The following is a 109,783-nucleotide window of genomic DNA, read 5'->3' on the forward strand; positions in this document are numbered from 1 at the left end:
AAGGGCGGTGCGATCCTTTCGGTGCTCGGTGCAGGTTTCCAGGTGGCGGACACTTACCTGAATGCCCAGACCCAGGATGAAAAAGCCGAAGGCTACGGCGAGGCGGCGGGCAATCTTGCTGGCGCCGCCGCGGGTGCAGCAGCAGGGGCGGCCATTGGCTCCGTGGTGCCGGTGATCGGCACGGTGATTGGCGGGCTGGTGGGTGGCGCCCTGGGTGCCTGGGGCGGTTCGGCCGCCGGTGGCGCCTTGGGTAAAAAGCTGTTCGGCTCCAACGAGTCGCTCAAGCACTTGCCCGCAGCCGGTCCGCTGATGATGCGCAACGCCGGGCAGAACATCCCGCCGGTCATGGGCGATATCGCCAAATCCTTCCAGAAAGGCCAGACGCCCCCGCTGATGGGGCAGGCGGCGCGCTCGATGCTCAGCCCATCGTCGTCTGCTGCGGCGCCGGCCACGATCACCGCGCCGGAGTCGCTCAAACCCCAGGTACCTCCAGTCATCGAGCAGCAGTTCAGCTTCGCGCCCTACTTGTCGATCTCGGTCCACGGTGATGTGCGCGACCCCGCGCAACTGGCCCGGGAACTGGAACCCCACCTGCGCTGGCAGTTCGACGAGTTCAGCCGCCAGGCTGCCGCTCGCCAGCTGTTCGACGCCGCACACGTTTAAGGAGATCGCATGGCTTACATGGAGCAGCTGCAATCGGGGCTGGGTTCCCTGGTGGCGGCAGCGGAAGCGGGGCGGCGCAGTGCTGATGAAATGCTCGGGCCCATGAACGGCGCCATCAGCGACATCAGCGGCGCCGCCCTGGAGCTTGAAAGCCTGCCCGTTGTCGGGCCGGCGCTGGGCGCCAAACTGCAACGCACGATGCGCAGTATCGGTGCGGCGCAGTCGGTGGTGGGGGAAGTCGCGGCCAAGTACAGCCAGGCAGTGACCGTCGCCGGGCAGATGCAGCAGCGTCTTGGCGCCCTGCAGGAACAGGTGGCCAAGGCCGGCGCGGCAATCAATCGGATCGGCGGGCAGATCAGTCCTTCCCTGGGCAACATCTTCCCGACCGCCGCATTTGCCGAACAGACCACTCCGGCGGCCGAGGCGGTGAAGCCCTTCGCGCACCTGTTGATCCTGCAACCGCTCGGGGCGGGCGCCCAGCCTTACTACTTCAACGTCGATACCGCAGCCTTCGAGGCGCTGCGCCGGCAGAGCGGATTCCGCTGGGCCGGTCAGGAGCGCTTGAGCCGTAGTGTCGCCCAGCAGGCGGTGGGCCAGGGTGAAGAGCGGATCTCTCTCAAAGGCACGGTGTTTCCCGGGTTCAAGGGCGGACTGGGGCAGTTGCAGACCTTGCGCAGCATCGGGCGGCGCTTGCAGCCGCTGAGCCTGACCACCGGCTACGGCGAAGTGCTGGGCACCTGGTGCCTGACCAGCATCGAGGAAGATCAGAGCCACCTGCTGGCCGGCGGTATCCCGCGCAAACAAGGTTTTTCATTGGAGTTCGTAAGCTATGGCGACGACTTGCAGAACGTCTGACGGGGATCTGCTCGATACCTTGTGTTACCAGTATTACGGCCACCTCAACGGCTGTGTCGAAGCGGTGCTGGACGCCAACCAGGGGTTGGCCGACGAGGTACAGCCGTTTCGCGCCGGGCTGCTGATCCGGCTGCCGGAGCTGCCGGCCCGGGCCGAGGCCAGGGTCCAGCTATGGGATTGAGCCCCAACCCCTTTACCCAACCCCGTCGAGCACGGGGTTGGCTTTTTCTGGAGTACGGCACATGACCCCAGCGTTTCGCATCGTCGCCGATGGCCGGGACATCACCGCGCAGATCAACGACCGCTTGCTGAGCCTGCGCACCACGGACAAGCCCGGCCTGGAGTCGGATGAATTCGAGCTGCGCATCGATGACCGCGACGGCGCCGTGGCGCTGCCCCGGCGCGGCGCGAGCATTGAAGTGTTCCTCGGTTACGCCGGCCAGGAGCTGACTCGCCTGGGGCGCTACACCGTGGACGAAGTGGTGGTGAACGGGCCGCCCGATACGCTCGAGATCCGTGGCAAGGCCAGCGACATGCGCGGCAGTGGCAAGACCACCCGCAGCGGTAGTTGGGAGAACGTTGCGCTGCAGCTCATCGTCCGTGACCTGGCGGCGCGCAATGGATGGCAGCCGGTCTGCCCGCTCGCCATCAAGGTGCCGCGCATCGATCAGCTCAACGAGTCGGATTTCAACTTCATCACCCGCCTGGCCCGGCAATACGACTGCACCGCCAAGATGGCCGAAGGCAAGCTGCTGGTGTTGCCCCGCCAGGCCGGGCAGAGCGCGAGCGGCAAGGCCCTGGGGGTTGTCACCCTCGGGCGTGGCGATGTCAGCCGCTACCAGTTCCGCCTGAGTGACGGCAGCACCCACAAGGCAGTGCAGACCCGGCACCAGGACCCCAGGAGCGGAAAGCTGCGGGTCATCGACCTGGGGAACGATGGCTCGCCGGATGATTCGCCCGCCGTGCACACCGACCGCCACCTCTACCCGAACCAGTCTGCCGCCGAGCAGGTCGCCAAGGCGCGCCTGGCGGCCTTCAACCGCAGTACCGCCAGCCTGCGCCTGGACCTTGCGGGGCGCACCGATCTGTTCGCCGAGCGAATGATCAATGCCCAGGGCTTCAAGGCCGGGCTCGACGGTGACTATCTGGTGGACTCGGTCGAACAGTTGTTCACCCAAGCCGGATGGACGACCACGGTCCAGTGCAACGGCGGCAAGCAAGGCAAGGCCAAGGCCAAGGGCAAGCCGCCCCAGGCCCGCAACCCCCTCAGGGTCGAGCAGCTTTAAGCCTTGATCCCATTCCCACTGACGGGGCAACCCGCCCACAGGAGTATTCATGAAACCAGGCATCACCCTGGCGATCCGGCATTTTCTCCGGACCTTGATCGCCGGTTGCAGCTTGCTGCTGGCCGCTGCCGCCCATGCGGCACCCTTTGTCCTGGCCTATACCGACGGCCAGGTCGAAGCGTCCTACAGCAATCTGCAGGCGTTCCACCGCAACCTGTCCGCCGTCGGCCTGGGCAGCACCTACGGCCTGACCGTCACCGGCAAGCTGCATCAGGACGGCATGAACGAAACCACGCAGAACATCATCCGCTTTGCCAAGAGCCAATCCCTGCCGCTGTACCCGACTGTTTCCGACTACAACGAAGACATCGGCGCCTTCGACCCGGCTATTTCCCACTCCATCCTCAACGACCGGGCCTTGAGCGCCGGCACCGTCAAGCAGTTGGTCAAGCTGGCCAAAGAGGGCGGATTTGCTGGCATCAACCTGGACTTCGAGAAGGTCGAACCCAGGAATCGCGCCGCGTTTTGCGCCTTCGTCAAAACCCTGGGCAACGCCCTGCATGCCGGCAACAAGAAGCTGATCATCAGCATCCCGCCCAAGCTCAGCGACACCGAGCCTGAGTACCTGCAAGGCTACGACTACAAGGCCCTGGGCGCGGCGGTGGACTACTTCCAGGTGATGACCTACGACCAGGTCGGGCCGGGCTGGAGCAGCGGCGGCTTTCACAATGAAGCCTGGCCCGGCCCCGAATCGGGCTTCGACTGGCAGCAGGCGCTGCTCAGTTACGCCGTTTCCCGAGTCCCGGCGAGCAAGGTCCTGGCAGGGCTGCCCGCATACGGCCAGGACTACAGCATCGGCAACCGGGTGCACTGGTCGGCCTATCAGGAAATCATTGCCGAGCACCGGGCAGCCACTCACCGGGATGCCGCTTCTGCGACGCCTTATGCCACCTGGGGCCCGGTCAAGAGCTTCGCCGATGGCGTGGAATGGACCCCGGAACGAGCGCAACCCGTGCTCTGGTACGACGATGCCGCCAGCATCAAGACCAAGACCGCCCTGGTGACCAGGTTGGGCCTGGGCGGCACCAGCGTCTGGGCCATGGGCTATGAAAATGCCGAGTTCTGGGCTGCGCTGCAGTCAGGGCTCAAGGCCAGCAATGAGCTCTTGCCGACCGGGCGGGAGTGATCCTGGCTACGCCAGAATTCCGGGGGCTGCCCCGGGTAACGTTCGACGGATGGAAGAGTACTGCCCCATGAATGACGAAGACCTTGCGGCGATCAATCGACTGATCGCTGCGCTCCAGGCCCAGACCGATGGACAGGCCGCCCTGAACAGCGCGATCCGCCTGCTGGCGCAGAGCAATCAGGCACTGGTGGACTTGATCAAGAGTCGCGAGCCAGACCCCAACGCTCCCCCTTATCTGGATGGCTCGCCGGCCCCCTGAACTGAGGGTTCCAGCGTCTTGAGCTTCCTCCCCGAGTAACACTCACAGCCCGCCGTCGCGGGTTTTTTATTGTTTGATGGAGAACACCTGATGTCGATTCTTACCCAAGGTACGCAAATCTTTGCCCTGGTTCCGCCTGTCTCCGGCAGCGGCCCCTACACCGTGCTGGAAATCGAGCACGCCACGTCCTTCGACCCGGGCGGTGCACCCGCCGAGCAGATCGAAGACACCAGCCTCAACGCCGAAGAACGCAGCTACAAGAAGGGCCTGCGCACTCCAGGAACCGCCAGTCTGGGGCTGAACGCCGACCCGGCCAACGCCAGCCATATCCGCTTGCACCAACTGTCCGAAGCCAATGGCGATACCAGCGTCAAATGGGTCGTGGGTTGGTCCGATGGCAAGGGTGTAGTCCCTACCCTCAATACCAAGGGTGACAACTTCGAACTGCCCACCACCCGTACCTGGTTCGCCTTTGACGGCTACGTCTCGGACTTCCCGTTCAACTTCGCCCTGAACGCCGTGGTGACCACCACCGTCACCATTCAGCGCACCGGCGGTTCCACCTGGATCAAGAAGGCCTGAGCCACGCCATGAACCTCAAGCAGCTGAAAGCCAAGGGCGGCATCGTCGATGCCCTGCCCGTGAAGAAACAGGTGAGCTGGACTCACCATGACAGCAAGACTGGCAAGGAAGTGACCGACACCTTGACCCTGCATGTTCGCCGGCAGTCTTTCGGGGTTATCGAGCGCCTGTTTGCCGAGAGTGACAGCGAGCTGAGCCGTAATGCCCGCTACATCGCCGCGTCGGTGGCCTTGGGCGCTGACGGCTCGGAAGCCCTCAGCTACGACGATGCCTACGGGCTGGAGCCGTCCCTGGGGTTCCTGATTCTCAATGCGGTGAATGAGGTCAATGGCACCGGTGGCGCCGCGGCAAAAAACTGACCGCCGCCGATGAGTTCTGGCACGAGTTGGTGCTGAACGGAGTCGGCGGCCGGACCATTGTCGAAGCCAAGGAACGCATGACCTACCAGGAAGCCCTGGCATGGGGGCGCTATATCGACCGATATGGTTCCTTGCATACCGGTAGGCGGCTGGAGGCGGGCAGCGCCCTGGTGGCGCTGCAGACCCACCGGCTGGGCGGAGGCATGGCGGAGTTGCTGGACTTCATGCCTCACGAACAACGTTTGGGGTTGTCACTCGAACGTGCAATGAACGAGTGGCGCTGACATCAGGCCACTTTCCCCAAACCCGTTTCGACGGGTTTTTTCATGACCCGGAGAAACCTATGGCAACTGCTTCCCAAGGGAACATGCAACTGGACCTTGGCAGCCTGGAGCGGGCCCTGGACAAGGCCCAGCGTATTACCGACCAAGGCATGCGCAGCATGCAGAGGCGTGTCGAGGATGCGAGCAAGAAAATTGCCGAGGCGCTGGCGACTTCGTCTGCTTCCGCGTTGGGCACGACCTCCAATGCCTTTGATGGCCTGCGCAAGGCCTATGACCCGGCTGCCAGAGCGGCCGATGATTTTGTAAAGAGTCAAAGCTCCTTGAGCGCACTGCTCCAGCAGAACAAAAGTGCTGGAACCGAGTATGCGCAATCCCTGGAAGTATCTGGGAAAAAACTGGGGGCGTACTCCGACGAGATGGAGAAACTGCGTAATTCAGGTGCTCTAGCTGTCTCTCAGTTAGGCAGGGGGAGTCGTCAACAGGCACTGGCCGCCCAACTTAGCGCGAACGATAAAGAATATGCGTTGGCGCGCAAGGCTCTGGATAAGCAATTTCCTCAAGGCGCGGTTCAGTCGCCAGCGACCTATGCCGACAAGTCGGGGATCAAGTTTCCGGCAGGAGATTCCTATGGCCGTGGGGCGTCACAGGGTGACGACTATGCCATCAAGCTTGATGAGCTGAAGACCAAGCACAGTGACATGGCCCTGCAGATTCAAAGCAACTATGTACAGATGAGCGAAGCACTCGGCGACTGGAAAAATGGTGCCTCGTCGGCTTTGGATGACTACATGAATAACGCCGGTAACGTCGCCGCTCAGTCGAAGGCGGTGTTCACCAGTGCGTTTGAGCAGATGGATGCCGCGATCCTCCAGTTCGCTACCACGGGCAAGTTCTCCTTTTCCGATTTCGCCAAGTCGGTGCTCAAGGACATGGCGATGTTGGCGGCGAAGACAGCGGCGTCCAAAGCGTTGAGTTCGTTGTTTGGAATGGTCGGCTCGGCCGTGATGAGCCTTTGGCCCAGCGCTGCTCCGGCTTCAAGCACGTTCACGGTTGATGGCGCCACGACTGTATTCAAGCCGCAGATCGATGCGTCCAGCATGTCTCCTCCTGTATTCCCTCATGCCAAGGGCGGTACCTTCACCAACACGGTGGCCACCGCTCCAACGTTGGCTCCAATGGCCCTGTTCGGTGAAGCCGGCCCAGAGGCAATCATGCCTTTAAGTCGCGGTGCCGACGGTTCGCTGGGTGTCGTTGCGCTGGGCGGTGGACAATCCGGCACCACCAGCAACCAGCAGGTGGTCATCCAGCAGACCATCAACGTACCCGACGGACAGGCCGGTGCCTCGGGTGCAGGCACGAACTCCCAGAGCCTGGCCAATGCCTACGCCAGCGCGGCGAAGCAGGGCGCGGCCGAACAGATCGCCCGAGACTTGAAACCGGGCGGCCAAATCTGGTCCGTCATCAACGGCCGCTGAATTCCAGTGGCCGCAACGGCTCACGCCCGGAGAAAAACATGACTATCGAAACATTCACTTGGGTACCCAAGATCGAGCCCGTGGGCAGTGTCGAATTTCGCCTCAAGTCGGCGCGCTTTGGTGATGGCTACCAGCAGGTTGCCCAGGATGGGATCAACAACAAGACCCAGTCCTGGCCGCTGACTTTTGTCGGCGACGACAAGACGATCAAACCCATCGTCGCCTTTATCGACGCCCATGCCGGAGCGATGCCGTTTTACTGGACGCCGCCCTTGGGCGAGCAGGGTTTGTATCGCTGCAAGACTTATCAACCCTCGCCGTTGGGGGCAGGAATTTACTCGCTCAGTGCGACTTTTGAACAGGCATTTCATCCATGAGTATTGATCCAGTCAACATCGGCAGTACGCCGAATGATGGTAGTGGCCATGACCTGCGTTCTGGCGGTGCAATCATCAATGCAAACTTTGCCCAACTCGATGCCCGTACCGCGGCCGCACAGGCGAAAGCTGATGCAGCAGTGCCTGGTTCTGAGCTTGGCGCCCGTGTGCGCTCGACGACGCTGGCTGGCCTGGGGTCGCTGGTTAATGCTGCCATCGTGGCCACGGACACAGTCCTGCAGGCCTTTGCGAAGTTGCAGGCCCAGGTAAATCAGAGCATCAAGAAGGGCGAGTTCGGCCTGGGCAGTGACACGGGCGCCGATGCCGCCGATTGCAACCTGATCACCGAGGGCGGCTACCACAAGGTCACGCCTGCCACCCTGAACCAGCCAGGGCAGGGCGGGTGCTCGCTTGCGCACGTCTCCCACTCCCCTGGCTTCTGGACTCAGCTAGCCTTTGGTCAAGGACCGGGCGCTGCAATGTGGCTTCGCAGCAAGTCCGGTGGAGATCCCGGCTCGTGGGGCCGAGTACTCAAGACTGGCGACTATGGGATTGGCGCAGCAGTCTCGACATACGCTCCTGGCAACGACATAACAAAGAACCCGGTTGGCGGCCTGTACCTATGGGACCCGCAAACAACTGGCCGACCAAATAACAGTGATCATGGCGTAGCCCTGTCGGCTGTCGGCTGGTCGGATAAGTGGGGCTGCAAGCTGATCATGTCTGCCAGCAGCAACTCACTCTGGTACAAACGCCATAGCGATGGGGTTGATCAGCCTGCGGTCAAGGTGCTTCTGCAGGGCGACTACGGCGTAGGTGCTGTGAGGCTTGATTCCTGCGAAAACGCAAACGAAGTGGCGGCCTCTGGCAAGCTGCTTTCGCATCCAGGGACAGCAAACTCCCCAGGGGTGTACGGGGTAATAGATACTGCATTTTATGAGAAGTCATCTGTGAACTTTACGCAGATGATTCACTCAATCACCGGGCAGGGTATTTTTTACCGAAACTCTGTGAACGGGGCTATCTCGCCGTGGGGGACTATCGCAACCTCAAGGGAGGGCTACTCAGGGACCATGGCAAGGTCGCCAGCTGGCACTAATGCCAATGCACTGCCACCGTATAGCCACCGGCTCTGGATTGATAGCAATAGCTCTGGCGGCCCCAGCATTGCTGACTGGCTTATTGACCACACCTTTATCCAGACTGGCTACGCGTGGCAAACAGCGCGTGCGCTCAACCCTAATGTGCCGGGTGTTTACACCAGAGTGCAAAATGCGGGCAATTGGTCCAACTGGGCTCCTCCAACTGAGGCTACAGAGCGCATCGCCAATTCGAACGGGCAGGCATTAAAATTCCCTGACGGGACCATGATTTGCTGGACGGCCAGGAAAAGGACCGTAGTAACCACGATACCTGTGGGTTCGCTTTTCCTTAACGAGCCCGGCAACTCATTTTCCTGGCCTGTGCCATTCGCTGGGGATAGGCCTTCGATAACGATATCTGTAGACAACCCAGCTGTAAGCCTGGGATGGGGGGCGGCGAACACTCCAGCGACATTGAGCGGTATAGCCGATGTTAGATTTCTATCAACTGTCACAGGCGCAAGCGCCGACATTGCCTGTGTTGCTATTGGAAGGTGGAAATAATGAACTTCTATATCACTCTGAGCCCGCAGGCCCAGGTAAGCAATTACACACCTACAACGATATCTGTAAAAGGGGCCGTGATCACGATTGACGGCCAGGACTTCGACCTGTCGCCGATTCCGGTCGGCAGCATGATTGATGGGGCCGACGTTCACGAGGTTATTTTCCGAGGGGGCATCGAGCACCACGAGGACGGGTATCACCTGACCATTCTATTCAGGACGCCACTACAGGCGCCGCGCCGTATGGCGTACCCCGAGACGGTCGTAACAACCGGCGACGGTCCCGTCGACCTTCCACAGCCTGACCAGGAACAAGAACACCCCCCAGTAATCGAGGAGCCGAAAGATGGACCTGTCCAAGATCAAATCGATACCCACCCAGGAGAGCATCAAGAAGGAGCAGAAGACTCGCGAGGCCCTGAAGTGCCTGTCTGATACCGATTGGTATGTGATGCGCCTTGTCGAGATTGGAAAGGCAATACCCGAAGACATCGCTGCCAAGCGCGCTGAAGCCCGCACAACGATCAGCGGAGAAACCGAAGCCCCATAGGCTCCGAAGCAATACCCCACAGGCCCGCCATCAAGCGGGATTTTTTTGCCCGAGGAATCACCATGCCGATCACGGCCGATATCCAGACCCTGGAGCCAGGCGCGTGGGTGGAGCTTTTTGAGCTCGACGCCACCAGCCTTGGCGCCGAGCTTTATCGCTTTCACGGTTACCCCCAGCAGTCGTCGATCTTCTGGCAGGGGCTCGAGTACTCCCCCTGGCCGATTCAGGCCGAGGGTTTTGAAATGACCGGCAAGGGCGCGCAGCCGACTCCGACGCTGTCGGTCGGTAACGTCGGCGGTTTCATCACCGCCCTGGTGCTGTATTTCGAGGACCTAGTCGGGGCACGGCTGATTCGTCACCGGACCCTGGGCAAGTACCTGGATGGCCAGCCTGAAGCCGACCCTGAAGAGGAGTTGCCACCGGACATCTGGTATGTCGAGCGCAAGTCTTCAGAGGACAACGAAGTGGTGAAGTTCGAACTGGCCAGCGCCCTGGACTTCAACGGTGTGCAACTGCCACGTCGGCAGATCGTTGCCAACGTCTGCTGGTGGCTCAGTTGTGGAGGCTATCGGGGGCCTTATTGCGGCTACAACGGTGGCCCGATAGCGGATCTCAACGATGTGATCGTCACCGATGCGGCCAAGGATAAATGCGGTGGTCGGTTGAGCAGCTGCAAGCTGCGTTTCGGTGAAAACAACCCGCTGCCCTTCGGTTCATTCCCAGCGGCCGGGCTGCTACGGAGCTGAGCATGAACAAGGCAAATCGGGCCGCCATCGAGCGCCATGCCCTGGCCGAGTACCCCAAGGAGTGTTGCGGGCTTTTGATTCGCGAGGGGCGTAAGCGGGTCTATGTGCCCTGTCGCAACACCGCTATCACGCCCAGCGAACATTTTCGCCTGGCCCCCGAGGATTACGCGGCGGCGGAAGAGCGCGGCGAGGTACTGGCGGTGATCCACAGCCACCCGGATTATCCGCCGGCTCCCAGCGAGGCGGATCGGGTGGCCTGCGAGGCATCGGGCTTGCCCTGGCACATCCTGGAAGTGCGCAAGGATGATGACGGCACCTTGCGCAAGGGCGACTGGGCGAGTCTGCTGCCCACGGGGTATCAAGCGCCTTTGATTGGCCGAGCTTTTGCCCACGGCATTCACGATTGCCTGAGCATCATCCTCGACTACTACCGTCGTGAACTGGGTATCGAATTGGGTAGCTACCAGCGTGAAGACGGTTGGTGGGACAAGGGCGGCAACCTTTATCTTGAGCATTTGCCTGAGGCCGGGTTCGAGCGAGTCGATGACCTGCGCCAAGGCGACGTGGTGCTGATGCAGATCCGCTCGCCGGTGCCCAATCATGCGGCGGTATACCTTGCCGACGGGGTGCTCAAGAGCGAACCGGAGCACTTCCCCGTGCCAGGCTCGATCCTGCATCACCTTTATGGACGCGATAGCAAACGGGATACCTATGGCGGTTACTGGGATGAGGTAACGGTCAGCATCTGGCGACATCGCCAGCTCATGGCGATGGATTGAAGTGCATCGTCTTTCCTTGAATTCAACCGAGGATCTTGTTCCTGGGAGTGATGTGATGAATCAGCAAAAAATCCGGGTCATCCGTCTCTACGGCACCCTGGGCGCACGTTTTGGTCGAGTGCACAGGCTGGCGGTCAGCAATGCCTCGGAAGCGGTAAGAGCCTTGTGCATCCTGATTCCGGGGTTCGAGGCTTTCCTGATGGAGTCCAAGGACCGCGGACTGACCTACTCGCTGTTTCTTGGGCGCGACAACATCGGTCACGACCGGTTGAAAGCGCCCAGTGGCAACAGCGATATCCGTATTGCGCCGGTAGTGATCGGCAGCAAGCGTTCAGGTGGGCTGCAAACCATTATCGGAGTGGCCTTGGTGGTGGCTGCGTCGTACTTCTCCGGGGGCACGTTTGCCGCTGGTGGCACAACACTGATAGGCGGCACTGGCACCACGGGCTGGACCATGGCCGCGCAGATGGGGATTTCTCTCGCCATGGGCGGGGTGATGCAGATGATGTCGCCGCAACTCAAGGGGCTGGGGGCGATGGACCGTCCCGACAACCGCGCGAGCTATAGCTTTAATGGCGCGGTCAATACCAGCGCCCAGGGCAATCCGGTGGGGCTGCTGTATGGCCAGTTGACCGTTGGCAGCTCGGTGATCAGTGCCGGGATCTATGCCCAGGACCAGCTTTGAACCAGGCTGGGTCTGTCCTTCACCTGAATCCCGCCTCGGCGGGTTTTTTATTGCCAGGAGAACCCCATGGGCTTGGCCGTAGAACGACAAAAGATGCAAACCGTGCTGCTGTCCGGCTCCCTGGCAAGGATGTTTGGACGGGAGCATCGGGTGGCCATTGCTGGTGGCTTCAAGGAGGTGATGGGGTACTTCCGTCAGTTCCCCGGTTTCGAGCGCTATATGGTGCAGAGCGCTGACAATGGGCTGCGATTCGCCGTGTTCAATGGGCGGCGCAACCTGTCTGAAACCGATATTCACCAGCCTCTGGGCAAGGAGGTGATCCGTATTGCCCCGGTGCTCAGTGGCTCGAAACGTGCCGGTGGGTTGCAGACCATCCTGGGTGCAGTGCTGATGGCCGTGGCTTATTTCAACCCCTTTGGATACCTGACCGGCCCTGCTGCCTCGTTTCTGTTTATGACGGGGGCGAGCATGGCGATGGGGGGCGTCATGCAAATGCTGGCGCCTCTACCAAAGGGGCTCGCTGCTCAGGATCGGCCGGAATATCGCCCCAGCTACAGCTTCAACGGCCCAGTCAACACCAGCGCCCAGGGTCATCCAGTGGGCCTGTTGTACGGTCAGTTGACCATCGGCAGCGCCGTGATCAGTTCCGGCATCTACGCCGAAGATCAACTTTAACTCCTCCTGTCTTCAACCTGCCTGCCGTTGCGCGGGCCTTATTTCGCCTGAAGGAAAGCCATGACTGACCTTACTCTCGCTGGCAGCAAAGGCGGTGGCTCCAAGCCCCGTCCCTCCGTGGAGGCGCCAGACAGCCTGCAAAGCACGGCTTATGCTCGGATCCTCGATCTCGTCAGCGAGGGCGAGATCTTGGGATTGAAGAATGGCAAGCGCTCGGTGTTTCTCAACGAGACGCCCCTGGCCAACGCCGATGGCAGCCTGAACTTCTCCGGGGTCACCCTCGAGACCCGCAATGGCAGCCAGGACCAGACCTACATCCCGGGATTCCCGGCGGTGGAAAACGAATCTTCGGTGGCGGTGGAGTTGCGCAGTGACCAGCCCTGGAGCAAGGCCATCACCAACCTGCAACTGTCGGCCGTGCGCATTCGCCTGGCGGTCTCGCGGCTGGCGCAGACCAACACCAGCAATGGCGACACCAACGGTTATACGGTGCGCTATGCCATCGACCTTTCCACCGATGGCGGTGCTTTCGTGGAAGTGTTGCAAGCGGCTTTCAGCGGCAAGACCTCGAGCAAGTACGAGCGCTCCCATCGCGTCGATCTGCCTGCCGCTACTGCTGGCTGGACGGTTCGTGTACGACGCCTGACACCGAACTCCACCAGCGGAGCGATCGCCGACACCACCAGTGTCGAGTCCATCACCGATGTGATCGACGCCAAGTTGCGCTACCCCGGGTCGGCGATCATCGGCCTGCAATTCGATGCCTCGCAGTTCCAGTCGATCCCCACCCGTTCCTTCGAACTGCAGGGGCGGATCATCCGCGTACCCAGTAACTACGACCCGCTGACTCGGATATATAGCGGCGTCTGGGATGGCACCTTCAAGTCGGCCTGGACCGACAACCCAGCCTGGATCTACTACGACCTGCTGCTGCACCAGCGCTATGGCCTGGGGCATCTGCTCAACGCCGCCCAAGTGGACAAGTGGGAGCTGTACCGCATCGGCCAGTACTGCGACCAGCCGGTCTCCGACGGCAAGGGCGGCACCGAACCACGCTTCACTTGCAATCTCTACCTGTCCGTTCGTGCCGACGCCTTGAAAGTGCTGCAGGACCTGGCGACCACCTTCCGCGGCATGGCCTATTGGGGCGCCGGTTCGGTGATGGCCGTGGCCGATATGCCGGAAGACCCGGTGTATACCTACAGCAATGCCAACGTGGTCGACGGCAAGTTCGTCTACGGCGGCTCGGCGAAAAAGACCCGCTACAGCGTAGCGTTGGTCAGTTGGAACGACCCGGCCGACTTCTACCGGCAGAAGGTCCAGTATGTCGATGACCCGGAAGGCATTGCCCGCTACGGCGTGCAGCAGACCGAAATCACCGCTACCGGCTGCACCTCCCAGGCCCAGGCCCAGCGCATCGGTAAATGGGCGCTGCTGACCAACCGCCTGGAAACCGAAAGCGTGAGTTTCGCCGTGGGCCTGGATGGCACCCTCGCACGCCCTGGGCAGATCATCCGGGTGGCGGACAACGACAGGGCAGGGCGCCGGATTGGCGGCCGACTGCGTTCCGCGACCCTGGATACCCTGGTGCTCGACGCCGATGTGAAGGCCTATCCGGGGGACACCGTCACCCTGATCATGCCCACCGGCAAGGCCATCTCGCGGGTGATCAAGTCGGTGGGTTATCCACTGACCTGGGACAGCACGGGAATTACCTGGGACAACGGTGACATCACCCTTGATACCACCGGCTTTCCTGCCGAAGTCCAGCGAGTGGTGCTGGAGAAGAAGCTGGAGGAACTGCCGCCAGAGCAATCAATGTGGGCGATCGACTCGCCTACTTTGGCCGCGCAGCAGTTTCGAGTGCTGTCGGTGGCTGAAGACTTCAGCGATGACTCCATCAAATACAGCATCAGCGCGGTCAAGCATGTACCCAGCAAGTTTGACGCGATTGATAACGGCGCGCGGATTGAACGGTCGCCGGTGACAGTGATACCGCCGAGTGTGCAACCACCACCAACTGACGTTCGAGTGAGTAATGATCACTTTGTTGATCAAGGCAGCACAATCAATGTAATGACCATTGAGTGGGCCCGGCCAGCCAATGCTATTGCGTTTGAAGTCTACTGGCGCAAGAACGATGGCGAGTGGTTGTTCGCAGGGCGAACGGGTGGTAATTCCATCGAGGTGTCAGGCATCTATTCGGGCCGCTATGTTGCGAAGGTCAGAGCCATCAGTGCACTGGATATCGGCTCCGTATATGCCGTTTCAGCGGAGACAGTTTTAACTGGAAAGATCACTCCACCTCCGGCTGTTTCATCGTTGACTGCGCAATCTCTAGTCTTCGCCATCAAAGTAAAATGGACTATTCCCGATGATATCAGCGTTGCTGACTTACAGCGAACAGAGATCTGGTATGGCAAGACTAACGATTTGTCCAGTGCGACAAAGTTTGGTGATTACGCGTACCCACAAACTGATTTGACCATTATGGGGCTGGCAGCGGGAACTACTTTCTTCTTTTGGGCTAGGTTGGTAGACCGTATAGGTAATATTGGTGCTTATTCAAAGGCGGTAATGGGGCAGTCTAGTAGTGATGCTGGACCGATTCTTGAATATTTGAATGATCAGATCAGTGAAACTCAACTAAGTAAAGATCTGCTTGAAAAAGTTGAGACGGGTGGCGGCTCCGCGATTCAAATAAAGGCTGTAAAAGACGAATTGGCGGCCATGTATAGTATCAAGACTCAAATGACTGTAGATGGACGGCCTTATTTGGCTGGGATCGGTTTGGGTGTGGAGAATGACAAGGGTATCGTTACCAGTCAGGTGCTGATTGCCGCTAGTCGGTTTGCAGTGGTTGATCCAAATGCGGATAAGGTTTTTTACCCATTTGTTGTTCAGGGTAATAAAGTATTTATTGATAGTGCTTTTATAAGTAATGGGTCAATCACAAGTGCTCAAATAGGTGATTATATTCAATCGACTGACTACGTTCCAGGCGAAGTGGGGTGGCGCTTGAATAAAAGCGGGTCTATTGAGTTTAATGGGCCTGTTGCCGGTGGTGGTCGTCTCAGTATTAATAATCAGTTGATGCAGATTTTTTATGGCGATGGCAGTCTTTGCTTGCGCGCTGGTATTTGGTCATGAAGTTTAGTTGTGCTGCTGGATATTTTTTATGCAACATAGCTAATGTCTGTGGAGGTAGTTATGCCAAGTGGAATCGAGTTCTTCGACCGTAACGGACGCCTCATGATGGACGGTTCTGGACGTTACCCTCGTATAGTCGAGATTATTGACCTATCCGTTGTTGGTACTCCAGGAAGTCGGAGCTATCCGGCCGTTGATCCCGAAACGCTCAACTACGTCCTTTACCAGGGGGGGAACAGAGCGCGAGTTGTAACTGTCGCAAGTTCAACCTTGTATTGGGGGTTTGCCAATAATCTTGGTTATGGTGTTTTTGCTGGTAAGCCTCTACTCGTAGTGGTGTCTGGATGAACGTAGGATTTGAAAGCTTCAATCAGAAAGGGTTCAAAATAATCGGTACTGATTATGCAAACCTTGTCCATTATGGAACCAAGACTCTGACAGTTTTCGGGGGGCAGTACTTAGTGACTGCCGCAGGGCAACGGATCTACTGGGATGCATATGCCGCTATTCCTGATGATGGTTCGGTAATTCGATTTTATCGTGCGGACTTTCCAGTTGTGGAGCAGGGCGGTGTTGTGCGTGCACCTACCGGTAATATCGGAGGTTCGATTATTTGCTATAGCTTTGGCCCAGTTGTAAAGTCAAATGCTGGAGAGGGGGTTGAAGTTTATGGACCAACTGGTGATTTAACATTTAATACTGCAAAGCCTTTCTTGAAGTTAGTTGGAGTTTATGCGGATGGAAGGGCTTCCCTGCTAGGATTTAAATATGGGTTTAGTTATCCGGTCCAAGCTACTGGTTTAAAGGCGCCAAAAGTCGCATGGTCCGTTGGTAATGCTCGTTATATTTATCTGCAACAGCAGTTTTCAAACGGCTCCACCGACTCGTTTGAATATATTTTAGGCTGTAGAGTGGATGATGCTGGGGTCTATAGTAATTATGCCATGCAATACGGTGCGACCATTCGTCGTTCGGGTTGGAATGGTACTTATGATCATGTTCCACCAACAGGTGCAATTCGTATTTTAGTAGCAGATGTTTCTGGGTTGTAAGTGAGATCGCTGCTAATGATGTTGTATCAGGAGGTGGAATTTTGAATGTTAAAAGTTTGATTGATCAAATTGACGAATTTTGTCTCGGTCTGAAAGGTTTGGTTAGTGTCGCAATTGGCTTGAAGGGGGTTGAAAAGTCGCCTCTGGGTGATAAGCCGGTTGCTTATGTAAACCTTGTGGGGGATTTGGTTCGTCAAACTACCCAGCACCCCATCGTTCGAGAGCAGTTTGAAGTGTTAGTTGTTCTGGATGCATCACAGGAACCACTAGTAGCGGCAACCACTCAGCTATATCAATTACGCGCCGAACTCTGGCGTGCCCTGGTCGGTTTCAAACCCGGCGCCGAGTACAACCCGATCCAGTACGACGGCGGCGAGCTGGTGTCGCTCGACGCCACCCGCCTGCTCTACCGCCTGCGCTTTTTCGCCGAGTTCCAGCTGGGGCGCAACCTGTCCGGCCAGCCGGCGGAAACCTGGCATGAGCGTGAACTCGACGGCTTGCCGTCCTTGACCGGGGTCACGGTGCGGGTCGATGCCATCGATCCGGTGGACCCCAATCTGCAACGCCCAGGGCCCGATGGGCGCCTGGAGCTGACTTTTTCAGGAGAGCTGAAGCAATGAGCAAACGCATCACCGTGCTGCCGGTCGCCGGCCGCGCCGTACCGGACCCGGAAGCGGGCGATCTGCTGCCCGCTTCCGGCCGTGAAGTGTCGGACAGCGCCTGGTGGCGCCGGCGTCTGGCCGATGGCGATATCACTAGCAAAGCCGTGAAAGCGGCGAAATCTCAAGGAGCCAAATAATGGCGATCGGTTTCAGCAATATCCCGGCGGACATCCGTGTGCCGCTGTTCTACGCCGAGATGGACAATTCGGCGGCCAATAGCGCGTCCTCGGCCATGCGCCGTCTGATCGTCGCCCAGGTCAACGACAACCAGGCCGGCGACGATCTCGGCAAACTGGTGCTGGTGTCCAGCGTGGCCCTGGCCAGGAGCATCGGCGGCCAGGGCTCGATGCTCGCTTCGATGTACGAAACCTGGCGCAAGACCGACCCGGTGGGCGAGATCTGGTGCCTGCCGCTGCACAGCACCGAGGGCAGCGTGGCCAAGGCCGAGCTGAAGATCAGCGGTAGCGCCGGCGCCGCCGGCCTGCTCAATCTGTACGTCGGTGGGGTGCGGGTGCAAGCCTCCATCGTCAGCGGCGCCAGTGCCGCACAAGCGGCCAGCGCCCTGGCCTTGAAGGTCAACGCTGCAGTAGATCTGCCGGTGACCGCCACCGCGGCCGAGGGCACTGTGACCCTGAACGCCAAGTGGACCGGCGACAGCGGCAACGACATCAGCCTGCAACTCAATCGCCTGGGCAAGAGCAATGGCGAAGAAACCCCGGCGGGCCTGACCCTGGTGCTGGGCAAGATGGCCGGCGGCACCGGTGTGCCGGATCAGGTCGCGGCGCTGGCCGCCCTGGGCGACGAGCCGTTCGAGTTCATCTGCATGCCCTGGACCGACACCGCCAGCCTCAATGCCTGGCAAGCGGTGATGGACGACAACACCGGCCGCTGGTCCTGGGCCAAGCAGCTGTTCGGCCATGTCTACAGCGCCAAGCGCGGCACCGTCGGCACCCTGGTGGCGGCCGGCCAGGCACGCAACGACCAGCACATCACCATCCAGGCCCTGGAAGGCGGCGTGCCGCAACCGGTGTGGGTCCAGGCTGCGGCCCTGGCGGCGCGGACTTCGGTGTTCATCTCCGCCGATGCCAGCCGCCCGACCCAGAGCGGCAGCCTGCCGGGCGTCGACCCGGCGCCGGCCAGCGAGCGCTTCACCCTCACCGAGCGCCAGTCGCTGCTGAGCTACGGCATCGCCACCGCCTACTACGAAGGCGGCTACATGCGCATTCAGCGGGCGATCACCACCTACCAGAAGAACGCCTACGGCCAGGCCGACAACTCCTACCTGGACAGCGAAACCATGCACCAGTCGGCGTTCATCGTGCGCCGCCTGCAAAGCGTGATCACCAGCAAATACGGGCGCCACAAGCTGGCTGCCGACGGCACTCGTTTCGGCGCCGGCCAGCCGATCGTCACCCCGAGCACCATTCGCGGTGAGCTGATTGCCCAGTACGCCAAGCTGGAGCTGGAGGGCCATGTGGAGAACGCCGAACTGTTCGCCGAGCACCTGATCGTCGAGCGCGATGTGCAGGACCCGAGCCGGGTCAACGTGCTGTTCCCGCCGGACTACATCAACGGCCTGCGAGTGTTCGCGCTGCTCAACCAATTTCGCCTGCAGTACGACGCGGCGGCCTGAGCCGGACCTGCATCGCTGCGCTTTTTCAGCCCGCCTTGAGCGGGCTTATTTTTTGGGAGAAACAACATGGGTCAACTGATAGCGGGCACCTGCTACGTCAAAGTGGACGGCGCTCAACTGACCATCAGCGGCGGCTGCGAAGCACCACTGATGGCCGTCAAGCGGGAAACCGTGGTTCCGGGCTTCTACAAGGAAACCGACCTCACGCCGTCGTTCAAAGTCACCGCGCTGCACACCCCGGACTTTCCGCTCAAGCAACTGATCGAAGGCGTCGACATGACCGTCACCTGCGAGTTCGCCAACGGCAAGGTCTACGTACTGGCCGGTGCCTACCTGGTGGACGAGCCTATTGCCAAGGGCGACGACGCCAGCATCGAGCTGAACTTCGAAGGGCAGAAGGGGACCTGGCAATGAGCAACACGGTGAAGCTGCAGGTGCCCATCGAGGCCCACGGCGAGCCCCTGGCCGAACTCAGCCTGCGCCGCCCGACGGTGCAGGAAGTACGGGCGATCAAGGCGCTGCCGTACAAGATCGACAAGAGCGAAGAGGTCAGCCTCGACATGGACGTCGCGGCCAAATACATCGCGGTCTGCGCCGGCATTCCACCGTCCTCGGTGAACCAGCTCGACCTGGTGGACCTCAACGCCCTGAGCTGGGCGGTGGCGAGTTTTTTCATGAGTGCGGCATCGCAGCCATCGCCGACCTGATCGCTGTCGCCTATGACCTGGCCTGGTTCTGGAAGGTCGACCCCGAACAGATGATGGCCAGGCCACTGGATGTGCTCCGCGAATCCCTGGAGCACGCGCAACGGATCAATGCGATGCAGCAGGTGCAGTGATGGCAGACACACAAACCGTAGAGAAGAAGTCGGTGCTGTTGACCGGCATAGACCAACTGTCACCCAAACTCGTCGCCCTTCAAGGCAAGGTCGACTCGTTCAAGAAAAACCTTGAGCAGACCGGGCTGGGCAAGCTGGATATCAGCGGGCTGTTCAAGGGCGGCAGCCTGATCACCCCGTTTCTGGACGGGATCAAGGCCTGCGATGCGTTCAAGGGCAAGCTGGCCGAAGTCGGCGACTCCAGCGCGCCGGCTGATGCGGCCAAAGACATGAATGTATTCAGTCAGTCGATGGTCAAGGTGTCCTCGGCCATTGATGCCGCCCTGGCGCCGGCGGTGGGGGCGCTGGTGGTCGGTCTGGAGCCCATGCTCAACAGTGTGGGGACGCTGCTCGACGACAACCCCAAGCTGGTTGAGGGGCTGGCGATGGGCGCCATTGCCTTCTCGGCGATGCAAACCGCCGTGACCGGGGCGACCCAGGTGCTCGATCTGATGGGCACGGTGGCCAAGGCCAACCCGGTGATGTTGATTGCCATGGGCATTGCTCTGGCAGCCGGGGTGGTCATTGCCAACTGGACGCCGATCTCGGCCTTTTTCGTCAGCCTCTGGCAAGGTGTGAAGAGCTTTGCGGCGCAGGCGATGGAGGTGCTCAGTACTCTGTTCGGCTGGACGCCCCTGGGCATGCTGATTGGCAACTGGGGGGCGATCACGGCGTTCTTTGCCGGGCTCTGGGACAGTATCCAGGCGATGACGGCTTCGATCGTCGGCTTCCTCAAGGAGGTGTTCTCCTGGTCGCCTCTGGGACTGATCATCAATAACTGGGCAGGGCTGACGGGGCTATTCGCCTCTATCTGGGAATCCCTCAAGGCCTTGACAGTGCCGGCGATGGCCTTTCTAAAAGGCCTGTTCGACTGGGGGCCGATGGACATGATCACCAGGAGCTGGGGCGCGGTCACCGGCTTCTTCGCGTCGATCTGGGCGGAGCTGCAACCGGGTATCGACGGGGTCAAGAAAGTCCTGCACACCCTGTTCGACTTTTCCCCGCTGGTGATCCTCTACAACAACTGGGGTGCGGTCACGGGCTTCTTCGGTTCGATCTGGGCCGAGCTGCAACCGGGTATCGACTCGATCAGGAAGGCCATTGAAGCCCTGTTCGACTGGTCGCCGATGGAACTGATCATGACCAACTGGGCCCCCATCGCCGATTGGTTTTCCGGGCTGTGGAGCCAGCTTCAAGCGCTGATGGCGCCGATCAAGGAGCTGTTCGAGGGCGGCTTCGGCGGGCTGATTGCCACGGTCACCGCCAAGGTCGAAGGCTTTACCGAAGCGCAAAAGCAGATCAACGCCGAGGGTAAAGGCGGGCTGGCATCACCCTTTGCCGCAACCCAGGGCAGCTCGCTGACCCAGAATTCCAGTGCGCTGATCCAGCAGAACGCCGCGAACAACCGCACCCAACTCGAAGGCGGTTTGACCCTGCGCTTCGAAAACGCCCCGGCTGGCCTGCGCGCCGAACAGGCCACGACCAATCAACCGGGTTTGAACATCGCTTCGACCCTGGGCTATCGCTCACTTTCCCTAGGAGGTTCCCATGGCGGATAACTGGCGTGATCGTTTGTTGCCCGCATCCTTTCGCGGCGTGCCCTTCTGGGTCGACCAGGCGAAAACCCCGGTGGGGCAAAAAGGCCAGTTGCATGAGTACCCGCAGCGCGACCAGCCGTTTTTCGAGGGCCTTGGCCAGCAGGCGAAAGTCCATGACCTGACGGCCTTCATCGTCGGCGCCGATTGCCTGGAGCAGCGCGACAGGCTGCTCAAGGCCCTGGAGGAGGGCAGCGGCGAGCTGGTGCATCCGTGGCTTGGACGGATGCAGGTCAAGGTCGGCGAGTGCGAGATGACCCAGAGCCGCCAGGATGGTGGCCTGGTGACCTTCAGCCTGAAGTTCTACCCGGACCAGCCGCTGCGCTTTCCTTCGGCGGTGGTCAACACCCAGCAGCAGGTGCTGGTGGCCAGTGACACCTTGCTGGGCTCGGCGGTGCTGCGGTTCGAGTTCGCCACCAACCTGATCAAGCAGGCGCGGATCGGCGTGGATTCGCTGCGCAAGGGATTGACCGAGGTGTACGCGGTCATCGAACACGAGTTCAAGCCGCTGATCGAGTTCTATAGCGACCTCAACACCCTGGTCAAGGCGGTCAAGGAAATACCCAAGGAGCTGAGCACGGAGTTCAAGGGGTTGCTGGAGGATGTACGCGGGCTCAAGGATTTTGCCCGCACCGGCTATCGGCAGATGCTCGCCGATATTTCCCAGCAGGTGGAGGCGGCCAGGCGCATCGATCCGCCCAAGCTGACCACCGGCAAGGACACCACCGCGGCGGCCGAGGCGGTAGCGAACCTGGTCCAGGATGCGTTGCTGGTGCAGATCGCCCGGTTGGTGTCGGCCTTGCCGGTGGCCACCCCGGTGGTCAAGCTCAAGAGCACGCCGCCCCTGGCGCAGCAGGCCAGCCAGCCGGTGCAGCGCCTGGAGGTGCCGGTGGCCGACGATGTACTGGCCCTGCGTGACCAGCTCAACGAAGTGATCTGGCAAGCCGCGCTCAAGGCCGACCCGATGCATTACCAGGCGCTCAACACCCTGCGCCAGCAATTGCAGGGCCACCTCAATGCAGTGGCTTCGTCCGGGGTACGGCTGGTCAGCCTCAGCCCCAAAAGCAGCATGCCGGCGCTGGTCCTGGCTTATGAGCGGTTTGCCGATGCGACGCGGGTCGGTGAAGTGGTACAGCGCAACCGGGTGGCCCATCCGGGCTTCCTGCCGCCGGCCGATCTGCAGATTGCGCGGGAGTGACCCATGGACGAACTGGCAAATATCGTCACCCTGACGGTGGACGGGCTGGACTACAGCGGCTGGAAAAGCGTGGAGATCACGGCAGACCTGGAGCGCCAGTTCCGCACCTTCAGCCTCAACATCACCTGGCAATGGCCGGGGCAGGATGGGCAGGTGCGGATCCGCCCGGGCGCTCGCTGCCAGGTGCGCATCGGCTGCGACCTGGTGCTCACCGGGCATGTCTACAAGGCGCCGGTCAGTTATGACGGCAGGCAGATCAGCCTGAGCATCCAGGGCAGCTCCCTGACCCAGGATCTGGTGGATTGCGCGGCCATCAACCGGCCGAGCCAGTGGCGCCAGCAGGATGTGCTGAGCATCGTCCGCGCCCTGGCCGGCTCTTACGGGGTGGGAGTGCGCAGCGAGATTGCACCCACCAGCAAGTTGCACACCCACAGCATCGTGCCGGGGGAGACGGTGTTTGCCTCCATCGACCGCTTGTTGACCTTGTACCGGGTGTTCTCCACCGATGACGCCGACGGCTACCTGCTGCTGGCGGCACCGGGCAGCGGCGGGCGCGCCAGCGATGCCCTGGAGCTGGGCAAGAACATTCTTTCGGCCAATGCAGCGATGGATTTTTCCGCGGTGTTTTCCGAGTACCGGGTGATCGGCCAGCACAAGGGCAGCGACCAGAGCAGCGGTGTCGCGGTCTGCGAGGTGTCCGGCCAGGCCAGCGATGCCCGGGCTTCGCGCAAACGGGTGACGGTGATCAACGAGGCGGCGCAACTGAGTGCGGAACTGGCTCAGCAGCGGGCTGACTGGGAGTGCGGCACCCGCACCGGCAAGGCGCTGACCACCACCTATCAGGTGCAGGGCTGGCGCCAGAGCAATGGTGATTTGTGGCGACACAACACGTTGGTGAGGGTCATCGACCCGGTGCTGGGTTTCGACCAGGACATGCTGATCTCCAAGGTCACCTGGTCGCTGTCCGACCAGGGCTCCATCACCACCTTGCAGGTGGCGCCGCCGCAGACCTTCGATGCCAACCCGACACCCGCAAAAAACTGAAACCTGCGCCCAACCGCAGGAGCCGGCTGGCCGGCTAAGGCACCCGGCACGAAACCGCGCAATCCCTGTTCGCCGGCAAGCCGGCTCTTCTCCCCCCCAAGGAACCCAGCATGAGCCTACTGACACGCCTGTTGGCGCGGGGCACCGTGGTGCTCGCCCATTCGGCCAACAAATTGCAATCGCTGCAAATGCGCCTCACCGCCGGCGAGGTCAACGACGACATGGAGCATTTCGAGCCTTACGGTTTTACCAGCAACCCCCTGGCCGGCGCCGAGGGCATCGCCACCTTCCTCGGCGGCGATCGCTCCCATGGAGTGGTGCTGGTGGTGGCCGACCGGCGCTATCGCCTCAAGGCCTTGGCCGCCGGTGAAGTGGCGATCTACACCGACGAGGGCGACAAGATTCACTTCAAGCGCGGGCGGGTCATCGACATCGACACCGCCACCTTGAATATCCGCGCCAGCAGCGGCGTCATCATCGACAGCCCGACCCTGAGCATGAGCGGCAAGATCGTCTCCCAGGGCGATCAGGTCGCCGCCGGCATCAGCCAGATCAACCACGTCCACAGCGGCGTGCAACCCGGCCCGGGGCAGACCGGCGCGCCGGTGGGAGGTTAAGCATGTTCGCCACTTATGACCTGAAGAACGCCTTGACCCGGGCCGTGGAAATCAGCCTGTTCACCTGGCGCCGCGCCGCCGATGACGACGCCTTGGATGACGACCAGCGCTACGGCTGGTGGGGCGACAGTTTTCCCAGCGTGGCCGACGACCGTATCGGCTCGCGGCTGTGGCTGTTGCGCCGGGTCAAGCTGAGCCGGCAGACCCAGCTCGATGCCGAGTTCTATGCCCGCGAGGCCCTGCAGTGGCTGATCGACGATGGCCACTGCAACGCCGTGGAGATCATGACCGAGCGCCTCGATGCCCAGCGCCTGAACCTGCGCACGGTACTGATCCTGGCCGACGGTGAGCGCCTGGACATCAACCCCATTCACAGTTGGCAGGTGACCTATGCCGTTTGAAACCCCTTCGCTGCCGGTGCTGATTCAGCGCACCCAAAGCGACCTGGCCAGCGATTCGCTGCGCCAGTCCGATGCCCAAGTGCTAGCCCGCACCCTGAGCGGTGCCGCCTTTGGCCTGTATGGCTACCTGGATTGGATCGCCGAGCAGATCCTTCCGGACAAGGCCGATGAGTCGACCCTGGAGCGCATCGCCGCGCTGCGCCTGAACCAGCCGCGCAAGGCTGCCCAGGCGGCCAGTGGCAGCGTCAGTTTCAACGCGGCAGCCGGTGCTGTGCTGGATCTCGGCACCCTGTTGCAAAGCAGCGACGGTCGCAGCTACACAGTGACCGCCGCGCGAACCACCAGCGCAGGCCTCAACAGCACCACGATCCAGGCCGTCGACGGCGGTACCCTGGGCAATGCCGATGCCGGCCTGGAGCTGACCGCGGTGCAGCCGGTGCAGGGCATCAGCAACTCGTTCACCGTCCTGGCCCCGGGCCTGAGCGGTGGTGTGGCCCGGGAAAGCCTCGAATCCCTGCGCTCGCGGGTGATCCGTTCCTATCGGATCATTCCCCATGGCGGCTCGGCGGACGACTACGAAACCTGGGCCATGGAGTGCCCGGGCATCACCCGTGCATGGTGCCGGCGCAATTACCTGGGGCCGGGCACCGTGGGCTTGTTCGTCATGCGTGACGACGACCTGCAGCCGATTCCCAATGCCGAGCAGCTGGCGCGGGTTCTGGCCTATATCGAGCCCTTGCGCCCGGTAACCGCCGAGGTGCATGTGCTGGCGCCAGTGATACAGCCGGTGATCTACCAGGTGCGCCTGACCCCCGACACCAGTGCGGTGCGGGCCGCGGTCGAGGACCAACTGCGCGACCTGCACAGCCGCGAGGCCGGCCTGGGAGAAACCCTGCTCTTGAGTCACATCCGCGAGGCCATCAGCAGCGCCACCGGTGAACAGGATCACCGCCTGCTGGCGCCGCTGGCTGATGTGCCGGCAAGCAGCAACCAACTGCTGGTATTTGGAGGTTGCCAATGGCTGCAATAAGAAGCGCCGCCCAGTACCAGGGCCAGCTGCGCAGCCTGCTGCCCAGCGGCCCGGCCTGGGACCCGGAACGGGTGCCGGAGCTTGAACGGGTGTTGCAGGGCATCTCCCAGGAGCTGGCGCGCATCGACGCCCGGGCCGTGGACCTGCAAAACGAAATGGACCCGGCCAGCGTCAGCGAACTGGTGACGGATTGGGAAAAGGTCATGGACCTGCCCGCCCCCTGCCTGGGGCTGACCCCGCTGTTCGAAGACCGGCGCCTGGCCGTGCGCCGTCGTCTGTTGGCGGTGGGCAACCAGCGCGCCGCCTACTTCGTCGAAATCGCCCGCAGCCAGGGCTATCCCAATGCCAGCGTCACTGAGCTGAGTACCCCGCGCATGGGCCGCTCACGCTTTGGTCACGCGCATTTCGGCACCTGGCGGGCGAACTTCATGTGGACCCTCAATACCGGCGGCCGCCTGCAACTGGGCCGGCGCTTCGGCGCCAGCTATTGGGGCGAACGTTTTGGCATGAACCCGGGCAGCGCCCTGGAGTGCCTTATCCATCGCAGTACACCGGCGCATACACAGGTGTACATCAACTATGACTAGAGAGGACAGGAATACGTGGACTATCCGAAAAGTGTTCCCAGCGTAGGGCTGTTGAACGGGAAGTTTGTTGACGAGAACCCGGTGACCGGGCAAGTCGGCTCACTGATTTCCTCTGAGTGGGGAAACGCGGTTACCGACGAATTGCTCAACGTGATTCGTGCGGGAGGGGAAGAGCCGGCCGAGGCCGAGCATGACCAGTTGCTGGCGGCGATCAAGGCGATCGTGCGTGATTCGATACCGCCGGAGAAGATTCGTACTACCCTGGCCGAGTACGGGATCACCGATGCCTATACCAAGTCGGTGACCTATACCAAGGCGGAGATCGAGGCGCTGTTGAAGAACATGTCAGCCTTGCCGGTGGGGGCGATGGTGCCGTTTCCCAAGGGTACGGTGCCGGCCGGATTCCTGGAGGTGGATGGCAGTGTGCAGAGTGCTGCGACCTATCCGGACCTGGCGGCTTACCTGGGGACTGCGTTCAATACCGGAGGCGAGGGTGCGGGGAATTTCCGGTTGCCTGAGTCGCGGGGGGAGTTTCTGCGGGGTTGGGATCATGGGCGTGGGGTTGATGCTGGTCGGGTAATTGGTAGCGAACAGCAGGATGCGTTGCAGAACATCACAGGTGAATCATCAACGTTTCCCACAGGAAGCACCGCGCCGCTAAACAGTACTGGGGCGTTCAAAACGAATGCTCGATCCGGTGTACCTACTGGTATTGCTGGAGGCGGGGCATGGAGTTCCGCATCCTTTGACTTTGATGCAAGCCGAGTGGCTAGAACTTCCACAGAAACTCGACCTCGCAACCTGGCTGTCATGTGGTGCATCAAAGCCTGGAGTGCACCAGTCAATCAGGGAAGCATTGATGTGGCTGAACTGGCCTTGGAGGTCCAGAAGCAAAAGCCGATAGCGATTATCGGCGGGCATAGGAACTTGAAGGTTTCGGCTTCGGGCCTGAGTGCGCAAGTGAATGTATCGGCCGATCAGTTGATTGTCGGCACCGGTCAACTGGTGCATTCGCTGAGCGGGATTAACTTTAGCTTTAGTGGCCAGGCAGTGGGGGAAAACGGGATAGACGTGGGCGAAATGGCTCCGTCGACCTGGTACAGCGTTTGGGTGATTTGGGGCGGGAGCGCGCCAGCTGGCTTGTTATCGCTGAATGCAACATCTCCCAAGTTGCCGCCCGGCTATACACATAAAGCACGAGTCAGCTGGATTAAAACAGATGCGACGGCCAACAAATATCCGCTGAACTTTATACAAAGTGGTAAGCGTTGCAGTTACAGAGTAACTCCCGGCAGCAATGTACCAGGCAATATTGTTATATCGGCGGGTGTGCAGGGGCACATCAGCACTCCGATCTATGTCCCGATTCCTGTCGCGCCATTTGTGCCCCCTACAGCCGTCACGATACATATGGCGATGACAGGCACCAACAGCACGCAAATGGTTGCTCCCAATGATAGTTATGGCGGCTACACGAACCTTGCTAATCAACCATTGGTGTTTTATGCATCATCCCAACACCTTGCGCAGTACCAGTTACAGCTGGAAGGTCCGAACATCTATCGTGCCGCCCAGTACGCTGGAGATCGTTTGACGTGTTTGGGATGGGAGGACAGTTTATGAGTTTTGCAGTTCGTAATGATGGACAGGGCTGGCGACCAGTTTCGGGTCCTGAGAATGTAGGTGCTGATGAATGGTATTGCGTCGGTATTCCCCCTGATCCGGTTCCGCTACCTCTCACTGAAGAAGAGCTGGCGGCCAGTGAGCGTTCCTATCGGGACAAAGAACTGGCGAGGGGGGTGTGGCTGCGCGATCGTCACCGTGATCAACTGGAAATCGTAATGGTCACAACGCTTTCTGCCGAACAATTCACACAGTTACTGGTGTACATGCAGGCTCTACGCGAGTGGCCGCAATCGCCGCACTTCCCCGACTCTCAGTACCGCCCTGTCGCGCCATCCTGGGTTACTGAACAAACTGAATAAACGCCCCGTACCGCCGGGGCGTTTTCTTATCCGACCTTCAAACACTGACCATGCCAATAACCGAAGAACAACTGCTGCAAATCATGCCTAACGCCCGCCGCCAAGCGGGCGTTTTTGTTTCTCCACTCAACACCGCCATGGCCAAGCGGCAGATCGATACGCCGAAGCGCCAGGCGGCCTTTCTGGCTCAGATCGGACACGAATCCGGGCAGCTGCAATACGTACGCGAACTGGGCAGTGATCAATACCTGAGCAAGTACGACACGGGCCCTCTCGCCGCGCGCCTGGGCAATACCCCCGAGGCGGATGGCGACGGCCAGCGGTATCGCGGGCGCGGGCTGATCCAGATCACCGGGCGCAGCAACTATCACCAGTGCAGCCTCGGGCTGTTTGGCGATGAGCGCCTGCTGGAGTTGCCGGAGCTGCTGGAGCAAGCGCAATGGGCCGCCGAGTCGGCGGCCTGGTTCTGGGAGCGCGGTGGGCTCAATGCCCTGGCTGATCGCGATGAGTTCAACAGCATTACCCGGCGGATCAATGGGGGCCTGAATGGCTTGCAGGACCGCCTGCAACTCTGGGCCAGGGCGCGGGCGGTGCTGTGTTTGCCGGTGGTTTGAGGGCTGCCGTCTGAAGGTCCTGCGGACCTTTTCGCAGCCTGCGGCAGCGGCTACAGGTTTTTTGGCAGGCTGGGTGATTCATTTCCTGCCCGCCTCAGGAGGGCTTGATGAATATCCGTAGCTGGCTGGCCATCGCTGTGGCGGCCGGGTTGCTTTATGCACTCGGCTACGTCAGCGGTGCCGGCAGTGAGCGCAGTAACAACCAACGCCTCGATGAGGCTCGTCTCAAACAATCCTTTGAACAAGGCCGGGCCCTGGGCGCGGTCAGGGAAAAGGTGGTGGTCGAGTACGTCGACCGTATCGTCAAGGTCTATCAGGCGGGCGCCACCATCACCAAGGAGGTTCCTGTCTATGTCTCGAAAGCGGCTGATAGAGCCTGTGTTGTGCCTGCTGGTTTTGTCCGGGTGCACGACGCCGGCGCCGCCAACCTGCCCGTGGCCGGAGGCCCCAGCGTCACTGATGGCGCCGCCTCGGGCCTTGCACTCTCTACCGTCGCCGCCAGCGTCGTCGACAACTACAGCGAATGCCACGCCAATGCCGAGCAATTGAAGGCGTTGCAGCGGTGGGTACGCGAATCCCAGGCTGTGCTGGGGGGCGCTTCGGCAGCCGAGCAACGGCACTGAGAGTAAAGGGACACAACGTTGCCATAAGTACGGGGTAACAGTCAGGACACCATCAAACGGATGTGCCGATGCTAAAAGAGTGCAGATGCTGTCATTGCAAAAGACTTCTCGCCCGAGTGGGTGAGTTTACCGAGCTCCAGATCAAATGCTCCCGATGCGGGACCTTGAATCATGTGAAGGCTACGAGCCTCGAGCAAACGCCTTTGAGCGATATGAATGCGGATTCTCCGCGCACAATCACTTGACCTAATAAGGTGTAAAAAATGGACGCAGTACCAGTTGGTAACCACTTCGTATCGATTTACCCAATTCCCAGCGGTGTAACTACCATCGTTGACCCAGCCTCTAACACTAACGGAGTTATCATTCGCACGGGTTATATCGCCCCTTCGAATGGAGCTGTTGACGTTTATTGTGGCGTCACCGCACCGAAAATTGTTGGTGATAGAACTGTGCCGATTATCTTCTCTGGTAACGGGAACAGCGCCGCTGGATCGCATTCTGAGGTGGTGTTGCCCTATCCGCTCTTTGTTCCAGCAGGCAAGGGCCTGTGGCTCGGTACTTCAGTGCCTGCAACTACTCCGCGTCCGGCAGGTATTGCCCTGACCTGGGACTTGCTGGCTTGAATCAGGCGTAGCGCTTTGAGCCCTGCCTTTGCCTTCGTGGCAGAGGCTTGGGTTGTAAATTTACTGAGAATTTTGGCAAGAGTTCAGGTTTTGGAGGGTTGTTTAGTCGCCCTACGGCTTGTCACTTGCAAGCCACCTCGCCTGGTGTACGGTAAGCACACGCCAGCCCCATCAGGAGAGGATTGTGAAAGAAATCACCCAGCTTGCCGCTGAACTCGGCAGGCGTTTGCAGGTTCTGAATGCCCACGTCACCACCGCGGAGTCCTGCACCGGGGGAGGCATCGCCGAGGCGATCACGCGGATCCCTGGCAGTTCGGCCTGGTTCGAGGCCGGTTATGTCACCTATTCCAATCGCCAGAAGACCCTGCAATTGAATGTGCCGGCCGATTTGTTCAATTCGGTCGGCGCTGTCAGTCGTGAAGTGGTCGAGGCCATGGTCCGGGGGGCACAGGCCAGGAGTCATGCGCATTTTGCCGTGGCGGTCAGCGGTATCGCCGGGCCGGATGGCGGTTCTGCGCAGAAGCCTGTGGGCACTGTGTGGCTGGCCTGGGGGGCGGGAGAGACGCTGACCACCGAGTGCCGGCACTTTCCGGGAAATCGCGATGAGGTCCGCCGACAAACGGTGAAGGCCGCGCTAGAGGGGTTGCTGCAACATGCTGCGGCAGAAATCGCAAATCAGGGGTAGGCGATCCTCGAGCGCTGTGGAATAATACTGGCTACTTATACAGGTGTTGGCCGTCAGGCCTTATTGATTACGTGAGGACTTTAATGGACGACAACAAGAAGAAAGCCTTGGCTGCGGCCCTGGGTCAGATCGAACGTCAATTCGGCAAGGGTGCCGTAATGCGTATGGGCGATCACGACCGTCAGGCGATCCCGGCCATTTCCACCGGCTCTCTGGGTCTGGACATTGCTCTGGGCATTGGCGGTCTGCCAAAAGGCCGTATCGTTGAAATCTACGGCCCTGAGTCGTCCGGTAAAACTACCCTGACTCTGTCGGTTATTGCCCAGGCGCAGAAAGCCGGTGCCACTTGTGCGTTCGTCGATGCCGAGCACGCACTGGATCCGGAGTACGCCGGCAAGCTGGGTGTGAATGTTGACGACCTGCTGGTTTCCCAGCCGGACACCGGCGAACAGGCCCTGGAAATCACCGACATGCTGGTGCGTTCCAACGCGGTTGACGTGATCATCGTCGACTCCGTGGCGGCCCTGGTGCCCAAGGCTGAAATCGAAGGTGAAATGGGCGACATGCACGTGGGCCTGCAAGCCCGCCTGATGTCCCAGGCGCTGCGTAAAATCACCGGTAACATCAAGAACGCCAACTGCCTGGTGATCTTCATCAACCAGATCCGCATGAAGATCGGTGTGATGTTCGGTAGCCCGGAAACCACCACCGGTGGTAACGCGCTGAAGTTCTACGCTTCGGTCCGTCTGGACATCCGCCGTACCGGCGCGGTGAAGGAAGGCGACGAAGTGGTGGGCAGCGAAACCCGGGTCAAGATCGTCAAGAACAAGGTGGCTCCGCCATTCCGTCAGGCCGAGTTCCAGATTCTTTACGGCAAGGGCATCTACCTCAACGGCGAGATCATCGATCTGGGCGTGCTGCATGGCTTCCTGGAGAAATCCGGTGCCTGGTACAGCTACCAGGGCAACAAGATCGGTCAGGGCAAGGCCAACTCGGCCAAGTTCCTGCAGGACAACCCGGAAATCGGCAACGCGCTGGAGAAGCAGATCCGTGAAAAATTGCTGACTGCATCGCCAGACGTCAAAGCCAACCCGGTCAAAGAGACCGAAGACGATATGGCCGACGCTGATATCTGATTGATCCAATGACCGCCGTACTCGATACCCTCGTCGCGGTGCGGCGAACCGCAATGGACCTGCTCGCAAGACGCGAGCACGGTCGTGTCGAGCTGACGCGTAAACTGCGTCAGCGCGGCGCCCCTCCTGAAATGATCGAAGCAGCCCTTGACCGTTTGACGGAAGAGGGCCTGCTGTCCGAATCCCGTTATCTCGAAAGCTTTGTTTCCTATCGTGCACGGTCCGGTTACGGGCCCATGCGTATTCGCGAAGAACTGGGCCAGCGCGGCTTGCAGCGCAGCGATATTGATCTTGCGCTGCGCGAGTGCGGTATCGATTGGCAGGAACAATTGCGTGACGTCTGGCAGCGCAAGTTTGCCGGGCGGTTTCCTGCAGATGCTCGAGAGCGTGCCAAGCAAGGGCGTTTCCTGAGTTATCGCGGGTATTCCATGGACATGATCAGCCGCTTGTTGAGTGGCCGAGGCATGGACGACTGAAGCCGTACCCGCTGCATAACGCAGCGGGCTATGGCTGGGATCAGTTGGCTTTGCTGGTTTCTCGTGCCCGTTGCGTTGTTTGGGGCTGAGGCCTGGCCCAGTTTTCCGGCAGGTTGATGAAGTCGATCAGCTCGCGCAGGCGACCGTTGTCGCGAGCATTGAAGGCGAATGACAGCCGCGCCAGATGGCTGAACTGCACTTCGTCGTGTTCCTCCCCGCTGTAGGCATGCTGTTGAAACTGGCCACTCAGGCACAGGTCGGCGAATGCTGTCTGCATCTGCTCCAGCGCCTGCTCATTGAGGTTGTAGTTCATGCGGATGACGAACTGCTGCTTGAGCCAGCGGCTGGAGTGGAAGTTGGCATAGAACTGCTGGATTTCCTGCACCGCTTCTTCAGTGCTGTGCACCAGGCGCACCAGCTTCATGTCACTGGGCAGAATGTAGCGATTGGCTTCCAGTTGGTTGTGGATGAAGTCCAGGGCGCCTTGCCAGAACTGTCCACCCGGCATGTCCAGCAGTACCACGGGTACCAGCGGGCTTTTGCCGGTCTGAATCAGGGTCAGTACTTCCAGGGCTTCATCAAGGGTGCCAAAGCCGCCTGGGCAAAGCACCAGTGCGTCGGCCTCCTTGACGAAGAACAGCTTGCGGGTGAAGAAAAAGTGGAACGACAGCAGGTTCTCCGTACCGCCAACGGTGGGGTTGGCATGCTGCTCGAAAGGCAGGGTGATGTTGAACCCCAAGCTGTGCTCCAGGCCTGCACCATCGTGGGCGGCGGCCATGATGCCCCCGCCGGCCCCGGTAATGACCATCAGATCCGAGCGGGCCAGGGCCGCGCCCAGCTCTCGGGCCATGGCGTATAGCGGGTGTTCACTGGGGGTGCGTGCCGAGCCGAAGACCGTCACTTTGCGTCGGCCCTTGAACTGTTCCAGGACGCGGAAGGCGTGCTCCAGTTCGCGCAGGGCCTGCAGGGTTATCTTGGCATTCCAGCGATTGAGGTCATCCTCGGCCATGCGCAGGACGGTGAGCACCATGTCGCGGTAAAGAGGAAGATTCGGGCTGTTGGGGGCTATCTGGTTGAGTTGCGCTTCGACCTGGTTCGTCAGGTCGACACCGTTGCTCTGAAAATGACGACTTAACAGGTCATTCGATTGGTAAGGCATTCAGCTTCTCCTTCTGCACAGAACCTTGCGCACGATCGAGATATTCGAATGTGCCACGACACTGCCTGTGTCGCTGCCTGCTCAGCCCAGCGAATGAGCGAATTTCCGGACCCGATCACAGCTGACAATCGCTGGGCAGTGTTGGGGTCATCCACAGAGGTCCTGCTTTCCTTTATTTGAGAACATTTGCACAGCAAGACGCACAAGGACGGCCTCCTCAACCGTCCGCAAGCCGTTTCGGACATGGCTTGATCATGTGCTCATAAAGTCTTGGCTGGCAACCGCTTGTTCGCGGTTTTCCCCAGGCTGGCACCGCTGGTCAGGAGGGGCGGCAAGGGATGACGGCTCTGATTTACTAAGGTGCAGCGTCTGGCGCAGGAGCAGGGGCCGGAGAGAGGCAAGCGGGTTCTGGGCCATGCAGGCCCAGAGCAGGGAGGCAGAGGATGACCATTGTCACGCTGGAGATTGATCCGCAGTTGTATCAGCTGCTGCAAGCCGCCGCCGCTGACCATCAAATAAGCCTGGAGGATGAGTGCCGGCGCCGATTGGCAGCACAGGAGCGGCCATCGCGATACCTACAGGCCCTGGTCGCCGAACTGCGCGCCGATGATCAGCAGCGGCGCGCCGCTCGTTCGTGATTACTTTTTCTTGGGCGTGCTTTGCGCCGGGCAATCCGACTCCTGAAAGCGCGCCGACGCCACCGGGCGATTGGTGCGGTTTTCAGTGAACTCGTAACGCATGATGGCGCCTTTGGCCATCAGCTTGCGGTAGTTGGGGTTGCGGCAGACGCTTGCCCCAAGTTGCAGGTAAACCGCCTTGGGATTGGCGCGCATCTGCTCGGCATGGCCAGACTGCACGCTGAGGTGGTTGATCAGTTCCTTGCCTTCAACGGTATAGCCCTGGTCGAGAATGTTCTCGTTGATTTCCCGAGGAGTGCCGACGTTGCTTTCCGCAGCGACCTTCTCCAGCATTTTGCCCAGTTCGAATTCTTGCAGGGACGCAGCTTGGGCACCCAGGGGCAGGGCCAGCAGAAGGGCGACGGTAGGAATGGTAAAGCGCAACATGAAACTCTCCTGGTGCAGTGACTGATGCTTCGACCAGCCACTCGACTGTGCGTTCAGTGGCGACGAATTATAGGGGGAGAGGCCGCAGGGCGGTACAGGTTTGAACAGATAGCTCTGATAAACTTGTCCGACTTTTTACCCTCTTGAGTGTTTGTCGTGTTGATTTCTGTTTCTTGCTGGCATGTCCTGCGATGAGTCATGCGGTTTCCCGTCTACGTGATCTGCGGATGGCGCGCGTGGCCAAGCCCTTTTTCGCACGCGGCTCACGGGCTGAACGCTGCCCCCGCTGCCGAGTGATTCCCAGCCATTGCCTGTGTGCCTGGCGACCGAAAGTCGTTGCCCGGTCAGCCATGTGCCTTGTGATGCACGACGTCGAACCGCTCAAGCCGAGCAATACCGGTTGGCTGATTGCCGATGTAATCGGCGACACAACGGCGTTCAGCTGGTCGCGTACTGAGGTCGACCCGCAACTGCTGGCGTTGCTGGCCGACCCGCAGTGGCAGCCCTATATCGTATTTCCGGGCGAGTTCGTCGCGCCCGAACGAGTGGTCAGCGAAGTCAGGCAGGAGGAGGGCAAGCGGCCGCTGTTCATTCTGCTGGACGCTACCTGGAGCGAGGCGCGCAAGATGTTCCGCAAGAGCCCTTACCTGGAGCACTTGCCGGTTCTCAGCCTGTCCCCGGAGAAGCTCTCGCGCTACAAGCTGCGTCGCTCCAAGCGTGATGATCACTTCTGTACCGCTGAAGTGGCGGCGTTATGCCTGGAGCTGGCCGGCGATGAGCAGGTCAGCCAGGTACTGGATGCCTACCTCGATGTGTTCAGCACCCATTACCTGTCAGCGAAGTTCCAGAAGGCCATCGATCCGGATGACGATGTGCATGCCCGGCTCAAGCCCTTTGTGTAGTCGTGCTGGAATGAGGCTTTTGTGGCCATAGCTGGGCTACCAGCATGCCGCTGAGCATCAGCGCGCAGCCGAAGTAGCCGCGGGCCTGCAGCGACTCATCCAGCAACCAGGCCCCGGCAATGGCGGCAAATACCGCTTCCAGGGACAGAATGATTGCCGCGTGAGAGGCGATTGCGTCCTTTTGGGCAATCACCTGCAAGGTGTAGCCGATACCGACGGCCACCACCCCGCCATAGAGAATGGCCGGCCCGGCGCCGACAATCGCTTCCCAGCGAAGCGGTTCCAGGCACAACGCCAGGATCAGGCTGACCACCGCGCAGGTCGCAAATTGCAGGAACGCCAGGCGAATCGGGTCATGACGGCCGGCGAAAACTCCCACCAGAATCACGTGCCCACCCCAGACGAAGGCGCCAATCAACTGCAGCCAGTCTCCCGAGGCAACGTGGAAGCTGTCGCTGACGCTCAGCAGGAACATGCCCACCACCGCCAGCACGGCGCCGAGCCAGGTACCCAGGCCAGTCTTGTGGCCAATCAGCAGCCCCAGAAGCGGCACTACAATGACATAGAGCCCGGTGATGAAACCTGCATTGGTGACGGTGGTGAACATCAGCCCCACCTGTTGCAGATTGATGCCCAGGGCCAGGGCCAGCCCCATGAGTACGCCGCCCAGTAGCAGCCCACGATTGAGCAAGGGTTCGGGCTGACGATCCGTGGGTGTTTTACGCAGCGCCAGCGGCAAGAGACAGAGTGAGCCCAGGGCGAAGCGCAGGCCGGAATAAAGGAAGGGGCCGATATGATCCATACCGGAAGTTTGTGCGACAAACGCCGAGCCCCAGATCACCGCGGTAATCAGCATCAGGACATCGGCACGCAAGGCTTGGCTGCGCATGATGGCTCTCTTATTAGTTAGCCAGCTAAGATGCCGCAAAGCTTCACGCTTGACCACCCTGGCTTGGCTGGGCATGCTTGGCGCCGATTAGGGCGCCGGCGCTGTTTGAACCACTGTTTTGCTCAGGCTTTTCGCGGCGTTCGTGCTCTTTGGGTGCGGTATTCTGGCGTGCCTCCGTGTTGCTTTGGTGAGGGCTGAATGCATCAGTCCTGCCATGAAAAACAGGATCATTTGAAAAATGGCCACATACGAAATCCTGATTGCCGATGATCACCCGCTTTTTCGCAGTGCACTGCATCAAGCTGTCACCTTGGGCCTGGGCCCCGATGTGCGTCTGGTGGAAGTGGCAAGCATTGCCGAACTGGAAGTGCGACTCACCGAAAAATCCGACTGGGATCTGGTCCTGCTGGACCTGAACATGCCCGGTGCCTACGGTTTTTCCGGTCTGGTGCTGTTGCGCGGGCAGTACCCGCAAATTCCGGTGGTGATGGTTTCGGCGCAGGAAGAAGCCTCCGTCATGGTGCGCTCCCGAGAGTTCGGCGCCAGCGGTTTCATTCCCAAGTCCAGTTCCCTGGAAGTCATCCAGCAGGCCGTGCGCAGTGTGCTCGACGGTGATGTCTGGTGGCCGCCCCAGGCGTTTGAAGAGGTCAGTGTCTCAGCCGAAGCCAAGGCCGCCAGCGAAGGCCTGGCTAGCCTGACGCCCCAGCAGTTCCGGGTTCTGACCATGGTCTGCGAAGGGTTGCTGAACAAGCAGATTGCCTACGAACTGAGCGTGTCGGAAGCCACGATCAAGGCCCACGTGACGGCGATCTTCCGCAAGCTCGGGGTGCGTACCCGGACCCAGGCAGCGCTGCTCTTGCAACAACTTGAGTCAATTTCCAGCCATTAACCGGCTGTTTGTTCACGCTTTTTTGACTTTGGTTGAACTAGCTTCCCCACTTCTTTTTCTTCAGTTGCCCAGCTTATGTCGCCTTTCAAAGGTCAAACCGGTCTTAAACGTATCCTTAACGCCGCCGGCTATTCGTTCGATGGCTTGCGCGCGGCGTTCACTGGCGAGGCGGCATTCCGTCAGTTGGTGCTGCTCAATGTGATCCTGATTCCCCTGAGCTTCCTGCTCAATGTCAGCCGGGTCGAGCGTGCGCTGTTGATCGCCGTGTGCCTGCTGGCGCTGATCGTCGAGCTGCTCAATTCGGCGGTGGAGGCGGCCATCGACCGCATCTCCCTGGATCGTCATCCCTTGTCGAAAAACGCCAAGGACATGGGCAGCGCGGCGCAGTTTGTCGCTCTGAGCATGATCACCATCGTCTGGGCAGTGATCCTGATCTGAATCAGGGAATGCTTGGCAGGACGATTTCGTCGCTGCGTTGCACCCCGGCGGTAAAGGCGCGACACAGTTCCAGGAATTCGCGCATGGCCGAGGTCTGGTACTTCTGCTTGTGCCAGATGAAGTAGAACTGCCGGGCCAGGTCCAGGCCCGGGGTTTCCACCGGCACCAGGCTGCCGCGGCGAAACGCATCGCGCAGGGCCAGCCGGGAAATGCAGCCAATCCCCAAACCCGACTCCACCGCACGCTTAATGGCTTCGGTGTGCTCCAACTCCAGGCGGATGTTCAGTGCACTGCGGTGGTGACGCATGGCCTGGTCAAAGGTCAGGCGCGTCCCGGAACCCTGTTCGCGAAGGATCCAGGCTTCATGGGTCAGTTCTTCCATGGTGGCGTGGCCGCGCTTGGCCAGTGGATGCTGGGGCGCGCAGAACACCACCAGTTCATCTTCGACCCAGGTCTGGACTTCGATATCCGGATGGCTGCAGTCGCCCTCGATTAGACCCAGATCAATTTCGTAGTGGGCCACCTGTTGCACGATATGCGCAGTGTTCTGCACATGGAGCTTCACCTGGCTCTCCGGGTGCACCTGCATGAAACTGCCGATCAGCAGGGTGGCCAGGTAGTTGCCGATGGTCAGGGTCGCACCCACCGAAAGCGAGCCGAACCCGGACTTGCCGTTGAGCAGGTCTTCGATCTCCTTGGCCTGGTCCAGCAGGGCCACTGCCTGTGGCAGCAGCTGTTTGCCCAGGGCATTGAGGCTCAGGCGCTTGCCCGCGCGATCGAACAGCTGGCAACTGGATTGGCGCTCGAGTTCGGTGATCGAGGTACTGGCGGCCGATTGCGACAGGGACAGCAGCCCCGCAGCACGAGAAACGCTCTCTTGCTGGGCGACGGCGACGAAGACTTGCAGTTGACGGAGAGTAAATCGCATATCGATATAACCGATAACCCTTATCTTAATAATCCAGTTAACAGATATTGTCGCCGCCATTAGAATGCTGTGCAATTGCGCTCATGGTCAGCGCAGGCAATTTCTAGGAGCCCCCGTACATGAGCAACATGAACCACGAGCGTGTCCTCAGTGTTCATCACTGGAATGACACTCTGTTCAGCTTCAAGTGCACCCGCGATCCGGGTCTGCGCTTCGAGAACGGTCAGTTCGTGATGATCGGCCTGCAACAGCCTAATGGCCGTCCGCTTATGCGTGCCTACTCCATTGCCAGCCCGAACTGGGAAGAGCATCTCGAATTCTTCAGCATCAAGGTTCCAGACGGTCCGTTGACTTCCCAACTGCAGCATCTGAAGGAAGGCGACGAGATCATCATCAGCAAGAAGCCAACCGGTACCCTGGTACTGGATGACTTGAAGCCCGGCAAACACCTGTACCTGCTCAGCACCGGCACCGGCCTGGCGCCGTTCATGAGCGTGATCCAGGATCCGGAAACCTACGAGCGTTTCGAAAAAGTGATCCTGTGCCACGGCGTACGCTACGTCAACGAAGTCGCCTACCGCGAGTTCATCACCGAGCACCTGCCGCAGAACGAGTTCTTCGGCGAAGCCTTGCGTGAAAAGCTGATCTACTACCCCACCGTGACCCGCGAGCCGTTCGAGAACGAAGGCCGCCTGACCGACCTGATGCGCAGCGGCAAGCTGTTCCGCGACATCGGCCTGCCGCCGATCAACCCGCAGGACGATCGCGCCATGCTGTGCGGCAGCCCGAGCATGCTGGATGAAACCAGCGAAGTGCTCAACAGTTTCGGCCTGACCGTTTCGCCGCGCATGCGCGAGCCGGGTGACTACCTGATCGAGCGTGCATTCGTCGAAAAGTAGGAGCGAGCGTGCTCGCGAAGACCGTCCAGGCAGCGCATTGGTGCTGACTGGGCGGATTCTCCCGGACACAGAAAAGCCCGCGTTGCCTGGAAAGGCAGCGCGGGCTTTTTCGTTTCCGGGGTTCAGCCCGCCGGGACCACTTCCAACACTCGGATCAGCCCTGGCTCGGGGTAATGCCAGCGCACATCCAGATCCCAGAACTGGGCGCCGTACTCACGCTCGGCCGTGGGCACCTGGTAGGCCGGACGCGGATCCTGAGCCAGGCACTGCTCGATCAGCTCCACCAGGGGCTCCTGCAGACGCTGAGCGTGGATCTGAGCCTGTTGTAGGGCATTGTCCTGCCACTGCACCGGAATAATCTGCGGCGCGGCGCTAGCGATCTCATTGCTCGCCGTGGCAATGATGTCGGCGTAGGGCACGTAGGGCTTGATATCGAGGATCGGCGTACCGTCCAGCAGGTCGATGCCGGAGATCCACAGGCGGTTGGCCTCGACCTTGTCCAGCTTGACCACCGACTGGCCGATGCCATTGGGGCGATGGGTGGCGCGGGTGGCGAAGACCCCCATGGACTTGTTGCCCCCCAGGCGCGGCGGGCGCACCTTGAGTCGCGGCTTGTCCTCCAGGGCCTGGTGAAACAGGAACAGCAGCCAGACGTGGCTGACCTGCTCCAGCCCTTGCACCGCGTCGCCCTGGTCGAAAGGCGTCACCAGTTCCAGCACCCCGCGCGCGGCCGGAGCCAGTTGCGGTTGGCGCGGGATGGCGAACTTCTCCTTGAAGCAGGAGCGCACGAAGCCGATGGGGGAAACGCTGTAGGTCATGTTCTGGGGTCGAGGCTGTAAGGGGAGGGCATGATAACCCGTTCGCTGGCAAGCCAGCTCCTACAACACCCGCGCCACCTGTAGGAGCCGGCTTGCCGGCGAATTGCACAACATAGATCAGAGACTGAAACCGCCATCCAGAGGAATGATGTTGCCGGTCATGTAGGCCCCCGCAGTGCTTGCCAGGCTGATGGCCAGGGCGGCCATTTCCTCTTCCCGGCCCCAGCGTTTCATCGGGATCAGCGCCACGTCTTCGGCCAGGGCCTGTTCATCGTTACCGATGTGCTGGGTCATCTTGCTGGGAAAACGTCCCGGCGCGATGACATTGACGTTGATGTGCTGGCTCACCAGCTCCCGGGCGAGGATCCGCGACATCTGGTGCAGCGCCGCCTTGCTCGGGCCATAGGCGTAGGCCTGTTCGCCGAATGAGCTGATTCCGGCCACCGAGCCGATATTGATGATGCGCGCCGGATGGGCCGCCGAGCCGGCACGGCGCAGCAGCGGCAGCAACTGCTGGATACAGCTGAACACCGAAGTCACGTTCAATTGCATGACCTTTTCCCAACCCTTGGCCGGGTAGCTTTCCAGTGGCGCGCCCCAGGTCGTGCCGGCGTTGTTCACCAGGATGTCCAGGGAGTCGAGTTGCTGGCCCAAAGTGGCGGCAAGCTGCTGCACGCCTTCCTCACTGGCCAGGTTGGCGGCCAGCCCCCGGCACTCTCCGAATGCGGCCAGTTCCTCGGCGACCTGCTGGCAGGCGTCGGGATCACGGGCGCAGATATACACCCGGGCGCCGGCTTCGACAAAGGCCTTGGCAATCATCTTGCCGAGACCACGGGTGCCGCCGGTCACCAGGGCGGTGCGGCCTTGCAGGGAGAAATAGGGATGCATGGGAAGTCCTGAGCAGATAGGTGTGTGCCTACCCTAGTCTTCAGGCGCTTGCCGGGGAGCCACTATTGCCTGGGGCAATAGCGGCTCATCAGGGCCGCTGAGAATGTACAGCGGCCGCGCAAGGGGTTCAGCCGCGTACGCGCAGGGTCAGGCCCTTGAGAAAGTTGCGCAGCAGCTGATCGCCGCACGGGCGGTAGTTAGTGTGGCCGAACTTGCGGAACAGCGCGCTCAGTTCCGGCTTGGACACCGGGAAGTCGGCCGCCTTGAGCACGGCGTGCATGTCGTCTTCCTTGAGTTCGAAGGCCACTCGCAGCTTCTTCAGAATGATGTTGTTGGTGACCGGCAGTTCGATCGGCAGCGGGGGACGGCTTTCGTCCTTGCCGCGCTTGAAGATCACCAGGCCATCGAGGAAGTGCGCCATGACTTCGTCCGGGCAATGCACAAAACCTTCTTCCTCATCCTTCTTCAGGTAGCTGACGACATCGTCCAGGCTGACCTTGAAGCCGGTGAGCTTGATGATCTCGACGACCTTCTTGTCGCTGATGTCGAGCATGTAGCGCACGCTGCGCAGTACATCGTTATGAATCATGGTTACAGTCCTGATCAATGCGCGTGGAGCGCCGCGCAAGGGCACGGCGTCTGAATGGGGGCGGCTTTAGAACTTCTCTTTGGCCGACAGGTAGCGCCACTGGCCCAGCGGCACCTTGCCGATGGACACGCCGCCGACTCGTATGCGGCGGATGGCGACGACCTTGAGGCCGACGGCCTGGCAAAACAGCGCAATCACGCCCGGCTGCGGGTTCTTCATGGCGAAGCGCAGGCGGTTCTCGTTCTGCCAGCTGGCTTTTACCGGTGGCAGCTCGCGGCCTTTGTAGGTCAGGCCGTGGTTCAGGCGGTTGAGCCCGTGATCGATCATCTCGCCTTCGACCTCGACCACGTATTCCTGCTCGATCTTGGCCGCGTCGGCAGTCAGCTTGCGCAGCACTTTCCAGTCCTGGGTGAACACCAGCAAGCCGCTGGCGTTGGGCTGCAGGTCATCGCTGGCGGTCAGGCGCAGGAAATGCCCGCGCAATGGACGTTTGCCGTAGCGGTGTTCTTCGGACAGGCTGTCGGCGCCAATGGACTGCATGGCGCTGTCCAGGTCCTGGCCGGCAGGCACGTTGAGCAGGATGGTCACAGGCTCCGGCGCGGTGGCCTTGGCCTCGGGGTCCAGAGCGACGGTTTGCGCGCCGACCTTGAACTGCGGTTCGTCGATGACTTCGCCGTCTACGGTGACCCAGCCGCCCTCGATGAACAGCTCAGCCTCCCGGCGGGAGCAGCCGACCAGTTCGATGAGGCGTTTGGAGAGACGAATCGGGTCAGTCATGACAGGGGCCGTAACAAAAGAGGGCAGCTATTGTACCTGCCTGGCGCCGGTTAATCGCGGGTCCATTTGCCGGCTGTGGCTTTTAGCCGCGCCGGGCCTGCAGTTGTGCCTGTTTCAGGCGCATGTGCAGCAGCGGGTAGGGCTGGCCCATGCCGTCCTGCTCCGAGCGCCCGACCACTTCGAAGCCTTGCCTGAAGTAGAAGCCCAGGGCTTGGGGGTTCTGCTCGTTGACGTCCAACTGCTGGGCATTGAGGTGTTCCACCGCGTACTGCAGCAGCTGGCGGCCCAGGCCTCGACCCCGATGGGCCGGGTCGATGAAGAGCATTTCCACCTTGCCCGCCGCGACCCCGGCAAACCCGGTGATGCGTTGGCGTGCATCGCGGGTGCAGATCAGCATCACCGCGTCCAGGTAGCGGGTCAGCACCAGTTTGCGCAGCAACTCTATATAGCTGTCCGGGAGAAAGTCGTGGGTGGCACGTACCGAGGCTTCCCAGACCTGGGTCAGTTCCGGGTAATCGCTGAGTTTGGGTGTATGCACGACCGAGTGTTGGCGCATGCCGCCTGCCCCTGAAGTGATAGGCCGCAGTGATTGCAGGCCTGGCAGAGCAAACGATAGACCGAAAAAAGCCCCGCATCTCGTGGCGAGAGCGGGGCTTGGCAGTTTTTTTACGCCTTACAGGGTTTCGGCCCAGAGGTCGTATTCGTCGGCGTCGGTCACCCGGCACCAGACCTTGTCGCCCGGCTTCAGGTCGCCCGCGCCGTCGATGAACACATTGCCGTCGATTTCCGGGGCATCGAAGAAGCAGCGGCCCACGGCGCCATTCTCGTCGACTTCATCGATCAGCACTTCGATTTCCTTGCCGATGCGCTGTTGCAGGCGTGCCGAGCTGATTTCCTGCTGGTGCGCCATGAAGCGCTCCCAACGGTCCTGCTTGACCTCGTCCGGGACCACTTCCAGGTCCAGGTCGTTGGCCGGAGCGCCTTCCACCGGCGAGTACTGGAAGCAGCCGACGCGGTCCAGTTGGGCTTCGGTCAGCCAGTTCAGCAGGTACTGGAAGTCTTCTTCGGTTTCGCCCGGGAAGCCGACGATAAAGGTCGAACGGATGATCAGTTCAGGGCAGATCTCGCGCCAGTTCTTGATTCGCGCCAGGGTCTTGTCTTCGAAGGCCGGGCGCTTCATGGCCTTGAGCACTTTCGGGCTGGCGTGCTGGAACGGGATGTCCAGGTACGGCAGGATCTTGCCGGCGGCCATCAGCGGAATCAGCTCGTCCACGTGCGGGTAGGGGTACACGTAGTGCAGGCGAACCCATACGCCCAGGGTGCTCAGGGCTTCGCAGAGCTCGGTCATGCGGGTCTTCACCGGCGCGCCGTTCCAGAAGCCGGTGCGGTACTTGACGTCGACGCCATAGGCGCTGGTGTCCTGGGAGATCACCAGCAGTTCCTTGACCCCGGACTTGACCAGGCGCTGCGCCTCGTCGAGCACATCGCCCACCGGGCGGCTGACCAGCTTGCCGCGCATCGACGGGATGATGCAGAAGCTGCAGCTGTGGTTGCAGCCTTCGGAAATCTTCAGGTAGGCGTAGTGTCGCGGGGTCAGCTTGATGCCTTGCGGCGGCACCAGGTCGATCAGCGGGTTGTGGTCCTGTTTCGGTGGCACCACTTCGTGCACGGCGTTGACCACCTGCTCGTATTGTTGCGGGCCGGTGACCGCCAGCACGCTAGGGTGCACGTCACGGATATTGCCTTCTTCCACGCCCATGCAGCCGGTGACGATGACCTTGCCGTTTTCCTTGATGGCTTCGCCGATCACTTCCAGGGATTCGGCCTTGGCCGAGTCGATGAAACCGCAGGTGTTGACCACCACGACGTCGGCGTCCTGGTAGGTGGAGACCACGTCATAGCCTTCCATGCGCAGTTGAGTGAGGATGCGCTCGGAGTCGACCAGAGCTTTTGGGCAACCCAGGGATACGAAGCCGACTTTCGGGTTGGCCGGCGCGGAGGGGGTGGACATGTCTAACCTCGGTATTGGGTGTCGAGCCACTTGGGGGGCAAGTGCGACGGTTGGGCGCTGGCTGCGCCTCTGATCAAAAAGTGCGCAATTCTAGCGATGGTCGAAGCGCTTGACCAGCTTTATGCGGGGGAAATACGACGAGCGCTGGACTATGCTTCGTCCCGTTATACCCGGTTGCTTTCATACGGTGTTAGTTGGTGCCTTAGTGGTAATAAGAATCTGCAAATTACATGGCAAACTGCGCAACTTAAGAGAATAGCGCTTGTATAACCTTGCGCTTTCTATATAAGAAGCCCCGGTCTTGAGTAGTAGGAGTCATTGATGGGTCAGGCAAGTAGTCAGGCGGCGAGTGGCGAGCACTCCGGGGGCAAGCCTCTGGGGATGCTGGTGGCGGCGGTCGGGGTGGTGTATGGCGATATCGGCACCAGTCCGCTCTACACCCTCAAGGAGGTGTTTGCCGGCCATTATGGGGTTCAGGTCAATCACGACGGGGTGTTTGGCATCCTGGCCCTGATTTTCTGGTCGTTGGTCTGGGTCGTCTCGATCAAGTACGTGCTGTTCGTCCTGCGGGCCGACAACCAGGGCGAGGGCGGCATCATGGCCCTGACCGCGCTGGCCAGGCGGGCTTCCGGCTCCTATCCGCGCTTGCGTTCGATGCTGGTGATTCTGGGCCTGATCGGTGCAGCCCTGTTCTATGGCGACAGCATGATCACCCCGGCGATTTCCGTGCTGTCGGCGGTAGAGGGCCTGGAGCTGGCATTCAGCGGCCTGGAGCATTGGGTAGTACCGATGGCGCTGGTGGTACTGGTGGCCTTGTTCCTGATCCAGAAACACGGCACTGATCGCATCGGCAAGCTGTTTGGTCCGGTGATGGTGGCCTGGTTCGTGGTTCTGGGCGGGTTGGGGGTCAACGGCATTCTCCAGCACCCGGAAGTGCTGCAGGCGTTGAACCCGATGTGGGGCGTGCGCTTCTTCATTGTCCATCCGGGCATGGGGGTCGCCATCCTCGGTGCGGTGGTTCTGGCATTGACCGGTGCCGAAGCCTTGTATGCCGACATGGGGCACTTCGGGCGCAAGCCCATTGCCCGGGCCTGGTTTGCCTTGGTGTTGCCGGCGCTGGTGCTGAACTACTTCGGCCAGGGCGCGCTGCTGCTGGAAAACCCTGAAGCCGCCCGCAACCCCTTCTACCTGCTGGCGCCGAGCTGGGCCCTGATTCCGCTGGTGGTGCTGGCCACCCTGGCCACAGTGATCGCGTCCCAGGCGGTGATTTCCGGGGCTTTCTCCCTGACTCGCCAAGCAATCCAGCTGGGTTACATCCCGCGGATGCACATTCAGCACACCTCCAGCGCCGAGCAGGGGCAGATCTACATCGGCGCGGTGAACTGGGCGCTGATGGTGGGTGTGATCCTGCTGGTGCTCGGTTTCGAGTCCTCCGGTGCCCTGGCTTCGGCTTACGGCGTGGCAGTGACCGGGACCATGCTGATCACCAGCATCCTGGTGTCGGCGGTGATCCTGCTGCTGTGGAAGTGGCCGCCGATGCTGGTGGTGCCGCTCCTGGTGGGTTTCCTGCTGGTGGACGGGCTGTTCTTCGCCGCCAACGTGCCGAAGATCTTCCAGGGCGGCGCCTTCCCGGTACTGGCGGGGATCGTGCTGTTCATCCTCATGACCACCTGGAAGCGCGGCAAGGAGCTGCTGGTGGATCGCCTGGACGAAGGTGGGCTGCCGCTGCCAATCTTTATCGGCAGCATCCGCGTACAGCCGCCGCATCGGGTGCAGGGCACTGCCGTGTTCCTCACCGCCCGTCCAGACGCCGTGCCCCACGCCTTGCTGCACAACCTGTTGCATAACCAGGTGCTGCACGAACAAGTGGTGCTGTTGACGGTGGTCTACGAGGACATTCCGCGAGTGCCTGCAAATCGGCGCTTCGAGGTGGATTCCTACGGCGAAGGTTTCTTCCGGGTGATCCTGCACTTTGGTTTCACCGACGAGCCAGACGTCCCTGAAGCCCTGAAACTGTGCCACCTGGATGAGCTGGACTTCAGCCCCATGCGCACCACCTACTTCCTCAGCCGCGAGACGGTGATCGCCTCCAAGCTGGTGGGCATGGCCCGCTGGCGCGAAGCGCTGTTCGCCTTCATGTTGAAGAACGCCAACGGCAACCTGCGCTTCTTCAAGCTGCCGGTGAACCGGGTGATCGAGCTGGGCACCCAGGTCGAGATGTAACCCCGAGCCAACAAAAGCCCCCGCTGCCGAAAGGCAACGGGGGCTTTTTCGTTTCACGGCCCTGTAGGAGCGAGCTTGCTCGCGATAACGGACCGGCCATCGATATCGATGCTAATGACGGGACGGTTTCTCCCGAAGCTCACCGGCCCCGAGATCGCCCTTGGTCGTTACGCGGCTAACGCCTGCACCACATCGTCCACCACCGCCTTGCCCATGGCGCTCAGGTAGTACGCTGCCCAGGCGTGACGATCGCTGTCCTTGCTGTAGGCGGCGTCCTTGGCAAAGGCCTTGGCCAGGGGCGGCAGGTCGGAGGCTTCCCACCAACCTAATCCGTCCCCACTCAGTGAGGGCATTTGTACCGTCGATGTAAAAAAGCCCCCGCAACCTGAGGCTGCGGGGGCTTTGTCGGGCGAGGCTCGGCTCACTCTTGAGCGGTGGCCTGATCCTTGGCCTGACGCTTCTCGATGGCATCCACCAGGCGCTTGGCCAGTGCCGGGTAGTTCTCATCGAAGTGATGGCCCCCTGGCAGCTTCATGGCTTCACCAACGGCGGTCTTGTCGGTGCAACCGCTTTCATCGACCTCTTCCACGCCGTAGATGCACACCACCTTGGCGGCCGGCAGCTTGGCCATTTCCGGGCCGGTGGCGGCTTCCTTGCCGGCGTTGCCCAGCCAGCCTTCGACTTCAATCTCGAAGCTGCCGGTGCGGGCGAAGGCCAGCAGGATAATGGCGTCGACACGCTGCTGCTCGGCTTCCGGCAGGCGGTTGTAGATGGCAGGCAGCACGTCGGCGCCGAAGGAGTAGCCGGTCAGCACGAAGCGCTTGGTGCCCCATTTCTGCCGGTAGTGCTGCATCAGCTCGGTGAGGTCGATGGCGCTCTGTTCCGGGGTCTTGTGCTGCCAGTAGTAGCGCAGGGTGTCGATGCCCACCACCGGGTAGCCGATCTTGGCCATCTCGCCGGCCACGTCGCGGTCCAGGTCGCGCCAGCCGCCGTCGCCGGAGAGGAACAGGGTCACGGTGTCCTTGGCCTGGCCGGCCGGCACTTCCACCACGGGGATGCTCAGGCCGCCGTTTTCCGAACCCACCAGCAGCTTGCGCAACTCGTTGTTCAGCACCTGGGGCAGGTGGATGTCGTAGTCGCTGATGCTGGTGGTGGCGTTGGGGGTATCACGCACGAAGCCGGCGCTTTCGTCATCCGGGTTGTCGTTCCAGGCCACCAGCCAATGGCCGTGGGCCAGGGTCTTGGGCAAGGGATCGGTGCAGCCGGGCGCCGGGTTGATGGTGAAGCCTACCGACACGGCCTGGGCCTTGTCGTCGTTCTGGCTGGCGATCCAGCGCCAGGCCAGGGCTGCGCCCGGGCCGATGCCGCTGACCAGGGTGGCCGGGCCGGCGAGTTGCGGCAGGGCGCTTTGCAGGGCTTGTTCCTGCAGCTTGCAGTCGTCCTTGGGCAGGACCACCTGGACGATCTGCGCCGCGCCGCTGCGGCTCAGGGCCAGCAGTTGCTTGTCGGTCAGGGTCGCGTCAGGCAGCACTGCCACCACTACCCGGGCCTTGGCCTGGGTACCTGGGGTCACGCGGGTCAGGGTCGAGCCGTCGGCCTGAGTCAGTTGTTCCAGGGTCGGTTCGGGAGCGGGGCGGTTCCACCACCAGTAGCCGCCACCTGCAATCAGAGCCAGCACCACCAGGGTCGCCAGCAGGTACCGCCAAGAGCGTTGAATCATTAGCGTTTCACCAATCCAGTCAAGCCGCCTGCGATCAGGGCGGCAGTGTCGGCCAGTGCAACCAGCGGGTCCAGCCCTGCCGGCACGGCCATGTAACGGGGTTCCCAGTCAGGCTGGAACTTGTCTTTGAAACGGCGCAGGCCCTGGAAGTTGTACAGCTGTTCGCCACGGCGGAACACCATCGAGCCCAGGCGCTGGGTCAGCGGTGCGCCACGCCGTGGTTGCAGGCCGGACAACGGCACCATCCCCAGGCTGAAGCGGGCATATCCATGATTTTTATAATGCTGGATCAGGCCGACCATCATGAACTCCATGGTCAGCTTCGGCGCGTCCGGGTGCGCGCGCATCAGGTCGAGGCTGGCCAGGTCGTGGCTGTAGGTCTCGAGCAGGTTGGCGAAGGCCACCGGGCGCCCTTCAAAACGAATGATGGCGATGCGGAAGTGCTTGAGATAGTCGTCGCTGAAGCGGCCCAGGGAGAAGCCTTTCTCGCGGACATTCTTGCCGGTGAGCCAGGCGTCGGAGATCACTTTCAGCTCGTCCATCGGTGCTTGGCCCGGCTCGTGGATCTCCAGCGACAGGCCGTCGCGGGTGCCACGGTTCCAGGTGTAGCGCAGGTCCTTCATCTCCTTGCCCTTGGCTTCGAGATCAAAGCGCTGCAAGTCGACCCGGGCTTCTTCGCCGAGCTTGATCGCGGTCAGGCCGATGTCCATGTAGTAGGGCAGGTTCTCCGCCCGTACCTGGTAGAACACCGGGCGCGCGTGGTGCACGTCGCACAGGTCGCGGAACTGCCAGATCATTTCCGCGCGTTGCTGGGTCGGGCCAATGGGGTCGTACAGCGCCACCAGGCTGCGGCCGCGGCGGGCGTACATGAGGAAGGCGTCGTCGTTGGGGTGGAACAGCAGCGCCTTGTCGCCGGTCAGGGCCAGGCCGCCATCGGGTTGGGACGAGGCCATTAGGATCTTCGCAGCTTTGTCCAGCTCCTCGCTGGTGGGCAGGTGGATCACCGGGCGCGCGGTGCGCAGCAGCCAGGTCAGGGACACCACCAGCAGCAGCACCGCGGCGCCCAGCAGCGAGCGCAGGCCACGGGGGGCGTCGGCGTCGAGAGTGAACTGCCACCACAGCTGATGGCTGTAGGGCACGTCCTGATAGGCGAACAGCAGCAGCCAGATGGAAGCCCCCAGCACGCAGACGCTGGCCACCAGGTACAGCGGCGAGAACGGCAGTTCGGTGAGGCGGCTGGGGCGATAGAACGAGCGGCGGAACACGGCCAGCAGGCTGGCGGTGAGGGTCATCAGGCAGGCTTCTTCCCAGTCAAAACCCTTGAGCAGGGAGAGCAGGGCACCCACCAGCAAGAGAATGGTGGTCAGCATCCAGGCCGCCGACAGGCGCCGGCGCAGGCCCTGGGCCAGCAGCAGGCAGAGCACGCCGATCAGGCTGGCGCCGAAGTGCGAGGCATCCACCAGGCGATGGGGAATCAGGAAACCGATGTGTTGCAGGCGGGTATCGATTTCCGGGGTGGCGCCGGAAAACAGCAGCACCACACCGGAGAGGAACACCAGCACCGCGAGGATTGGAGCGGCCAGGCCGGACGCCACCCGCAGCGATTGGCGGGTCTGGAACAGGCGCTGGGCTTCGTTGATCAGCAGCAGGACGCAGGCCACCAGCATCGGCAGCACCACGTAGATCAATCGGTACAACAGCAGTGCCGCAGCCAGGGGCGCGGCACCGAGCTTGTCGGCGAAGGCCGCCAGCAGGATGGCTTCGAACACCCCGACGCCACCGGGCACGTGGCTGAGCACACCTGCGGCCAAGGCCAGCAGGTACACCAGCAGGAAGGCGCCGAACGGCGGCGCTTCGGGCAGCAGCAGATAAAGTACGGTGGCGGCTGCGGCGACGTCCAGGGCGGTGATGATCAGTTGCAGGAAGGTCAGGCGACGCCCGGGCAGGCGCAGGGTACGGCGGCCGACGCGCACCAGCAGGTTGTCGCGCAGAGGCTGTTCCGGCAGGCGCCGGCGATAGATGCCGATGGCCAGCACCGCTCCCAGCACCAGGATGGCCAGGGCGATACCCGCCAGCAGGCTTTCCGGCAGGCGCAGGGCCGCGGAGGCTGCCGGCAGGTTGCTCAGTGTGGCCAGGGCTGCCAGCGGAGGCAGGGCACAGCCCAGGGACAGGCTGGCGAACAGGGTCATGTGGGCCACATCGGCGGCCCCCAGCCCATGGCGGGCGTACAGCCGGTAGCGCACTGAACCGCCGGAGAGCAGCGACAGGCCTATGGCATTGCCGATGGCGAAGGCCGTGAAGCCGCCCAGGGCCAGGGTGCGGCCGGGCAGGTTGACCCCGGCATAGCGGCTGGCGGACCACTCGTAGCCCAGCAGGATGATGAAGCCGACGATGGTCGCGCCCAGGGCGCCGAGCAGGGCCGGCTTGGGCACGTCGAGGATCGAGTCGTGCAGTGCGTAGAAATCCAGCTCGCTGAGCAGGTGGCGACAGGCGATCAGGGCAATGGCGAACAGCAGCAGGGTCACGGCCAGGCCCAGCGGCTGGCGGTATTTGCTCAACAGGTCCAGCCAGCGCAAGCGAGTGACTGTAATGGGTTGAGTGGCGGTAGCGGTATCGGCGTCTTGTGAATCAGACATGTTGGCGCGCATCAATCACCTCGTGGATTGTGCGCGACAGGATGGGGGTATCCAGCCAAGTTACCAATCCCTGTAGAAAAAATAATTTCAAATATTAACGCGTCTCACCGTGGCCCGGCGAGCCTGCGCGATCAACGCAAGGTGGTTGCCCCGAGACAGAGCATAGCTTGCATGGTGAAGAGTCGACGCGCTGCTAAAGGTTCGCAACACATTGCCAGATCATTGTTGCCAAAGGACTTTTTCAACAGATACAAAAAAGGCCACTCTTTCGAGCAGCCTTTTTTGATGTTTGGTTGCGGGAGCCGGATTTGAACCGACGACCTTCGGGTTATGAGCCCGACGAGCTACCAGACTGCTCCATCCCGCGTCTGTGTGGCGGCATTCTACAGGCGAACGACCGAGTGTCAACCGTTAATGGTCCCAGAGGTCAAATTAACGTCGAAAACCTGGCTGGCCGACTTAAGTCATGGACCTGCAAGGAGTTTTACAGGGCGTGAAGGTAGGGAAAAACACGCGCGCACAAAAAAGGCCACTCTTTCGAGTAGCCTTTTTTGATGTTTGGTTGCGGGAGCCGGATTTGAACCGACGACCTTCGGGTTATGAGCCCGACGAGCTACCAGACACTGCTCCATCCCGCGTCTGTGTGGCCGAATTCTACAGAGCTGGCAGATCCTGTCAATCATTAAATTTTGAAAATTGCTTCCGGTTCAATCGCTTAGCTTCCTTGAAGGGGCTTTTCGGAAGGCTCGGGCCTAGCTAGAACGGGGCTTGCAGCTCTATTGAAGGTGTTGTTGTCATTGAGCAAATAAATTCAGCCGGGCCTGATGAAGATCAGCGCGAAGATGCAAGGTACTGGTGCTATATACAGGTGTCGGTAGATACTTGCCTTCTGCTTTCATTGCGACCTGTGCCTTTCATGATCTCTGCCTTTATATGATGCAGCGCAAAATCATCCACATTGACTGCGATTGCTTCTACGCCGCCATCGAAATGCGCGATGCCCCGCACCTGGCCAGCAAGCCGCTGGCGGTGGGCGGGTCTGCGGATCGACGTGGGGTGATTGCTACCTGCAATTATGAGGCGCGGGCCTATGGGGTGCGCTCGGCCATGTCCTCCCGGCACGCCCTGACCCTGTGCCCGGACCTGGTGATCGTCAAGCCGCGCATGGAGGCCTATCGGGAAGCTTCCAAAGAGATCCATACGATCTTTCGCGACTACACCGACCTGATCGAACCCCTGTCGCTGGACGAGGCCTACCTGGATGTTTCCGAAAGCCCGAGCTTTGCCGGCAGCGCCACGCGTATCGCCCAGGACATTCGCCGTCGGGTTTCCAATCAGTTGCACATCACCGTGTCGGCCGGGGTGGCGCCGAACAAATTCCTGGCGAAAATCGCCAGTGACTGGAAAAAGCCCAACGGCCTGTTTGTGATCACCCCTGACCAAGTGGAGGATTTCGTCTCCGAGCTGCCAGTAAGCAAGCTGCACGGTGTGGGCAAGGTCACGGCGGACAAGCTGGGGCGCCTGGGCATTGTCGACTGCCTGCAATTGCGGGGCTGGAGCAAGCTGGCGCTGGTGCGCGAGTTCGGCAGTTTTGGCGAGCGCCTGTGGAGCCTGGCCCGGGGCATCGATGAGCGGCCAGTGCAGAACGATAGCCGGCGGCAGTCGATCAGCGTGGAGAATACCTACGACGTGGACCTGCCGGATCTGGACAGTTGCCTGCAGAAGTTGCCGGAACTGATGGAGATCCTGGCGGGGCGCATGGCGCGCATAGACAGCAGCTACCGGCCGGGCAAGCCTTTCGTCAAAGTGAAGTTTCATGATTTTACCCAGACCACCCTGGAACAGGCGGGGGCGGGGCGTGACCTGGAGAGTTATCGGCAATTGCTGACCCAGGCCTTCAAGCGCGGCGGCAAGCCGGTGCGCCTGCTGGGAATTGGCGTGCGTCTGCAGGATATGCGCGGCGCTCATGAACAGCTGGAGCTGTTTCGAGGGGGGGGGTAGGGGCTGGCCGGTTGCGATCCATCCGAGGCATCGCTTTCGCCGGCAAGCCGGCTCCTACGGGGGTCAGTTGCTGCCGGGGTCGGCCACCAGGCGGCCGGCATTCTTGGTCAGGGACTTGAGGAACTCGTTCTGCAGCTCCGGATCGTTGCGGGTCAGCTCGATCAGGCTTTGCTCCAGTTCGCTGGCTTCTTCCTCCAGGCCCAGCTCCGACAGGCGCTTGACCCGGTGCACCCACTGGCTCACCTCATCATCTTCCAGGTCGTCGTAGATCAGTGCATGGGCTTCCTGCAACTTGCTGCGCAGGCCGCTGCTGATGCTCAGGGAGGAGTCCGAATGCACTTCGTCCTGAGCGTCTTCGACACTGATCTGCAGCTTGCCGATGTGATTCAGGTCCTGCTCGGAAAACGGATTGTCCAGCAGGTTCAAGCGCAGCACGCCATTGCGGTCGGTGCTCAGCTCGTAGGTCTGCTTGCCGGCCTTGACCTGCACCGGACGCTCGCTCCATGGCAGGCTCGAATACTCCAGGCGCTTGTCGCGCTGGACTTCATCGATGGCTGCCAGGTTCTGCTGGGCACGGCCATGGGAGGGCATGTTCATGAACGGGTTGAGTCCGGACACGCCGTAGCTGATCCAGTCCTTGGTCACGCTGTCCGGCAGGTTGCCCAGGGCGAACACATTGACCACATTGGCCCCGACGCCCGCCACCAGTGCCACCGCGCCCAGCGGGATCTCGTAGATCTCGCGCCAGGGTTGGTAGGGCGTGTAGCGATCGTAGCGGCGGGTGACCTCGAACTCGGTGACTTCGAAGGTCTTCTGTTCGTGAATGCGCACTCGGCGTTGCGGCAGCTCAAGCACCTTAGGCTCACCGACATCGATCTGCAGGCTGTGATCGAGCAGTTTGCGCTCGACACGTTCCTCGTGTTCGCTGCGTTGCGACATCTGGTTGGCACAGCCGCTGACCAGCAGGGCGCCGCATAAAGCGGCGCCCCCGAGGCTTAAGGTGTTTCGCTTGAACATGACTTCTCTATCTGGTTTCAGCGACGGATACGGGCTTGAAGGAAGGACAGCACGTCGGCCACGGGCAGTGCTTGCGCCTCGGCTTCGGTACGGCTCTTGTATTCCAGGTTGCCTTCGGCGAGGCCGCGGTCGCTGACCACGATCCGGTGAGGAATGCCGATCAGCTCCATGTCCGCGAACTTGATGCCCGGGCTGGTCTTCTTGTCACGATCGTCCAGCAGCACTTCGAAGCCGGCAGCGGTGAGTTCCGCGTAGAGCTTGTCGGTGGCTTCGCGAACCTGCTCGGTTTCGTAGCGCAGTGGCACCAGGGCAATCTGGAACGGCGCCAGGGTGTCGCTCCAGATGATGCCGTTGGCATCGTTGTTCTGCTCGATGGCAGCAGCCACCACACGGGATACGCCAATGCCGTAGCAACCCATTTCCAGGGTCACCGGCTTGCCGTTTTCGCCCAGCACTTCGCACTTCATCGCCTTGCTGTACTTGTTGCCCAGCTGGAAGATGTGCCCGACTTCGATGCCGCGCTTGATTTCCAGGGTGCCCTGGCCGTCCGGGCTCGGGTCGCCGGCCACCACGTTACGCAGGTCGGCCACGGTCGGAACCGGAAGATCGCGTTCCCAGTTGACGCCGAAGTAGTGCTTGTCGTCGATGTTCGCACCGATACCGAAGTCGCTCATCAGCTCGACCGAGCGGTCGATGATGATCGGCAGCGGCAGGTTCAGCGGGCCGAGGGAACCGGCGCCGGCGCCAATGGCGTCACGCAGTTCGGCATCGGACGCCATGACCAGCGGGCTGGCAACGCCAGGCTGGTTGGCGGCCTTGATTTCGTTGAGTTCGTGGTCGCCACGGATGATCAGGGCAATCAGCTTGCCTGGCTCTTCGGCGTGGACGATCAGGGTCTTGATGGTCTTTTCAATCGGCAGATTGAATTTTTCCACCAGCGCGGCAATGGTCTTGGTGTCTGGCGTATCGACCAGGCGCAGTTCTTCGGCTGGCGCTGGGCGCGAGGTTTCGCGAGGCACGGCCTCGGCCTTCTCGATGTTCGCCGCGTAGTCGGAGCCGTTGCTGAAGACGATATCGTCTTCACCGGATTCGGCCAGCACGTGGAATTCGTGGGAGCCGGCGCCGCCGATGGAGCCGTTGTCCGCTTCAACCGGGCGGAACTTCAGGCCCAGGCGGGTGAAGACATTGCAATAAGCCTGGTGCATGCGGTCGTAGGTGACCTGCAAGGACGCCTGGTCGGCGTGGAAGGAGTAGGCGTCCTTCATGATGAACTCGCGGCCGCGCATCAGACCGAAGCGTGGGCGGATTTCATCGCGGAATTTGGTCTGGATCTGGTACAGGTTCAGCGGCAGCTGCTTGTAGCTGCTCAGCTCGTTGCGAGCCAGATCGGTGATCACTTCTTCGTGGGTCGGGCCGGCGCAGAAATCGCGACCGTGACGGTCTTTGAAGCGCAGCAGCTCCGGGCCGTATTCTTCCCAGCGACCGGATTCCTGCCACAGCTCAGCCGGCTGAGTGCTCGGCATCAACACTTCAAGCGCGCCCGCGGCGTTCATTTCTTCGCGAACGATGGCTTCAACCTTGCGCATCACCCGCAAGCCCATCGGCAGCCAGGTGTACAGGCCGGAAGCCAGTTTACGGATCATGCCGGCGCGCAGCATCAGCTGATGGCTGATCACGACCGCGTCGGAAGGCGTTTCTTTCTGTGTGGCGAGCAAATATTGACTGGTGCGCATGGTAGGCCGTTGTCGGTTGCTGAAGACTGGAAGTGACGGAGCATTGTACGGGCGAGTTCCGCTGGCGTACAGGATTGCGCTCGGAGGGGGCGGGGGCTACTGCGAAAAGTGCGCAACCCCCGGGATTTTCTAGGATTCTTCGCCGACTGCGGTGCTGTTGGCGGAGCTTTCGGGCTCGGGTTTCGGCCCGGCGCGGCGGCTCTCCTGGAACCAGTGAATGGCGATCAGGATCAGTGTCGGCACCCCGAGGATCGCGGTGATGAGAAAGAAGTCGTGATAGCCGAACTTTTCCACCATGACCCCGGAATAGCCGCCGATCAGACGCGGCAGCAGCAGCATGATGGAACTGAGCAGGGCGTACTGGGTGGCGGAGAACTTGAGGTTGGTCAGGCTCGACAGGTAGGCGACAAAGGCTGAAGTGGCCATGCCTGAACTGAAGTTGTCCAGGGAAATGGTGACGATCAGCATCTTCAGGTTCGGGCCCATGTCGGCAAGCATGAGGAACAGCAGGTTGGTCCCGGCCGATGCGGCGCCGCCGATGAACAGGATCGGCAGGATGCCGAACCGCACGATCAGCAGGCCGCCCATGCCGGCGCCGAGCAGGGTCATGATCAGCCCGAAGATCTTGCTGACCCCGGCGATCTGGTCTTTGGTGAAACCCTGGTCGATGTAGAACACGTTGGCCATGACGCCCATGACCGTGTCCGACATGCGATAGGTGGCAATCAGCCCCAATAGCAGAAAGGCTTGCCAGCGATAGCGCAGGATGAAGTCGTTGACCGGCGTCAGCACCGGCGCCAGGCCCCGGCGGCCCATGGCCGAGAGGCACAGGGTGCTGAGTGTGATGTAGAGGATGGCCCGCAGGAAGGCGCGGTCTTCCAGCAGCAGGTCCAGCAGGCTGACGCCGTCGAAGATCACGCTGGCGAAGTCGGTGTTGTACAGCTGGGTGAAGGTTGCGGGAACGGAAACCAGTAGCACGATCAGCACGAATACCGAGATCAACTGGTGAGCGAAGCTGTAGCGCCCGGCGGACAGTTGGGTGCGCAGCGGCACCGCGGGTTCACGCATCAGCAAGGTGGTGATCAGGGCCGGGATCATCAGGACCCCGAACAGCACGTAGGTGCCGGTCCAGGCCGAGTGCTTGTAGCTGAAACCGGTGGAACCGAAGCCCTCGGCGAAAAACAGTGCGCCGGCAGTGGCCAGCAGCACGGCAACTCGATAGCCGGACATGTAACTGGCTGCCAGGGCGGCCTGGCGGCTGTCGTCGGCGATTTCCAGGCGGTAGGCGTCGATGGCGATGTCCTGGGTGGCCGAGGCGAATGCCACGATCACCGCAATGGCAATCAGCCAGGAAAGGTGCTTTTGCGGGTCGCAGAAACCCATGCCGATCAGGCCGAGAATCACCAGGGTCTGCGCCAGCACCAGCCAGGAACGACGTCGACCGAGCTTGCCCAGGAGGGGCAGGCGCCATTGGTCGAGCAGGGGCGACCATACCCACTTGAAGGCATAGGCCAGGCCGATCAGGCTGGCATAACCGATGGTTTCACGGGCCACACCGGCCTCGCGCAACCACACCGAAAGAGTCGAGAACACCAGCATGTAAGGCATGCCGGCGGCGAAACCAAGCAGCAACAGCACGAGCGTCGAGGGGCTGGCATAGGCGGCAAGTGCGGCGCGCCAGGTTTTACGGGGCATGGGCTGAAGTCTGCCTCAGATTACGGAAACAAAGCGCGCACTCTAACCGCTGTGCTCCACCGGGCGCCAGCCATGGCGCTGAATATCCACGCGATTGTTCAGGATAGAGACACCTTCGCCACGCAGTCTGGCCCGCTGTTCGTCGCCCGAGGGACTGCCGGCCGGCAAGCTCAGGCGACCACCGGCGCCGAGCACTCGATGCCAGGGCAGGCTGGTGTCGGCGGGTAACTGGCTGAGGGTGCGCCCGACCCAGCGTGCCGCCCGTCCCAGGCCTGCCATCTCCGCCAGTTGGCCGTAGCTCACCACCCTGCCTTCGGGGACCTGGGCCAGGGTCAGGTACAGCGCCGTACGTCGGATCTGTGCAGGGCTTTGCGGCTCTTCGCTGTGTTCGGTCACATTCGCGGTTCCAGATAATAGAGGAGGGACGCTGGTCGGCTGTGGTGATCAAAGCCGGATGAGTATTGAACTCACTCTCAATACCCGGGTCAGTCCTGACTAAGGCTTGTTCAGCAGGAATAATGCCGTTTTTTTTCGCAAGATCGAGTCCTCTATTGCTTATGTTGCCTAGAACTTTGCTGTGTTTCGCGGTGCTCAGCGCCTCCATGCCTGTATTGGCCGATACCGTGTGGTTGAAGAACGGTGATCGCCTGAGTGGCAAGATCAAGGTGTTCGACGGCGGCAAGCTGTTGATCCAGACCGACTATGGCGGCGCCATCAATATTGACTGGAAGCAGGTCAAGACTCTGGAGAGCGACCAGGAGCTGCTGGTCAAGCAGGATGCCTACACCGGGGAGAAGGCCAAGTCGCTGCAGGCGGCGGACGAAGGCAAGGTGATCCTGGCCAACGGCGAGGCGCCCAAGACGGTGGAGCTGGCGAGCATCCAGCAGATCATGAAGCCCAAGCCGCTGGTGGAAGACATGGTCTGGAAAGGCAACGTCGATGTGGCCATGGACTACAAGCGCGCCGAAAAGAACACCGATGACTACGACATCGACTTCAAGACCTCGGCGCGTCACGGGGCCTGGCGCCACAATGCCCAGGGCGAATACAACCGTGAGTTCCAGGATCATGTGGTGACCACGGACAACTGGAGCGCCGAGTACGCTCTGGACCGTTTCATCACGGAAAAGTGGTTCTGGGAAGGGCGCCTGACCTACAAGCGGGACAAGGTCGAGGACCTTGCGCGGCAGCGGGTGGTGGGTACCGGCCCCGGCTACCAGTTCTGGGATGATGAGCTGGGTGCGTTCTCCCTGGGCTCGCTGCTCAACCGTACCGATTACGAGTACGCCGATGGCGGCAAGGACAACTTCTATTCCCTGGCGATGAAGTGGGACTACAACCGTTACCTGATCGGCAAGCGGGTGGAGTTCTTCACCAATGGCGAGGTGGGGCGGCCGCTTTCGGGGGTGGCCGACTATGCGCTGGATGCCGAGATGGGGCTGCGCTACAAGGTCACCGACTGGGCTTCGTTGAACCTCAAGGCGGAAAAAGACCTGATCCGCGGTACCGAAGACAGCGATCTGGACAAGACCCGCTACACCGTGGGCTTTGGCGTGACCTGGTAACCCGGGACGCATGGGCGCCTTTTCAACGAGGGCGCCGACAAAAGTGACGGGCACAAAAAAGCCCCGCTGTTGAGGGCGGGGCTTTTTTACTGGATCAGTACAAGTTAGATAACTTGAACTTCTTCAGCTTGCATGCCTTTCTGACCGCGGGTAGCGATGAAAGAAACCTGTTGGCCTTCTTTCAGGCTTTTGAAGCCGTCGGATTGGATAGCTTTGAAGTGTACGAACAGGTCGTCACCGGATTGTGGAGTGATGAAGCCGAAGCCTTTTTCATCGTTGAACCACTTAACGGTACCGGTTTGGCGATTAGACATGGTGTATCTCCTTGGACAAAGTTAACTGCGACTCAGGAAAAGCCCTGGCCGAGACTGAGTGCAAAGAGCAGGAAAAATTCTTGGAGATGGTTGGATCGAAATTCAACATCGTGTAGAGATTCTCAGTGACACAAGCAGCACAGTGGCGCCACCTTAACCCTTTTTCCTGAACGTGCCAATGGTCAGTGCGAAGGTTTCTCGGTTTTCGTGACTGACGGCGGGGCGCTCGTCGCCCAGCCCTTGAAAATCGTGGCGTGAGGCGAGAAAAACGTCCCAGACTTTGAACCCGACCTCGCGCCCCGGTAAGATGCCAGACCGTTTTTTTTTACCTCGCTATTTCAGGACACCCGCCATGAGCATCAAATCGGACAAGTGGATTCGCCGCATGGCGCAAGAGCACGGCATGATCGAGCCCTTCGTAGAGCGCCAGATGCGTGGCGAAGGCCAGGATCGGCTGATCTCCTTCGGGGTGTCGAGCTACGGCTACGACGTGCGTTGCGCCGACGAATTCAAGGTGTTCACCAACATCAATTCGGCCACTGTCGATCCGAAGAACTTCGATGAAAAGAGCTTCGTCGACATCAAGAGCGACGTCTGCATCATTCCGCCGAACTCCTTTGCCCTGGCACGCACCGTCGAGTACTTCCGCATTCCGCGCAACGTGCTGACCATCTGCCTGGGCAAGAGCACCTATGCCCGTTGCGGCATCATCGTCAACGTGACCCCGCTGGAACCCGAGTGGGAAGGCCACGTGACCCTGGAGTTCTCCAACACCACCACCTTGCCGGCGAAGATCTACGCCAACGAAGGCGTGGCGCAGATGCTGTTCCTGGAGTCGGACGAAGAGTGCGAAGTGTCCTACAAGGACCGTGGCGGCAAATACCAGGGCCAGCGTGGCGTGACCCTGCCACGCACCTGAGTTCGTCTGTCTGACGAATAGCGGGAATTCCTGAGCCGGCAGGCACTCTATTGGAGGTACTGCCGGTACGCGCAAGGCGTACCCGGCACAGCTCAGGAGTGCCCTCATGAAGATAGATCCGCGAATCAGTGCCACCTTGGCCAGGCTGGAACCCAATCAGGTTGGCGTACTGGCCTGGACCCTGCTGGCGCATCCTCCCGTCAGCATGGCCGGTGGCATTCCCGGCCAGCCGGATCCCGATTCCCCGCAACCCCTTGAACCCACCGAGCCGGGCGAACCGACCCTGCCCGACGAGCCGCCTCCCGCGCCTGTCGCCTGAAGCCCGTACCGCGCCCGCCCGGCCCAGAGCCTGAACGGGCGCGGTACCGCTGTTACTTCAGGTTGCCGCTGAGAAACTGCTGCAAGCGCTCGCTTTTCGGGTTGCCCAGCACGTCCTCCGGAGCCCCTTCTTCTTCCACCAGGCCCTTGTGCAGGAACAGCACCTGGCTGGACACCTTGCGCGCAAAACTCATCTCGTGGGTGACCATGATCATGGTCCGCCCCTCTTCGGCCAGGCCCTGGATCACCTTGAGCACCTCGCCTACCAGCTCCGGGTCCAGGGCCGAGGTGGGTTCGTCGAACAGCATGACCTCCGGCTCCATGGCCAGGGCCCGGGCGATGGCCACCCGTTGCTGCTGGCCGCCGGATAGAAACGCCGGGTACTGGCTGGCCACCCGTGCCGGCAGGCCGACCTTGTCCAGGTAACGCCGGGCGCGTTCCTCGGCCTCCCTGGTGCTGACCCCCAGCACCCGGCGCGGGGCCATGGTGATGTTTTCCAGCACGGTCATGTGGCTCCACAGGTTGAAGTGCTGGAACACCATTGCCAGGCGAGTGCGAATCCGCTGCAGCTCGGCCGGGTCGGCCACGTGCATGCCGTGGCGGTCGCTGACCATGCGGATCTGCTGGCCATCCAGGCTCATGGCGCCGTCATCCGGGGTTTCGAGAAAGTTGATGCAGCGCAGGAAGGTGCTCTTGCCCGAGCCGCTGGCGCCGATCAGGCTGATCACGTCGCCGGTCCTGGCCTTGAGGGAAACACCTTTGAGCACTTCATTGTCGCCATAGCATTTATGCAGGCCTTCAACGGTCAATTTGTACATGGGGGCGTGCATCCTCAAGGCGAAAGTAGGTAACCGCTGCGATAGGCCTCGCGACCGGCGACATGGGCGATCACCATGCCTGCGGTGGCCATGCGTCGCAGCGAGCGGGCGTACATGAGCCCGGCGTTGTTGCAATGGATGGGGGTGACCCGGTCGTGGATCGGGTCGATGATTTCGGCCACCAGTTGCCCGGCTTCCAGGTATTCCCCGGGCAGCGCGTTGAACACCAGCAGCCCGCCTACCGGGGTCGCCACCGGTTCGACACCGGCCAGGGGCGTGGCCGGGAAGGGCAGCTCGGGCAGTGGCGGCGCTTCACCGTCGATGGCCCCAAGCCGGGTCAGGTAGTCGATCAGGGCCTGGCAGTCGAGGCTGGCCAGGCCGTGGTTGACGTCGCCCTGGCCGCGCAGCTCGACGGTCACCGCAAAGCTGCCTGTCGGGATGGCGAAGCGCTCGCCGAAGCGCTGTTGCAGTTGCCACCACAGCAGGCTGAAGCATTCGTCGAACGACCAGGCCGCGGAGTCGGTGGCCAGCAGGCAGGCTTCGGCGCCCAGGTAGCGAGCCAGCGGCTCCACCCGGGGCCAGGCTTCGGGGGTGGTGTAGAGATGTGCCACAGCCTCGAAGTCGCAATGCAGGTCCAGCACCATGTCGGCATCGCAGGCCAGCCGTTGCAGGGTCAACTGCAGGGACTGCAGTTGGGTTTGCGGCCGCTGGCGCGCCAGGGCATCGATCAGGTGACGGCGGATCAGTTCAAGGTTGTGTTCAGGGTCGGCATTGAGCAGCCCTTCGATGGCATCGCCGACTTGTTCGCCCAGGTCGGCGAAGCCGCGGTTGAAGTTCTGCCCGCTTTCCAGCTGGTAGCGGCCCAGGGGCACATCCATCAGCACCTGTTCCAGGCCCACCGGATTGGCCACCGGCACCAGGACGATTTCCTGGCGCAGGCGCCCGGCGGCTTCCAGCTCGGCCAGGTGTTGCTTGAGGTGCCAGGCCACCAGCATGCCGGGCAACTCGTCGGCGTGCAGGGAGGACTGGATATAGACCTTGCCGGCGGCCTGGGGCGGGCCGAAGTGAAAGCTGTGGACCTGGCGCGCGGTGCCCGGCAGCGGGGCGAGCAGGTCGTGGATCTCGTGGCGCATTGACGGTTTTCCTGCAGCAAGTCCTAGTGGGTCGGCCCGAGGAAAGCCAGCCAGCGGCGTTCGGCGAGGCGGAACAGGCCCACCAGGGCGAAGGTCACGCACAGGTAGATGATGGCGGCGATGCCGAACGACTGAAATGTCAGGAAGGTCGCCGAGTTGGCGTCGCGGGCGATTTTCAGAATGTCGGGAATGGTCGCGGTGAAGGCCACGGTGGTGGAGTGCAGCATCAGGATCACTTCGTTGCTGTAGTAGGGCAACGAGCGGCGCAGGGCCGAGGGCATGATCACGTAGGCGTACAGCTTCCAGCCGCTCAGGCCATAGGCCTTGGCCGCTTCGACTTCGCCGTGGGCCATGCTGCGGATCGCCCCGGCGAAGATCTCCGTGGTGTAGGCGCAGGTGTTCAGGGCGAAGGCAAGGATGGTGCAGTTCATTGCATCGCGAAAGAACGCATCCAGGACTGGCTGTGCGCGAATCGCGGCGATGCTGTAGATCCCGGTGTAGCAGATCAGCAACTGGATATAGAGCGGTGTGCCACGAAACAGGTAGGTGTAGAACTGCACTGGCCAGCGGATGTAGCGCTTGGGCGAGACCCGGGCGATGGACAGCGGGATCGACACCAAAAAGCCGATGCAGATCGAGGCACTGAGCAGCCACATGGTCATGGCCAGGCCGGTCACGTGGTAGCCATCGCTATAAAGGAAGGGACGCCAGTATTCCTGCAGGAGTTCGATCATCGCACGGCCTCCCGGGCGCCGGCGGCGTAGCGCCGTTCAAGCCTGCGCAGGACAAAGTTGGAGGCACTGGTGATCAACAGGTAGATCAGCGCCGCCAGAACCAGGAAGTAGAAGAGTTGGTAGGTGCTCTTGCCGGCGTCCTGCGCAGCCTTGACCAGGTCGGCCAGGCCAATGATCGACACCAGGGCCGTGGCCTTGAGCATCACCATCCAGTTGTTGCCGATGCCTGGCAGGGCAAAGCGCATCATTTGCGGAAAGACCACGAAGCGAAAGCGCTGGCCGCGTTTCAGGCCATAGGCGGTGGCCGCTTCCACCTGGCCCCGGGGCACGGCAAGGATCGCCCCGCGAAAGGTTTCGGTGAAGTAGGCGCCATAGATGAAACCCAGGGTGATCACCCCGGCGCTGAAGGGATTGATCTCGATGTAGTCCCACTCCATGAAATCGGTAAAGGAGGTCAACCAGGTTTGCAGGCTGTAGAAAATCAGCAGCATCAGGACCAGGTCCGGCACGCCGCGGATCAGGGTGGTGTAGAGCTGTGCCGGAACCCGCAGCAGGGCAACGCTGGACAATTTGGCGCTGGCGCCGATCAGCCCCAGTAAAACGCTGACCAGCAGCGACAACACCGACAACTTGATGGTCATCCAGGTACCTTCCAGCAGCAGAGGGCCGAAACCCTTCAGGCTGAGCGCGGAAAGCCCCAGGTTTTTTAGAAGTTCTTCGAGCATCGATCTGTGACCCGTAGCGATAAAAAAGGCGCCCATCGAGGATGGGCGCCGACAGGTTATTTACCGCTGTAGAGGTTCAGGTCACCGAAGTGTTTTTTCTGGATGGTGGCGTAGGTGCCATCATCGTGTAACGCTTTGATACCTTTATCCAGAAGCGCTTTCAGCTCTTTGTTACCTTTCGAGATACCCACCGCGGTCTTGGCCGGCAGCAGCGGGTCGTCCACCGGCTTGCTGATCTCATAGTCAGCGCCTTGCGGTGACTTGAGGAAGCCCAGTTCGGCCTGCAGCATGTCCTGGATCGAGGCATCGAGGCGCCCGGAAGTCAGGTCGGCATAGACCTGGTCCTGGTTCTGATAGGCCTGGGTCTTGACCCCGGCCTTGTCCAGCACGGCCTTGGCGTAGGCTTCCTGAATGGTGCCCTGCTCGTAGCCGACGGTCTTGCCCTTGAGCGAGGCGGTGTCTTCGCTCAGTCCCGAGCCTTTCTTGAACACGAATGCGGTGGGGCCGGAAAACAGTTCGTTGGAGAAGTCGATGACTTTCTCGCGAGCCGGGGTGACGGTCATGGACGAGATCACACCGTCGAATTTATTGGCCTTGAGGCCTGGAATCATGCCGTCGAAGTCACTTTCGACCCACTTGCACTTGACCTTCAGCTCGGCACAGATGGCATTGCCCAGGTCGATGTCGAAACCCACCAGGCTGCCGTCGGCGGCCTTGGATTCGAAGGGGGCGTAGGAAGGGTCGACGCCGAAGCGCAGTTCCTTGTATTCCTTGGCCAGCGCGGAGCCGGCGGCCATGCAGAGAGCCAATGCAGAAAGGGTCAGCAATGCTTTTTTCATTATTCAATCCCTAAGAACCAATATGAGCGCTTGTGGCGCATGAGTACTGTTACTGGACCGCATAAGACTTAATGAAAGTAGCAATTTCCGAACCAGAGTCCCGAACAGGTGTTTTAAAAGCGCTGGAAAGCAGCGACACGAGGGAACCCGTGCGCCGAGATGGGGCGTGATTTTTGGCAGGCGCCAATAAGGTGCGAAGGGGTGGGCAATCTACGATGGGCGAACTGACAGGGCTGCCAGTGCCAAGCGCGGTTGAGGGCGCCGGTGAGCTGTTCGTTTTGGAGCAGGCCCGCTTGCACAGGACGTGCAAGCGGGTGGGGGAAGGTTACTTGCCTGGAACCAGGGTCAGGCGGGTCTTGCCGTAGCTGCGCTCGAAGTTCTGCGGTTGCATCGGCAGGCTCAGGTACTGGGCCTTGAGCCAGCCGTCGATGCCGTTGGCATAGTTGGGGCTCACCGGGTTGCCGGACTGGCCGCTGCTGTTGAGGCCCATCAAGGGTTCGCTGAGGCCGAAATCCACGATCAAGCGCAGGGCCGGTGTATCAGTGATGGCAAAATCCTGCCCCCAACGGTACGCGGCGCTGTTGATGGTGTTGTGGTCGCCCCCGGCCTGAAGCGGGCCACGGATCTGCCGGCCATTGGCGTTGGTCCACTGGTAGCTGTGCAGCTTGCCCCATTGCCAGGCCTTGCGGTCGGCGCCCAGCAGTTGCTCGCCGGAGCTGATGGCGGCTGCCAGGCTGCGGGCGAGGATGGCTGGCTTGTCTTCCTTTTGCGCGGTGCGCGAATCGTCCCAGAACGGGCTGTCGTCCTGGCCCAGCAGGTGGTCGGCCTGGGCCGAGTAGGAAAGGTTGCCGTTGGCGACGAAGGCTTGCCAGGCGTCACTGGACTCGGGGCCGAGCTTGTCGAGGAAGATCTGCTTGGCGCTCTCCTGCAGGAACAATTCGTACAACGCCGCGTCGGCCGAGCCGGCGCTGACCTTGCCGTCGAACGCCAGCAAGCGGCTATAGGCTTCCCTGGCCTTGGCGCGTTCGGTATCGGGCAAGGCCTCGATGGCCTGCTTCAGCGGCTGGGCCATGCCCGGAGCTTCGAACATCTTTTTCAGTTTGGCGGCGAACAGGGTGCTTTGGTCGTACTGCAGGGCGATCAGGCTGCGGTTGTCCTGCTTGCCGCTGGAGGCCAGACCGGCCATGCGCTCGGCCCGTTCCGGGGCGTGCCAGGAATTGGACAGCTGCATGCCGTAGCCCCGCGAGATCACTCGCTGGTTGGCGGTGGCGATCCAGCCCTGGGGCGGGTCCTGGTCGTAGGGGTGGAGCATCGGGTCGGCGTAGCCGTCCCAGTCGTAACGGCCATCCCAACCCGGTGAGGGCAGCAAGCCTTCGCCTTCGCGGCGGTTGGGGAAGCGCCCGGTGACCTGCCAGCCGATGTTGCTGGCGTCGGCAAACACCATGTTCAGGGCGATGGCGCGGATTTCCCGACTGGCATCCGAGGCCTTCTCGACATTCTGCGCCCGGGACAGGTCGAAGAAGGCGTCCAGGGTCTTGTCGTCCTTGAGCTCCGGCGTCTGCAGGGCCAGGCCGAAACCGTTACCGAGCGCTGCCCCCAGGGCGCTGTTGAGCAGCGGGCCATGGCGGGTTTCGTACACGGCTTCGCGAATCGGCCGCTGGCCTTTGACGAAGTAGGTTTCGTTGCGCACGGTCACCGGCTGCCATTTGCCGTTGTTCTGGTAGTACAGGGCGTTGCCCTGGCGCTTGAGCTTTTCCAGGAACAGGTCCTGGTTGTCTCCCTCCACCGAGCTCATGCTCCAGGCCACCTTGCCGTTGAAGCCCTGGAGAATCGCCGGCAGGCCAGCGATGGACGCGCCAGCGGCCTGGTATTTCGGCGCGCGGATCTGGGCGTAGTACCAGGCTTGCAGGTGGCTGTCGGCGGCCAGCAGGCTGCGGCCGGTGCGGCTGCGCTGTGGGGCGATGGCCAGGTTGCTGCCGCCGCGGGTGCCCAGGCTGTTGAGCTGGGCCAGACGGTTGATGGCGCGGCTGACTTCGTTCAGGCCCGGCACAGTGAGATTCAGGCCCTTGAGCTTGTCCGCTTCGGCCAGGGGCAGGGGTTCATCGGGATAGCTCGGAGTCAGCCACGGCAGTTTGTCGCTGCCGACTTTCTGCGCCAGCACCAGGGCGTTGATCTCTTCTTGCAGGTTGGCGGACTGGCCGAAGTTCAGCAGGCAGAAGATCAGCGCCGAATCCTCGGCTTTCCAGTATTCGGGGGTGTAGCCCTGGGCTGCCAGGTCCGGCGGCAGCTTGTCGCGATAGCGGAACAGGTAGGCGTTGACGCCCCGGGCATAGACCTCGAAGAAGCGCTTGATCCGTGGCGACGAAGCCTTGTACAGCTCATCGGCGCTTTTCTTCAGGTTGATCGCGCGCATCAGGCGGTCCACTTCCAGTGCGTCGGCACCGGACATTTCGGCCAGGCGGCCCTGTGCCAGCAGGCGCAGGGTCACCATCTGGCCAATGCGGTCGCTGGCGTGCACATAACCCAGGGTGAACAGGGCGTCATGGAAGCTGCTGCTTTCGATCAGCGGTACGCCGACCGCGTTGCGCCGCACGGAAACGTTCTGTGCCAGGCCCTTGAGCGGTTGCACGCCAGAGGTGGGGGGCAGGGTGTCTTGAGTGTTCCAGGACTGGCAACCGGCCAGGCTCAGAGCACTGGCCACTGCCGCGGCAACGCCGAACCGGGGAAGAAAATGTGAGAAGGCTGGCGAGGCCATGGCAAAGCTCCTGCGGGGGGGTAGCGTCGATAAAGGCGCTACGTTAGTGAGCAGGCGAGTGCCGCGCAAGCGGGGGCAGGAGGTATTTCTCGACGACGCTGCAAATAGCGATCGCCGGCGCGTCGGCGCCTGGCAAAACCCGTAGGAGCCGGCTTGCCGGCGAAGAGGCCTTCTGGCCTTGGCTGGCCCTTGCGGGCACCGTGACTGGCAAGCCAGCTCCTGCAGGCACAAGGTTCAGGAGGCGGGATTGACCTGCTCTACCAGGGCATAGGCCCGCTCGGTAGCCGGCCGGGCCTGGATGCTGTTGAACCAGCGCTGCAGATGCGGGAAGTCCTCGAGTTTCTGGCTCTGCTTCTTGTAGGAAGCGATCCAGGGATAGATCGCCATGTCGGCAATGCTGTAGTCGCTGCCGGCGACGAACTTGCGGTCCGCCAGGCGCCGATCGAGCACGCCGTACAGGCGCGCGGTTTCATCCACATAACGTTTGATGGCGTAGGGGATCTTTTCCGGGGCGAACTGGCTGAAGTGATGATTCTGCCCAGCCATCGGTCCCAGCCCGCCCATCTGCCAGAACAGCCATTGCAGGGCTTCCTGGCGCCCGCGCAGGTCCTGGGGCAGGAACTGGCCGGTCTTTTCCGCGAGGTACAACAGGATCGCCCCGGACTCGAACAGCGACAGTGGCTGGCCGCCATCGGCGGGTTGGTGGTCAACGATCGCCGGAATGCGGTTGTTGGGCGCGATCTTCAGGAATTCGGGCTTGAATTGCTCACCCAGGCCGATGTTCACCGGGTACAGGGTGTAGGGCAGGCCGGCTTCTTCCAGGAACAGGGAGATCTTGTGGCCGTTGGGGGTGGTCCAGTAATACAGGTCGATCATGGAACGCTCCAATTGGGATGTATCTGTGCTTAAGGACAGCAAACTCCGGCATTAGGTCGTCCTGTCTGCATTCGATGGCTTGCCTGAACAGCTAAGTGATGCTCAAGTGCGGCAAATTCAATGACCTCCACAGAGAAAAACATGCCCCTTCCGGCCGGCACCGCACTGATGCTCATCGACCAGCAGCAAGGCATCCTCCAGCCTCGGCTTGGCCCGCGCAACAACCCCGAGGCGCAGGTGCGGATGCTCGAACTGCTGGCCCACTGGCGCGCCCGCGGCTGGCCGGTGATCCATGTGCAACACCTGTCGCGTTCGCCGGATTCGGTGTTCTGGCCCGGGCAGTCGGGGGTGGAGTTTCAACCGTGCTTTGAGCCCCGGGACGGGGAATGGCGGGTTCAGAAGCAGGTGCCGGATGCGTTTTGCGCCAATTCGCTGGAAGCGGATTTGCGGCGCGAGGGGATTGCCGGGTTGGTGATTGTCGGTGTTGCCACCAACAACTCTGTGGAGTCGACGGCGCGTACGGCTGGCAACCTGGGCTTTGCCGTGTGGGTGGTGGCCGACGCCTGCTACACCTTCGACAAGCCCGACTTCAACGGTCGGGCCCGTAGTGCCGAGGAGGTGCATGCCATGTCGCTGGCCAATCTGGATGGCGAGTACGCCACCGTCCTGGACCTGGCGCAGTTGCTGGCCCAGGAGGCCGGGGGCAGCTGAAGGCGCAAGTGCTAAGGCAGGCCCCGCCCGCGCTCAAGTCAGGCGCCGTGGCACTTCTTGAATTTCTTGCTGCTGCCGCATGGGCAAGGGTCGTTGCGGCCAACGTCTTTCAGTGCGTTGCGTACCGGCTCCTGGTGAGCGTGGTTGCAGTGCGGGCCGTGAACATGGCCATGGTCGTGATCGTGATGGTCATGATCGTGGTTGCAGTCAGGGCCATGGACATGAGGTTGCTGGGTCATTGCGGGTTACTCCGGGATAAAATCGCCGGGAATTATCACGCCATTGCGCTTCAGGTGCACGTCCTGGCCGATGAATAATCCGATTTCCAGTTCCCCTTCGAGGCGGTAGGGGATAGGTCGCTCGGGCTTGCGCAGCAATTTCACCACATCGCGGATCTGCGGCCACAGGTTGGTCCGCACCGGCACCTTGAAGAAGCGGCTGCTGTGGGGCGTGACGGTGAACCAGTGTTCGTGCTCGCCTTCGCTGAGCAGGAAGCGCTCCAGGTAGACCTTGTAGGTCAGGCGACGCACGGTCAGGTCGCTGTCGTTGGGGTTATCCACCCGCAGGTGCAGGGTGAAGCGTTGTTCCAGCAGGTTGGCCTTGACCACCTCGACCTTGACCAGATGCACCGTCGGGTCGACGGACTCATCGCTGAACCAGGAGGCACAACCCGTCAGGCTCAGCGCGCCGAGCAGGCACAAGGTTCGTAACGCACGCAGCTCACCGATCATTGCAAGACTCCCTCTGGATGCCGGTGCCCATCCTGGGCCCGGGTTGGTAGCGGCCGGTCGCGGCTCAGCGGCTGAAATAGCTGGCGCAGCACTTCTTGAACTTGTGCCCGCTGCCACAGGGGCAGGCGTCGTTGCGGCCGGATTTGAGGGGAACCGTGGGGTCGATGAAATACCAGCGTCCCTGGTTCTGCACGAAGGATGAGCGTTCGCGGTGGCTATGCTCGCCCTGGCTGTCGTGCCAGCGGGCAGTAAAGGTGACAAAGGCATGCTCGGGCTGGCCGCCGAAGACTTCCGAGCTTTCGACCTGCAACCCCAGCCAGGTGCTTTGGGCGCTCCAGTCGCTGATGGACTGGCGATCCAGGCCCGCCTGTTGCGCCGGCAGGGTGGTGGCCAGCAGGTAATCCACCTGCCCCAGCATATAGGCGCTGTAGCGCGAACGCATCAGGGCTTCCGCGCAGGGCGCCGGATGACCGGCATGGTAGTGGCCGCAGCAGGCATCCAGCAGGTTGCCGCTGCCGCAGGGACAAATCGAGGCACTCATTGTGTTACCACCAATACTTTCCAAAGTTTTCCGGGTTTGCCCAGAATCGTGAATTGAGCCAATCGGGCACTTGCTTGTATTCAAGCAGATCGTAGGTGAACAGGGTCAGGACCTGTTCATCGCGCTGAAAGCGTTCGCTGGCCTGCAACGCCAGGGAATAGAAGTCGGTTTCCTGCCAGCCGCAGGCACACAGGTCGGCCAGCACGGCGATCCGGCTGGCATTGAGGTTGCGAATGCCCCCAAGCAGGTTCAGGCCGTCGCGCTTGGGCAAGTGCTCCAGGCAATCCACGGCCAGGGCCAGGTCGAAACGCCGCGCTGCCAGTTCCGCAGGCAGAGGGCCGGGTGCCGCCTGGGCCACTTGGGTCGTGGGGTGGGCCTCCTTGAAGGCAGCCAGGGCGGGGAAGTCGCTGGCACCGATCAGCAGCAGCTGTTGTGGTGCGTAGCGATCCAGCAAAGCCGCCAGGGCCTGCTGCGGGGTACGGTTGGAAATGCCGGCGCTCATCTTAGCTCCTCGGTCAGAACGCTAAAGACTAGCGTGCCGGCATCTGCGGGCCTAGAGCGGTTCACCACTAAATCGGCGAACCTCCCGTGTTTACGGGGCGAAACCGGTGATAGCCAGGTGCTGGCGCAGATGAAATGCGCGGTCTTTACTCCGTGAATCGGCCTTGAGCCGATCCCTCAGGAGAAATCAGATGAGCATCATTCGGACGGCAGTACCCCTGGTTCTGTTAACCAGTGTGTTGACTGGTTGTGCAGGTTTGCAGAAAACCGACTGGCCGATCTGCGCCGCGGTAGGTGGCGTCACGGGCGCGGCGCTGGGCGCCACCGAAAGCTCCTCGTGGGCGGGCGGCGGCGCACTGGTGGTCGGTGGCCTGGCGGGTGCGTACTGCTGGGTAAAAGGTGATGGCGACGAGGACGGCGATGGCGTGCCGGACAGCCGCGACAAGTGCCCCCACACACCCAGAGGCGTCCAGGTCGATGCCAACGGCTGCCCACCACCGCCACCGGTGGTAGAAGAGGTGGTAGTGGTCAAGGAAGAAACCATTGTCATTCGTGATGTGCACTTCCATTTCGACTCGGCCAAGCTGACCGATGCCGACAAAACCAAGCTCAACACCATCGTCACCCGACTGAAACAGGAGGCGTCGAGTGCCCAACTGCGAGTGACCGGCCATACCGACAGCGTCGGCAGCGATGCCTACAACCAGAAACTCTCGGACAAGCGTGCCCACTCGGTCGTGGAGTACCTGATCAGCAACGGCATTCCCCGCAGCAGTTTCGTCTCGGTAACCGGCGCCGGTGAAAGCAAGCCAGTGGCGGATAACAAGACCGCCGAAGGCCGGGCGATGAACCGTCGTACGGAAATCCAGATCAACCGCTGAAACCCCAGGGCCTGTGCGGCGATGAGCCACATGTGGCCGCCTCTGCTCCTGTGCCAGGGCCATGCTGATGGCGCAGGAGCCTTTGATCCCGGTGCCTTCTCGGCGATGGGCTCAGCCTGTCTGTAACGGGCGATCCTCGTCGATCCGGTGGCTAAACAGCCACTTCGTGAAGAATTTTCATTCCCCTCTGGCTTACCCCCGGGATAAGTCGTTACTGTGCGCGCAAAGAATAATTCACGAGGGGAGCGTATGAAGGTTTTATGGGGGCTGGGGAAGTTTCTGACCTTGGTTTTCTGGTTGGTGGTGTTGATCAACCTGGCCAGGCCGTTGATCAACCCGCTGCATCTTCTAGTGAATCTGGCGGGCAGCCTGTTGCTGCTGACCCATTTGCTGGAACTGCTGCTGTTCAACGGCAGCCTCAAGGATCGGCCACATCCCTGGCGTGACCGGCTGTACATCCTGCTGGTGGGGATCTTCCACCTGCAGACTCTTCCTGCTCCTGTCGTTGTCGAGGCCGACCATGCGTAAGCTCTGCCTGCTGGCTCTTTTCTGCAGCCCCCTGGCCATGGCCCAGGTGGTCAAGGTCGAAACCAACTCCCTGATGCGTCTGCCCAATACCGCCAGCACTCTGCAACTGGAGCGGCTGGAAGTGGCGGACTATGGCACCTTGCTGATCCCGGCCAATGTCACCGAGCTCAAGGTGGACGAACTGCGGCTGGGGCATGAGGCGCGGATCGCCATCGTCCCTACCGAACAGAGCCTGCACTTGACTGTCCGCCGTGCGGAGCTGGAAGCGGGTAGCCAGATCACTTCCCGAGGCGCGCCGGGTACCTACCTGAAGGCCGCCAAGCCGGGGCGCAACCTGAACCTGCGCATCGAGTCGTTACAGGCCGAGACGCTGTCCGTGGATGCCCGGGGCGGTGCCGGTGCGCCGGGTTATGTCGGTCTGGATGGCGCCAATGGCCAGGAACCGGGCTGCACCTGGGGCAGCGCGGGGCGTGGGGCTGACGGTGACAATGGCGGCGATGGCCGTCCTGGTGCGGCAGGCGCCCAGGTCCGGGTGGAACTGCCGCGGGACTTCCCCAGCGAGCAGATCAAGGTCTGGGTCGATGGTGGTGCAGGCGGGCTGGCCGGTGCCGGTGGCAAGCCGGGTGCGGGCGGCAAGTCCAAGGGGTGCCTGGTGTACCGCACCGACGGTGGCAAGAGCGGACGGCCCGGCGCCCAGGGGCAGCCCGGCCCGGCCGGCGAGCCTGGCGCGCTGACGGTGCAGCGCCTGTAACGTAACGTTTGCGTTGAACCTTGCCCGGCCGCCCGCTTCTGTAGCGGGCGGCCTGTTTTCAGAAGGTCGGCCGGGCCGCCGCCAGGGCGACCAGCACCAGGCCGATGATCAGGTTGCTGCCCACCAGCCGGCGGATCTTGCCCAGCGCCGCGGCACCAGCGGGCCAATCCTCGGCCGCTACTGCCTTGCGCAGCTCCGGCAACTGCAAGGACTGGATGCGGATGAACAGGGCGGTCATCACCAGGTACAGGCCCATCATGATCTGCACATACTTGGGCGCGGTTTCAAAGCCGCTGAAGCGCAAATGCAGCAGGCCGATACCGCTGATCGGCAACAGCACCACGGCGATCCACACCCAGACGAAAAAACGCGGAAACACTTGCGCCCACAACTTCAGCCGCGCCGGCCCCTCCAGGGCCACCATGGCCGCCGGGCGCAGGACCATCCAGGCGAAGAACATGCCGCCGACCCAGACCAGGGCGGCCAGGACATGCAGGGTGTAGGCAAGGGCGAAAGGGGTCATTCGGGTACTCCGTTCTGCGCGGGATGAATTAGCGGGGTATGATAGCGGCCGATTCGAACCACTGAAAATTTATCCAGCGTTTTGTGCGCCCGAAAAACCATGATCAGCAACGAACTCAAAACCACGATCCAGGGCGCCTACTCGCGTTTTCTCGAAGCCAAGAGCCTCAAGCCGCGTTACGGCCAGCGCCTGATGATCGCCGAAGTGGCCAAGGTCCTGGGTGATATCGACACCGACGACGAAGGCCGGCGCAGTGGCGACCCGGCGGTGGTCGCCGTGGAAGCCGGCACCGGTACCGGCAAGACCGTGGCCTACAGCCTGGCGGCAATTCCCACGGCCAAGGCCGCCGGCAAGCGCCTGGTGATCGCTACCGCCACCGTCGCCCTGCAGGAGCAGATCGTCTACAAGGACCTGCCCGACCTGATGCGCAACAGCGGGCTGAACTTCAGCTTCTCCCTGGCCAAGGGCCGGGGTCGCTACATGTGCCTGTCCAAGCTCGACATGCTGCTCCAGGAAGGCCACGCCCAGACCGCCACGGCCCAGCTGTTCGAGGAAGAAGGCTTCAAGATCGAAGTGGATGAAGCCAGCCAGAAGCTGTTCACCAGCATGATCGAAAAACTCGCCGGCAATAAATGGGACGGCGACCGCGACAGCTGGCCCACGGCCCTGGAAGACGCCGACTGGGCGCGCCTGACCACCGACCACAGCCAGTGCACCAACCGCCATTGCCCGAACTTCGGCCAGTGCGCCTTCTATAAGGCTCGGGAGGGCATGGGCAAGGTCGATGTGATTGTCACCAACCACGACATGGTCCTGGCCGACCTGGCCCTGGGCGGCGGCGCGGTGCTGCCGGACCCGCGCGACACCCTCTATGTGTTCGACGAAGGTCACCACCTGCCGGACAAGGCCATTGGCCACTTCGCCCATTACACCCGCCTGCGCTCCACTGCCGACTGGCTGGAGCAGACCGCCAAGAACCTCACCAAGCTGCTGGCCCAGCACCCGTTGCCGGGTGATCTGGGGCGCCTGATCGAGCAGGTGCCGGAGCTGGCGCGGGAGATCAAGACCCAGCAGCAGTTCATGTTCACCGCCTGCGAGCAGATCGCCGATTTCCGCACCGGCGAAGACATGGAAGGCCGCGAGCGGCCACGCCACCGTTTTGTCGGCGGGCTGATCCCCGAGCATATGCGCGAGATGGGCCTGGAGCTGAAAAAGGGCTTTTCCCGTCTCACCGACCTGTTCACCCGCCTGACCGAGTTGCTCAAGGAAGGCATGGATGGCGAGGTCAACATCGGTATCGCCAGCAACCAGGCCGAAGAGTGGTACCCGCTGTTCGGCAGCCTGCTGGCCCGTGCCTCGGGCAACTGGGAACTGTGGACCGCGTTCACCGTCGAGGACCCGGAAGACAATCCGCCCATGGCCCGTTGGCTGACCCTGGCCGAAAGCGGCTCGCTGTTCGACATCGAGGTCAACGCCAGCCCGATCCTCGCTGCGGAAATGCTCCGGCGCAATCTGTGGAACGTGGCCTACGGTGCCCTGGTTACGTCGGCGACCCTGACTGCCCTGGGCACTTTCGACCGTTTCCGCATGCGTGCCGGCCTGCCGAAAAAGGCCGTGACCGCCGTGGTGCCGAGCCCTTTCCACCATGCCGATGCCGGGGTGCTGCGGGTGCCCGACCTGCGGGCCGACCCGCGGGACGCGCCGGCGCATACCGCGGCGATCATTCGCGACCTGCCAGAACTGGTGGAGGGCTCGCGAGGCACCCTGGTGCTGTTCTCCTCGCGCAAGCAGATGCAGGACGTGTTCGACGGCCTGGACCGGGACTGGCGCAAGCAGGTGTTCATCCAGGGCAACCTGTCCAAGCAGGAAACCCTGAACAAGCACAAGGCGCGGGTCGACGGTGGCGATTCCAGCGTGCTGTTCGGCCTGGCGAGTTTCGCCGAAGGGGTGGACTTGCCCGGGGCCTACTGCGAACACGTGGTGATCGCCAAGATCCCGTTCTCGGTGCCGGATGACCCGGTGGAGGCGGCGCTGGCGGAGTGGATCGAAGCCCGTGGTGGCAACCCGTTCATGGAAATCTCGGTGCCGGATGCATCCCTCAAGCTGGTCCAGGCCTGCGGTCGCCTGCTGCGCACCGAACAGGACCGCGGCACCATCACTCTGCTGGACCGCCGTCTGGTCACCCAGCGCTATGGCAAGGCTATCCTCAATGCCTTGCCGCCGTTTCGCCGAGAAATATCTTAAGCACGGCCCGCATATTTGCGTGCCGTGCTGTCTATTTCATGTCACCGCTTCAGCACCGGCCGTTCATCGGTCTTTAGGGAGAGCCAGGTTCATATGATTCGCCGTTCGTTGCCCGCTGTATTTGCCCTGTTGTTTGCCGCGCCCGTCTGGGCGGCCCCGGCCGGACAACAGACGCTGTTCAACTTTGTCCGACCTGCTGCTGTGGTGCAGGTGGCGACACAGGATGCCAGCCTGCCGCAATCCAACGCAGAGCAAACGGCCGAAGGCGAAGTGCTGCGGCGCATCATCTTCAACCCCACGAGCCGGCCGAGCCTGAGCCTGGCGCCCCAGAGCGGGGCCTGGGACTGGTCGCAGTCGGGAATGATGAGCCTGCGTATCCAGAGCGCGATGAACTGGGCCCTGACCCTCTACGTGACTATCCAGAGCAATGATGGCAAGACCCTGGTCAGCCGCGTCGACCTGCCGGCCGGCCCGGCGCAGACCCTGCTGGTGCCACTGGTGGCCAGCAGTCCGCTGAGCCAGGGCATGAAGGCCGCGCCACCGATGCCGATGACCCTGGACGGCCAGCGCATCCTGCTGGCCAGCAGTGAAGGGCAACTGGACCGCAGCCAGGTGGTGTCGGTGACCTTGTCCATGGACAACCCCAAGGCGGCCCAGAGCATTCTGCTGGAGCGTTTCGGCGTGCAGGACGGCGAGGGGGTGATCAAGGCGGTCTACGGTTCCCTGGTGGATGCCTACGGTCAATCGACCCGGGCCCGCTGGCCGGAAAAGATCACCAGCGACGATCAGCTCAAGGCGGCCGACGCCAAGGAGCAACAACAGCTCCAGGGCTGGCTGGGAGAGCGCGAGAAGGCTTCGCTGGACAGCTACGGTGGCTGGAACAAGGGGCCGAGCTTCAAGGCCAGCGGTTTCTTTCGCACGGAAAAACGAGATGGCCGCTGGTTCCTCGTGACCCCGCAGGGGCATCCGTTCTATTCACTGGGGGTCAATACTGTGGCGCCCGACAACAACCAGACCTATGTCGCGGGCCGGGAATGGATGTTCGGCGCCTTGCCCAAGGACGACGAACCCCTGGCGGCGTATTACGGTGAAGGCGACAACCGTGGCGGCAATGGCGCCGACCAGGGCCGTGGCTATGGTTCAGGGCGCTGGTATGACTTCTATCAGGCCAACCTGCAACGGACCTACGGCAAGCCCTGCACCGCGGACAGTGCCACTGCGCAGCAGGCGCCGGCCGACACCTCGCCGGCGCCCCAGGCAACTCCTTGCGTGGCACCGGCCTTCGACCAGAAACGCTGGGTTGGCCACACCCTGGACCGCTTGCAGGCCTGGGGCTTCAATACCATCGGCAACTGGAGCGCTCCGGCCCTGGGGCTGGCCGACCGGGTGCCTTACACCTTGCCGCTGTCGATCGTGGGTGATTACGCCAGCATCAGCACCGGCAGTGACTGGTGGGGCGGCATGCCGGATCCTTTCGACCCGCGCTTTGCCATGGCCACCGAACGTGCCGTGGCCATTGCCGCCCGCGACCATCGGGACGACCCCTGGCTGATCGGCTACTTTGCCGACAACGAATTGGCCTGGGCCGGCCCTGGCGACGATGCCAAATCCCGCTATGCCCTGGCCTACGGCACCCTGCGCCTGACCACCGACGTACCGGCCAAGCGCGCGTTTCTCAAGCAACTGCGGGACAAGTACCGCAACCAGGCCGGGCTGTCGAAAGCCTGGGGCATCGACCTGCCGGCCTGGGAGTTGATGGAAGACCCGGGGTTCGTGCCGCCGTTGCCGAGCCCGGAGCACCCGGAGATCGAGGCCGACTTCAAGTATTTCCAGAAGGTCTTCGCCGATACCTACTTCAAGACCATCTCCGACTCGCTGAAATGGCACGCCCCCAACCACCTGCTGCTGGGCGGGCGGTTTGCCGTGAGCAACCCTGAGGCCGTGGCTTCCTGCGCCCAGTACTGCGATGTCTTGAGCTTCAACATGTACACCCTCAAGCCCCAGGACGGTCAGGACTTTGCCTACCTGCGCAGCCTCGACAAGCCGGTACTGGTGACCGAGTTCAACTTCGGTTCCCGGGATCGCGGTCCGTTCTGGGGCGGTGTGACCGAGCTGGCCCGGGAAGAGGACCGTGGCCCGGCCTATGCCAACTTCCTCAAGCAGGCGGTCAGCGAGCCGTCGATTGTCGGCGTGCACTGGTTCCAGTACCTGGACCAGCCGGTGACCGGGCGCTTGCTGGACGGTGAAAACGGCCATTTCGGCCTGGTGGGCATCACCGATGTGCCGTTCCAGGGCTTTGTCGACAGCGTGCGCAAGAGCAACCTGCAGGCCATTGACCAGTTGGGCAAGGCCGCGGAGCAGGCTCGGGTCGAGGCGGAGCAGGCCGTGGCTGGCGAGCATGGGGGCGATGGTGCTGACAAAGGCCGCGCCGGCAAGGGCCCGGGCGGGCACGCCGGAGGCCATGCCGGTAACGGTCATTGACGTTCACAAGGCCTGAGCGGCTTTCCGGGAAACCCCGGGCAGCCCTCTGAAACGAGGGTTTGCCGGTGACAGCTGGCAGCTCGCCGGCTGTTCCCAAATGCCTTCGGGGCTGGAACAATGCGCGCCACGTTGTCGAGCTTTGTTGCAGGGGGAGTCAGGGGTGCAGATTCAAGGTCATTACGAGCTTAAATTCGAAGCGGTACGCGAGGCGTTCGCCGCCCTGTTCGAGGACTCCCAGGAGCGCGGCGCGGCGCTGTGCATCCAGGTCGGCGGGGAAACCGTCATCGACCTGTGGGCCGGTACCGCGGACAAGGACGGCGCCGAGGCCTGGCACAGCGACACCATCGCCAACCTGTTCTCCTGCACCAAGACCTTTACCGCAGTCACCGCGCTGCAGTTGGTGGCCGAGGGCAAGCTCAAGCTGGATGCGCCCGTGGCCGACTACTGGCCGGAATTCGCCGCGGCGGGCAAGGCAGCCATTACTTTGCGCCAGTTGCTCTGCCATCAGGCCGGCCTGCCGGCAGTGCGCGAGCTGTTGCCTGCGCAAGCCCTGTACGAATGGCAGACCATGGTCGATGCCCTGGCCGCCGAGCAGCCCTGGTGGACGCCCGGTGAGGGGCACGGCTACGCAGCCATCACCTATGGCTGGCTGGTGGGCGAGTTGATCCGGCGTGCCGATGGGCGCGGGCCGGGGGAGTCCATCGTGGCCCGGGTCGCCAGGCCTTTGGGGCTGGACTTCCATGTCGGCCTGGCCGATGAGGAGTTCTACCGCGTGGCGCATATCGCCCGTGGCAAGGGCAACATCGGCGATGCTGCGGCCCAGCGCCTGCTGCAAGTCACCATGCGCGAACCCGATGCGATGAGTACTCGGGCGTTTACCAATCCACCGTCTATCCTGACCAGCACCAATAAACCCGAGTGGCGGCGCATGCAGCAGCCGGCGGCCAACGGCCACGGCAATGCCCGCAGCCTCGCCGGGTTCTACAGCGGCCTGCTGGACGGCAGTTTGCTGGAAGCCGACATGCTCGAAGAGCTGACGCGGGAGCACAGCCTGGGCATGGACAAGACGTTGCTGACCCAGACCCGCTTCGGCCTGGGTTGCATGCTCGATCAGCCCCAGGTAGCCAATGCCACCTTTGGCCTGGGCGCGCGGGCGTTCGGGCATCCGGGGGCAGGGGGCTCCATCGGTTTTGCTGACCCGGAGCACGATGTGGCGTTCGGTTTTGTGACAAATACCCTGGGGCCCTATGTGTTGATGGACCCTCGGGCACAGAAGCTGGTGCGGGTTTTGTCGGATTGTCTGTAAAAAGGTTGCTGTTAAGAACTTTTTTGCTTAAACATGCTTGGAAAGCTGCAGGATGGAACCCTGTGGCTTTTATAATTTCCAAGCGTCTGTTTGTAACGGTTGTTTAGACCGAATTTTTTATCTCATTTTGTGGATATCCCATGTCGTCGAACAAGTCTCTAGCCTTGGCCATCTGCCTGACCGTCACCGGTTGCGCGCAAACCCCACAAAATGAAGCGGATGGCGGCCACTGGTGGTCATTCGGCTCCGATAAGGCCAGCAGCAAGGAAACCCCAGCTGCGCCTGAAAAGCCGGTTGCCACCACTGAAGCCGCACCTGCCGCTTCTGCAAGCAAGCCTGCGGTAGTGGCCAAGGCCGCTGCACCGGCCCCTGCTGCCAAGAACACAGCCGCTGGCAAGCACCCGGCCCCTGCCGCCAAGGCCGCTGCTGGCGCCAAGCCGGCGCCTGTCGCTGCTGCCGAGCCCGCTCCAGCTCCAGCTCCAGCGCCGGTCGTTGCCGCAGCCCCTGCCGCTCCTGCCGCCAAGGCCGAGAGCAGCAAGTGGTGGTGGCCGTTCTCCTCCAAGGATTCTTCCGACAAGCCAGTGGCCGAAGCGAAGAAGGCCGAGCCTGCCCCAGCGCCGGCAGTGGCAGCGGCAGCCGACTCCGAAACCCACTGGTGGTGGCCGTTCCCCAAGAGCCAGCCCAAGCCTTTGAGCAAGGTCAATGTGGCGGACATCCCGATGCCCGACCCGAAAATCACCCAGGCCTGGCTGGACGACTACGAGCCACGCCTGCGCGAAGCGGTGAAGGACAGCAAGCTGCAGATCGAGCGTCGTGAAAACGTGCTGGTGGTCACTGCGCTGGTAGATGCCTCGTTCAACCCGGATCGTCCAGCCATGCTGCTGCCGGTCACCCTGGGTCCGTTCACCCGCGTCGCCAAGGCGGTGGAAGGTGATCCGAAGACTGCCGTATTGATTCTCGGTCATGCCGACGCCACCGGCCCGACCCTGGCCAACCAGAAACTGAGCCGTGATCGTGCCCAGTCCGTAGCGGCAATCTTCAGCCTCAGCGGCCTGAAGCAGGACCGCCTGATGCTGCGTGGCATGGGTTCGGTGATGCCGCGTGCCGCCAACGACAGCCCCCAGGGTCGCTCGCTGAACCGTCGGGTGGAAATCATGCTGACCCAGCGCAGCACCATGCTGGGCCTGCTGAGCAAGTACAACCAGCCGACGCCTTCCGAGACTGAAATGGTTGCCGTACAGGATGCCGTGCCTCCAGTACCCGCGGCTTCCGCCAAGAAAGCGGCGCCTGCGAAGAAGGCTACCGTGGCCAAGAAGCCGGCAGCCAAGAAGGCTCCGGTGAAGAAGGCCGCCGCCTCTTCGAAGACCGCAACGGCTACCGCCCAGGCTAAAAACTGATTTTCAAGGATAAGGAAGCAGGCATGACTCAGTCCCTGGCTGATATGCGCCGCGACTACACTCGCGACGGCTTGTCCGAGGCGCAGGCCCCGGCTGAACCTTTTGCGCTGTTCCACCAGTGGTTTGCCGATGCGGTGAAAACCGAGCAACCGCCGGTGGAAGCCAATGCCATGACCGTGGCGACCGTCGATACCGATGGTCGCCCTCACTGCCGCATCCTGTTGCTCAAGGGCCTGGATGAGCAGGGCTTCACCTTCTTCACCAACTACGAGAGCGCCAAGGGCCAGCAGCTGGCTGCACGGCCCTTCGCCGCCATGACGTTCTTCTGGCCGACCCTGGAGCGTCAGGTGCGGATTGAAGGGCGGGTGGTCAAGGTCACTCCACAGGAGTCCGATGCCTATTATCAGGTGCGCCCCCTGGGCAGCCGGCTGGGAGCCTGGGCTTCACCGCAGAGCCGGGTGATCGCCGATCGTGACGAACTGCAAGAGTTGCTCAAGGCCACTGAGGCTCGCTTCAGCGATAGCCAGCCCGATTGCCCGGAACACTGGGGTGGTTATCGCCTGCTGCCGGAGCGCATCGAGTTCTGGCAGGGGCGCCCCAGCCGACTGCATGACCGTTTGAACTATCGCCTGCAAGGCCAGGAGTGGGTCCGCGAACGTCTGGCTCCTTGATCGGATTGCAGGTCACTCGCCGGGGTAGCCGGCCGCAGCGGTTTCCAGCCATTGCGGCAGGTCCCGGCGTTTTACTTTCTGGCGCTGGGCCTCGGCCAGTTGCTCCAGCATGAATTGCTTCTTCTGGGCATCGGTTCCGGCCAGGGAGAGGGCCAGGTCCCGATCGGTCCAACGCTTGATGCGTACATACAGCCACCAGTGGAAATACAAGCCAGCTGCGGTGGTCGCGATGATGATGAAGTAGTCCATGGAAAATCCTTTGTTCGGTGGCGCTATGCAGGGAGCTGGAGCTACCGTAATGAGAAAGCCTGGCGTTTACGCAGCCTGTACTTTGGCTGAATGAAAGCAATTTTATCCGGGCGACGCCGTGACAGGCGTCAAGCTGCGGAGTCTAATGATTATCTGTCCTTTGGAGTTGATCCTATGCGTAAGTCTGTTTTGCTGGTTGCATCCTTCACCACGATGGCAATGTTGCTCGGTGGCTGTGCCTCCAACCTGACCGGTGACTCCTACTCCCGTGATGAAGCGCGTCGTGTGCAAACCGTGCGCATGGGCACCATCGAATCCCTGCGTCCGGTGAAAATCGAAGGCACCAAGACCCCGATCGGCGGCGCTGCAGGTGCTGTGATCGGCGGCGTTGGCGGCAGCGCCATCGGCGGTGGCCGTGGCAGCATCGTCACCGCAGTCATCGGTGCAGTAGCCGGCGGCCTGCTGGGCTCGGCCACTGAAGAAGGCCTGACCCGTACCCAGGGCGTTGAAATCACCGTGCGTGAAGACGACGGCAGCATGCGTGCCTATGTGCAGCAGGTTCAGGAAAACGAAGTGTTCCGCGTGGGCGACCGCGTGCGCATCATGACGGTCAACGGTACCAGCCGCGTTACCCGCTGACCCTCCCTGCTACAAAACAAAACCCCGGCCAGGCAACTGGTCGGGGTTTTGTGTTTTCAGCCTGGCCAAGCGCTGCGGATCAGGACGCCAGGGTGTTGTTCCTGCGGCTGGCAGCGGCGGTGACGGCGTAACCGATCAGGGCCGCAAACAGTGAACCGGTCAGGATGCCCATGCGGTCCATACCGGCGTATTCGCTGCTGCCGGGCTCGAAGGCCAGGGAGCCGACGAACAGGCTCATGGTGAAGCCGATACCACACAGAATTGCCACGCCGAGCACCTGGCCCCAGTTGGCCCCGGACGGCAAGGCAGCGATACCGGTTTTCACTGCCATCCAGGTCAGGCCGAAGACGCCGATGGTCTTGCCCAGCAGCAGGCCGACCGCGATCCCCATGGGAACATGGTGGGTGAAGCTTTCGAGGGTCACGCCGCTCAGCGACAGCCCGGCATTGGCGAAGGCGAACAGCGGCAGGATGCCGAACGACACCCAGGGATGCAGGGCGTGTTCCAGCGCCTTGAGCGGCGAGGGTTCGGCGTTGCGGGTGCGCAAGGGTATGCAGAAGGCCAGGGTCACGCCGGCCAGGGTCGCGTGGACCCCGCTCTTGAGCACGCAGACCCAGAGGATCAGGCCGATGATCATGTAGGGTCCGAGCTTGACCACGCCCATCCGGTTCATCGCCACCAGGGCGGCGATGCAGGCGCCAGCCAGCATCAGCGACAGGGTCGACAGCGTGCCGGAGTAGAAGATCGCGATGATCACGATCGCTCCCAGGTCATCGATGATCGCCAGGGTCATCAGGAACAGTTTCAGCGAGGTCGGCACCCGCTTGCCCAGCAAGGCCAGCACCCCGAGGGCGAAGGCGATGTCGGTGGCGGTGGGAATCGCCCAGCCATTGAGGGCGGGCGGGTTGTCACGGTTGAGGAACCAGTAGATCAGCGCCGGCACCAGCATGCCGCCGATGGCCGCTGCGCCGGGCAGGACGATCTGCGACGGCTTGGCCAACTGCCCCTCCAGCACTTCGCGCTTGACCTCCAGGCCTATCAGCAGGAAGAACAGTGCCATCAGGCCATCGTTGATCCACAGCAGCAGCGGCTTGGCGATCTTCAGGGCGCCAACCTGGGCCACCACCGGGGTTTCCAGCAGGCCGTTGTACAGCCAGGACAGGGGGGAGTTGTTGATAATCAGGGCCAGGATGGCAGCGGCGATCAATAACAGACCGCTGGCAGCTTCCATGGCAAAGAAACGAGTGAAAGTGCTACGCAGAGGCAAGGTCGCTCTCCATCTAAAAACTAAAAAGGTGGCACACCCTAACCCGTACAGTTAGTTGTTAAAACAAAAGTTATATTCTTTTTTGTTATATGCAGAAGGCAAGCGGGCTGCTGAAAAATCCCCCTTGCAGTTGTGTTTCCAATTGCTTCATAGCTGTACCTGTAAGGGGGGCAGGATATTTCCTAACATGTCCGTCCGCAGCGGCTGACGGGGCATTTTTTCCAGGAAAAGGCGCCTGCCCGTCGCGAGCCTGGATCACCTATGCTGGGTGCATTTCATCTTCTTGCGCCGGTACGGCGTGCGATCCAACGAGAATAGAGCATGAGCGACAATCGCCAGTGGGCCCGTGAGGCCATCCGTATCATCGAAGCCGACTTCCAGCGCAGCGCCGACACTCACCTGATCCCGCTGCCGTTGCCGGGCCTGCCGGGCATCGAGTTGTATTTCAAGGATGAATCCAGCCATCCCACCGGCAGCCTCAAGCATCGCCTGGCCCGCTCGCTGTTCCTCTATGCCCTGTGCAATGGCTGGCTCAAGCCCGGCGCGCCGGTGATCGAGGCCTCCAGTGGCTCCACGGCGATCTCCGAAGCCTATTTCGCCCGGCTGCTGGGGCTGCCGTTCATTGCCGTGATGCCGGCGACCACTTCCCAGGAGAAAATCGCCCAGATCGCCTTCTATGGCGGCAAGAGCCACCTGGTGCAGGACCCGACGCAGATCTACGCCGAGTCCGAGCGCCTGGCCCGGGAGAGCGGCGGCCATTTCATGGACCAGTTCACCTATGCCGAGCGCGCCACCGACTGGCGGGCCAACAACAACATCGCCGAGTCGATATTCCAGCAGTTGCGTTTCGAGCGGTACCCGGAGCCCAGCTGGCTGATTTCCAGCCCGGGCACGGGTGGTACCACCGCGACCCTGGGGCGCTACGTGCGCTATCGCCAGCACTGCACTCGGGTGCTGTGTGCCGACGCCGAGCGCTCGGTGTTCTTCGACTATTACCAGAGTGGCGACGCCAGCCTGCGCCTGGACTGCGGTTCGCGGATCGAGGGCATCGGCCGGCCGCGGGTCGAGGCTTCGTTCCTGCCCAAGGTGATCGATGCCATGGTCAAGGTGCCGGATGCCCTGTCCCTGGCGGCCATGCATTATCTGGCCCAGCGCCTGGGTCGTCGGGTTGGCGGCTCCAGCGGCACCAACCTGATCGGCGCGCTGATGGCCGCGCAGCAGATGGTTGCGGCCGGCGAGTCGGGGTCGATCGTGGCGATTCTGTGTGATGGGGGCGAGCGCTATGCAACCACCTACTACGATGAGCAGTGGCTGGCAGAGCAGGGTTATGAACTGACGGTGTTGATCGAGGCGGTAGCCGCCAGTGTCGAGCGTGGTGAGGCGCTACCTGCCAGCGTATTGCGCGCCGGTATCTGAACTTGTCGTAGGCGCCGGCTTGCCGGCGAAGAGGCCCTTGAGCCTTGCGTTGTTCTGGACGACGCCTTCGCTGGCAAGCCAGCTCCTACGGTAGGCGGTAGGAGCCGGCTTGCCGGCGAAAGGGCCCGTCCCTCAGGCCTGGATGCCGAGAATGTCGCGGGCCACGGCTTCGGCAATGCGAATCCCGTCGACCCCGGCGGAGAGAATCCCACCGGCATAACCGGCGCCTTCACCGGCCGGGTACAGCCCCTTCACATTCAAGCTCTGCATCGAGGCGTCGCGGGTAATGCGCAGCGGCGATGAGGTGCGGGTCTCGATACCGGTCAGCACCGCGTCATGCAGCGAATAGCCCTTGATCTGCCGTTCGAAGGCCGGCAGGGCTTCACGAATGGCCTCGATGGCAAAGTCCGGCAAGGCCAGGGCCAGGTCACCCAGGGTCACGCCGGGCTTGTAGGACGGCTCGACGCTGCCCAGGGCGGTGGTGGGCTTGCCGGCGATAAAGTCGCCCACCAGCTGCGCCGGGGCCTGGTAGTTACTGCCACCCAGGACAAAGGCGTGGGACTCCAGGCGCTCCTGCAACTCGATGCCTGCCAGCGGGCCGCCCGGGTAATCCACTTCCGGGGTGATGCCCACGACGATGCCGGAGTTGGCGTTGCGCTCGTTGCGCGAGTACTGGCTCATGCCATTGGTCACCACCCGGTTCGGCTCGGAGGTCGCCGCCACCACGGTACCGCCCGGGCACATGCAGAAGCTGTAGACCGAACGGCCGTTCTTGGCGTGGTGCACCAGCTTGTAGTCGGCGGCGCCGAGTTTCGGGTGGCCGGCGTACTTGCCCAGGCGCGCGCTGTCGATCAGCGATTGCGGGTGCTCGATACGAAAGCCCACCGAGAACGGCTTGGCTTCCATGTACACGCCGCGGCTATGGAGCATGCGGAAGGTGTCGCGGGCGCTGTGGCCCAGGGCCAGGATCACGTGCCGCGAATGCAGTTGTTCGCCGCTGGCCAGTTCCACGCCTTGCAGTTGACCGTCTTCGATCAGCACGTCGGTAACCCGCTGCTCGAAGCGCACTTCACCGCCCAGGGCGATGATCTGCTGGCGCATGTTTTCCACTACGCCGGTGAGGCGGAAGGTGCCGATGTGCGGCTTGCTGACGTAGAGGATCTCGTCCGGCGCACCGGCCTTGACGAACTCGTGGAGCACCTTGCGGCCGTGGTGTTGCGGGTCCTTGATCTGGCTGTAGAGCTTGCCGTCGGAGAAGGTCCCAGCGCCGCCTTCGCCAAATTGCACGTTGGACTCGGGGTTGAGCACGCTCTTGCGCCACAGGCCCCAGGTGTCCTTGGTGCGCTGGCGCACTTCCTTGCCACGCTCGAGGACGATCGGCTTGAAGCCCATCTGCGCCAGCAAGAGGCCGGCGAAGATCCCGCAGGGGCCGAAGCCCACCACGATCGGCCGCTGGCTGAGGTCGGCCGGAGCCTGGCCCACCACCTTGTAGCTGACATCCGGCGCCGGGTTGACGTTACGGTCGTCGGCGAACTTGAGCAGCAGCGGCGCTTCGTCGCGCACGCTGAGGTCGATGGTGTAGATGAAGCACAGCTCGGAAGACTTCTTGCGCGCATCGTAGCTGCGCTTGAACAAGGTGAAATCGAGCAGCTCATCGCTGGCGATCCCCAGGCGCTGCACGATGGCGGCGCGCAGGTCTTCATCGGGATGGTCGATCGGCAACTTGAGTTCGGTGATTCGTAACATGACAGGATCCGGGGTAGGCGGTGCGCAACAGTGCGCCGGCTTGCTTTGCACAAACCGGCGATTATAAGCCGCAAACCACCTTGGCCGTGAGGCTAAAACCGCTGCTCGTCGAATCAGTCGTTGCGCGAGCCGCCGAAATAGCCGCAGCCGCGCTGCACCTGGCCGTCCACCCGCAGCTCTGCGCTCAGGTGCTGAACGCTGCCGGTGACGGGGTCGACGCAGCGTTGCGGGGCCACCCACAGCTCCACGCGCTGGTGATTGGCTTCACTGGTGAGGTTGAAACGGCCATCCCCCAGCTGTTCTTCCAGATAGGGCAGGGCCAGGGTCGGCTGGCCGGCGCGTTCGATCATCATGCCCTTGGCGCTGACATCGACGTTCCACGCCGGGTTCTTGCTACCGGCCCGCAGGATCAGGCGCTGGAAGTTCGGATCGCTGCAGGCGCTGGCGGAGCGCTCGACGCGGTACAGTTGGCGCAGGTCCAGCTGGCCGTCGCTGCTGGCACTGGCGGAGAACTTGCCCCGCAGGTCGGCAAACAGCTTGCCCTGCTTCTCGGCCAGGGTTGCCGCTTCCTGCAGCACACTGGTGTTGCCGCCATCGTTGACCACATAACGGCGGTCTTCGGTGCAGGGTTTGAACAGCAGCTTGCCATCGGCGGCACTGAGTTCACCCTGCATCCGGGTCAACCCGGCCATGGACGGCGCCTGGGGCTGTTGGTTGAACATCGGCAGCATCTGGCAGCCGGCAAACAGCGGCAACAGGGCGAAACAAAGCAGGGAACGGGCGGTGCGCATCATTGGGCCTCCAGGCGGAAGTCCGACACGTTACGCAGCCCGCCCGGCCACCACAACCCCGGATTGAACGCAGCAGCGCCATCCACTGTAGGCGCCGGCTTGCCGGCGAAGAGGCCCAGGAGCCTTGTGTGGTTCGGGAGGACGCCTGCGCAGGCGAGCCAGCTCCTGCACAAGCCGGCTTTTGCACAAACGGGCTTAGCCGACGCGGTAGGTCTGGCCGGTCTGCAGGCCTTCCACGCTCTTGGCGTAGGCCAGGGCCACGTCGGCCGCCGGCACCGGCTTGAAGCCGCGGAAGTAGGGCGCGTAGCTGCCCATGGCTTCCAGCAGCACGTTGGGGCTGATGGAGTTGACCCGCAGGCCCCGGGGCAGCTCGATGGCAGCGGCCCGCACGAAGCTGTCGATGGCGCCGTTGACCAGGGCGGCCGAGGCGCCGCTGCGGATCGGGTCGTGGCTCAGGACGCCGGTGGTGAAGGTGAAGGAGGCGCCGTCGTTGGCGTACTCGCGGCCGATCAGCAGCAGGTTGACCTGGCCCATCAGCTTGTCCTCGAGGCCCAGGCTGAAGTGCTCGGCAGTCATTTCCCCCAGCGGCGCGAAGGTCACGTTACCGGCTGCGCACACCAGCGCATCGAAGCGCCCGGTCTTTTCGAACAGCGCGCGGATCGACTGGCTGTCGCTGATATCCACCTGGAAATCACCGCTGGTACGGCCGATGCGCACCACTTCGTGACGTTGTTCCAGCTCCCGCGCGACCGCCGAACCAATGGTGCCATTGGCACCGATCAAGAGAATCTTCATGGGCTGTTCCTCGAAAAGGGGGGGGAGGTTGCAGTCTAGAGTGGTTTTTTCCATGGATTAACGCGCTAATAGGCAACCTTTGGTTTTCAAATGGAAACAATCCATGAGCGAGATGGATGACCTGGCGGCATTTGCGGTGCTGGTGGAAGCCGGCAGCTTTACCCAGGCGGCCCAGCAGTTGGGGTGCAGCAAGGGCCAGCTCTCCAAACGCATCAGCGCCCTGGAAGCCCGCTACGCCGTGGTACTGCTGCAACGCACCACCCGACGTCTGGACCTGACCGCCGCCGGGGCGGCGCTTCTGCCTCAGGCCCAGGCGCTGGTAGTCCAAGTGGAGCGGGCCCATCAGGCCCTGGCCCGGCTCAAGGACGATATGGCCGGCCCGGTGCGCCTGACGGTTCCGGTGTCCCTGGGAGAGACTTTTTTCGATGGCCTGCTGCTGGAGTTCTCCCGGCACTACCCCCAGGTGCAGATCGAGCTGGACCTGAACAACAGTTACCGCGACCTGGCCCGGGAGGGTTTCGATCTGGCCGTGCGCTCGGAGGTGGCCAACGACCAGCGCCTGGTGGCCCGGCCGCTGTTGGCCTGGCATGAAATGACCTGCGCCAGCCCGGCCTACCTGGAGCAATACGGCGAGCCGCGCACGCCTCAGGAGCTGGCCGGGCATCGCTGCCTGCTCAATAGCCATTACAGCGGTCGGGAAGAGTGGTTGTACCACCAGCGCCATGAGCTGTTGCGGGTGCGGGTCAGCGGCCCCTTCGCCAGCAACCACTACAACCTCCTGAAGAAGGCTGCCCTGGTGGGCGCGGGGATCGCCCGGCTGCCGTCCTATGTGCTGCACAGCGAACTGGCGGACGGCCGCCTGCGCTGGCTGTTGCGGGACTACCAGACCCGCAGCATGCCGATGTACCTGGTGCACTCCTATCAGGGCGGCCTGCCCAAGCGTACCCAGGTGCTGGCCGATTACCTGATGGACTGGTTTCGTCGCAGCGGTGAGGCGCTGGATCGTTTGTAGCTTCCTCCGGCTTTACCGTCGTTTGTGAACTTGAAGGGCCTGCGGCCCTGTTCGCAGCCTGCGGCAGCGGCTACAGAGGACGGTGGCGAAAATGCCGGGCCAGCAGGTGGTCGAGGGACAACACGCCCGGGCCGCGGGCCATCAACAGCAGGAAGATCGCCGCCCAGGTGCCGTGGGTCGGGTAGGCGTCCGGGTAGACGAAGAGCTGGATGGTCAGGGTCATCCCCAGCAGCGCCAGGGCGGAAAAGCGCGTGGCCAGGCCCAGCAGGATCAGCATCGGGAAAAAATGCTCGGCAAAGGCCGCCAGGTGCGCCGCCACTTCCGGCGTCAACAGGGGCACGTGGTACTCGCTCTTGAACAGGGGAATGGTCGAGTCCGCCAGGCGCGGCCAGCCCAGCTGGAAGGTGCCATCGACCAGGTCGACGGCCAGCCCCTCGACCTTGGTCTGTCCGGATTTCCAGAACACCGCGGCAATGGAAAAACGCGCGATAAAGGCGATCAGGCTGTAGGGAATGCGCTCAAACCCTTGAATGATCCGATTCACCAGTCCGGCAATGGGCGTTTCTGTCTGGGTGTTCATGGTCAGGCCTTCTTCTGGGGTTGCAGGTCGATAAGAGCGCCGTGGCCGAGCAGCAGGCCCAGGCACTGGCCCAGGTCGAAGTCGGCCTGGGCGTCCAGGGCATGGGCCGCGGCGATTTCCAGCGGCCAGTGGTTGCGTAGGGCTTCAATGAAGGTCATGGCGCCGGTATCCACGGCGATCACCTCGACCTCCAGGGCGTTGCGCAGCACCAGGGCGTTCTGCCCCTGCTGCAGGTCGAAAGCCGGCCAGGGCTGGTCGCTCTGGTGCGCCGCCCACAGGCTCACTACGGCGTAGCCGGAGTGCAGGGTGCGCAGTGACGGATGCAGGAGCAGTTGCGCCTGGCCGAGGCTGTCGGGCTGGTTCATCGCCGCCAGTAGCCGTGACGGCTCCATGGGGCGGGCGTCGGCGGCGTGGTAGGCCTCGACCCGCAGCCGCTCAAGGCGGGCCATGTCGGCCAGGTAGGGCAGGCCGGCGGCCGGCCCGAAGCCCTGGATAAAGTCGCCCAGGTCCCGGCCATAGTCGTTGAGCAGAGGGCTGGCGGGGGCGAAGTCCCGGATGTAGAGCGCGGCCATGGCGTTGAAAAACTCGCGACCAACCAATTGCATGACGACCGGGTATGACTCGGCCAGGGCGTTGCTCAACGAGGCCTGCACATTGTTGCGATAGACCGCGAAGCGGCTGGCCGGATCGGCGCCGTTGCTGCTGGACAGCCCCTGTGGGCAGCCCGGTTCGGCGCTCAGCAGGGCCCTGGCGAATTCCCCCTGGCCGCTCATGGCTGCACCTGGGCGCCGAGCAACAGCGCTTCTGCCTGGCAGGCCTCGGCCATCAGGGTGGCAAAGGCCGGCAGGTGGTTGTCACGCTCGATCAGGGTGGCCATCGGGCCGATGAGCCCCAGCACCTCCTGGTACAGGGCCCAGACCGCAGCGTCGACCGGGGCGCCGTGATCGTCGATCAACAGCCGGTCACCGAGGCTGTCCCGGTCTTCGGCGAACCCGGCCAGATGAATCTCGCCCACCGCCTGCAGCGGCAGTGCTTGCAGGTAGGCCAGGGGATCGCGCTGGTGATTGATGCACGACACATAGAGGTTGTTGACGTCCAGCAGCAGGCCGCAGCCGCTGCGCTGGACCACTTCGCGGATGAAGTCGGTCTCGTCCAGGGTCGAGCGTTGGAATTGCAGGTAGGTGGCCGGATTTTCCAGCAGCATGGTTCGTCCCAGATGGTTCTGCACCTGGTCGATGTGCTCGCAGACCCGGCGCAAGGTGGGCCCGTCGTAGGCCAGGGGCAGCAGGTCGTTGAGGAACACCGGGCCGTGGCTGGACCAGGCCAGGTGTTCGGAAAAGGACTGGGGCTGATAGCGTTCGATCAAGCCGGCCAGCCGCTCCAGGTGAGCCTGGTCCAGGGGGCCTTCGCCACCGATGGACAGGCCGACACCGTGCAGCGACAGCGGGTAGCGTTCGCGGATCAGGCCCAGGTAATGGTGGAAAGGGCCGCCCGCCACCATGTAGTTCTCCGCATGCACCTCGAAGAAACCGATGTCGGGCTGCTGTTCCAGCACGTGTTTGAAATGCTCGGTCTTGAGCCCCAGCCCGGCGCGGGGCGGCAGGCTGGAGGCGCGCGCCTGAATGTCGTGGCCAGGGTGGTGCAGCGGGGCGGTGTTCATCGTCGACACTCAGGCAGGCGCAGGATCAGGACTTGGCTTTGAAGGCTTCGAGCTGGCCGAAACCGGTAGGCGAGGTACTGCTGGCGGTTTTCTCGCAGCTGCCCTTGGGTACCAGCTTCCAGGCGTTGGCCTGATCGTTGACCTTGGAGGTCCCGGCGCAGGTGGTGCCGGCGCCCGCGGCGCAATCGTTCTTGCCCTTCATGGCCACGCCGAAGCACTTTTCCATGTCGTCCGCGGCATGGGCGGTAGTGGGCAGGGCGGCGACGCTGAGGGCAGAGCCCAGGGCCAGGACCAGGGCAGTGGCGGACAGGGTACGAGTGTTGCTCATGATGTTTCTCCAGTACGGTTGGGGTAAGGAAGCATCTGTGCTTGCTTACCCCTCTAGAGAAGGCTCATGGGGATTCGTTACAGCCCGGGGCAGTTTTTTATCCCGGAATAAAAAAAACGGCCCCGAAGGGCCGTTTTCAGTGACGCAGGTGCTTAGCCGCCCAGGTAGGCTTCACGCACCTTCGGATCGGTCAGCAGCGATTCACCGGTGCCTTGCATCACCACCCGGCCGTTTTCCAGCACATAGGCACGGTCGGCGATCTTCAGCGCCTGGTTGGCGTTCTGCTCCACCAGGAACACCGTCACGCCGTCGCGGCGCAGCTGTTCGATGATGTCGAAGATCTGCTGGATGATGATCGGCGCCAGGCCCAGGGACGGTTCGTCCAGGAGCAGCAGCTTGGGCTTGCTCATCAGCGCACGACCGATGGCGAGCATCTGCTGTTCACCGCCGGACATGGTGCCGCCGCGCTGGGTGAAGCGCTCCTTGAGCCGTGGGAACAGCTCCAGGACCTTGTCCATCTGCTCCTGGTAGTCGCCCTTGTCGGTGAAGAAGCCGCCCATGGCGAGGTTCTCTTCCACGGTCAGGCGGGCGAATACCCGGCGGCCTTCCGGCACCACGGCAATGCTCTTGCGCATGATCTGCGCCGAGCTTTGCCCCACCAGTTCTTCACCCAGGTAACGGATGCTGCCGCTGTGGGCCTGGGGCGAGCCGCAGAGGGTCATCAGCAGGGTGGACTTGCCGGCACCGTTGGCGCCGATCAGGGTGACGATCTCGCCCTGGCGGATCTCGACGTTGACGCTGTGCAACGCCTGGATCTTGCCGTAGAAGGTGGAAACGTTTTCGAACTGCAGCATTTACGCTTCCCCCAGGTAGGCTTTGATCACTTCGGGATTGTCGCGGATCTGTTCCGGCGTGCCGTCGGCCAGGGGCGTGCCCTGGTTGATCACCACGATATGGTCGGAAATGCTCATGACCAGTTTCATGTCGTGTTCGATCAGCAGCACGGTGACGTTGTGCTCTTCGCGCAGCACGCTGATCAGCGCTTTGAGGTCCTCGGTTTCCTTGGGGTTGAGGCCGGCGGCTGGCTCGTCGAGCATGAGGATCCGCGGGCGGGTCATCATGCAGCGGGCGATTTCCAGGCGCCGTTGCTGGCCGTAGGCCAGGGTGCCGGCGGGGCGGTTGGCAAACTCCCGCAGGTTGACCTTGTCCAGCCAGTAGCCGGCGTACTCCATGGCCTCGCGCTCGCTCTTGCGAAACGCCGGGGTCTTGAACAGCCCGGAGAGGAAGTTGGTGTTCAGGTGCCGGTGCTGGGCGATCAACAGGTTCTCGACCGCGGTCATGTCCTTGAACAGCCGCACGTTCTGGAAGGTACGCACCACGCCCTTGCGGGCGATCTTGTGGCCCGGCAGGCCTTCGATCGGCTCGCCGTCCAGGAGGATGCTGCCGGCGCTGGGCTGGTAGAAACCGGTCAGGCAGTTGAACACCGTGGTCTTGCCGGCACCGTTCGGGCCGATCAATGCCACCACTTGTTTTTCCTTGACGGTCAGGGCCACGCCGTTGACCGCCAGCAGGCCGCCGAAGCGCATCGACAGGCCGGTTACTTTGAGGATCTCACGGCTCATTTGCGCAGCTCCATGTGAGGACGTTGCATGGGCAGCAGACCTTGAGGACGCCAGATCATCATCAGCACCATCATGGCGCCGAACATCAACATCCGGTATTCGCTGAATTCACGCATCATTTCAGGCAAGAGGATCATCACGATCGCCGCCAGGATCACACCCAGCTGCGAGCCCATGCCACCCAGCACGACGATGGCGAGGATGATCGCCGACTCGATGAAGGTGAAGGATTCCGGGGTCACCAGGCCTTGGCGCGCGGCGAAGAAGCTGCCGGCGAAACCGGCGAACGCGGCGCCCAGGGTAAAGGCCGAGAGCTTGATCACGGTGGGGTTCAGGCCCAGGGCACGGCAGGCGATCTCGTCTTCACGCAAGGCTTCCCAGGCACGGCCGATGGGCATGCGCAGCAGGCGATTGATGACGAACAGCGCCGCCAGTGCCAGCAGCAGGGCCACCAGGTAGAGGAAGATCACCTTGTTGATCGAGTTGTACTGCAGGCCGAAGAACTCGTGGAAGGTCTGCATGCCTTCTGCTGCCTTGCGCTCGAAGGTCAGGCCGAAGAAGGTCGGCTTCTCGATGTTGCTGATGCCGTTGGGGCCGCCGGTGAGATCGGTCATGTTGCGCAGCAGCAGACGGATGATCTCGCCAAAGCCCAGGGTCACGATTGCCAGGTAGTCACCCCGCAGGCGCAGCACCGGGAAGCCCAGCAGGAAGCCGAAAGTGGCCGCCATCAGGCCGGCGATCGGCAGGCAGATCCAGAAGCTCAGACCGAAGTAGTGCGACAGCAGCGCATAGCTGTAGGCGCCGACGGCGTAGAAACCCACGTAACCCAGGTCCAGCAGGCCGGCCAGGCCGACCACGATGTTCAGGCCCAGGCCCAGCATCACGTAGATCAGGATCAGCGTGGCAATGTCCACCGCCCCGCGGGAGCCGAAGAACGGCCAGACCAGGGCGCCAAGGATCAACGCCAGGATGATCCAGCGCTGGGTGCTGGGCAGGGTCAGGAAGTTGCTGGCCTTGGCCGGGATCAACGGCATGCTGGGAGAGGACTTCCAGGCGGCGCTGATCTGGCTATGGAACAGCACCCGCAGGAACATCAGCACCGAGCACACCGCGATGGTGGCAAGAATGGTCGGGCTGGTGTTGTGGACTTCCAGGTTGATGCCGACGATGGTCAGTTTCAGGCCCAGCACCGGGTAGGCGACAGCCCAGACCAACAAGGCGCTGAACAGCGCCGATTTAAGATTCCTAGTCATACTTTCTCAACCTCCGGACGGCCCAGAATGCCGGTCGGACGGAACAACAGCACCAGAACCAACAGGCCGAACGCCACGACGTCCTTGTACTGGTCGCCGAACACGTCGGCACCAAAGGCTTCGGCCACCCCAAGCACCAGCCCGCCGAGCATCGCGCCCGGGATACTGCCGATGCCGCCCAAGACCGCTGCGGTGAAGGCCTTCAGGCCCACCAGGAAACCGGCGTTGGGGTTGATCACACCGTATTGCATGCTCAGCAGCACGGCGGCGATGGCCGCCAGCGCGGCGCCGATCACGAAGGTCAGGGCGATGATGTTGTTGGTATTGATCCCCAGGAGGTTGGCCATCTTGATGTCCTCGGCACAGGCGCGGCAGGCGCGACCCAGGCGAGAACGGGAGATGAACAGCGTCAGGCCGAGCATGGCGATGAGGGTCACCACGAATACCACGATCTGCATGTAGGAAATCAGCACTTCATGTGCGCCGCCCGGCCCGATGGAGAAGTTGCCCGGGATCAGGTTGGGAATGGATTTGTCCTTGGAGTCCTGCGCCAGCAGAACGGTGTTCTGCAGGAAGATCGACATGCCGATGGCGGAGATCAGCGGGATCAGGCGGTTACTACCCCGCAAGGGGCGGTAGGCGATCCGTTCGATGCTGTAGCCGTAGGCACTGGTGACGACGATGCTCGCGATGAAGGCTGCGGTCATCAAGAGCGGGACGCTGTCGAGTCCCATCATGGCCAGCCCGGCGATGGCGATGAACGCCACGTAGGAACCGATCATGTACACCTCGCCGTGGGCGAAGTTGATCATTCCAATGATGCCGTAAACCATCGTATAGCCGATGGCGATCAGGGCATACGTGCTGCCAACGGTGAGACCGTTAACCAGCTGTTGGAAAAAGTGATAGATGTCAGGCATTACAACGCTCCTAAAAACCTGATACGCATTTCACTGGTGGAGTCATTTTCCCGCCCAGGCCCCGTGGATCTGCACCCACTTCGGGCTGGGTTTTGCCAGCGAACCGCTGATGACGGTTTTGAGATTTTCAGGTGGGCGGGATTCCGGATCACGGAACACAGGCCCATACATTCGTAAAACAAAGCCCACGGCACGCCGTGGGCTTTATTGGCAGTCAGTCAGGCCGCGCCTTACTGAGGGGAAACTTCGGTTTTAGGTTTGCCGAAGTGCCACTCGTAGACCACGAACTTGAAGTCTTTCAAGTCGCCCTTGGCGTCGAAGCTCAGGTCGCCGGTAGGGGTTTTGAAGGTGCCGGCGTGGATGGCTTCAGCCACCTTGGCCGCGTCTTCGCTCTTGGCGTTGGTGATGGCGCCGGCGATGACTTCAACTGCGGAGTAGGAAGGGAATACGAAAGGACCGCTCGGGTCTTCTTTCTTGGCCTTGAACGCGTCAGCCAGGGCCACGTTGGCCGGGTCCTGGTCGAAGGATTTAGGCAGGGTGACCAGCAGGCCTTCGGAAGCATCCTTGGCGATCTGCGAAATGGAGTCGTTACCCACGCCTTCCGGGCCCATGAACTTGGCCTTCAGGCCTTTTTCCTGGGATTGGCGCAGGATCAGGCCCAGCTCAGGGTGGTAGCCGCCGTAGTAGACGAAGTCGACGTTGGCCTGCTTGAGCTTGGCGATCAGCGAAGAGAAGTCCTTGTCGCCGGCGTTGATGCCTTCGAATACGGCGACCTTGGTGCCTTTCTTCTCCAGGGTCTGCTTCACGGCGGTGGCGATGCCTTCACCGTACTGCTGCTTGTCGTGGAGCACGGCAACCACTTTGGGTTTCACGTGGTCGGCGATGTAGTTACCGGCGGCAGGGCCCTGGGCGCTGTCCAGGCCAATGGTGCGGAACACCATCTTGTAACCACGGGCGGTGATGTCCGGGCTGGTGGCAGCCGGGGTGATCATGATCACGCCTTCGTCTTCGTAGATGTCGGAAGCAGGTTGAGTGGAGCTGGAGCACAGGTGGCCGACCACGTACTTGACGCCATCGTTGACCACTTTGTTGGCGACTGCCACGGCTTGCTTGGGATCACAGGCATCGTCGTATTCAACGGCTTCGAGCTTCTTGCCGTTGACGCCGCCTTTGGCGTTGATCTGTTCGATGGCCATTTTCGCGCCACTGAACTGCATGTCGCCGTATTGGGCTACAGGGCCGGTCTTGGGGCCGGCGATACCGATCTTGATGGTGTCAGCTGCGAACGAATGGCTGGCAACCCCGGCCAGGACCATAGCGGCAAACAGTTTGGAAATCTGCTTAGTAGCCTTATTCATAGTGCTCCACTCTTACTGTTGTAATTTTTATAGTTCCGGCGGCCTTGGTCGCAGAACCGAATCAGATATTTCGTGAATACCCGTCGGAAAATGCCCCTGGCAACTGTACCGGTACAGTGTAGAGCGCCGGTTGTTCGCTTGAAAAGCTGGCTGCTGGGGGCAAAAACGCGGGGTGTCGCTTAATTGAAAGAAAAAGACAGATTTGCGGCGTGGCTTGCGCCCGGTTCGGCGTCAGTCCCTGGCGCTTCTGAGCTTCTCGATCGGTGTCGCGCTTGCTTCTGGGTTTTTCTGCCAGAGCCCCGACGTTATGATTGCGCCGATTTCATTTCTGGACAGTCCCATGACTCAAGAACCTAGCACCCTCTATGCCAAGCTGCTTGGTGAGACCGCATCTATCAGCTGGAAGGAACTGGAGCCGTTCTTCGCCAAGGGTGCCCTATTGTGGGTCGAGGCCGACCTGGATCTGATCGAGGCGGCCCAGGCCGTGGCCGAGAACCAGGCAGAAAAAGTGGCGGCCTGGCTGGCCGAAGGAAAGGTCGAGAAACTGTCTGCGACGCGGGCATCCGATCTGCTGGAACGTGATCCGACGCTGTGGGCGGTGGTGGTTTCACCCTGGGTCCTGATCCAGGAAAGGGCATAACGCTAGGAGCGTGCACCGATAAGGGGCGGGTTTTTGTCGGACAAAAGTGTGTAGCCGAGTAACCGTGAATCCAGTGATGGCACCTTGCCGTAGAGAAAGGCCCCACGGGCTTTTCCCTCAGGGTGACGTTCACGGAAGGGGAACAGTTTCAAGCCCAGCCGACGAGCTGCTTAATTGTTTCGCGATGTGAGCAAATTGACCATTCGCCAGCCAGCCGGCTCCCACAGGACAGCAGGTTTTTCCCTGCCGTGCAGGAGCCGGCGCGCCGGCGAAGCCCTTCTTAATACGCGGTCTTGCCCGTGTGACTGTTGAGCGAGATGACCCGGGTCTTGCCGATACGGTGGCGGTAGATTTCCCGCAGGTACTTGATGGCCTTCTTCACGCAATCCCGGGACAGGCGGATGTCGTTGATCGAGACGAACTTGTCCTTGTCGTTGATCAGCTCGCGGTACTTCTTCTCGTACATCGGCTTGATCGCATACCAGTTGGTGTCGAGGATCTTCGCCGGGTTCTCGAATTCGTTGAGCAGATCGTCGATGCGGTCTTCATCGAACTGGTCACTGATGATGAAGTCCAGCACCGAGTTGTCCAGGGTGTCGTCGAAACGGTATGGATTGCGCGCAAAGCAACGCTTGATAAAGGCCACGATCAGGGTCAGGAAGTCGTCCGACAGGCACGGGCTCTTGGCGATCAGGGTGGTCAGCGACAGGTTGGCCGAAGCGCCGATCACCAGCGCATAGCGCTTGAGGGTGGTGTTGGGGAACAGGCTGTTGAGGTGGGTCTTGAGCCGGTTCAGGTCCATGTAGGACAGCTTGTAGTCCTTGGGCAGGGACACGATCGATACCACCGACGAGCAGTTCTTGAAGAAGTGCAGGTCGTGCAGCGCCGCGGCGTCGTAACCCGAGGCCTTGTACTGCTCCAGGGCCGCGCGGTAGCGCTTGGACTCGATCGGCAGCAGGCTGATGCCCTCGATGGCCTGGGTCACCTTGTTGAAGTGCGGCAGGTCGATGGAGCGGAAGAACAGGTCGTCGATGTTCAGGCGCTGGGGCTCTTTTTCGAACACCTTGAACTTGTCGCCGGTGGGCACCGGCTGCTCCGGCACCACGGACTCGGCATAGGCGATCGCCACCGGGCCGGCCAGGCTCATGAACAGGTCGTTGGCATCCAGGCGGATGGTTTCGCCGATGTCGATGCCGGCCCGCCGGAAGTAGTTCTGGTCGTAGTCGGTGGTCACCGCCTGGGCGGTGAGGATGTTGAAGATCTGCTGGGAGATGTACTGGTTGGCGTGCTTCTCCATGGCGTTGACGTCGATGTTCTGGATGTTGCCGTCATCGCTTTCTTCGGCGTAGCGCATGATGTCGTTGGAGATCAGCATCATCGCGTTCCAGGGGCGGATCCGTCCCATCACGCTGGCTTCGCTGCTGTCTTCATTGTCGAAGTTGTAGGAGAAGTCCCACTCTTCCGAAAGGTATTTGCACAGCAGGCGGCCGGCGTTGATGTGCAGCGCCTCGGACATTTCGCTGCGATGGTCCGAAATGTTCGGGAGCACGCAGATGCCACTGGTGAAGATCGGCTCGAAGACGAAGGAGTGCCCGCTCTTGCTGTCGTGCTCGTCCATCGGCTTGGTGTCGAAGGTCTTGTTCATGTACGAGTATTGCTGGGCCAGGCCGAATTCCGAGGCCATGCCCGAGCCGGTACCACCGCCGGCACTGAAGATCGAGAAGTACAGGCGCGACTGGTTGGCCTTGATCCCGCAGGAGTCGATCAGGTACGAGTGGATCATCTTCCAGTCGGGGCTGGAGAAGCGCTGGGTGTCCTTGTTGAGGATGATCTTGGCCAGGTACTGGCCGAGGATCGGCGCGTTACCGGCGCCACCGGCGTGGACTTCCGAGAGGTCCATGATCTTCATCTTGCTGTAGTCGCGGATGAAGCCGCTTTTCTCGCCCTTGCGCGAGAAACGGATGCGCCCGGCAATGTCCTTGTCCAGGTCGCCGAGCATCACCAGAGGCTCCACCAGGAACACCGGCTTGCTGGCCTTGTTCTGGCCCAGGCGCAGGTTCTGGCGGATCCACTGGCCGGGGCTGTAGCCGCCCTCGTAGGCCTTGTCTTCGTTATTGAATTCGTTGAGGTAGAACTTGCGGGCGTTGTACACCAGCTCGGCCACATCCAGGGCGATGTTGGAGCCGCAGCGGCCCAGGCCGATCAGGCAGACCGAAGGAAATTCCTGGTCGCGACGGTTGTCCGGCTCGCCTTCCAGGTGCGGTGGCCGCGGGAACACCGTGTCGCGCAGACCGTCGAGGTTGTCGAGGATGCGGTCGGTATTGGTTTCGGTGAAATACAGGTACTGCTGAGTCGACAGGGGGCGTGAACTGGACAATGGCTTCGGGTCTGAGGGGCTAGTTGTGGGGGAGGTCAGCGTCATCTCGGAGACTGCGTTGGCAGGTTTGTTTTTAGAAGTCATTGTGCGCCATATGCCTGGTCAGGTTGGCTCGTGGACGAGGTGTCGTCGAACCATCACGGAATGGGACCTCGTCGCTGCGTGGAGCGCGAATTTTGCCCAAGGCGTCAGGGTTTTTTCTGAGCGACGCTCGGGGGAATCCTTTCCTGAATCATGATGAATCGGCCAGTATTCGGTGATCTTTAATCAAATGAGGGCAATATGATGTCAGCGTTACCTTCACTCGGCTTTGCCGGAATCGGCCTGATGGGCTTGCCGATATGCCGCCGGCTGCTGGCGGCGGGCTATCCGCTGACGGTGTGGAACCGCAACCCGGAAAAATGCGCGCCCCTGGTGGCTGCCGGGGCGCGACAAGTTGCCACGCCGGCGCAGCTGTGTGCCCATGCCGACCTGATGCTGATGTGCCTGGCCAATACCGAGGTGGTGCGCGAGGTGGTGTTTGGCCCCGAGGGTATCGCCCAGGGCGCCCGGGCCGGCCAGCTGCTGCTGGACCTCTCCAGCCTGGAACCCACGGCTACCCGGGAAATGGCCGCCGAACTGGCCGCGAGCCGCGGCGTGGCCTGGGTCGATGCGCCGGTGTCCGGCGGTACCCCGGGCGCCGAGGCCGGCAGCCTGGCCATCATGGTTGGCGGTGAGGCGACGGACGTCGAGCGGGTGCGGCCAGTGCTGCTGACCCTGGGGCAGCGGGTCACGCACATGGGGGCGGTGGGCGCCGGGCAGGTGACCAAGGCCTGCAACCAGATGATCGTCGCCTGCAACGCCCTGGTGATCGCCGAGGTGGTGGCCCTGGCCGAGCGCTCGGGGGTGGATGCGCGGCTGATCGCCGAGGCCCTGGCCGGTGGCTTTGCCGACTCGAAACCTTTGCAGATCCTGGCCCCGCAAATGGCTGAAAGCCGGTTCGAGCCGGTGAAGTGGCATGTGCGCACCCTGCTCAAGGACCTGGATGGAGCGGTGAAGTTTTCCCGCGAACAGGGCTCGGCGACGCCGATCAGCGGATTAGCTGCGCAGTTGATGCGTCTGCATGGTGGGCAGGGCTATCTGGAAAAAGATCCAGCGACTCTGGTTCGCCTTTATCGGGACCCGGCGCCCGCGGATTGATCGGCGCGGCGTGGCGCTGGTCGAGCTCCTCCAGCACCCCGCGCAACTCCCGCAGCGGCACCGGATGGCTGAGCAGGTAGCCCTGCAGGTAGTCGCAGCCATGGTGCTGGAGAAACGCTTGCTGTTCCGGGGTTTCGACCCCTTCGGTGACCACCTGCAGGTGCAGGGTGTGGGCCATGATGATGATCGCCTGGACGATCTCCATGTCCTGGGTCGACTTGGGGATGTCCTGGATGAACGAGCGATCGATCTTCAGGGTGTTCAGGGGCAAGCGCTTGAGATAGGCCAGGGATGAGTAGCCGGTGCCGAAGTCGTCGATCGACAGCGACACCCCCAGCCCGCGGATCTGCTTGAGCAGCGCCAGGGTGCTGGCAATATTGCCCATCAGGGCGTTTTCCGTGACTTCCAGCTCCAGCCGCTGCGGCGCCACCTGGGCCTGGCGCAGGGCGCTTTCGATCTCCCCGGCGAGCTCTTCGCGGGTCAGGTTCAGGGCCGAGCAGTTGACCGCGATCTTCAGTTCGCCACCGCCATGGCGCGACAGGTAGGCCAGGTCCGCGCAGGCCTTGCGCAGCACCCAGTTGTCCAGCTCGGCGATCATGCCGTTGGCTTCGGCAATGGAGATGAAGCGATCCGGGGTCAGCAGCCCATGTTGCGGGTGCTGCCAGCGGATCAGGGCTTCGAGCTTGGTGACCCTGCCGCTCTTGAGGTCGTAGATAGGTTGGTAATACAGCAGCAGGCCCTGGTCGTCGCGCAGGGCGTTGCGCAATTCCTCTTCCAGTTGCAGTTCCAGGGTGGCCCGGGTCTTGAGGTGGGAGTTGAAGAAATGCAGGCTGTTGCGCCCGCAATCCTTGGATTGATACAGGGCCAGGTCGGCGTTCTTGAGCAACTCCTCGCAGGTCTTGCCGTCATCGGGGAAGACGCTGATGCCGATGCTGGTGGTCATCACCATGCGCCGCCCTCCCAGTTCGATCGGCTCCTTCATTTTCTGCATGATGCGCTGGGCCATCTGCCGGGCTTCTTCGCGGTCGTACAGATTGATGAGGATGCAGAACTCGTCGCCGCCCAGGCGTGCCACCACGTCTTCATGGCTGCGGGTGGAGCTCTTGATGTGCCCGGCGATGACTTTCAGCAACTCGTCCCCGGCATCGTGGCCGAGGCTGTCATTGATGCGCTTGAAGTGGTCGATGTCGAGGAACATCACCGCCAGCATGCCGCCAAAGGTGGTTTTCTCGATGAGCTTTTCGGCGAACAGCTGGTTGAAGCCGCGGCGGTTGATCAGGTTGGTCAGGGCGTCGTAGTGGGCCACCTGCTGCAGGGAAACCCGGGCCTGGTCCAGTTGCGAAAGCAGGGCATTGACCCGCCGCAGGTCCCGCTCCTTGTGTTGCAGCTTCTTGTCGGCCAGGGCCGCGCTGATGCCGCTGCCGATGATCAAGAGCACGATCGCGCTCAGGGTCAGGCCCAGTTGCAGATGCCCGTCGGATGTGGCGGGGGCGGGCAGGCTGCCGGCGGGCAGCACCAGGGTCATGGCCCAGATGCCGGTGAAGTGCATGAGCACGATGGCAGCGCCCAGCACCAGGCTGCTGGCGTACTTGAGCAACTGGTGGAACATGCCGCTGCCTTCGCGCAGGTGACGGGACAGCAGCAGCGCCGCCAGGCTGCAGGCGATCGCCACCAGCACCGACAGCGCCATCAGTAAGGGGTCGTAGTACAGGCTGGCGCTGCTGCGCATGGCCGCCATGCCGACGTAGTGCATGGCGGCGATGCCCAGGCCGATCCAGATCGAAGCAACGCCATAGCGCCACAGCGGCATGTGCGCGTGGCTCAGGGTGTTCATCGCCAGCCAGGCGGCGACCAGCGCGATCAGGAGCGACAGCAGGGTCAGGGGCAGGTCGTAGTGGATCTGCAGCGGCGCCTCGAACGCCAGCATGGCGATGAAGTGCATGGCCCAGATCCCCCCGGCCAGGCAGCAGGCTCCGACCCAGCGCCACAGGCGCTGGCTGGCCGGTCGTTCGGCATGACTGACACGTTCGGCCATGTCCAGGGTGGCGAAGCTGGCGGCACAGGCTACCAGGTAGGCCAGAAGCACCAGAACCGGGTTGTGGGTGCAATGCAGGACCACTTGCCCGGCCTGAGGAAGCTCGGTAATGAAATGCACGCCCAGCCAGTCCATAGCCTGCCCATCTCTGAGTCATCTGAGGTCGGCGGAGCCGCGCGCCAACGAGTGCTTGGAGTATAGAAGGCACCCGCTGGCTGCAATGGGAGGTGGCACGCTGCTGCTAATGATTTGCTTATGGGCCCTATCGCCAAAGGTGCTAAGCGCTTTCCTCGTACCAGGGCTCGGTGTCCGCCGGTTCCAGGGGGGCCAGGCCGAAGGCGGCGCGGGCGGCGTCGCAGTCGCTGTTGGGCTGGCCGTCGGTCCAGGAAGCCTCGAACTCGCGGCACGGGCTGGAGCGCTGGTCATAGATCGAACAGCTCACACCCTGGCCGACCTCGCCTTCAAGGGCGATGCAGCGCGGGGATTTGCAGTCGGTTCCGAGCATTGCTACCCGGCTGGGGCTGATACTTTGCACCAGCTCGTCGGGGACAGTCCCGCCGGATGAGGCGCATTCGCCCCAGAAAAAAGACACACGAAAGTATGAACAGCAGGCACCGCAATTCAGACACGGACTGGCTTCGGACATTGGCGTATTCGATGGGGGAGGGGTTGATAAGGGGGGCTGGCAAGGCGGCTATTCTAGGCTTCGCATCGGCCTTGGGAAGGGGGGGCGCAAGGTATTTTTTCGGCCTTGGCCAAGCCCTTGAAAAGACTGGGAAAGGCCCGGGTAGCGGGGGCTGTGGCGAAGTTCGGGCGGCTTGTTCCGGGGAGCCGCAAGTGCCATCCCCGCGCCTGCCTGCGATGCCTTGGTATCAGGCTGGCGAATGATTACAGACAGCGTGGGTGCGGCTGACTAGATTGCAGCTTCCAGGCCCGCTCGCGTCTGGCCCAATAACAATAAAAGAGATCGATCCATGGATAATTCGACTCAAGCGGCAAATGCCTGGCGCATTCTGTTCCTGTTGTTTTTGGCAAACCTGTTCAACTTCTTCGATCGCACCATCCCCGCCATCATCATCGAGCCGATCCGCATGGAATGGCACCTGAGCGACTTCCAGCTGGGGATCATCGGCACCGCCTTCACCATCGTCTATGCCATTGCCGGCTTGCCCCTGGGGCGCCTGGCCGACACCGGCTCGCGCAGCAAGCTGATGGGCTGGGGGCTGGCGGTGTGGAGCGGGCTCACCGCGGTCAACGGCATGGTCGGCAGCTTCTGGAGCTTTTTGCTGGTGCGCATGGGTGTGGGGATTGGCGAGGCCAGCTACGCCCCGGCCGCCAACTCGCTGATCGGCGACCTGTTCCCCGCTCACCGCCGGGCCCGGGCCATGGGCATCTTCATGCTCGGCCTGCCTCTGGGGCTGGTGCTGGCGTTCTTCACCATCGGTGCCATGGTCAAGGCCTTCGACAGCTGGCGGGCGCCGTTCTTCATTGCGGCGGTACCAGGGCTGGTGCTGGCGGTGTTCATGTTCTTCATCAAGGAACCCAAGCGCGGCGCGGCGGAAACGGTGAAAGTGGCCCAGGTGCGGATTGACCGGCCCATTCGCCGGGTGCTGGCGATACCGACCTTTCTCTGGCTGACTCTGGCCGGGCTGACTTTCAACTTCGCCACCTATGCCTGCAACTCGTTCCTGGTGCCGATGCTGCAGCGCTACTTCCTCATGCCCTTGCAGGAAGCCGCCATGGCCACCGGGCTGATCGTCGGGGTGACCGGCCTGGTGGGCCTGACCCTGGGCGGCTGGATCGCCGACAAGATTCATCAGCGGGTAGCCAATGGTCGTTTGTTGTTCGCGGCCTGCAGCCTGATCATCTCGACCCTCGCTACCGGGTGGGCACTGCATGCCGGGCGGGTGGAGGTCGGGGTGTTCGTCGCGGTATTCAGTGTCGGCTGGCTGTTTGCCTACAACTTCTATACCTGCGTCTATACCGCCCTGCAGGATGTGGTCGAACCGCGCTTGCGCGCCACCGCCATGGCCCTGTTCTTCGCCGGCCTGTACCTGTTGGGGGGCGGCCTGGGGCCGGTGGTGGTGGGGGCGCTCTCCGACCACTTCGCCCATTCGGCAATGTATGCGGCAGGCGCAGAGCTGATGACCGAGGAGTTCAAGGCCATCGGTCTGCACGACGCGATGTACCTGATTCCCGTGGCCCTGTTCCTGACCCTGCTGTTTCTGTTCCAGGCAGCGCGCTGTTTTGTCCGTGACGCCCAGCGGATGAAAGAGGGTCTGGCCTGTGGGGATGCCGCTGATGCCCCAGCAGAGGTGAGCCTGCCGGCGATCAACGATGGTGCAGTGAGCCGCTAGGGCGCGTTGCTGCATTGGCAGGCGACAGGCAAAAAAAAGGCCCGCACAGTGCGGGCCTTTTGTTCAGTGCTGACAACCGGGCTATCAGCCCGCCACCAGCACCCGGATCGCTTCCAGGCGCAGGGCGGCTTTTTCCAGCATGGCCAGGCCCTGTTCGCGCTGTTGACGCAGGGCCACCAGCTCGCTGTCACGGACAGTCGGGTTGACCGCCTGCAACGCGGTCAGGCGCGCCAGTTCTTCGTCGGTGTCGGCTGCCAGGCGGCGTTGCGCCTCGGCCACGCGTTCGGCGTGACGCGGTGCGACCTTGGCTTCGCCGGCGTTGATCTTCGGCGCCAATTGATCGCGCTGGGCCTGGATGAACTTGTTGGCGCTGGCCTTGGGCACGCTTTCCAGCTGGTCGTTCAGGGTCTCGAATGCGACCCGCGCCGACAGGTCGTTGCCATTGGCGTCCAGCAGGCAGCGCAGGGCAGCCGGCGGCAGGTAGCGGCCCAGTTGCAGTGAGCGCGGGGCGACCACTTCACTGACGTACAGCAGCTCCAACAGCACGGTGCCGGGTTTGAGCGCCTTGTTCTTGATCAGTGCCACGGCGGTGTTGCCCATGGAGCCGGACAGCACCAGGTCCATGCCGCCCTGCACCATGGGGTGTTCCCAGGTGATGAACTGCATGTCCTCGCGAGACAGCGCCTGGTTGCGGTCGTAGGTGATGGTCACGCCTTCGTCGTCGCCCAAGGGGAAGCTGGCGTCGAGCATCTTCTCGCTGGGCTTGAGGATCAGGGCGTTTTCCGAATGGTCCTCGCTGTCGATGCCGAAAGCGTCGAACAGGGTTTCCATGTAGATCGGCAGGGCGAACTGGTCGTCCTGTTCGAGGATCGCTTCCACCAGGGCGTCGCCTTCGCCGGCACCACCGGAGTTCAACTCCAGCAGGCGGTCGCGACCGGTGTGCAGCTCGGCTTCCAGGCGCTCGCGTTCGCCGCGGGCGGCATCGATCAGTGCCTGCCACTCGCCGTCATCGGCATTTTCCAGCAGCGGCAGCAGGCGTGGGCCGAACTGGTGCTGCAGGGCGTTGCCGGTCGGGCAGGTGTTGAGGAAGGCGTTCAGGGCTTCGTGGTACCACTGGAACAGGCGCTCTTGCGGGCTGGTTTCCAGGTAAGGCACGTGCAGTTCGATCACGTGCTTCTGGCCGATCCGGTCGAGACGGCCGATACGCTGCTCCAGAAGGTCCGGGTGCGACGGCAGGTCGAACAGCACCAGGTGGTGGGCGAACTGGAAGTTGCGGCCTTCACTGCCGATTTCCGAGCAGATCAGCACCTGGGCGCCGAATTCTTCATCGGCGAAGTAGGCGGCGGCACGGTCACGTTCGAGGATGTTCATGCCCTCGTGGAATACCGTGGCCGGGATGCCGGAGCGCACGCGCAGGGCGTCCTCCAGGTCCATGGCGGTTTCCGCGTGGGCGCAGATCACCAGCACCTTGGTGCGCTTGAGCATTTTCAGCTGGTCGATCAGCCACTCGACCCGCGGGTCGAACTTCCACCAGCGTTGTTCGTCATCGCTGACGTCGGGCTGGGCCTGGAAGCTGACTTCCGGGTACAGCTCGGCGTGTTCGCCCAGGGGCAGTTCCAGGTATTCGTCCGGGCATGGCAGCGGGTAGGCGTGCAGCTTGCGCTCGGGGAAACCCTGCACCGCGGCGCGGGTGTTGCGAAACAGCACGCGGCCGGTGCCGTGGCGGTCCAGCAGTTCACGCACCAGGCGTGCGCTGGCTTCGCTGTCGCCGTCGTTGACCGCGGCCAGCAGGGCTTCGCCTTCGTTGCCGAGGAAACCGTGGATGGTCTTGTGCGCCTCGGGAGACAGGCGGCCTTTATCCATCAGTTCCTGCACGGCTTCGGCCACCGGGCGGTAGTTCTCGCTCTCGGCGCGGAAGGCCGCGAGGTCGTGGAAACGGTTCGGGTCCAGCAGGCGCAGGCGGGCGAAGTGGCTGTCCTGGCCCAGTTGTTCCGGGGTTGCGGTCAACAGCAGCACGCCGGGAATGGTCTCTGCCAGCTGTTCCACCAGGGCGTATTCCGGGCTGACCTGGTCTTCGTGCCACACCAGGTGGTGGGCTTCGTCCACCACCATCAGGTCCCAGCCGGCGGCGAACAGCGCGTCCTGGGCCTTCTCGTCGTCCACCAGCCACTCCAGGGCCACCAGGGCCAGCTGGGTGTCTTCGAACGGGTTGCTGGCATCGCTTTCGATAAAGCGTTCTTCATCGAACAGTGCCACTTGCAGGTTGAAGCGCCGGCGCATCTCTACCAGCCACTGGTGCTGGAGGTTTTCCGGTACCAGGATCAGCACCCGGCTGGCGCGACCCGAAAGCAGTTGGCGATGGATCACCAGGCCGGCCTCGATGGTCTTGCCCAGGCCCACTTCGTCCGCCAGCAGGACCCGCGGCGCGATGCGGTCGGCGACTTCACGGGCAATGTGCAACTGGTGGGCGATGGGTTGGGCGCGCACGCCACCCAGGCCCCAGAGCGAGGACTGCAGCTGGCGGCTAGTGTGTTCCAGGGTGTGGTAGCGCAGGGAGAACCAGGCCAGCGGGTCGATCTGCCCGGCGAACAGACGGTCGCTGGCCAGACGGAACTGGATGAAGTTCGAGAGTTGGGTTTCCGGCAGGGTGACGGCTTCGTTCTGCCCGTTGAGGCCGTGGTAGACCAGCAGGCCGTCGACATCATCGACTTCCTGTACGGTCATTTTCCAGCCTTCGAAGTGGGTGATGCTGTCACCCGGAGAGAACCTCACGCGAGTGAGGGGCGCATTCCGTAGCGCATACTGGCGGGTGTCGCCAGTGGCCGGATAGAGCACGGTCAGCAAGCGACCGTCCTGTGCCAGAACGGTGCCTAAACCCAGCTCGGCTTCGCTGTCACTAATCCAGCGTTGCCCCGGTTGATACTGCTGCGCCATGCTGCCTGACTCCCGCTTTGAAAAAGCCGACTATCTTAACGGAACGACGCTTCCAGTCCAAAGAACTCTGATCAATCCCCTGGATTAAAAGGTAGCGTACGGCGTGCATTCGTCGGGTGGCGGGGCACTATCGGCTGACGACTGGGTCACAGTTTTGCGACCGATGGCTCAAGTCGCCCATGCCGCAGCCGACAGCCTGCCGACAGGAGACCAATAATATGCTGCCACCGATGCTCCCCTTGAGTGCCGTGCCGATCACCGCCCAGCAGGATCCGATCCGCCAGCGACCGGACATCCCGCCTGTGGTACCGGTGCAGGAAAGCTCCAACGAAAGCACCATCGACCTGCAAAAGCGCGACCCCGAGGAGTCCGCCCTGCTGCTGCGCGAGGAACAGCGGCGCCAGCAACAGAAGCAGCGCCGTGAGCGTGAGGCCGAGGACGACCCCGAAGAGCACCTGGCAGTGCCCGGCGATGAACTGAACGCCGACAACACCGTGCCGGTGGTGCCGTTGATCGAAGATGCTCCGCGCCAGGGCCTGTGGGTGGATGTCGAGGTCTAGGAGCGCTTGTTCCTCGCCAGTTCCCCGAGGGCCTGCAACAGGCGCTCGATTTCCTCTTGTGTATTGAAGTAACTCAAGGCGATCCGGGCAATGTTGCCCAGGCCTCGGGCCTGCATGTCCAGTGGTG

114 protein-coding genes, 2 tRNA genes and 1 pseudogene (2 of these 117 cut by a window edge) are annotated in these 109,783 nt (G+C 62.0%); 66 read left to right on the top strand and 51 right to left on the bottom strand.

Translation table 11 applies throughout. From position 1 onward, the window contains the following. From AC07R1_RS15050 to recX, 40 genes are all read left to right on the top strand, one after another. Positions 1-663: the 3' portion of a phage tail tape measure protein gene (locus tag AC07R1_RS15050; RefSeq protein ID WP_495110657.1), read on the top strand. Its footprint begins 1,884 nt before the window's first position; only the last 663 of its 2,547 coding nucleotides appear in the window; its start codon lies off the left edge, out of view; it ends in the stop codon at positions 661-663. Positions 664-672: 9 nt separating this feature from the next. Further along, positions 673-1,518 (top strand): phage tail protein, encoded by an 846-nt coding sequence (locus AC07R1_RS15055; protein WP_015634358.1) that lies wholly within the window; start codon positions 673-675, stop codon positions 1,516-1,518. Then, the gene (locus AC07R1_RS15060) at positions 1,493-1,699 is read left to right on the top strand and encodes a tail protein X (RefSeq protein ID WP_015634359.1); all 207 of its coding nucleotides are present in this window, start codon (positions 1,493-1,495) and stop codon (positions 1,697-1,699) included. Before AC07R1_RS15055 ends, AC07R1_RS15060 begins: the two co-directional genes overlap by 26 nt. A 61-nt stretch (positions 1,700-1,760) precedes the next feature. Beyond that, positions 1,761-2,804 (top strand): phage late control D family protein, encoded by a 1,044-nt coding sequence (locus tag AC07R1_RS15065; protein ID WP_495110658.1) that lies wholly within the window; start codon positions 1,761-1,763, stop codon positions 2,802-2,804. Between the two features lie 49 nt (positions 2,805-2,853). After that, a complete protein-coding gene (locus AC07R1_RS15070; protein ID WP_125062645.1) occupies positions 2,854-3,990 on the top strand; it encodes a glycosyl hydrolase family 18 protein in 1,137 nt (378 codons plus the stop codon). A gap of 67 nt (positions 3,991-4,057) precedes the next feature. After that, the gene (locus tag AC07R1_RS15075; protein WP_019093183.1) at positions 4,058-4,249 is read left to right on the top strand and encodes a hypothetical protein; all 192 of its coding nucleotides are present in this window, start codon (positions 4,058-4,060) and stop codon (positions 4,247-4,249) included. A gap of 90 nt (positions 4,250-4,339) precedes the next feature. Beyond that, positions 4,340-4,831, top strand: coding sequence for a phage tail tube protein (locus AC07R1_RS15080; RefSeq protein WP_016964892.1), 492 nt, complete (start codon positions 4,340-4,342; stop codon positions 4,829-4,831). Positions 4,832-4,839: 8 nt separating this feature from the next. Beyond that, entirely contained in the window at positions 4,840-5,190 is a 351-nt protein-coding gene (locus AC07R1_RS15085) for a phage tail assembly chaperone family protein, TAC (RefSeq protein WP_210671169.1), read from the top strand. Positions 5,191-5,219: 29 nt separating this feature from the next. Beyond that, positions 5,220-5,474 (top strand): hypothetical protein, encoded by a 255-nt coding sequence (locus AC07R1_RS15090; protein ID WP_495110659.1) that lies wholly within the window; start codon positions 5,220-5,222, stop codon positions 5,472-5,474. 59 nt (positions 5,475-5,533) lie between these two features. Next, positions 5,534-6,949, top strand: a complete 1,416-nt coding sequence (locus AC07R1_RS15095; RefSeq protein WP_495110660.1) for a phage tail tape measure protein — start codon at positions 5,534-5,536, stop codon at positions 6,947-6,949. A 38-nt stretch (positions 6,950-6,987) separates the two neighbouring features. After that, on the top strand, positions 6,988-7,326 hold the full coding sequence (locus AC07R1_RS15100) for a phage tail protein (protein ID WP_047284133.1): 339 nt from the start codon (positions 6,988-6,990) through the stop codon (positions 7,324-7,326). Next, positions 7,323-8,972: a pyocin knob domain-containing protein gene (locus AC07R1_RS15105; protein WP_495110661.1), complete on the top strand. Its 1,650-nt coding sequence runs from the start codon at positions 7,323-7,325 to the stop codon at positions 8,970-8,972. Before AC07R1_RS15100 ends, AC07R1_RS15105 begins: the two co-directional genes overlap by 4 nt. Then, positions 8,972-9,409, top strand: coding sequence for a hypothetical protein (locus tag AC07R1_RS15110; protein ID WP_495110662.1), 438 nt, complete (start codon positions 8,972-8,974; stop codon positions 9,407-9,409). The genes AC07R1_RS15105 and AC07R1_RS15110 overlap by 1 nt, the downstream gene beginning before the upstream one ends. 177 nt (positions 9,410-9,586) lie before the next feature. Continuing rightward, positions 9,587-10,270, top strand: a complete 684-nt coding sequence (locus AC07R1_RS15115; RefSeq protein ID WP_495110663.1) for a phage minor tail protein L — start codon at positions 9,587-9,589, stop codon at positions 10,268-10,270. Between the two features lie 2 nt (positions 10,271-10,272). After that, a complete protein-coding gene (locus tag AC07R1_RS15120) occupies positions 10,273-11,049 on the top strand; it encodes a C40 family peptidase (protein ID WP_495110664.1) in 777 nt (258 codons plus the stop codon). 55 nt (positions 11,050-11,104) lie between these two features. Continuing rightward, positions 11,105-11,734: a tail assembly protein gene (locus AC07R1_RS15125; protein ID WP_019093173.1), complete on the top strand. Its 630-nt coding sequence runs from the start codon at positions 11,105-11,107 to the stop codon at positions 11,732-11,734. A gap of 66 nt (positions 11,735-11,800) precedes the next feature. Further along, positions 11,801-12,409, top strand: a complete 609-nt coding sequence (locus AC07R1_RS15130) for a tail assembly protein (RefSeq protein WP_019093172.1) — start codon at positions 11,801-11,803, stop codon at positions 12,407-12,409. A gap of 60 nt (positions 12,410-12,469) precedes the next feature. Then, a complete protein-coding gene (locus AC07R1_RS15135; RefSeq protein ID WP_495110665.1) occupies positions 12,470-15,559 on the top strand; it encodes a TipJ family phage tail tip protein in 3,090 nt (1,029 codons plus the stop codon). A 344-nt stretch (positions 15,560-15,903) separates the two neighbouring features. After that, positions 15,904-16,611, top strand: a complete 708-nt coding sequence (locus AC07R1_RS15140; protein WP_495110666.1) for a hypothetical protein — start codon at positions 15,904-15,906, stop codon at positions 16,609-16,611. A gap of 41 nt (positions 16,612-16,652) precedes the next feature. After that, positions 16,653-17,231: a phage tail terminator protein gene (locus AC07R1_RS15145; RefSeq protein ID WP_495110667.1), complete on the top strand. Its 579-nt coding sequence runs from the start codon at positions 16,653-16,655 to the stop codon at positions 17,229-17,231. After that, positions 17,228-17,410, top strand: a complete 183-nt coding sequence (locus AC07R1_RS15150) for a DUF2635 domain-containing protein (protein WP_011059562.1) — start codon at positions 17,228-17,230, stop codon at positions 17,408-17,410. The genes AC07R1_RS15145 and AC07R1_RS15150 overlap by 4 nt, the downstream gene beginning before the upstream one ends. Then, the gene (locus tag AC07R1_RS15155; protein ID WP_401028466.1) at positions 17,410-18,906 is read left to right on the top strand and encodes a phage tail sheath subtilisin-like domain-containing protein; all 1,497 of its coding nucleotides are present in this window, start codon (positions 17,410-17,412) and stop codon (positions 18,904-18,906) included. Before AC07R1_RS15150 ends, AC07R1_RS15155 begins: the two co-directional genes overlap by 1 nt. Positions 18,907-18,972: 66 nt before the next feature. Beyond that, on the top strand, positions 18,973-19,320 hold the full coding sequence (locus AC07R1_RS15160; protein WP_011059564.1) for a phage tail tube protein: 348 nt from the start codon (positions 18,973-18,975) through the stop codon (positions 19,318-19,320). Further along, a complete protein-coding gene (locus AC07R1_RS15165; protein ID WP_011059565.1) occupies positions 19,317-19,613 on the top strand; it encodes a phage tail assembly protein in 297 nt (98 codons plus the stop codon). Before AC07R1_RS15160 ends, AC07R1_RS15165 begins: the two co-directional genes overlap by 4 nt. A 130-nt stretch (positions 19,614-19,743) precedes the next feature. After that, positions 19,744-21,342, top strand: a complete 1,599-nt coding sequence (locus tag AC07R1_RS15170) for a phage tail protein (RefSeq protein ID WP_495110668.1) — start codon at positions 19,744-19,746, stop codon at positions 21,340-21,342. Further along, positions 21,332-22,576: a DNA circularization protein gene (locus tag AC07R1_RS15175; protein ID WP_495110669.1), complete on the top strand. Its 1,245-nt coding sequence runs from the start codon at positions 21,332-21,334 to the stop codon at positions 22,574-22,576. The genes AC07R1_RS15170 and AC07R1_RS15175 overlap by 11 nt, the downstream gene beginning before the upstream one ends. A 3-nt stretch (positions 22,577-22,579) precedes the next feature. Then, the gene (locus AC07R1_RS15180) at positions 22,580-23,620 is read left to right on the top strand and encodes a phage baseplate assembly protein (protein ID WP_015634366.1); all 1,041 of its coding nucleotides are present in this window, start codon (positions 22,580-22,582) and stop codon (positions 23,618-23,620) included. Positions 23,621-23,730: 110 nt separating this feature from the next. Continuing rightward, the gene (locus AC07R1_RS15185) at positions 23,731-24,237 is read left to right on the top strand and encodes a phage baseplate assembly protein V (protein WP_011059569.1); all 507 of its coding nucleotides are present in this window, start codon (positions 23,731-23,733) and stop codon (positions 24,235-24,237) included. Between the two features lie 2 nt (positions 24,238-24,239). Continuing rightward, entirely contained in the window at positions 24,240-24,638 is a 399-nt protein-coding gene (locus tag AC07R1_RS15190; RefSeq protein ID WP_011059570.1) for a phage GP46 family protein, read from the top strand. After that, on the top strand, positions 24,628-25,668 hold the full coding sequence (locus AC07R1_RS15195; protein ID WP_015634369.1) for a baseplate J/gp47 family protein: 1,041 nt from the start codon (positions 24,628-24,630) through the stop codon (positions 25,666-25,668). Before AC07R1_RS15190 ends, AC07R1_RS15195 begins: the two co-directional genes overlap by 11 nt. After that, positions 25,656-26,255 (top strand): YmfQ family protein, encoded by a 600-nt coding sequence (locus AC07R1_RS15200; protein ID WP_495110670.1) that lies wholly within the window; start codon positions 25,656-25,658, stop codon positions 26,253-26,255. Before AC07R1_RS15195 ends, AC07R1_RS15200 begins: the two co-directional genes overlap by 13 nt. A 15-nt stretch (positions 26,256-26,270) precedes the next feature. Next, positions 26,271-27,878, top strand: a complete 1,608-nt coding sequence (locus AC07R1_RS15205; protein WP_495110671.1) for a phage tail protein — start codon at positions 26,271-26,273, stop codon at positions 27,876-27,878. Further along, on the top strand, positions 27,875-28,240 hold the full coding sequence (locus AC07R1_RS15210; protein WP_259652358.1) for a phage tail assembly chaperone: 366 nt from the start codon (positions 27,875-27,877) through the stop codon (positions 28,238-28,240). The genes AC07R1_RS15205 and AC07R1_RS15210 overlap by 4 nt, the downstream gene beginning before the upstream one ends. A 50-nt stretch (positions 28,241-28,290) precedes the next feature. Continuing rightward, entirely contained in the window at positions 28,291-28,854 is a 564-nt protein-coding gene (locus AC07R1_RS15215) for a glycoside hydrolase family 19 protein (protein ID WP_093404365.1), read from the top strand. A 107-nt stretch (positions 28,855-28,961) separates the two neighbouring features. Next, entirely contained in the window at positions 28,962-29,477 is a 516-nt protein-coding gene (locus AC07R1_RS15220) for a hypothetical protein (RefSeq protein ID WP_495110672.1), read from the top strand. A 68-nt stretch (positions 29,478-29,545) separates the two neighbouring features. After that, positions 29,546-29,722 (top strand): Com family DNA-binding transcriptional regulator, encoded by a 177-nt coding sequence (locus AC07R1_RS15225; protein ID WP_495110673.1) that lies wholly within the window; start codon positions 29,546-29,548, stop codon positions 29,720-29,722. Between the two features lie 18 nt (positions 29,723-29,740). Continuing rightward, positions 29,741-30,103 carry a hypothetical protein gene (locus tag AC07R1_RS15230; RefSeq protein ID WP_141679908.1) on the top strand — a complete coding sequence of 121 codons (363 nt, stop codon included), beginning with the start codon at positions 29,741-29,743 and terminating at the stop codon, positions 30,101-30,103. A 184-nt stretch (positions 30,104-30,287) separates the two neighbouring features. After that, positions 30,288-30,788: a CinA family protein gene (locus AC07R1_RS15235; RefSeq protein ID WP_011059578.1), complete on the top strand. Its 501-nt coding sequence runs from the start codon at positions 30,288-30,290 to the stop codon at positions 30,786-30,788. A gap of 83 nt (positions 30,789-30,871) precedes the next feature. Further along, positions 30,872-31,924 carry a recombinase RecA gene (gene recA / locus AC07R1_RS15240; RefSeq protein WP_011059579.1) on the top strand — a complete coding sequence of 351 codons (1,053 nt, stop codon included), beginning with the start codon at positions 30,872-30,874 and terminating at the stop codon, positions 31,922-31,924. Positions 31,925-31,932: 8 nt separating this feature from the next. Then, complete coding sequence (recX, locus tag AC07R1_RS15245; protein ID WP_011059580.1) at positions 31,933-32,400, top strand: recombination regulator RecX; 468 nt, start codon at positions 31,933-31,935, stop codon at positions 32,398-32,400. Positions 32,401-32,440: 40 nt separating this feature from the next. Here recX and AC07R1_RS15250 read toward each other — a convergent pair whose 3' ends face one another. Beyond that, positions 32,441-33,559: an LOG family protein gene (locus tag AC07R1_RS15250; protein WP_011059581.1), complete on the bottom strand. Its 1,119-nt coding sequence runs from the start codon at positions 33,557-33,559 to the stop codon at positions 32,441-32,443. Positions 33,560-34,002: 443 nt separating this feature from the next. On the opposite strand from AC07R1_RS15250, the gene AC07R1_RS15255 reads away from it, so the two are divergent. After that, on the top strand, positions 34,003-34,197 hold the full coding sequence (locus tag AC07R1_RS15255) for a hypothetical protein (RefSeq protein ID WP_011059582.1): 195 nt from the start codon (positions 34,003-34,005) through the stop codon (positions 34,195-34,197). On the opposite strand, the gene AC07R1_RS15260 is transcribed toward AC07R1_RS15255, so the two are convergent. After that, entirely contained in the window at positions 34,198-34,623 is a 426-nt protein-coding gene (locus tag AC07R1_RS15260; protein WP_011059583.1) for a quorum-sensing-regulated virulence factor family protein, read from the bottom strand. 191 nt (positions 34,624-34,814) lie between these two features. Here AC07R1_RS15260 and AC07R1_RS15265 point away from each other — a divergent pair, with 191 nt between their 5' ends. Then, entirely contained in the window at positions 34,815-35,525 is a 711-nt protein-coding gene (locus tag AC07R1_RS15265) for a tRNA-uridine aminocarboxypropyltransferase (RefSeq protein ID WP_011059584.1), read from the top strand. On the opposite strand, the gene AC07R1_RS15270 is transcribed toward AC07R1_RS15265, so the two are convergent. Further along, complete coding sequence (locus AC07R1_RS15270; RefSeq protein ID WP_495110674.1) at positions 35,509-36,414, bottom strand: DMT family transporter; 906 nt, start codon at positions 36,412-36,414, stop codon at positions 35,509-35,511. The two genes, AC07R1_RS15265 and AC07R1_RS15270, sit on opposite strands and share 17 nt — an antisense overlap. A 238-nt stretch (positions 36,415-36,652) precedes the next feature. Between AC07R1_RS15270 and erdR the strand changes: the two genes are divergently transcribed. Further along, entirely contained in the window at positions 36,653-37,303 is a 651-nt protein-coding gene (erdR, locus tag AC07R1_RS15275; RefSeq protein ID WP_011059586.1) for a response regulator transcription factor ErdR, read from the top strand. Between the two features lie 75 nt (positions 37,304-37,378). After that, entirely contained in the window at positions 37,379-37,741 is a 363-nt protein-coding gene (locus tag AC07R1_RS15280) for a diacylglycerol kinase (protein ID WP_011059587.1), read from the top strand. Between the two features lies 1 nt (position 37,742). Here the strand turns inward: AC07R1_RS15280 and AC07R1_RS15285 are convergent, their stop codons facing one another. Beyond that, entirely contained in the window at positions 37,743-38,669 is a 927-nt protein-coding gene (locus tag AC07R1_RS15285) for a LysR family transcriptional regulator (RefSeq protein ID WP_011059588.1), read from the bottom strand. A 119-nt stretch (positions 38,670-38,788) separates the two neighbouring features. Between AC07R1_RS15285 and fpr the strand changes: the two genes are divergently transcribed. After that, the gene (gene fpr, locus AC07R1_RS15290) at positions 38,789-39,568 is read left to right on the top strand and encodes a ferredoxin-NADP reductase (protein WP_003198368.1); all 780 of its coding nucleotides are present in this window, start codon (positions 38,789-38,791) and stop codon (positions 39,566-39,568) included. A gap of 122 nt (positions 39,569-39,690) precedes the next feature. Here fpr and tsaA read toward each other — a convergent pair whose 3' ends face one another. The 6 genes from tsaA to rimO form a co-directional block, all read right to left on the bottom strand. Beyond that, positions 39,691-40,386: a tRNA (N6-threonylcarbamoyladenosine(37)-N6)-methyltransferase TrmO gene (tsaA, locus tag AC07R1_RS15295; RefSeq protein ID WP_495110675.1), complete on the bottom strand. Its 696-nt coding sequence runs from the start codon at positions 40,384-40,386 to the stop codon at positions 39,691-39,693. Positions 40,387-40,503: 117 nt separating this feature from the next. Beyond that, positions 40,504-41,274 carry an SDR family oxidoreductase gene (locus AC07R1_RS15300; RefSeq protein WP_495110676.1) on the bottom strand — a complete coding sequence of 257 codons (771 nt, stop codon included), beginning with the start codon at positions 41,272-41,274 and terminating at the stop codon, positions 40,504-40,506. A 127-nt stretch (positions 41,275-41,401) separates the two neighbouring features. Further along, positions 41,402-41,863 (bottom strand): YehS family protein, encoded by a 462-nt coding sequence (locus tag AC07R1_RS15305; protein ID WP_011059591.1) that lies wholly within the window; start codon positions 41,861-41,863, stop codon positions 41,402-41,404. A 66-nt stretch (positions 41,864-41,929) separates the two neighbouring features. Then, positions 41,930-42,640 carry an rRNA pseudouridine synthase gene (locus AC07R1_RS15310; protein ID WP_015634380.1) on the bottom strand — a complete coding sequence of 237 codons (711 nt, stop codon included), beginning with the start codon at positions 42,638-42,640 and terminating at the stop codon, positions 41,930-41,932. A gap of 82 nt (positions 42,641-42,722) precedes the next feature. Next, positions 42,723-43,196, bottom strand: coding sequence for a GNAT family N-acetyltransferase (locus AC07R1_RS15315; RefSeq protein WP_015634381.1), 474 nt, complete (start codon positions 43,194-43,196; stop codon positions 42,723-42,725). A gap of 117 nt (positions 43,197-43,313) precedes the next feature. Continuing rightward, entirely contained in the window at positions 43,314-44,651 is a 1,338-nt protein-coding gene (rimO, locus tag AC07R1_RS15320) for a 30S ribosomal protein S12 methylthiotransferase RimO (RefSeq protein WP_011059594.1), read from the bottom strand. 381 nt (positions 44,652-45,032) lie between these two features. Here rimO and AC07R1_RS15325 point away from each other — a divergent pair, with 381 nt between their 5' ends. Beyond that, positions 45,033-46,874, top strand: a complete 1,842-nt coding sequence (locus AC07R1_RS15325; RefSeq protein WP_495110805.1) for a potassium transporter Kup — start codon at positions 45,033-45,035, stop codon at positions 46,872-46,874. 167 nt (positions 46,875-47,041) lie between these two features. Here the strand turns inward: AC07R1_RS15325 and AC07R1_RS15330 are convergent. The 5 genes and pseudogenes from AC07R1_RS15330 to AC07R1_RS15350 form a co-directional block, all read right to left on the bottom strand. Next, a pseudogene (locus AC07R1_RS15330) lies at positions 47,042-47,191 on the bottom strand (DUF3077 domain-containing protein); the annotation flags it as partial. Between the two features lie 104 nt (positions 47,192-47,295). Further along, entirely contained in the window at positions 47,296-48,594 is a 1,299-nt protein-coding gene (locus AC07R1_RS15335; RefSeq protein ID WP_342401274.1) for a virulence factor family protein, read from the bottom strand. Further along, positions 48,594-51,242 (bottom strand): bifunctional lysylphosphatidylglycerol flippase/synthetase MprF, encoded by a 2,649-nt coding sequence (gene mprF, locus AC07R1_RS15340; protein WP_019094458.1) that lies wholly within the window; start codon positions 51,240-51,242, stop codon positions 48,594-48,596. The genes AC07R1_RS15335 and mprF overlap by 1 nt, the downstream gene beginning before the upstream one ends. Before the next feature lie 278 nt (positions 51,243-51,520). After that, positions 51,521-51,597 (bottom strand) — tRNA-Met (locus AC07R1_RS15345). A gap of 192 nt (positions 51,598-51,789) precedes the next feature. Then, a tRNA-Met gene (locus AC07R1_RS15350) sits at positions 51,790-51,868 on the bottom strand. A gap of 295 nt (positions 51,869-52,163) precedes the next feature. Here AC07R1_RS15350 and dinB point away from each other — a divergent pair. After that, positions 52,164-53,231: a DNA polymerase IV gene (dinB, locus tag AC07R1_RS15355; protein ID WP_495110677.1), complete on the top strand. Its 1,068-nt coding sequence runs from the start codon at positions 52,164-52,166 to the stop codon at positions 53,229-53,231. A gap of 63 nt (positions 53,232-53,294) precedes the next feature. On the opposite strand, the gene AC07R1_RS15360 is transcribed toward dinB, so the two are convergent. From AC07R1_RS15360 to AC07R1_RS15375, 4 genes are all read right to left on the bottom strand, one after another. Then, positions 53,295-54,248 (bottom strand): hypothetical protein, encoded by a 954-nt coding sequence (locus AC07R1_RS15360; protein ID WP_011059599.1) that lies wholly within the window; start codon positions 54,246-54,248, stop codon positions 53,295-53,297. Between the two features lie 17 nt (positions 54,249-54,265). Next, positions 54,266-55,981, bottom strand: a complete 1,716-nt coding sequence (locus AC07R1_RS15365) for a proline--tRNA ligase (protein ID WP_019094460.1) — start codon at positions 55,979-55,981, stop codon at positions 54,266-54,268. Positions 55,982-56,110: 129 nt separating this feature from the next. After that, positions 56,111-57,676 carry an AmpG family muropeptide MFS transporter gene (locus AC07R1_RS15370; RefSeq protein WP_011059601.1) on the bottom strand — a complete coding sequence of 522 codons (1,566 nt, stop codon included), beginning with the start codon at positions 57,674-57,676 and terminating at the stop codon, positions 56,111-56,113. Between the two features lie 42 nt (positions 57,677-57,718). Next, positions 57,719-58,072, bottom strand: coding sequence for an MGMT family protein (locus tag AC07R1_RS15375; RefSeq protein ID WP_015634389.1), 354 nt, complete (start codon positions 58,070-58,072; stop codon positions 57,719-57,721). 161 nt (positions 58,073-58,233) lie between these two features. Here AC07R1_RS15375 and AC07R1_RS15380 point away from each other — a divergent pair, with 161 nt between their 5' ends. Continuing rightward, positions 58,234-59,241, top strand: coding sequence for a DUF481 domain-containing protein (locus AC07R1_RS15380; protein ID WP_026020131.1), 1,008 nt, complete (start codon positions 58,234-58,236; stop codon positions 59,239-59,241). 104 nt (positions 59,242-59,345) lie between these two features. Here AC07R1_RS15380 and AC07R1_RS15385 read toward each other — a convergent pair whose 3' ends face one another. Beyond that, positions 59,346-59,555 carry a cold-shock protein gene (locus AC07R1_RS15385; protein WP_002554837.1) on the bottom strand — a complete coding sequence of 70 codons (210 nt, stop codon included), beginning with the start codon at positions 59,553-59,555 and terminating at the stop codon, positions 59,346-59,348. A gap of 352 nt (positions 59,556-59,907) precedes the next feature. Here AC07R1_RS15385 and dcd point away from each other — a divergent pair, with 352 nt between their 5' ends. Both dcd and AC07R1_RS15395 read left to right on the top strand, forming a co-directional pair. Next, positions 59,908-60,474, top strand: coding sequence for a dCTP deaminase (dcd, locus tag AC07R1_RS15390; protein WP_011059604.1), 567 nt, complete (start codon positions 59,908-59,910; stop codon positions 60,472-60,474). Positions 60,475-60,580: 106 nt separating this feature from the next. Then, positions 60,581-60,793, top strand: a complete 213-nt coding sequence (locus AC07R1_RS15395; protein ID WP_011059605.1) for a hypothetical protein — start codon at positions 60,581-60,583, stop codon at positions 60,791-60,793. Between the two features lie 52 nt (positions 60,794-60,845). Here the strand turns inward: AC07R1_RS15395 and AC07R1_RS15400 are convergent, their stop codons facing one another. From AC07R1_RS15400 to AC07R1_RS15430, 7 genes are all read right to left on the bottom strand, one after another. Further along, positions 60,846-61,610: an ABC transporter ATP-binding protein gene (locus AC07R1_RS15400; RefSeq protein WP_015634391.1), complete on the bottom strand. Its 765-nt coding sequence runs from the start codon at positions 61,608-61,610 to the stop codon at positions 60,846-60,848. 14 nt (positions 61,611-61,624) lie between these two features. Continuing rightward, a complete protein-coding gene (locus AC07R1_RS15405) occupies positions 61,625-62,743 on the bottom strand; it encodes a succinylglutamate desuccinylase/aspartoacylase family protein (RefSeq protein ID WP_152686593.1) in 1,119 nt (372 codons plus the stop codon). 23 nt (positions 62,744-62,766) lie between these two features. Then, positions 62,767-63,477: an ABC transporter permease gene (locus AC07R1_RS15410; protein WP_011059608.1), complete on the bottom strand. Its 711-nt coding sequence runs from the start codon at positions 63,475-63,477 to the stop codon at positions 62,767-62,769. Next, a complete protein-coding gene (locus AC07R1_RS15415) occupies positions 63,474-64,202 on the bottom strand; it encodes an ABC transporter permease (protein ID WP_011059609.1) in 729 nt (242 codons plus the stop codon). The genes AC07R1_RS15410 and AC07R1_RS15415 overlap by 4 nt, the downstream gene beginning before the upstream one ends. 56 nt (positions 64,203-64,258) lie before the next feature. Beyond that, positions 64,259-65,041, bottom strand: coding sequence for a transporter substrate-binding domain-containing protein (locus tag AC07R1_RS15420; protein WP_011059610.1), 783 nt, complete (start codon positions 65,039-65,041; stop codon positions 64,259-64,261). A 325-nt stretch (positions 65,042-65,366) separates the two neighbouring features. Next, complete coding sequence (locus tag AC07R1_RS15425) at positions 65,367-67,796, bottom strand: penicillin acylase family protein (RefSeq protein ID WP_495110678.1); 2,430 nt, start codon at positions 67,794-67,796, stop codon at positions 65,367-65,369. A gap of 234 nt (positions 67,797-68,030) precedes the next feature. Beyond that, positions 68,031-68,672: a glutathione binding-like protein gene (locus AC07R1_RS15430; RefSeq protein WP_015634395.1), complete on the bottom strand. Its 642-nt coding sequence runs from the start codon at positions 68,670-68,672 to the stop codon at positions 68,031-68,033. Between the two features lie 141 nt (positions 68,673-68,813). Between AC07R1_RS15430 and AC07R1_RS15435 the strand changes: the two genes are divergently transcribed. Next, positions 68,814-69,383: a cysteine hydrolase family protein gene (locus tag AC07R1_RS15435; protein ID WP_495110679.1), complete on the top strand. Its 570-nt coding sequence runs from the start codon at positions 68,814-68,816 to the stop codon at positions 69,381-69,383. A 38-nt stretch (positions 69,384-69,421) separates the two neighbouring features. On the opposite strand, the gene AC07R1_RS15440 is transcribed toward AC07R1_RS15435, so the two are convergent. From AC07R1_RS15440 to AC07R1_RS15455, 4 genes are all read right to left on the bottom strand, one after another. Continuing rightward, on the bottom strand, positions 69,422-69,622 hold the full coding sequence (locus AC07R1_RS15440; RefSeq protein WP_007923047.1) for an SEC-C metal-binding domain-containing protein: 201 nt from the start codon (positions 69,620-69,622) through the stop codon (positions 69,422-69,424). A gap of 6 nt (positions 69,623-69,628) precedes the next feature. Beyond that, a complete protein-coding gene (locus AC07R1_RS15445) occupies positions 69,629-70,114 on the bottom strand; it encodes an LEA/WHy family protein (RefSeq protein ID WP_011059614.1) in 486 nt (161 codons plus the stop codon). Positions 70,115-70,178: 64 nt separating this feature from the next. Further along, positions 70,179-70,655 carry a YchJ family protein gene (locus tag AC07R1_RS15450; protein WP_495110680.1) on the bottom strand — a complete coding sequence of 159 codons (477 nt, stop codon included), beginning with the start codon at positions 70,653-70,655 and terminating at the stop codon, positions 70,179-70,181. A gap of 4 nt (positions 70,656-70,659) precedes the next feature. After that, positions 70,660-71,157, bottom strand: a complete 498-nt coding sequence (locus tag AC07R1_RS15455) for a DUF6231 family protein (RefSeq protein ID WP_011059616.1) — start codon at positions 71,155-71,157, stop codon at positions 70,660-70,662. Between the two features lie 190 nt (positions 71,158-71,347). On the opposite strand from AC07R1_RS15455, the gene AC07R1_RS15460 reads away from it, so the two are divergent. The 3 genes from AC07R1_RS15460 to AC07R1_RS15470 all read left to right on the top strand — a co-directional run bounded on the left by AC07R1_RS15460 (position 71,348) and on the right by AC07R1_RS15470 (position 73,316). Next, entirely contained in the window at positions 71,348-72,037 is a 690-nt protein-coding gene (locus AC07R1_RS15460; RefSeq protein ID WP_011059617.1) for a PA1041 family peptidoglycan-binding anchor lipoprotein, read from the top strand. Between the two features lie 249 nt (positions 72,038-72,286). Then, positions 72,287-72,565 (top strand): DUF1145 domain-containing protein, encoded by a 279-nt coding sequence (locus tag AC07R1_RS15465; RefSeq protein WP_011059618.1) that lies wholly within the window; start codon positions 72,287-72,289, stop codon positions 72,563-72,565. After that, on the top strand, positions 72,558-73,316 hold the full coding sequence (locus AC07R1_RS15470; RefSeq protein WP_026020132.1) for a hypothetical protein: 759 nt from the start codon (positions 72,558-72,560) through the stop codon (positions 73,314-73,316). Before AC07R1_RS15465 ends, AC07R1_RS15470 begins: the two co-directional genes overlap by 8 nt. A gap of 58 nt (positions 73,317-73,374) precedes the next feature. Here the strand turns inward: AC07R1_RS15470 and AC07R1_RS15475 are convergent, their stop codons facing one another. Continuing rightward, positions 73,375-73,839 (bottom strand): CopD family protein, encoded by a 465-nt coding sequence (locus AC07R1_RS15475; RefSeq protein WP_011059620.1) that lies wholly within the window; start codon positions 73,837-73,839, stop codon positions 73,375-73,377. 99 nt (positions 73,840-73,938) lie between these two features. On the opposite strand from AC07R1_RS15475, the gene dinG reads away from it, so the two are divergent. From dinG to pdxH, 5 genes are all read left to right on the top strand, one after another. Further along, positions 73,939-76,083, top strand: coding sequence for an ATP-dependent DNA helicase DinG (dinG, locus tag AC07R1_RS15480; protein ID WP_011059621.1), 2,145 nt, complete (start codon positions 73,939-73,941; stop codon positions 76,081-76,083). A gap of 93 nt (positions 76,084-76,176) precedes the next feature. Beyond that, positions 76,177-78,564, top strand: a complete 2,388-nt coding sequence (locus AC07R1_RS15485) for a beta-galactosidase (protein ID WP_053156658.1) — start codon at positions 76,177-76,179, stop codon at positions 78,562-78,564. A gap of 160 nt (positions 78,565-78,724) precedes the next feature. Next, a complete protein-coding gene (locus AC07R1_RS15490; RefSeq protein WP_019094465.1) occupies positions 78,725-79,870 on the top strand; it encodes an EstA family serine hydrolase in 1,146 nt (381 codons plus the stop codon). Positions 79,871-80,010: 140 nt separating this feature from the next. Further along, positions 80,011-81,267 (top strand): OmpA family protein, encoded by a 1,257-nt coding sequence (locus AC07R1_RS15495; RefSeq protein WP_220223802.1) that lies wholly within the window; start codon positions 80,011-80,013, stop codon positions 81,265-81,267. A 23-nt stretch (positions 81,268-81,290) separates the two neighbouring features. Beyond that, complete coding sequence (pdxH, locus tag AC07R1_RS15500; protein WP_011059625.1) at positions 81,291-81,938, top strand: pyridoxamine 5'-phosphate oxidase; 648 nt, start codon at positions 81,291-81,293, stop codon at positions 81,936-81,938. A gap of 12 nt (positions 81,939-81,950) precedes the next feature. Here pdxH and AC07R1_RS15505 read toward each other — a convergent pair whose 3' ends face one another. Further along, complete coding sequence (locus tag AC07R1_RS15505) at positions 81,951-82,187, bottom strand: hypothetical protein (protein ID WP_011059626.1); 237 nt, start codon at positions 82,185-82,187, stop codon at positions 81,951-81,953. 174 nt (positions 82,188-82,361) lie between these two features. Here AC07R1_RS15505 and AC07R1_RS15510 point away from each other — a divergent pair, with 174 nt between their 5' ends. Further along, positions 82,362-82,826, top strand: a complete 465-nt coding sequence (locus tag AC07R1_RS15510) for an outer membrane lipoprotein (protein ID WP_011059627.1) — start codon at positions 82,362-82,364, stop codon at positions 82,824-82,826. Positions 82,827-82,905: 79 nt separating this feature from the next. On the opposite strand, the gene nhaA is transcribed toward AC07R1_RS15510, so the two are convergent. Beyond that, on the bottom strand, positions 82,906-84,093 hold the full coding sequence (gene nhaA, locus AC07R1_RS15515) for a Na+/H+ antiporter NhaA (RefSeq protein ID WP_011059628.1): 1,188 nt from the start codon (positions 84,091-84,093) through the stop codon (positions 82,906-82,908). Positions 84,094-84,414: 321 nt separating this feature from the next. Here nhaA and AC07R1_RS15520 point away from each other — a divergent pair, with 321 nt between their 5' ends. Next, positions 84,415-85,509 (top strand): PLP-dependent cysteine synthase family protein, encoded by a 1,095-nt coding sequence (locus AC07R1_RS15520; protein ID WP_011059629.1) that lies wholly within the window; start codon positions 84,415-84,417, stop codon positions 85,507-85,509. Between the two features lie 132 nt (positions 85,510-85,641). Here the strand turns inward: AC07R1_RS15520 and AC07R1_RS15525 are convergent, their stop codons facing one another. The 3 genes from AC07R1_RS15525 to AC07R1_RS15535 form a co-directional block, all read right to left on the bottom strand. Further along, entirely contained in the window at positions 85,642-87,255 is a 1,614-nt protein-coding gene (locus AC07R1_RS15525; RefSeq protein ID WP_011059630.1) for an NAD(P)/FAD-dependent oxidoreductase, read from the bottom strand. A gap of 113 nt (positions 87,256-87,368) precedes the next feature. Then, complete coding sequence (locus AC07R1_RS15530) at positions 87,369-88,046, bottom strand: COG3650 family protein (RefSeq protein WP_041120567.1); 678 nt, start codon at positions 88,044-88,046, stop codon at positions 87,369-87,371. Between the two features lie 195 nt (positions 88,047-88,241). Continuing rightward, positions 88,242-88,841 (bottom strand): short chain dehydrogenase, encoded by a 600-nt coding sequence (locus AC07R1_RS15535; protein ID WP_011059632.1) that lies wholly within the window; start codon positions 88,839-88,841, stop codon positions 88,242-88,244. Positions 88,842-88,944: 103 nt separating this feature from the next. Here AC07R1_RS15535 and AC07R1_RS15540 point away from each other — a divergent pair, with 103 nt between their 5' ends. Further along, positions 88,945-89,853: a LysR family transcriptional regulator gene (locus AC07R1_RS15540; RefSeq protein WP_019094469.1), complete on the top strand. Its 909-nt coding sequence runs from the start codon at positions 88,945-88,947 to the stop codon at positions 89,851-89,853. Positions 89,854-89,923: 70 nt separating this feature from the next. Here the strand turns inward: AC07R1_RS15540 and AC07R1_RS15545 are convergent, their stop codons facing one another. The 9 genes from AC07R1_RS15545 to AC07R1_RS15585 form a co-directional block, all read right to left on the bottom strand. Continuing rightward, a complete protein-coding gene (locus tag AC07R1_RS15545) occupies positions 89,924-90,433 on the bottom strand; it encodes a DoxX family protein (protein WP_015634409.1) in 510 nt (169 codons plus the stop codon). 2 nt (positions 90,434-90,435) lie between these two features. Further along, positions 90,436-91,206 (bottom strand): HvfC/BufC family peptide modification chaperone, encoded by a 771-nt coding sequence (locus AC07R1_RS15550; protein ID WP_495110681.1) that lies wholly within the window; start codon positions 91,204-91,206, stop codon positions 90,436-90,438. Next, on the bottom strand, positions 91,203-92,093 hold the full coding sequence (gene bufB / locus AC07R1_RS15555; RefSeq protein ID WP_410036494.1) for an MNIO family bufferin maturase: 891 nt from the start codon (positions 92,091-92,093) through the stop codon (positions 91,203-91,205). The genes AC07R1_RS15550 and bufB overlap by 4 nt, the downstream gene beginning before the upstream one ends. Positions 92,094-92,118: 25 nt before the next feature. Next, positions 92,119-92,421, bottom strand: a complete 303-nt coding sequence (locus tag AC07R1_RS15560; RefSeq protein ID WP_011059637.1) for a BufA1 family periplasmic bufferin-type metallophore — start codon at positions 92,419-92,421, stop codon at positions 92,119-92,121. Between the two features lie 152 nt (positions 92,422-92,573). Further along, positions 92,574-93,275, bottom strand: a complete 702-nt coding sequence (locus AC07R1_RS15565; RefSeq protein ID WP_015634412.1) for an ABC transporter ATP-binding protein — start codon at positions 93,273-93,275, stop codon at positions 92,574-92,576. Further along, positions 93,276-94,043 (bottom strand): high-affinity branched-chain amino acid ABC transporter ATP-binding protein LivG, encoded by a 768-nt coding sequence (gene livG / locus AC07R1_RS15570; protein ID WP_011059639.1) that lies wholly within the window; start codon positions 94,041-94,043, stop codon positions 93,276-93,278. Next, positions 94,040-95,296, bottom strand: coding sequence for a high-affinity branched-chain amino acid ABC transporter permease LivM (locus tag AC07R1_RS15575; RefSeq protein ID WP_011059640.1), 1,257 nt, complete (start codon positions 95,294-95,296; stop codon positions 94,040-94,042). The genes livG and AC07R1_RS15575 overlap by 4 nt, the downstream gene beginning before the upstream one ends. Further along, positions 95,293-96,216, bottom strand: a complete 924-nt coding sequence (livH, locus tag AC07R1_RS15580) for a high-affinity branched-chain amino acid ABC transporter permease LivH (protein ID WP_011059641.1) — start codon at positions 96,214-96,216, stop codon at positions 95,293-95,295. The genes AC07R1_RS15575 and livH overlap by 4 nt, the downstream gene beginning before the upstream one ends. A 230-nt stretch (positions 96,217-96,446) precedes the next feature. Next, complete coding sequence (locus tag AC07R1_RS15585; protein ID WP_011059642.1) at positions 96,447-97,574, bottom strand: branched-chain amino acid ABC transporter substrate-binding protein; 1,128 nt, start codon at positions 97,572-97,574, stop codon at positions 96,447-96,449. 340 nt (positions 97,575-97,914) lie between these two features. On the opposite strand from AC07R1_RS15585, the gene AC07R1_RS15590 reads away from it, so the two are divergent. Beyond that, positions 97,915-98,214: a DUF2288 domain-containing protein gene (locus AC07R1_RS15590; RefSeq protein WP_495110682.1), complete on the top strand. Its 300-nt coding sequence runs from the start codon at positions 97,915-97,917 to the stop codon at positions 98,212-98,214. A gap of 280 nt (positions 98,215-98,494) precedes the next feature. Here AC07R1_RS15590 and AC07R1_RS15595 read toward each other — a convergent pair whose 3' ends face one another. Then, positions 98,495-100,675, bottom strand: coding sequence for a hypothetical protein (locus tag AC07R1_RS15595; RefSeq protein WP_495110683.1), 2,181 nt, complete (start codon positions 100,673-100,675; stop codon positions 98,495-98,497). 198 nt (positions 100,676-100,873) lie between these two features. Here AC07R1_RS15595 and AC07R1_RS15600 point away from each other — a divergent pair, with 198 nt between their 5' ends. Further along, positions 100,874-101,770, top strand: coding sequence for an NAD(P)-dependent oxidoreductase (locus AC07R1_RS15600; protein WP_495110684.1), 897 nt, complete (start codon positions 100,874-100,876; stop codon positions 101,768-101,770). Here AC07R1_RS15600 and AC07R1_RS15605 read toward each other — a convergent pair. Continuing rightward, positions 101,661-103,940 (bottom strand): putative bifunctional diguanylate cyclase/phosphodiesterase, encoded by a 2,280-nt coding sequence (locus AC07R1_RS15605; RefSeq protein WP_368994218.1) that lies wholly within the window; start codon positions 103,938-103,940, stop codon positions 101,661-101,663. The genes AC07R1_RS15600 and AC07R1_RS15605 overlap by 110 nt on opposite strands. Before the next feature lie 142 nt (positions 103,941-104,082). Further along, positions 104,083-104,451, bottom strand: a complete 369-nt coding sequence (locus tag AC07R1_RS15610) for a YkgJ family cysteine cluster protein (RefSeq protein WP_015634416.1) — start codon at positions 104,449-104,451, stop codon at positions 104,083-104,085. Positions 104,452-104,779: 328 nt separating this feature from the next. Between AC07R1_RS15610 and AC07R1_RS15615 the strand changes: the two genes are divergently transcribed. Next, positions 104,780-106,162 carry a spinster family MFS transporter gene (locus tag AC07R1_RS15615; RefSeq protein ID WP_011059648.1) on the top strand — a complete coding sequence of 461 codons (1,383 nt, stop codon included), beginning with the start codon at positions 104,780-104,782 and terminating at the stop codon, positions 106,160-106,162. Positions 106,163-106,246: 84 nt separating this feature from the next. On the opposite strand, the gene rapA is transcribed toward AC07R1_RS15615, so the two are convergent. Further along, positions 106,247-109,096: an RNA polymerase-associated protein RapA gene (gene rapA, locus AC07R1_RS15620; RefSeq protein ID WP_011059649.1), complete on the bottom strand. Its 2,850-nt coding sequence runs from the start codon at positions 109,094-109,096 to the stop codon at positions 106,247-106,249. 218 nt (positions 109,097-109,314) lie between these two features. Between rapA and AC07R1_RS15625 the strand changes: the two genes are divergently transcribed. Next, a complete protein-coding gene (locus tag AC07R1_RS15625; RefSeq protein ID WP_011059650.1) occupies positions 109,315-109,656 on the top strand; it encodes a hypothetical protein in 342 nt (113 codons plus the stop codon). Here the strand turns inward: AC07R1_RS15625 and AC07R1_RS15630 are convergent. Next, positions 109,653-109,783 carry the 3' end of an aminotransferase class V-fold PLP-dependent enzyme gene (locus AC07R1_RS15630; protein ID WP_495110806.1) on the bottom strand. The gene runs 1,072 nt beyond the window's last position, so the window shows 131 of its 1,203 coding nt (coding positions 1,073-1,203); the start codon falls outside the window, past its right edge — the gene reads right to left on this strand; its stop codon occupies positions 109,653-109,655. The genes AC07R1_RS15625 and AC07R1_RS15630 overlap by 4 nt on opposite strands.

Source organism: Pseudomonas sp. GW821-FHT07F01 (assembly GCF_059418825.1).

What these genes read in the sequence shown, in the direction of transcription:
- AC07R1_RS15055 (WP_015634358.1), top strand. Translation starts at nt 673, where the DNA reads ATGGCTTACATGGAGCAGCTGCAATCGGGGCTGGGTTCCCTGGTGGCG.
- AC07R1_RS15060 (WP_015634359.1), top strand. Translation starts at nt 1,493, where the DNA reads ATGGCGACGACTTGCAGAACGTCTGACGGGGATCTGCTCGATACCTTG.
- AC07R1_RS15065 (WP_495110658.1), top strand. Translation starts at nt 1,761, where the DNA reads ATGACCCCAGCGTTTCGCATCGTCGCCGATGGCCGGGACATCACCGCG.
- AC07R1_RS15070 (WP_125062645.1), top strand. Translation starts at nt 2,854, where the DNA reads ATGAAACCAGGCATCACCCTGGCGATCCGGCATTTTCTCCGGACCTTG.
- AC07R1_RS15075 (WP_019093183.1), top strand. Translation starts at nt 4,058, where the DNA reads ATGAATGACGAAGACCTTGCGGCGATCAATCGACTGATCGCTGCGCTC.
- AC07R1_RS15080 (WP_016964892.1), top strand. Translation starts at nt 4,340, where the DNA reads ATGTCGATTCTTACCCAAGGTACGCAAATCTTTGCCCTGGTTCCGCCT.
- AC07R1_RS15085 (WP_210671169.1), top strand. Translation starts at nt 4,840, where the DNA reads ATGAACCTCAAGCAGCTGAAAGCCAAGGGCGGCATCGTCGATGCCCTG.
- AC07R1_RS15095 (WP_495110660.1), top strand. Translation starts at nt 5,534, where the DNA reads ATGGCAACTGCTTCCCAAGGGAACATGCAACTGGACCTTGGCAGCCTG.
- AC07R1_RS15100 (WP_047284133.1), top strand. Translation starts at nt 6,988, where the DNA reads ATGACTATCGAAACATTCACTTGGGTACCCAAGATCGAGCCCGTGGGC.
- AC07R1_RS15105 (WP_495110661.1), top strand. Translation starts at nt 7,323, where the DNA reads ATGAGTATTGATCCAGTCAACATCGGCAGTACGCCGAATGATGGTAGT.
- AC07R1_RS15110 (WP_495110662.1), top strand. Translation starts at nt 8,972, where the DNA reads ATGAACTTCTATATCACTCTGAGCCCGCAGGCCCAGGTAAGCAATTAC.
- AC07R1_RS15115 (WP_495110663.1), top strand. Translation starts at nt 9,587, where the DNA reads ATGCCGATCACGGCCGATATCCAGACCCTGGAGCCAGGCGCGTGGGTG.
- AC07R1_RS15120 (WP_495110664.1), top strand. Translation starts at nt 10,273, where the DNA reads ATGAACAAGGCAAATCGGGCCGCCATCGAGCGCCATGCCCTGGCCGAG.
- AC07R1_RS15125 (WP_019093173.1), top strand. Translation starts at nt 11,105, where the DNA reads ATGAATCAGCAAAAAATCCGGGTCATCCGTCTCTACGGCACCCTGGGC.
- AC07R1_RS15130 (WP_019093172.1), top strand. Translation starts at nt 11,801, where the DNA reads ATGGGCTTGGCCGTAGAACGACAAAAGATGCAAACCGTGCTGCTGTCC.
- AC07R1_RS15135 (WP_495110665.1), top strand. Translation starts at nt 12,470, where the DNA reads ATGACTGACCTTACTCTCGCTGGCAGCAAAGGCGGTGGCTCCAAGCCC.
- AC07R1_RS15140 (WP_495110666.1), top strand. Translation starts at nt 15,904, where the DNA reads ATGAACGTAGGATTTGAAAGCTTCAATCAGAAAGGGTTCAAAATAATC.
- AC07R1_RS15150 (WP_011059562.1), top strand. Translation starts at nt 17,228, where the DNA reads ATGAGCAAACGCATCACCGTGCTGCCGGTCGCCGGCCGCGCCGTACCG.
- AC07R1_RS15155 (WP_401028466.1), top strand. Translation starts at nt 17,410, where the DNA reads ATGGCGATCGGTTTCAGCAATATCCCGGCGGACATCCGTGTGCCGCTG.
- AC07R1_RS15160 (WP_011059564.1), top strand. Translation starts at nt 18,973, where the DNA reads ATGGGTCAACTGATAGCGGGCACCTGCTACGTCAAAGTGGACGGCGCT.
- AC07R1_RS15165 (WP_011059565.1), top strand. Translation starts at nt 19,317, where the DNA reads ATGAGCAACACGGTGAAGCTGCAGGTGCCCATCGAGGCCCACGGCGAG.
- AC07R1_RS15170 (WP_495110668.1), top strand. Translation starts at nt 19,744, where the DNA reads ATGGCAGACACACAAACCGTAGAGAAGAAGTCGGTGCTGTTGACCGGC.
- AC07R1_RS15175 (WP_495110669.1), top strand. Translation starts at nt 21,332, where the DNA reads ATGGCGGATAACTGGCGTGATCGTTTGTTGCCCGCATCCTTTCGCGGC.
- AC07R1_RS15180 (WP_015634366.1), top strand. Translation starts at nt 22,580, where the DNA reads ATGGACGAACTGGCAAATATCGTCACCCTGACGGTGGACGGGCTGGAC.
- AC07R1_RS15185 (WP_011059569.1), top strand. Translation starts at nt 23,731, where the DNA reads ATGAGCCTACTGACACGCCTGTTGGCGCGGGGCACCGTGGTGCTCGCC.
- AC07R1_RS15190 (WP_011059570.1), top strand. Translation starts at nt 24,240, where the DNA reads ATGTTCGCCACTTATGACCTGAAGAACGCCTTGACCCGGGCCGTGGAA.
- AC07R1_RS15195 (WP_015634369.1), top strand. Translation starts at nt 24,628, where the DNA reads ATGCCGTTTGAAACCCCTTCGCTGCCGGTGCTGATTCAGCGCACCCAA.
- AC07R1_RS15200 (WP_495110670.1), top strand. Translation starts at nt 25,656, where the DNA reads ATGGCTGCAATAAGAAGCGCCGCCCAGTACCAGGGCCAGCTGCGCAGC.
- AC07R1_RS15210 (WP_259652358.1), top strand. Translation starts at nt 27,875, where the DNA reads ATGAGTTTTGCAGTTCGTAATGATGGACAGGGCTGGCGACCAGTTTCG.
- AC07R1_RS15215 (WP_093404365.1), top strand. Translation starts at nt 28,291, where the DNA reads ATGCCAATAACCGAAGAACAACTGCTGCAAATCATGCCTAACGCCCGC.
- AC07R1_RS15220 (WP_495110672.1), top strand. Translation starts at nt 28,962, where the DNA reads ATGAATATCCGTAGCTGGCTGGCCATCGCTGTGGCGGCCGGGTTGCTT.
- AC07R1_RS15225 (WP_495110673.1), top strand. Translation starts at nt 29,546, where the DNA reads ATGCTAAAAGAGTGCAGATGCTGTCATTGCAAAAGACTTCTCGCCCGA.
- AC07R1_RS15230 (WP_141679908.1), top strand. Translation starts at nt 29,741, where the DNA reads ATGGACGCAGTACCAGTTGGTAACCACTTCGTATCGATTTACCCAATT.
- recA (WP_011059579.1), top strand. Translation starts at nt 30,872, where the DNA reads ATGGACGACAACAAGAAGAAAGCCTTGGCTGCGGCCCTGGGTCAGATC.
- recX (WP_011059580.1), top strand. Translation starts at nt 31,933, where the DNA reads ATGACCGCCGTACTCGATACCCTCGTCGCGGTGCGGCGAACCGCAATG.
- AC07R1_RS15250 (WP_011059581.1), bottom strand. Translation starts at nt 33,559, where the DNA reads ATGCCTTACCAATCGAATGACCTGTTAAGTCGTCATTTTCAGAGCAAC.
- AC07R1_RS15255 (WP_011059582.1), top strand. Translation starts at nt 34,003, where the DNA reads ATGACCATTGTCACGCTGGAGATTGATCCGCAGTTGTATCAGCTGCTG.
- AC07R1_RS15260 (WP_011059583.1), bottom strand. Translation starts at nt 34,623, where the DNA reads ATGTTGCGCTTTACCATTCCTACCGTCGCCCTTCTGCTGGCCCTGCCC.
- AC07R1_RS15265 (WP_011059584.1), top strand. Translation starts at nt 34,815, where the DNA reads ATGAGTCATGCGGTTTCCCGTCTACGTGATCTGCGGATGGCGCGCGTG.
- AC07R1_RS15270 (WP_495110674.1), bottom strand. Translation starts at nt 36,414, where the DNA reads ATGCGCAGCCAAGCCTTGCGTGCCGATGTCCTGATGCTGATTACCGCG.
- erdR (WP_011059586.1), top strand. Translation starts at nt 36,653, where the DNA reads ATGGCCACATACGAAATCCTGATTGCCGATGATCACCCGCTTTTTCGC.
- AC07R1_RS15280 (WP_011059587.1), top strand. Translation starts at nt 37,379, where the DNA reads ATGTCGCCTTTCAAAGGTCAAACCGGTCTTAAACGTATCCTTAACGCC.
- AC07R1_RS15285 (WP_011059588.1), bottom strand. Translation starts at nt 38,669, where the DNA reads ATGCGATTTACTCTCCGTCAACTGCAAGTCTTCGTCGCCGTCGCCCAG.
- fpr (WP_003198368.1), top strand. Translation starts at nt 38,789, where the DNA reads ATGAGCAACATGAACCACGAGCGTGTCCTCAGTGTTCATCACTGGAAT.
- tsaA (WP_495110675.1), bottom strand. Translation starts at nt 40,386, where the DNA reads ATGACCTACAGCGTTTCCCCCATCGGCTTCGTGCGCTCCTGCTTCAAG.
- AC07R1_RS15300 (WP_495110676.1), bottom strand. Translation starts at nt 41,274, where the DNA reads ATGCATCCCTATTTCTCCCTGCAAGGCCGCACCGCCCTGGTGACCGGC.
- AC07R1_RS15305 (WP_011059591.1), bottom strand. Translation starts at nt 41,863, where the DNA reads ATGATTCATAACGATGTACTGCGCAGCGTGCGCTACATGCTCGACATC.
- AC07R1_RS15310 (WP_015634380.1), bottom strand. Translation starts at nt 42,640, where the DNA reads ATGACTGACCCGATTCGTCTCTCCAAACGCCTCATCGAACTGGTCGGC.
- AC07R1_RS15315 (WP_015634381.1), bottom strand. Translation starts at nt 43,196, where the DNA reads ATGCGCCAACACTCGGTCGTGCATACACCCAAACTCAGCGATTACCCG.
- rimO (WP_011059594.1), bottom strand. Translation starts at nt 44,651, where the DNA reads ATGTCCACCCCCTCCGCGCCGGCCAACCCGAAAGTCGGCTTCGTATCC.
- AC07R1_RS15325 (WP_495110805.1), top strand. Translation starts at nt 45,033, where the DNA reads ATGCTGGTGGCGGCGGTCGGGGTGGTGTATGGCGATATCGGCACCAGT.
- AC07R1_RS15335 (WP_342401274.1), bottom strand. Translation starts at nt 48,594, where the DNA reads ATGATTCAACGCTCTTGGCGGTACCTGCTGGCGACCCTGGTGGTGCTG.
- mprF (WP_019094458.1), bottom strand. Translation starts at nt 51,242, where the DNA reads ATGCGCGCCAACATGTCTGATTCACAAGACGCCGATACCGCTACCGCC.
- dinB (WP_495110677.1), top strand. Translation starts at nt 52,164, where the DNA reads ATGATGCAGCGCAAAATCATCCACATTGACTGCGATTGCTTCTACGCC.
- AC07R1_RS15360 (WP_011059599.1), bottom strand. Translation starts at nt 54,248, where the DNA reads ATGTTCAAGCGAAACACCTTAAGCCTCGGGGGCGCCGCTTTATGCGGC.
- AC07R1_RS15365 (WP_019094460.1), bottom strand. Translation starts at nt 55,981, where the DNA reads ATGCGCACCAGTCAATATTTGCTCGCCACACAGAAAGAAACGCCTTCC.
- AC07R1_RS15370 (WP_011059601.1), bottom strand. Translation starts at nt 57,676, where the DNA reads ATGCCCCGTAAAACCTGGCGCGCCGCACTTGCCGCCTATGCCAGCCCC.
- AC07R1_RS15380 (WP_026020131.1), top strand. Translation starts at nt 58,234, where the DNA reads ATGTTGCCTAGAACTTTGCTGTGTTTCGCGGTGCTCAGCGCCTCCATG.
- AC07R1_RS15385 (WP_002554837.1), bottom strand. Translation starts at nt 59,555, where the DNA reads ATGTCTAATCGCCAAACCGGTACCGTTAAGTGGTTCAACGATGAAAAA.
- dcd (WP_011059604.1), top strand. Translation starts at nt 59,908, where the DNA reads ATGAGCATCAAATCGGACAAGTGGATTCGCCGCATGGCGCAAGAGCAC.
- AC07R1_RS15395 (WP_011059605.1), top strand. Translation starts at nt 60,581, where the DNA reads ATGAAGATAGATCCGCGAATCAGTGCCACCTTGGCCAGGCTGGAACCC.
- AC07R1_RS15400 (WP_015634391.1), bottom strand. Translation starts at nt 61,610, where the DNA reads ATGTACAAATTGACCGTTGAAGGCCTGCATAAATGCTATGGCGACAAT.
- AC07R1_RS15405 (WP_152686593.1), bottom strand. Translation starts at nt 62,743, where the DNA reads ATGCGCCACGAGATCCACGACCTGCTCGCCCCGCTGCCGGGCACCGCG.
- AC07R1_RS15410 (WP_011059608.1), bottom strand. Translation starts at nt 63,477, where the DNA reads ATGATCGAACTCCTGCAGGAATACTGGCGTCCCTTCCTTTATAGCGAT.
- AC07R1_RS15415 (WP_011059609.1), bottom strand. Translation starts at nt 64,202, where the DNA reads ATGCTCGAAGAACTTCTAAAAAACCTGGGGCTTTCCGCGCTCAGCCTG.
- AC07R1_RS15420 (WP_011059610.1), bottom strand. Translation starts at nt 65,041, where the DNA reads ATGAAAAAAGCATTGCTGACCCTTTCTGCATTGGCTCTCTGCATGGCC.
- AC07R1_RS15425 (WP_495110678.1), bottom strand. Translation starts at nt 67,796, where the DNA reads ATGGCCTCGCCAGCCTTCTCACATTTTCTTCCCCGGTTCGGCGTTGCC.
- AC07R1_RS15430 (WP_015634395.1), bottom strand. Translation starts at nt 68,672, where the DNA reads ATGATCGACCTGTATTACTGGACCACCCCCAACGGCCACAAGATCTCC.
- AC07R1_RS15435 (WP_495110679.1), top strand. Translation starts at nt 68,814, where the DNA reads ATGCCCCTTCCGGCCGGCACCGCACTGATGCTCATCGACCAGCAGCAA.
- AC07R1_RS15440 (WP_007923047.1), bottom strand. Translation starts at nt 69,622, where the DNA reads ATGACCCAGCAACCTCATGTCCATGGCCCTGACTGCAACCACGATCAT.
- AC07R1_RS15445 (WP_011059614.1), bottom strand. Translation starts at nt 70,114, where the DNA reads ATGATCGGTGAGCTGCGTGCGTTACGAACCTTGTGCCTGCTCGGCGCG.
- AC07R1_RS15450 (WP_495110680.1), bottom strand. Translation starts at nt 70,655, where the DNA reads ATGAGTGCCTCGATTTGTCCCTGCGGCAGCGGCAACCTGCTGGATGCC.
- AC07R1_RS15455 (WP_011059616.1), bottom strand. Translation starts at nt 71,157, where the DNA reads ATGAGCGCCGGCATTTCCAACCGTACCCCGCAGCAGGCCCTGGCGGCT.
- AC07R1_RS15460 (WP_011059617.1), top strand. Translation starts at nt 71,348, where the DNA reads ATGAGCATCATTCGGACGGCAGTACCCCTGGTTCTGTTAACCAGTGTG.
- AC07R1_RS15465 (WP_011059618.1), top strand. Translation starts at nt 72,287, where the DNA reads ATGAAGGTTTTATGGGGGCTGGGGAAGTTTCTGACCTTGGTTTTCTGG.
- AC07R1_RS15470 (WP_026020132.1), top strand. Translation starts at nt 72,558, where the DNA reads ATGCGTAAGCTCTGCCTGCTGGCTCTTTTCTGCAGCCCCCTGGCCATG.
- AC07R1_RS15475 (WP_011059620.1), bottom strand. Translation starts at nt 73,839, where the DNA reads ATGACCCCTTTCGCCCTTGCCTACACCCTGCATGTCCTGGCCGCCCTG.
- dinG (WP_011059621.1), top strand. Translation starts at nt 73,939, where the DNA reads ATGATCAGCAACGAACTCAAAACCACGATCCAGGGCGCCTACTCGCGT.
- AC07R1_RS15485 (WP_053156658.1), top strand. Translation starts at nt 76,177, where the DNA reads ATGATTCGCCGTTCGTTGCCCGCTGTATTTGCCCTGTTGTTTGCCGCG.
- AC07R1_RS15495 (WP_220223802.1), top strand. Translation starts at nt 80,011, where the DNA reads ATGTCGTCGAACAAGTCTCTAGCCTTGGCCATCTGCCTGACCGTCACC.
- pdxH (WP_011059625.1), top strand. Translation starts at nt 81,291, where the DNA reads ATGACTCAGTCCCTGGCTGATATGCGCCGCGACTACACTCGCGACGGC.
- AC07R1_RS15505 (WP_011059626.1), bottom strand. Translation starts at nt 82,187, where the DNA reads ATGGACTACTTCATCATCATCGCGACCACCGCAGCTGGCTTGTATTTC.
- AC07R1_RS15510 (WP_011059627.1), top strand. Translation starts at nt 82,362, where the DNA reads ATGCGTAAGTCTGTTTTGCTGGTTGCATCCTTCACCACGATGGCAATG.
- AC07R1_RS15520 (WP_011059629.1), top strand. Translation starts at nt 84,415, where the DNA reads ATGAGCGACAATCGCCAGTGGGCCCGTGAGGCCATCCGTATCATCGAA.
- AC07R1_RS15525 (WP_011059630.1), bottom strand. Translation starts at nt 87,255, where the DNA reads ATGTTACGAATCACCGAACTCAAGTTGCCGATCGACCATCCCGATGAA.
- AC07R1_RS15530 (WP_041120567.1), bottom strand. Translation starts at nt 88,046, where the DNA reads ATGCGCACCGCCCGTTCCCTGCTTTGTTTCGCCCTGTTGCCGCTGTTT.
- AC07R1_RS15535 (WP_011059632.1), bottom strand. Translation starts at nt 88,841, where the DNA reads ATGAAGATTCTCTTGATCGGTGCCAATGGCACCATTGGTTCGGCGGTC.
- AC07R1_RS15540 (WP_019094469.1), top strand. Translation starts at nt 88,945, where the DNA reads ATGAGCGAGATGGATGACCTGGCGGCATTTGCGGTGCTGGTGGAAGCC.
- AC07R1_RS15545 (WP_015634409.1), bottom strand. Translation starts at nt 90,433, where the DNA reads ATGAACACCCAGACAGAAACGCCCATTGCCGGACTGGTGAATCGGATC.
- AC07R1_RS15550 (WP_495110681.1), bottom strand. Translation starts at nt 91,206, where the DNA reads ATGAGCGGCCAGGGGGAATTCGCCAGGGCCCTGCTGAGCGCCGAACCG.
- bufB (WP_410036494.1), bottom strand. Translation starts at nt 92,093, where the DNA reads ATGAACACCGCCCCGCTGCACCACCCTGGCCACGACATTCAGGCGCGC.
- AC07R1_RS15560 (WP_011059637.1), bottom strand. Translation starts at nt 92,421, where the DNA reads ATGAGCAACACTCGTACCCTGTCCGCCACTGCCCTGGTCCTGGCCCTG.
- AC07R1_RS15565 (WP_015634412.1), bottom strand. Translation starts at nt 93,275, where the DNA reads ATGCTGCAGTTCGAAAACGTTTCCACCTTCTACGGCAAGATCCAGGCG.
- livG (WP_011059639.1), bottom strand. Translation starts at nt 94,043, where the DNA reads ATGAGCCGTGAGATCCTCAAAGTAACCGGCCTGTCGATGCGCTTCGGC.
- AC07R1_RS15575 (WP_011059640.1), bottom strand. Translation starts at nt 95,296, where the DNA reads ATGACTAGGAATCTTAAATCGGCGCTGTTCAGCGCCTTGTTGGTCTGG.
- livH (WP_011059641.1), bottom strand. Translation starts at nt 96,216, where the DNA reads ATGCCTGACATCTATCACTTTTTCCAACAGCTGGTTAACGGTCTCACC.
- AC07R1_RS15585 (WP_011059642.1), bottom strand. Translation starts at nt 97,574, where the DNA reads ATGAATAAGGCTACTAAGCAGATTTCCAAACTGTTTGCCGCTATGGTC.
- AC07R1_RS15590 (WP_495110682.1), top strand. Translation starts at nt 97,915, where the DNA reads ATGACTCAAGAACCTAGCACCCTCTATGCCAAGCTGCTTGGTGAGACC.
- AC07R1_RS15595 (WP_495110683.1), bottom strand. Translation starts at nt 100,675, where the DNA reads ATGACTTCTAAAAACAAACCTGCCAACGCAGTCTCCGAGATGACGCTG.
- AC07R1_RS15600 (WP_495110684.1), top strand. Translation starts at nt 100,874, where the DNA reads ATGATGTCAGCGTTACCTTCACTCGGCTTTGCCGGAATCGGCCTGATG.
- AC07R1_RS15605 (WP_368994218.1), bottom strand. Translation starts at nt 103,940, where the DNA reads ATGGACTGGCTGGGCGTGCATTTCATTACCGAGCTTCCTCAGGCCGGG.
- AC07R1_RS15610 (WP_015634416.1), bottom strand. Translation starts at nt 104,451, where the DNA reads ATGTCCGAAGCCAGTCCGTGTCTGAATTGCGGTGCCTGCTGTTCATAC.
- AC07R1_RS15615 (WP_011059648.1), top strand. Translation starts at nt 104,780, where the DNA reads ATGGATAATTCGACTCAAGCGGCAAATGCCTGGCGCATTCTGTTCCTG.
- rapA (WP_011059649.1), bottom strand. Translation starts at nt 109,096, where the DNA reads ATGGCGCAGCAGTATCAACCGGGGCAACGCTGGATTAGTGACAGCGAA.
- AC07R1_RS15625 (WP_011059650.1), top strand. Translation starts at nt 109,315, where the DNA reads ATGCTGCCACCGATGCTCCCCTTGAGTGCCGTGCCGATCACCGCCCAG.